The organism is Glycomyces terrestris (assembly GCF_003933745.1).
Taxonomy (GTDB): Bacteria; Actinomycetota; Actinomycetes; order Mycobacteriales; family Micromonosporaceae; genus Glycomyces; species Glycomyces terrestris.
In genome coordinates this window covers 280,481-393,634 of the sequence record NZ_RSEB01000001.1, presented here as the reverse complement: position 1 = coordinate 393,634, position 113,154 = coordinate 280,481, and the positions used below count along the sequence as shown (strand labels likewise).

General features: G+C 71.7%; 101 protein-coding genes, 2 tRNA genes and 2 pseudogenes (1 of these 105 running past the window's edge). 62 read left to right on the top strand and 43 right to left on the bottom strand.

Features of this window, described 5'->3' with window-relative positions; all coding sequences use genetic code 11:
- Positions 1 to 63 precede the first annotated feature (63 nt).
- The 3 genes and pseudogenes from EIW28_RS25570 to ku all read left to right on the top strand — a co-directional run.
- Positions 64 to 543: pseudogene (locus EIW28_RS25570) on the top strand (alpha/beta fold hydrolase); the annotation flags it as partial.
- Positions 544 to 726: 183 nt separating this feature from the next.
- Positions 727 to 1,266 (top strand): alpha/beta hydrolase, encoded by a 540-nt coding sequence (locus EIW28_RS25565; protein WP_408612183.1) that lies wholly within the window; start codon positions 727 to 729, stop codon positions 1,264 to 1,266.
- Positions 1,267 to 1,404: 138 nt separating this feature from the next.
- Positions 1,405 to 2,289: a non-homologous end joining protein Ku gene (gene ku, locus EIW28_RS01815; protein ID WP_158630255.1), complete on the top strand. Its 885-nt coding sequence runs from the start codon at positions 1,405 to 1,407 to the stop codon at positions 2,287 to 2,289.
- Positions 2,290 to 2,299: 10 nt separating this feature from the next.
- Here the strand turns inward: ku and EIW28_RS01810 are convergent, their stop codons facing one another.
- From EIW28_RS01810 to EIW28_RS01800, 3 genes are all read right to left on the bottom strand, one after another.
- Positions 2,300 to 2,698: a hypothetical protein gene (locus EIW28_RS01810; protein WP_125246006.1), complete on the bottom strand. Its 399-nt coding sequence runs from the start codon at positions 2,696 to 2,698 to the stop codon at positions 2,300 to 2,302.
- A 180-nt stretch (positions 2,699 to 2,878) separates the two neighbouring features.
- Positions 2,879 to 3,553: a response regulator transcription factor gene (locus EIW28_RS01805; RefSeq protein ID WP_408612182.1), complete on the bottom strand. Its 675-nt coding sequence runs from the start codon at positions 3,551 to 3,553 to the stop codon at positions 2,879 to 2,881.
- Between the two features lie 17 nt (positions 3,554 to 3,570).
- Positions 3,571 to 4,413, bottom strand: coding sequence for a sensor histidine kinase (locus tag EIW28_RS01800; protein ID WP_158630254.1), 843 nt, complete (start codon positions 4,411 to 4,413; stop codon positions 3,571 to 3,573).
- Positions 4,414 to 4,545: 132 nt separating this feature from the next.
- On the opposite strand from EIW28_RS01800, the gene EIW28_RS01795 reads away from it, so the two are divergent.
- From EIW28_RS01795 to EIW28_RS01785, 3 genes are read left to right on the top strand one after another with little or no spacing between them, the layout of a single operon-like run.
- Positions 4,546 to 6,507, top strand: coding sequence for a hypothetical protein (locus EIW28_RS01795; RefSeq protein WP_125246003.1), 1,962 nt, complete (start codon positions 4,546 to 4,548; stop codon positions 6,505 to 6,507).
- 12 nt (positions 6,508 to 6,519) lie between these two features.
- Positions 6,520 to 7,158, top strand: a complete 639-nt coding sequence (locus EIW28_RS01790; protein ID WP_125246002.1) for an ABC transporter ATP-binding protein — start codon at positions 6,520 to 6,522, stop codon at positions 7,156 to 7,158.
- An 11-nt stretch (positions 7,159 to 7,169) separates the two neighbouring features.
- Positions 7,170 to 7,556 carry a hypothetical protein gene (locus tag EIW28_RS01785; RefSeq protein WP_125246001.1) on the top strand — a complete coding sequence of 129 codons (387 nt, stop codon included), beginning with the start codon at positions 7,170 to 7,172 and terminating at the stop codon, positions 7,554 to 7,556.
- 89 nt (positions 7,557 to 7,645) lie between these two features.
- Here EIW28_RS01785 and EIW28_RS01780 read toward each other — a convergent pair whose 3' ends face one another.
- Positions 7,646 to 8,872 carry a PP2C family protein-serine/threonine phosphatase gene (locus EIW28_RS01780; RefSeq protein WP_125246000.1) on the bottom strand — a complete coding sequence of 409 codons (1,227 nt, stop codon included), beginning with the start codon at positions 8,870 to 8,872 and terminating at the stop codon, positions 7,646 to 7,648.
- Positions 8,873 to 9,006: 134 nt separating this feature from the next.
- Positions 9,007 to 9,477, bottom strand: coding sequence for a MarR family winged helix-turn-helix transcriptional regulator (locus tag EIW28_RS01775; protein ID WP_125245999.1), 471 nt, complete (start codon positions 9,475 to 9,477; stop codon positions 9,007 to 9,009).
- Positions 9,478 to 9,522: 45 nt separating this feature from the next.
- Here EIW28_RS01775 and pip point away from each other — a divergent pair, with 45 nt between their 5' ends.
- A complete protein-coding gene (pip, locus tag EIW28_RS01770) occupies positions 9,523 to 10,482 on the top strand; it encodes a prolyl aminopeptidase (protein WP_187350555.1) in 960 nt (319 codons plus the stop codon).
- Positions 10,483 to 10,532: 50 nt separating this feature from the next.
- Here pip and EIW28_RS01765 read toward each other — a convergent pair whose 3' ends face one another.
- The 7 genes from EIW28_RS01765 to aztB form a co-directional block, all read right to left on the bottom strand.
- Positions 10,533 to 11,348, bottom strand: a complete 816-nt coding sequence (locus EIW28_RS01765) for a DUF1206 domain-containing protein (protein WP_125245997.1) — start codon at positions 11,346 to 11,348, stop codon at positions 10,533 to 10,535.
- A gap of 140 nt (positions 11,349 to 11,488) precedes the next feature.
- Positions 11,489 to 12,796: an extracellular catalytic domain type 1 short-chain-length polyhydroxyalkanoate depolymerase gene (locus EIW28_RS01760; RefSeq protein ID WP_197717018.1), complete on the bottom strand. Its 1,308-nt coding sequence runs from the start codon at positions 12,794 to 12,796 to the stop codon at positions 11,489 to 11,491.
- A gap of 76 nt (positions 12,797 to 12,872) precedes the next feature.
- On the bottom strand, positions 12,873 to 15,215 hold the full coding sequence (locus tag EIW28_RS24595) for a sialidase family protein (protein ID WP_158630253.1): 2,343 nt from the start codon (positions 15,213 to 15,215) through the stop codon (positions 12,873 to 12,875).
- A 376-nt stretch (positions 15,216 to 15,591) separates the two neighbouring features.
- Positions 15,592 to 16,743 carry a zinc metallochaperone AztD gene (gene aztD / locus EIW28_RS01750; RefSeq protein ID WP_125245994.1) on the bottom strand — a complete coding sequence of 384 codons (1,152 nt, stop codon included), beginning with the start codon at positions 16,741 to 16,743 and terminating at the stop codon, positions 15,592 to 15,594.
- 58 nt (positions 16,744 to 16,801) lie between these two features.
- Entirely contained in the window at positions 16,802 to 17,722 is a 921-nt protein-coding gene (aztC, locus tag EIW28_RS01745) for a zinc ABC transporter substrate-binding protein AztC (protein WP_125245993.1), read from the bottom strand.
- The gene (locus EIW28_RS01740; protein ID WP_125245992.1) at positions 17,716 to 18,858 is read right to left on the bottom strand and encodes a hypothetical protein; all 1,143 of its coding nucleotides are present in this window, start codon (positions 18,856 to 18,858) and stop codon (positions 17,716 to 17,718) included. The genes aztC and EIW28_RS01740 overlap by 7 nt, the downstream gene beginning before the upstream one ends.
- Positions 18,859 to 19,707 (bottom strand): zinc ABC transporter permease AztB, encoded by an 849-nt coding sequence (aztB, locus tag EIW28_RS01735; RefSeq protein ID WP_125245991.1) that lies wholly within the window; start codon positions 19,705 to 19,707, stop codon positions 18,859 to 18,861. It abuts the gene before it with no gap.
- 61 nt (positions 19,708 to 19,768) lie between these two features.
- Here aztB and aztA point away from each other — a divergent pair, with 61 nt between their 5' ends.
- The 4 genes from aztA to EIW28_RS01715 all read left to right on the top strand — a co-directional run bounded on the left by aztA (position 19,769) and on the right by EIW28_RS01715 (position 23,497).
- A complete protein-coding gene (gene aztA, locus EIW28_RS01730; protein WP_187350554.1) occupies positions 19,769 to 20,413 on the top strand; it encodes a zinc ABC transporter ATP-binding protein AztA in 645 nt (214 codons plus the stop codon).
- A gap of 203 nt (positions 20,414 to 20,616) precedes the next feature.
- Positions 20,617 to 21,663, top strand: coding sequence for an ABC transporter substrate-binding protein (locus EIW28_RS01725; protein WP_125245989.1), 1,047 nt, complete (start codon positions 20,617 to 20,619; stop codon positions 21,661 to 21,663).
- Positions 21,660 to 22,718, top strand: a complete 1,059-nt coding sequence (locus EIW28_RS01720) for a FecCD family ABC transporter permease (RefSeq protein WP_187350553.1) — start codon at positions 21,660 to 21,662, stop codon at positions 22,716 to 22,718. The genes EIW28_RS01725 and EIW28_RS01720 overlap by 4 nt, the downstream gene beginning before the upstream one ends.
- The gene (locus EIW28_RS01715) at positions 22,715 to 23,497 is read left to right on the top strand and encodes an ABC transporter ATP-binding protein (protein WP_125245988.1); all 783 of its coding nucleotides are present in this window, start codon (positions 22,715 to 22,717) and stop codon (positions 23,495 to 23,497) included. Before EIW28_RS01720 ends, EIW28_RS01715 begins: the two co-directional genes overlap by 4 nt.
- Here the strand turns inward: EIW28_RS01715 and EIW28_RS01710 are convergent.
- The gene (locus EIW28_RS01710) at positions 23,466 to 25,472 is read right to left on the bottom strand and encodes a right-handed parallel beta-helix repeat-containing protein (RefSeq protein WP_125245987.1); all 2,007 of its coding nucleotides are present in this window, start codon (positions 25,470 to 25,472) and stop codon (positions 23,466 to 23,468) included. The genes EIW28_RS01715 and EIW28_RS01710 overlap by 32 nt on opposite strands.
- A 150-nt stretch (positions 25,473 to 25,622) precedes the next feature.
- On the opposite strand from EIW28_RS01710, the gene EIW28_RS01705 reads away from it, so the two are divergent.
- Positions 25,623 to 26,147: a hypothetical protein gene (locus tag EIW28_RS01705; RefSeq protein ID WP_125245986.1), complete on the top strand. Its 525-nt coding sequence runs from the start codon at positions 25,623 to 25,625 to the stop codon at positions 26,145 to 26,147.
- Between the two features lie 62 nt (positions 26,148 to 26,209).
- Here EIW28_RS01705 and EIW28_RS01700 read toward each other — a convergent pair whose 3' ends face one another.
- Positions 26,210 to 27,457: an MFS transporter gene (locus tag EIW28_RS01700; protein ID WP_125245985.1), complete on the bottom strand. Its 1,248-nt coding sequence runs from the start codon at positions 27,455 to 27,457 to the stop codon at positions 26,210 to 26,212.
- Positions 27,458 to 27,556: 99 nt separating this feature from the next.
- Between EIW28_RS01700 and EIW28_RS01695 the strand changes: the two genes are divergently transcribed.
- Together EIW28_RS01695 and EIW28_RS01690 are read left to right on the top strand one after the other, a co-directional pair.
- Positions 27,557 to 28,642 carry a DUF5937 family protein gene (locus EIW28_RS01695; RefSeq protein WP_125245984.1) on the top strand — a complete coding sequence of 362 codons (1,086 nt, stop codon included), beginning with the start codon at positions 27,557 to 27,559 and terminating at the stop codon, positions 28,640 to 28,642.
- Between the two features lie 55 nt (positions 28,643 to 28,697).
- Complete coding sequence (locus tag EIW28_RS01690; protein ID WP_125245983.1) at positions 28,698 to 29,387, top strand: hypothetical protein; 690 nt, start codon at positions 28,698 to 28,700, stop codon at positions 29,385 to 29,387.
- A 153-nt stretch (positions 29,388 to 29,540) separates the two neighbouring features.
- Here EIW28_RS01690 and EIW28_RS01685 read toward each other — a convergent pair whose 3' ends face one another.
- Both EIW28_RS01685 and EIW28_RS01680 read right to left on the bottom strand, forming a co-directional pair.
- A complete protein-coding gene (locus EIW28_RS01685) occupies positions 29,541 to 30,293 on the bottom strand; it encodes a glycoside hydrolase family 12 protein (RefSeq protein WP_125245982.1) in 753 nt (250 codons plus the stop codon).
- Positions 30,294 to 30,586: 293 nt separating this feature from the next.
- On the bottom strand, positions 30,587 to 31,183 hold the full coding sequence (locus tag EIW28_RS01680; RefSeq protein WP_408612177.1) for a TetR/AcrR family transcriptional regulator: 597 nt from the start codon (positions 31,181 to 31,183) through the stop codon (positions 30,587 to 30,589).
- 82 nt (positions 31,184 to 31,265) lie between these two features.
- Between EIW28_RS01680 and EIW28_RS01675 the strand changes: the two genes are divergently transcribed.
- A complete protein-coding gene (locus EIW28_RS01675) occupies positions 31,266 to 32,015 on the top strand; it encodes an SDR family NAD(P)-dependent oxidoreductase (RefSeq protein ID WP_125245981.1) in 750 nt (249 codons plus the stop codon).
- A 131-nt stretch (positions 32,016 to 32,146) separates the two neighbouring features.
- Here the strand turns inward: EIW28_RS01675 and EIW28_RS01670 are convergent, their stop codons facing one another.
- Together EIW28_RS01670 and EIW28_RS01665 are read right to left on the bottom strand one after the other, a co-directional pair.
- Positions 32,147 to 32,533, bottom strand: coding sequence for a hypothetical protein (locus EIW28_RS01670; protein ID WP_125245980.1), 387 nt, complete (start codon positions 32,531 to 32,533; stop codon positions 32,147 to 32,149).
- 20 nt (positions 32,534 to 32,553) lie between these two features.
- Positions 32,554 to 33,099 (bottom strand): hypothetical protein, encoded by a 546-nt coding sequence (locus EIW28_RS01665; RefSeq protein WP_125245979.1) that lies wholly within the window; start codon positions 33,097 to 33,099, stop codon positions 32,554 to 32,556.
- Positions 33,100 to 33,388: 289 nt separating this feature from the next.
- Here EIW28_RS01665 and EIW28_RS01660 point away from each other — a divergent pair, with 289 nt between their 5' ends.
- Positions 33,389 to 33,742, top strand: a complete 354-nt coding sequence (locus EIW28_RS01660) for a hypothetical protein (protein ID WP_125245978.1) — start codon at positions 33,389 to 33,391, stop codon at positions 33,740 to 33,742.
- A 160-nt stretch (positions 33,743 to 33,902) separates the two neighbouring features.
- Entirely contained in the window at positions 33,903 to 36,110 is a 2,208-nt protein-coding gene (locus EIW28_RS01655) for a tetratricopeptide repeat protein (protein ID WP_158630252.1), read from the top strand.
- Positions 36,111 to 36,445: 335 nt separating this feature from the next.
- Here EIW28_RS01655 and EIW28_RS01650 read toward each other — a convergent pair whose 3' ends face one another.
- Positions 36,446 to 36,832: a hypothetical protein gene (locus EIW28_RS01650; protein WP_125245976.1), complete on the bottom strand. Its 387-nt coding sequence runs from the start codon at positions 36,830 to 36,832 to the stop codon at positions 36,446 to 36,448.
- A gap of 543 nt (positions 36,833 to 37,375) precedes the next feature.
- Between EIW28_RS01650 and EIW28_RS01645 the strand changes: the two genes are divergently transcribed.
- Positions 37,376 to 37,903 carry a GNAT family N-acetyltransferase gene (locus EIW28_RS01645; RefSeq protein WP_197717015.1) on the top strand — a complete coding sequence of 176 codons (528 nt, stop codon included), beginning with the start codon at positions 37,376 to 37,378 and terminating at the stop codon, positions 37,901 to 37,903.
- Positions 37,904 to 38,076: 173 nt separating this feature from the next.
- Here EIW28_RS01645 and EIW28_RS01640 read toward each other — a convergent pair whose 3' ends face one another.
- The 4 genes and pseudogenes from EIW28_RS01640 to EIW28_RS01625 all read right to left on the bottom strand — a co-directional run bounded on the left by EIW28_RS01640 (position 38,077) and on the right by EIW28_RS01625 (position 41,041).
- Complete coding sequence (locus EIW28_RS01640) at positions 38,077 to 38,556, bottom strand: GNAT family N-acetyltransferase (RefSeq protein WP_125245974.1); 480 nt, start codon at positions 38,554 to 38,556, stop codon at positions 38,077 to 38,079.
- Positions 38,557 to 38,648: 92 nt separating this feature from the next.
- Complete coding sequence (locus EIW28_RS01635) at positions 38,649 to 38,999, bottom strand: histone-like nucleoid-structuring protein Lsr2 (RefSeq protein ID WP_125245973.1); 351 nt, start codon at positions 38,997 to 38,999, stop codon at positions 38,649 to 38,651.
- 331 nt (positions 39,000 to 39,330) lie between these two features.
- Positions 39,331 to 40,158, bottom strand: a pseudogene (locus EIW28_RS01630) (alpha/beta fold hydrolase); the annotation flags it as partial.
- 25 nt (positions 40,159 to 40,183) lie between these two features.
- Positions 40,184 to 41,041, bottom strand: coding sequence for an alpha/beta hydrolase (locus tag EIW28_RS01625; RefSeq protein ID WP_125245971.1), 858 nt, complete (start codon positions 41,039 to 41,041; stop codon positions 40,184 to 40,186).
- A 493-nt stretch (positions 41,042 to 41,534) separates the two neighbouring features.
- Here EIW28_RS01625 and EIW28_RS01620 point away from each other — a divergent pair, with 493 nt between their 5' ends.
- Positions 41,535 to 42,299, top strand: coding sequence for a helix-turn-helix domain-containing protein (locus tag EIW28_RS01620; RefSeq protein ID WP_197717014.1), 765 nt, complete (start codon positions 41,535 to 41,537; stop codon positions 42,297 to 42,299).
- 289 nt (positions 42,300 to 42,588) lie between these two features.
- Complete coding sequence (locus EIW28_RS01615; protein WP_158630251.1) at positions 42,589 to 44,118, top strand: pentapeptide repeat-containing protein; 1,530 nt, start codon at positions 42,589 to 42,591, stop codon at positions 44,116 to 44,118.
- Positions 44,119 to 44,283: 165 nt separating this feature from the next.
- Here the strand turns inward: EIW28_RS01615 and EIW28_RS01610 are convergent, their stop codons facing one another.
- The 9 genes from EIW28_RS01610 to EIW28_RS01570 form a co-directional block, all read right to left on the bottom strand.
- The gene (locus EIW28_RS01610; RefSeq protein WP_125245969.1) at positions 44,284 to 45,096 is read right to left on the bottom strand and encodes a GH12 family glycosyl hydrolase domain-containing protein; all 813 of its coding nucleotides are present in this window, start codon (positions 45,094 to 45,096) and stop codon (positions 44,284 to 44,286) included.
- A gap of 342 nt (positions 45,097 to 45,438) precedes the next feature.
- Positions 45,439 to 45,512: transfer RNA gene (locus EIW28_RS01605), tRNA-Leu, on the bottom strand.
- Positions 45,513 to 45,574: 62 nt separating this feature from the next.
- Positions 45,575 to 46,291, bottom strand: coding sequence for a VOC family protein (locus EIW28_RS01600; protein WP_125245968.1), 717 nt, complete (start codon positions 46,289 to 46,291; stop codon positions 45,575 to 45,577).
- The gene (locus EIW28_RS01595; protein WP_187350552.1) at positions 46,288 to 46,737 is read right to left on the bottom strand and encodes a MarR family winged helix-turn-helix transcriptional regulator; all 450 of its coding nucleotides are present in this window, start codon (positions 46,735 to 46,737) and stop codon (positions 46,288 to 46,290) included. The genes EIW28_RS01600 and EIW28_RS01595 overlap by 4 nt, the downstream gene beginning before the upstream one ends.
- Before the next feature lie 34 nt (positions 46,738 to 46,771).
- On the bottom strand, positions 46,772 to 47,548 hold the full coding sequence (locus EIW28_RS01590) for an SDR family NAD(P)-dependent oxidoreductase (RefSeq protein WP_125245967.1): 777 nt from the start codon (positions 47,546 to 47,548) through the stop codon (positions 46,772 to 46,774).
- Positions 47,549 to 47,572: 24 nt separating this feature from the next.
- The gene (locus EIW28_RS01585; protein ID WP_125245966.1) at positions 47,573 to 48,046 is read right to left on the bottom strand and encodes a hypothetical protein; all 474 of its coding nucleotides are present in this window, start codon (positions 48,044 to 48,046) and stop codon (positions 47,573 to 47,575) included.
- Positions 48,047 to 48,150: 104 nt separating this feature from the next.
- The gene (gap, locus tag EIW28_RS01580; RefSeq protein WP_125245965.1) at positions 48,151 to 49,146 is read right to left on the bottom strand and encodes a type I glyceraldehyde-3-phosphate dehydrogenase; all 996 of its coding nucleotides are present in this window, start codon (positions 49,144 to 49,146) and stop codon (positions 48,151 to 48,153) included.
- A 13-nt stretch (positions 49,147 to 49,159) separates the two neighbouring features.
- The gene (locus tag EIW28_RS01575) at positions 49,160 to 49,747 is read right to left on the bottom strand and encodes a TetR/AcrR family transcriptional regulator (RefSeq protein WP_125245964.1); all 588 of its coding nucleotides are present in this window, start codon (positions 49,745 to 49,747) and stop codon (positions 49,160 to 49,162) included.
- Positions 49,748 to 49,817: 70 nt separating this feature from the next.
- Positions 49,818 to 50,711, bottom strand: coding sequence for a phosphotransferase (locus tag EIW28_RS01570; protein ID WP_125246688.1), 894 nt, complete (start codon positions 50,709 to 50,711; stop codon positions 49,818 to 49,820).
- 169 nt (positions 50,712 to 50,880) lie between these two features.
- Here EIW28_RS01570 and EIW28_RS01565 point away from each other — a divergent pair, with 169 nt between their 5' ends.
- From EIW28_RS01565 to EIW28_RS01535, 7 genes are all read left to right on the top strand, one after another.
- Positions 50,881 to 51,354 carry a hypothetical protein gene (locus EIW28_RS01565; protein ID WP_125245963.1) on the top strand — a complete coding sequence of 158 codons (474 nt, stop codon included), beginning with the start codon at positions 50,881 to 50,883 and terminating at the stop codon, positions 51,352 to 51,354.
- A 117-nt stretch (positions 51,355 to 51,471) separates the two neighbouring features.
- Positions 51,472 to 52,218, top strand: coding sequence for a 5-formyltetrahydrofolate cyclo-ligase (locus tag EIW28_RS01560; RefSeq protein WP_125245962.1), 747 nt, complete (start codon positions 51,472 to 51,474; stop codon positions 52,216 to 52,218).
- Between the two features lie 142 nt (positions 52,219 to 52,360).
- Positions 52,361 to 52,978: an ANTAR domain-containing response regulator gene (locus EIW28_RS01555; protein ID WP_106365251.1), complete on the top strand. Its 618-nt coding sequence runs from the start codon at positions 52,361 to 52,363 to the stop codon at positions 52,976 to 52,978.
- A 117-nt stretch (positions 52,979 to 53,095) separates the two neighbouring features.
- Positions 53,096 to 55,801, top strand: a complete 2,706-nt coding sequence (gene polA / locus EIW28_RS01550) for a DNA polymerase I (protein WP_232013764.1) — start codon at positions 53,096 to 53,098, stop codon at positions 55,799 to 55,801.
- A 210-nt stretch (positions 55,802 to 56,011) separates the two neighbouring features.
- Entirely contained in the window at positions 56,012 to 57,511 is a 1,500-nt protein-coding gene (gene rpsA / locus EIW28_RS01545) for a 30S ribosomal protein S1 (protein ID WP_125245961.1), read from the top strand.
- Positions 57,512 to 57,585: 74 nt separating this feature from the next.
- Positions 57,586 to 58,776 (top strand): dephospho-CoA kinase, encoded by a 1,191-nt coding sequence (coaE, locus tag EIW28_RS01540; RefSeq protein WP_125245960.1) that lies wholly within the window; start codon positions 57,586 to 57,588, stop codon positions 58,774 to 58,776.
- Between the two features lie 255 nt (positions 58,777 to 59,031).
- Positions 59,032 to 59,871 carry a hypothetical protein gene (locus EIW28_RS01535; protein ID WP_125245959.1) on the top strand — a complete coding sequence of 280 codons (840 nt, stop codon included), beginning with the start codon at positions 59,032 to 59,034 and terminating at the stop codon, positions 59,869 to 59,871.
- A 48-nt stretch (positions 59,872 to 59,919) separates the two neighbouring features.
- On the opposite strand, the gene EIW28_RS01530 is transcribed toward EIW28_RS01535, so the two are convergent.
- Positions 59,920 to 61,290 carry a hypothetical protein gene (locus EIW28_RS01530; RefSeq protein ID WP_125245958.1) on the bottom strand — a complete coding sequence of 457 codons (1,371 nt, stop codon included), beginning with the start codon at positions 61,288 to 61,290 and terminating at the stop codon, positions 59,920 to 59,922.
- 117 nt (positions 61,291 to 61,407) lie between these two features.
- On the opposite strand from EIW28_RS01530, the gene uvrB reads away from it, so the two are divergent.
- Positions 61,408 to 63,465: an excinuclease ABC subunit UvrB gene (gene uvrB / locus EIW28_RS01525; RefSeq protein WP_125245957.1), complete on the top strand. Its 2,058-nt coding sequence runs from the start codon at positions 61,408 to 61,410 to the stop codon at positions 63,463 to 63,465.
- Between the two features lie 49 nt (positions 63,466 to 63,514).
- Here uvrB and EIW28_RS01520 read toward each other — a convergent pair whose 3' ends face one another.
- Positions 63,515 to 63,805 carry a putative quinol monooxygenase gene (locus tag EIW28_RS01520; protein ID WP_125245956.1) on the bottom strand — a complete coding sequence of 97 codons (291 nt, stop codon included), beginning with the start codon at positions 63,803 to 63,805 and terminating at the stop codon, positions 63,515 to 63,517.
- Between the two features lie 269 nt (positions 63,806 to 64,074).
- On the opposite strand from EIW28_RS01520, the gene EIW28_RS01515 reads away from it, so the two are divergent.
- On the top strand, positions 64,075 to 65,163 hold the full coding sequence (locus tag EIW28_RS01515) for a TerC family protein (RefSeq protein ID WP_158630250.1): 1,089 nt from the start codon (positions 64,075 to 64,077) through the stop codon (positions 65,161 to 65,163).
- A gap of 75 nt (positions 65,164 to 65,238) precedes the next feature.
- Here the strand turns inward: EIW28_RS01515 and EIW28_RS01510 are convergent, their stop codons facing one another.
- Positions 65,239 to 66,138 carry a C40 family peptidase gene (locus EIW28_RS01510; protein WP_125245954.1) on the bottom strand — a complete coding sequence of 300 codons (900 nt, stop codon included), beginning with the start codon at positions 66,136 to 66,138 and terminating at the stop codon, positions 65,239 to 65,241.
- 259 nt (positions 66,139 to 66,397) lie between these two features.
- Here EIW28_RS01510 and bioB point away from each other — a divergent pair, with 259 nt between their 5' ends.
- The gene (gene bioB, locus EIW28_RS01505) at positions 66,398 to 67,465 is read left to right on the top strand and encodes a biotin synthase BioB (protein ID WP_125245953.1); all 1,068 of its coding nucleotides are present in this window, start codon (positions 66,398 to 66,400) and stop codon (positions 67,463 to 67,465) included.
- Between the two features lie 92 nt (positions 67,466 to 67,557).
- Here bioB and EIW28_RS01500 read toward each other — a convergent pair whose 3' ends face one another.
- Positions 67,558 to 68,577, bottom strand: coding sequence for a LacI family DNA-binding transcriptional regulator (locus tag EIW28_RS01500; protein ID WP_125245952.1), 1,020 nt, complete (start codon positions 68,575 to 68,577; stop codon positions 67,558 to 67,560).
- 270 nt (positions 68,578 to 68,847) lie between these two features.
- Between EIW28_RS01500 and EIW28_RS01495 the strand changes: the two genes are divergently transcribed.
- The 8 genes from EIW28_RS01495 (at position 68,848) to EIW28_RS01460 (ending at position 80,578) form a co-directional block, all read left to right on the top strand.
- Positions 68,848 to 71,163 (top strand): beta-glucosidase family protein, encoded by a 2,316-nt coding sequence (locus EIW28_RS01495; protein ID WP_158630249.1) that lies wholly within the window; start codon positions 68,848 to 68,850, stop codon positions 71,161 to 71,163.
- Between the two features lie 56 nt (positions 71,164 to 71,219).
- Positions 71,220 to 72,317 (top strand): Gfo/Idh/MocA family protein, encoded by a 1,098-nt coding sequence (locus EIW28_RS01490; RefSeq protein WP_197717012.1) that lies wholly within the window; start codon positions 71,220 to 71,222, stop codon positions 72,315 to 72,317.
- Positions 72,318 to 72,352: 35 nt separating this feature from the next.
- Positions 72,353 to 73,288 (top strand): DUF6807 domain-containing protein, encoded by a 936-nt coding sequence (locus EIW28_RS01485; protein WP_125245950.1) that lies wholly within the window; start codon positions 72,353 to 72,355, stop codon positions 73,286 to 73,288.
- Positions 73,289 to 73,290: 2 nt separating this feature from the next.
- On the top strand, positions 73,291 to 74,010 hold the full coding sequence (locus EIW28_RS01480; protein WP_125245949.1) for a cupin domain-containing protein: 720 nt from the start codon (positions 73,291 to 73,293) through the stop codon (positions 74,008 to 74,010).
- A 111-nt stretch (positions 74,011 to 74,121) separates the two neighbouring features.
- Positions 74,122 to 75,969, top strand: coding sequence for an RNB domain-containing ribonuclease (locus tag EIW28_RS01475; protein WP_125245948.1), 1,848 nt, complete (start codon positions 74,122 to 74,124; stop codon positions 75,967 to 75,969).
- A gap of 62 nt (positions 75,970 to 76,031) precedes the next feature.
- Complete coding sequence (gene tyrS, locus EIW28_RS01470; protein ID WP_125245947.1) at positions 76,032 to 77,288, top strand: tyrosine--tRNA ligase; 1,257 nt, start codon at positions 76,032 to 76,034, stop codon at positions 77,286 to 77,288.
- A 49-nt stretch (positions 77,289 to 77,337) separates the two neighbouring features.
- A complete protein-coding gene (locus EIW28_RS24590) occupies positions 77,338 to 79,569 on the top strand; it encodes a hypothetical protein (RefSeq protein WP_158630248.1) in 2,232 nt (743 codons plus the stop codon).
- Complete coding sequence (locus EIW28_RS01460; protein WP_158630247.1) at positions 79,544 to 80,578, top strand: HAD-IIA family hydrolase; 1,035 nt, start codon at positions 79,544 to 79,546, stop codon at positions 80,576 to 80,578. The genes EIW28_RS24590 and EIW28_RS01460 overlap by 26 nt, the downstream gene beginning before the upstream one ends.
- Positions 80,579 to 80,647: 69 nt before the next feature.
- Here the strand turns inward: EIW28_RS01460 and EIW28_RS01455 are convergent, their stop codons facing one another.
- Both EIW28_RS01455 and EIW28_RS01450 read right to left on the bottom strand, forming a co-directional pair.
- Entirely contained in the window at positions 80,648 to 80,995 is a 348-nt protein-coding gene (locus EIW28_RS01455; RefSeq protein WP_125245945.1) for an SCP2 sterol-binding domain-containing protein, read from the bottom strand.
- 205 nt (positions 80,996 to 81,200) lie between these two features.
- Positions 81,201 to 81,539, bottom strand: a complete 339-nt coding sequence (locus EIW28_RS01450; protein WP_125245944.1) for an SCP2 sterol-binding domain-containing protein — start codon at positions 81,537 to 81,539, stop codon at positions 81,201 to 81,203.
- A gap of 167 nt (positions 81,540 to 81,706) precedes the next feature.
- Here EIW28_RS01450 and EIW28_RS01445 point away from each other — a divergent pair, with 167 nt between their 5' ends.
- The 3 genes from EIW28_RS01445 to EIW28_RS01435 are packed head-to-tail and all read left to right on the top strand — an operon-like array spanning position 81,707 to position 83,214.
- Positions 81,707 to 82,192, top strand: coding sequence for a hypothetical protein (locus tag EIW28_RS01445; RefSeq protein WP_125245943.1), 486 nt, complete (start codon positions 81,707 to 81,709; stop codon positions 82,190 to 82,192).
- Positions 82,189 to 82,389: a hypothetical protein gene (locus EIW28_RS01440; protein WP_125245942.1), complete on the top strand. Its 201-nt coding sequence runs from the start codon at positions 82,189 to 82,191 to the stop codon at positions 82,387 to 82,389. Before EIW28_RS01445 ends, EIW28_RS01440 begins: the two co-directional genes overlap by 4 nt.
- A gap of 33 nt (positions 82,390 to 82,422) precedes the next feature.
- The gene (locus tag EIW28_RS01435; RefSeq protein ID WP_125245941.1) at positions 82,423 to 83,214 is read left to right on the top strand and encodes a TlyA family RNA methyltransferase; all 792 of its coding nucleotides are present in this window, start codon (positions 82,423 to 82,425) and stop codon (positions 83,212 to 83,214) included.
- 79 nt (positions 83,215 to 83,293) lie between these two features.
- On the opposite strand, the gene EIW28_RS01430 is transcribed toward EIW28_RS01435, so the two are convergent.
- Both EIW28_RS01430 and EIW28_RS01425 read right to left on the bottom strand, forming a co-directional pair.
- A complete protein-coding gene (locus EIW28_RS01430) occupies positions 83,294 to 83,821 on the bottom strand; it encodes a hypothetical protein (RefSeq protein ID WP_125245940.1) in 528 nt (175 codons plus the stop codon).
- Positions 83,822 to 83,956: 135 nt separating this feature from the next.
- On the bottom strand, positions 83,957 to 85,552 hold the full coding sequence (locus tag EIW28_RS01425; protein WP_125245939.1) for a GMC oxidoreductase: 1,596 nt from the start codon (positions 85,550 to 85,552) through the stop codon (positions 83,957 to 83,959).
- 224 nt (positions 85,553 to 85,776) lie between these two features.
- Here EIW28_RS01425 and EIW28_RS01420 point away from each other — a divergent pair, with 224 nt between their 5' ends.
- The 9 genes from EIW28_RS01420 (at position 85,777) to EIW28_RS01380 (ending at position 98,324) form a co-directional block, all read left to right on the top strand.
- Positions 85,777 to 86,682, top strand: coding sequence for an NAD kinase (locus EIW28_RS01420; RefSeq protein WP_232013762.1), 906 nt, complete (start codon positions 85,777 to 85,779; stop codon positions 86,680 to 86,682).
- A 59-nt stretch (positions 86,683 to 86,741) separates the two neighbouring features.
- A complete protein-coding gene (gene recN, locus EIW28_RS01415; protein WP_125245937.1) occupies positions 86,742 to 88,478 on the top strand; it encodes a DNA repair protein RecN in 1,737 nt (578 codons plus the stop codon).
- A gap of 91 nt (positions 88,479 to 88,569) precedes the next feature.
- Positions 88,570 to 89,751 carry a putative cytokinetic ring protein SteA gene (gene steA, locus EIW28_RS01410; protein ID WP_232013761.1) on the top strand — a complete coding sequence of 394 codons (1,182 nt, stop codon included), beginning with the start codon at positions 88,570 to 88,572 and terminating at the stop codon, positions 89,749 to 89,751.
- Positions 89,748 to 90,677: a copper transporter gene (locus EIW28_RS01405; protein ID WP_158630246.1), complete on the top strand. Its 930-nt coding sequence runs from the start codon at positions 89,748 to 89,750 to the stop codon at positions 90,675 to 90,677. The genes steA and EIW28_RS01405 overlap by 4 nt, the downstream gene beginning before the upstream one ends.
- A gap of 10 nt (positions 90,678 to 90,687) precedes the next feature.
- Positions 90,688 to 91,584 (top strand): hypothetical protein, encoded by an 897-nt coding sequence (locus EIW28_RS01400; RefSeq protein WP_125245935.1) that lies wholly within the window; start codon positions 90,688 to 90,690, stop codon positions 91,582 to 91,584.
- On the top strand, positions 91,581 to 93,236 hold the full coding sequence (gene murJ / locus EIW28_RS01395) for a murein biosynthesis integral membrane protein MurJ (protein ID WP_125245934.1): 1,656 nt from the start codon (positions 91,581 to 91,583) through the stop codon (positions 93,234 to 93,236). The genes EIW28_RS01400 and murJ overlap by 4 nt, the downstream gene beginning before the upstream one ends.
- The gene (locus tag EIW28_RS01390) at positions 93,233 to 94,330 is read left to right on the top strand and encodes a glycosyltransferase family 4 protein (RefSeq protein WP_125245933.1); all 1,098 of its coding nucleotides are present in this window, start codon (positions 93,233 to 93,235) and stop codon (positions 94,328 to 94,330) included. The genes murJ and EIW28_RS01390 overlap by 4 nt, the downstream gene beginning before the upstream one ends.
- Positions 94,331 to 96,571 (top strand): alkaline phosphatase family protein, encoded by a 2,241-nt coding sequence (locus tag EIW28_RS01385; protein ID WP_125245932.1) that lies wholly within the window; start codon positions 94,331 to 94,333, stop codon positions 96,569 to 96,571. It begins immediately after the preceding gene.
- Positions 96,572 to 96,716: 145 nt separating this feature from the next.
- A complete protein-coding gene (locus EIW28_RS01380; protein WP_232013810.1) occupies positions 96,717 to 98,324 on the top strand; it encodes a CTP synthase in 1,608 nt (535 codons plus the stop codon).
- A 52-nt stretch (positions 98,325 to 98,376) separates the two neighbouring features.
- On the opposite strand, the gene EIW28_RS01375 is transcribed toward EIW28_RS01380, so the two are convergent.
- A complete protein-coding gene (locus EIW28_RS01375) occupies positions 98,377 to 99,885 on the bottom strand; it encodes an MFS transporter (protein WP_125245930.1) in 1,509 nt (502 codons plus the stop codon).
- Between the two features lie 157 nt (positions 99,886 to 100,042).
- Here EIW28_RS01375 and EIW28_RS01370 point away from each other — a divergent pair, with 157 nt between their 5' ends.
- The 12 genes from EIW28_RS01370 to EIW28_RS01315 all read left to right on the top strand — a co-directional run bounded on the left by EIW28_RS01370 (position 100,043) and on the right by EIW28_RS01315 (position 111,495).
- A complete protein-coding gene (locus EIW28_RS01370; RefSeq protein ID WP_125245929.1) occupies positions 100,043 to 100,582 on the top strand; it encodes a TetR/AcrR family transcriptional regulator in 540 nt (179 codons plus the stop codon).
- A gap of 32 nt (positions 100,583 to 100,614) precedes the next feature.
- Complete coding sequence (locus tag EIW28_RS01365) at positions 100,615 to 101,169, top strand: NUDIX domain-containing protein (RefSeq protein WP_232013760.1); 555 nt, start codon at positions 100,615 to 100,617, stop codon at positions 101,167 to 101,169.
- A gap of 210 nt (positions 101,170 to 101,379) precedes the next feature.
- Positions 101,380 to 102,501, top strand: a complete 1,122-nt coding sequence (gene ald / locus EIW28_RS01360; RefSeq protein WP_125245928.1) for an alanine dehydrogenase — start codon at positions 101,380 to 101,382, stop codon at positions 102,499 to 102,501.
- A gap of 198 nt (positions 102,502 to 102,699) precedes the next feature.
- On the top strand, positions 102,700 to 103,626 hold the full coding sequence (locus EIW28_RS01355; protein WP_125245927.1) for a ParA family protein: 927 nt from the start codon (positions 102,700 to 102,702) through the stop codon (positions 103,624 to 103,626).
- A gap of 77 nt (positions 103,627 to 103,703) precedes the next feature.
- A complete protein-coding gene (locus tag EIW28_RS01350; RefSeq protein WP_125245926.1) occupies positions 103,704 to 104,594 on the top strand; it encodes a segregation and condensation protein A in 891 nt (296 codons plus the stop codon).
- Positions 104,591 to 105,361 (top strand): SMC-Scp complex subunit ScpB, encoded by a 771-nt coding sequence (gene scpB, locus EIW28_RS01345; RefSeq protein ID WP_125245925.1) that lies wholly within the window; start codon positions 104,591 to 104,593, stop codon positions 105,359 to 105,361. The genes EIW28_RS01350 and scpB overlap by 4 nt, the downstream gene beginning before the upstream one ends.
- Positions 105,348 to 106,085 carry a pseudouridine synthase gene (locus EIW28_RS01340; RefSeq protein ID WP_125245924.1) on the top strand — a complete coding sequence of 246 codons (738 nt, stop codon included), beginning with the start codon at positions 105,348 to 105,350 and terminating at the stop codon, positions 106,083 to 106,085. The genes scpB and EIW28_RS01340 overlap by 14 nt, the downstream gene beginning before the upstream one ends.
- A 53-nt stretch (positions 106,086 to 106,138) precedes the next feature.
- Complete coding sequence (locus tag EIW28_RS01335; RefSeq protein WP_125245923.1) at positions 106,139 to 106,510, top strand: YccF domain-containing protein; 372 nt, start codon at positions 106,139 to 106,141, stop codon at positions 106,508 to 106,510.
- Positions 106,511 to 106,617: 107 nt separating this feature from the next.
- Entirely contained in the window at positions 106,618 to 107,295 is a 678-nt protein-coding gene (cmk, locus tag EIW28_RS01330) for a (d)CMP kinase (protein WP_125245922.1), read from the top strand.
- Positions 107,288 to 108,697: a ribosome biogenesis GTPase Der gene (gene der / locus EIW28_RS01325; protein ID WP_125245921.1), complete on the top strand. Its 1,410-nt coding sequence runs from the start codon at positions 107,288 to 107,290 to the stop codon at positions 108,695 to 108,697. The genes cmk and der overlap by 8 nt, the downstream gene beginning before the upstream one ends.
- 82 nt (positions 108,698 to 108,779) lie before the next feature.
- Positions 108,780 to 108,853 (top strand) — tRNA-Pro (locus EIW28_RS01320).
- Between the two features lie 668 nt (positions 108,854 to 109,521).
- Complete coding sequence (locus EIW28_RS01315; protein ID WP_125245920.1) at positions 109,522 to 111,495, top strand: DUF7507 domain-containing protein; 1,974 nt, start codon at positions 109,522 to 109,524, stop codon at positions 111,493 to 111,495.
- A 735-nt stretch (positions 111,496 to 112,230) separates the two neighbouring features.
- On the opposite strand, the gene EIW28_RS01310 is transcribed toward EIW28_RS01315, so the two are convergent.
- Together EIW28_RS01310 and EIW28_RS01305 are read right to left on the bottom strand one after the other, a co-directional pair.
- The gene (locus EIW28_RS01310; protein WP_125245919.1) at positions 112,231 to 112,755 is read right to left on the bottom strand and encodes a DoxX family membrane protein; all 525 of its coding nucleotides are present in this window, start codon (positions 112,753 to 112,755) and stop codon (positions 112,231 to 112,233) included.
- A gap of 197 nt (positions 112,756 to 112,952) precedes the next feature.
- Positions 112,953 to 113,154, bottom strand: the end of a protein-coding gene (locus EIW28_RS01305) for an NAD(P)/FAD-dependent oxidoreductase (protein WP_125245918.1). The gene runs 1,058 nt beyond the window's last position; the window shows 202 of its 1,260 coding nt (coding positions 1,059-1,260); the start codon falls outside the window, past its right edge; the stop codon is at positions 112,953 to 112,955.

Here is a 113,154-nt window from a genome sequence, read left to right as displayed (position 1 = left end):
TCGATCCTGATGAACCCGGGCGGCCCCGGCGGCTCGGGCGTCGACTTCGTCAAGTCGGGCAACCTCCTCGACGGCGAGGTCGCGGAGCGCTACGACCTCATCGGCTTCGACCCGCGCGGCGTCAACACCTCCACCCAGGTGCTGTGCAGCGAGGAGGCGCTGATCGACGCCTTCTCGGTGCCGTACCCCGAGAGCGAGGCCCAGTACGAGGACCTGCTCGCGGCGAACGCCGCGCTGACGGCCGACTGCCGCGAGCACAGCGGCCGCCTGTTCGACCGCGTCTCCAACCTCGAGACCGTCGAGGACATGGAGCGCATCCGCCGCGCCCTTGGCGAGGGCGACCTGAACTTCCTCGGATTCTCCTACGGCACGCTCATGGGCCAGCAGTACGCCGAGAAGTACCCGCGCCACATCCGCACGATGGTCCTGGACGGCAACATGGACCACAGCGAGGACTCCACCTGGGAGTTCATGCGCTCCCAGACCGCGATCGTCGAGGAGACCTTCGGCGAGTTCGCGGACTGGTGCGAGTCCACTCCGGAGTGCGCGCTGTACGGCGAGGACGTCGAGACCCTCTACGCGGACCTGAAGGCGCGCGCCCGGGCCGGCGACCTCATCGACCCGTACTTCGGCGACCAGCTCGACTTCTACTTCCTGTCGAGCTTCTACACCTTCTACACCACCTCGAAGTACTGGTGGCCCTCGATCGCGGTCGAGTACGCGGCGATGCGCGACGGCGAGACGCTGCCGGGGACGCTCGCCGCCGGACGCCAGGCGCCCGAGCTCGTCGAGCACCTGTACTACCCGGCCTGGTGCCAGGACTTCGGCTACGAGATCGACGGCTACGAGGAGTTCGCGCAGATCGCCGCCGACATGGCCGCCGACTCCCCGAACGTGGAGTGGTCGCCGTACGCCGGCAGCGTCACCGCCTGCCTCGGCTCGAACATCAGGCACCGCAACGGATTCGACGACCTCGACGTCCACCGCTCGGCGCCCCCGATCGTGTTCATCGGCAACCACTACGACGCCGCCACGCTCTACGAGTGGTCGGTCACCGCGTCCGAGCAGGCCGACGGGCACCTGATCACCTACGAGGGCTACGAGCACACCGCCTACGGGTTCCGCTCGTGCGTCACCGAGGCGGTGAACGGCTACTTCCTCGAAGGCACCGCCCCACAGCCGGGCCTGACCTGCCCTGACGAGGACGTCCCGGGCGGCCTGGCCGCCACCGCGCTCCCGCAGCGCCCGGTGCCGCCGACCCGCTGACCACCCGGGGCGGCCGGTCCCCGGACCGGCCGCCCCGTCCGCACTGGAGCGCCTGACCGGGTGCGCGACCAGCGGCGACGCCCGATGAATATTCATCTTTCACACCCGCCTCACCAGGCCCGGTGTCATCCTGAGTCCATGGCGATGCGGTCGATCTTGAACACGACCTTGGTGTTCGGGCTGGTGAGAGTCCCGGTCAAGGTCTACTCGGCGACGTCCTCGCACGACCTCAACCTGCACCAGTACCACGCCGAGGACGCCGGCCGCATCCGCTACGAGAAGCGCTGCGAGGTCGAGGACGAGGTCGTCCCGAGCGAGGAGATCGTCAAGGGCGTCGAGACCAAGCGCGGCGTCGTCCTCTTCGACGAGGACGACATGGCGAGCCTGCCGCAGCCGAGCAGCCGGGAGATCGAGACCCTCGCGTTCGTCCCGGGCGACCAGATCGACCCGATCTACTACGAGAAGACGTACTACCTCGGCCCCGGCGACGGCAAGACCGGCCCGTACGCCCTGCTGTGCCAGGCGCTCGAGGACGCCGGCCGGGTGGCGCTGGTTCGCTTCACGATGCGCCAGCGCGAGTCGCTGGCGACGGTGCGCCCGCGCGACGACGTGCTGGTGCTGGAGACGATGATGTGGCCCGACGAGGTCACGCTCCCGACCGCCCTCGACGTGGACGCGTCGCTCTCGGCCAAGGAGATGGAGCTCGCACAGGTGCTCATCGACGCGCAGACCGGCGAGTGGCGGCCCGAGGAGTACAGCGACGACTTCCAGGCCGCGCTGGAGGAGCTCATCGAGGCCAAGCGCGCCGGCAAGCCCGCGCCGAAGGCCAAGCCCGAGCGCCTGGCGAAGGTGATCTCGCTGGTCGACGCGCTGGAGAAGTCGGTCGAGCGGGCCGACCCCGACCGCGCCCCGGCGAAGAAGGCCGCCCGCAAGTCCGCGAAGAAGGCGGCCAAGAAGACCGCCCGCAAGAGCACCGCCAAGAAGACGGCGAAGAAGGCCGCCGCGCGCCGCGGATCCGGCTGACCCGCCCCGCTCAGGACGCCTCCGCGCGCCGTTCGGCCCGCCCCGCCCACCAGCTGATCAGGGCCAGTGCGAGCGTGAACAGCCCCACCGCGACCCAGGCGTCGCGCGCCGAGTCCGGGTCGACCCAGTCGAGCATCTGGTACGCCAGGAAGCCGCTGAACGCCCCGGTGACCAGGCCGCCCTTGAGGCGGTTGCCCCACGACGCGGCGGCGTAGAAGACCAGCAGCCCCAACGGGAACGCTGCGAGTCCCGCGACCACGGCCGTCGTCAGCGGCGGCCACGGAGAGCGGTCGGCGACCGCCAGCCACGCGGCGACCGCGAGCGTCGCGACGTTCAGCAGCCAGAACAGGAGGCCGCGCACCCTGATCGAAGCGTCGGACTCCACATAGTCGGGCGAGCGCCGGTTCATGGCGGCCACGCTAACCGCCGGCGCCCGGGACCGGTCCCGGCACCCTGAACCGGGTTCATTTCCGGCCACCGGGCCGCGACCTCGTGTCCGTGAGACCGTCGCGAAGCGCCCGGCGAGGACGTCCGGCGAGTGGGCCCGCGAGCATCCGGACCGCTTCGGCCGGAGACGGCCGGGACCGGCTCACGCCGCGGGGCCGGCGCCGGGCCGCGGCCGCACCAGGCCGGCGTCGTAGGCGGTGATGACGAGCTGGGCCCGGTCCCGCGACGCGGTCTTGGCGAGCAGGTGCGAGATGTGGTGCTTCACGGTCTTCACCGCCAGGTGGAGGTGCGCCGCGATCTCGTCGTTGGACAGGCCCTTCCCGATCAGGGCGAGCACTTCGGTCTCGCGTTCGGTGAGCCGGTGCCGCTCCAGGCGCCCGACGTCGGGCCGGCCCGGCGGGGCGTCGAGGTAGCGCTCCACCAGCCGCGTGAGGATGCTCGGCGCGAACAGCGACTCGGCGGCGTGGGTGCGCTTGATCGCGTCGATGAGGTCGGCGGGCCGGGCGTCCTTGAGCAGGAAGCCGCTGGCGCCGTTGCGCAGCGCCCGGTGGACGTACTCGTCGAGCGCGAACATGCTCAGCACGATCACGCGCGTGCGCTCCAGGCCCGGGTCGGCGCAGATGCGGCGCGTCGCCTCCAGACCGTCCATAGTGGGCATCCGGACGTCCATGAGGACGACGTCGGGAGCGGTCGCGCCCACGACCTCGAGCGCTTCGGCGCCGTCGGACGCCTGGCCGACGACGCGCAGCCGCGGATCGGAGTCGATCACGGCCGCAAGGCTCTCGCGCAGCAGGCCGTGGTCGTCGACGAGCACCACGCTGACGGTCGGGCCGGTCACGGGGCCGCCGCCGGGAAGACCGCCCGCAGCTCGAAGCCGCCCGCCGCCGGGCCCGCGTGGAGCGCGCCGCCGAGCGCGGCGACGCGTTCGCGCAGGCCGGTGAGGCCGTGGCCCGAGCCGGGCCGGGCGCGCCAGGCCGGGGCGGGACCGGCGTCCCGCACGGTCACCGTGACGGCGTCCCCGTCGGCGTCCACATCGACGGCCACGTCGGTGGGCCCGGCGTGGCGCGCGGCGTTCGCGAGGCCCTCCCGCACGACGGCCACCACGGTCGCCTGGACGCTGGCCGGCACGCCCGCCAGGTCACCGGGCCGGTACGCGACCGCCAGCCCGGCGGCCTCGGCCCCCGCGACGATCGCCGGGAGCGCCTCCAGCGACTCCACCGGACGCAGCGCGGCCGCCTCGCCGGGATCGCGAAGGGCCTGGATCGTGCGGCGCAGCCCGCCGGTGGCCTCGCGGCTGGTCCGCTCGACGTCCTCCAGCGCCGCCGCCAGCGCGTCCGGGTCCCGCCCGGCGAGGTGCAGCGCGCTCGAAGCGCGCACGGTGATCATCCCCAGGCCGTGCGAGACCAGGTCGTGGACCTCGCGGGCGACGCGGATGCGCTCGGCGAGCAGCAGCGCCGCCACCTCGAGGTCGCGCACCTCGGCCCGCAGCCGCGTGCGCTCGCCGCGCAGCCGCGCCACCGCCCACAGGGCGACGGCGAGCGCCACCGCGAGCGCGGCCGCCGCCGTCGCCAGCGGGCTCAGGCCGAGCAGCAGGACGACGAGCACGAGGAGGGCCGCGGCCGCTCCGGCGACGGCCGCGAGCCGCTTCGCCAGTGCCGGAGACGGGGGAGCTGCCATGCCGCCCATCGTATTGAACCGGGCGGTCCGCGGCATCGGACCAGGGTCCTACAGGCCGGAGTCCGGGGCGCCGCGGAAACTCGGGGCCGCGGGCCGATGCCCGCGCCCGCCGTTTCCCGTTGACTCGGGTCCATGCAGAAGCAGCTCGTCGCGGCGACCATGACCGCCCTGTTCGCCCTCCTGGGCGCGATGGCGGTGATGGTCGCGGACTTCCACGACCGGTCCTGGCCCCAGCGCCTCGGCGCGCAGGCCCGGATCACGCTGGACTTCGGCGGCGCGGGCCTGGCGCACGAGGAGGCGACCGCGCTCGTCGTGTCCGTGTCGCGCGAGCACCGCCTCGGCCTGGTCAAGCTCGCGCCGGACCTGGACGACAGCCGCCGGGAGGTCTTCGTCGCACTGGACGGCCGCCCGCTCCACGAGGTCGCGTGGTTCGGGGACCGCGAGCCCGCCCCGGTGCTGGGCCCGGAGCGCCTGGCGGACTCGCCCCCGGACGGCACGTACCTCGTGCGGGACGTCTCCGGGCTCGACGCGGCCGTCGCGGACCTGCGGGCCGCCGGGGTCGCCGTGGCCCGGACCGACGCGTCGGTGGCCGACACCGTCCGCCACCTCGTCCTCGAGACCGGATTCACCGCGCCGGCGCTCGCCGGGGCGCTCCTGGTGGCCGCCCTGACCGTGTACCGGCTGGCGTCCCGGGCCCGCTCGCGGGCCCTGCGGGTCCTCGCCGGCGCCGACCCCTGGCGCATCCAGGCGCAGGACGCGGGCGGCCACCTCGCGCTCCTGTTCGGCTGCGCCGCCGCGGTCGCGGCCGCCTCCTGCCTCCTGGTCGGCCTGCTGCGCGGCTGGGTCTACGTGCCGCTCTTCGCGACCGGGCTCCTCCTCTTCGAGGCCGCCACGCTGGCGGTGTCGCTCGCGGTCGTCGCGGTCGCCTCCTGCCTCGCCTGGCCCTCCGCCGACCTGTTCGCCACCCGCCGGCCCCCGGTCGCGGCGCTGCGGTGGCCCGCGCGGATCGTCCAGGCCGCGACGCTCACCGCGCTCGTCGCGTGCGCCGGCCCGGCGTGGACCGCCGCTCGGGACGCCGGCCAGACCGCCCGCGAACTCGCGGCCTGGAACGAGTTCGCCGACCAGGTGCGGATCGCGTTCGCCGTCGAGGACCGGTACTTCGACGTGGTCGCCCCTTATTTCGCGCAGATGGTCGAGGACGCCGAGGCCGACGGCGAGGCCGCGATGTCGTACACGATCACCGCCGCGGACTGGGGCGGCGACTTCGGCCCGTACTCGGCGGTCTCGTTCGTGAACCCGAACTGGATCGAGCTGGTGGGCGCCTCGGCCGGCCCGGACGCGCTCGTCGAGGCCGACCCGGCCCCGGCCACGGCGATGCTGGAGCGGGAACTCGGGCCGCAGCTCGAACTGTGGCGCACCGGCGCCGACGCCGCCGACGTCCTCGGCGCGGTCCGGCTCCTCGCCCCCGCGCCCGGCGTCCAGTACCCGGTCGCCGAGAGCGGCGGCCGCCTCGGCTTCCGCGACGACGTGCTCGTGCTCGAAGCGCCGACGATCGGCACGGTCTTCGACCCCGGCGACATCGCCAACCTGGCCTCCTCCGGGAACCTCGTGTTCACCGGCGCCGACGCGACCCGGGCCCGCCTCGACGCGGCGGGCCTGGGCGAGGCGAGCCTGGCGGCGATCGGCGTCCGCGGCGAGCTCTACCCGCTGCACGCGGCCGAGGAGGGCATCCTCCAGGCGCAGTTCGCCGCGTACCTGGCCCGCCTGCTCGCCCTCGCGGTCGCGGCGCTCGCGGTCGCCTTCGTCGTCGCGGCGGCGGTGAACGCGATCGTCGCGGCGCTGCTGCACGCGCGCCGCGACTTCCCGATGCGGCTGAGCGGGGCGACCTGGGAACGGGCCGCGCGCCCGCGCGCCGGGCGGGAACTGCTCGCCGGGGCACCGCTGGTCCTGCTGGTCCTCGCGTTCCGCCTCGCCGACCCGGCCGCGCTGGCGGTCACCGCCGCCACCGGCGCCGCCGGCCTCACCCTGCTCTACTTCGGACACGGCATCGCCGCCGGGGCCGTGTTCTCGCACGTCACGCACCGCAGACTCTAGGAGAGGACCGCCATGATCATCGAAGCGCACGACGTCGGCGTCACGATCGGCCGCCGCCGGATCGTCCACGGCGAGTCCGTGCGGTGCGAGCCGGGGGAGATGACCGCCCTCACCGGGCCCAGCGGCTCGGGGAAGACCTCGCTCCTGCACGTCCTCGGCCTGCTGCTGCCGGTCACCTCCGGCGCGGTCACCGCCGACGGGACCGTGGTCTCCGGCGGCTCGCCCCGCGCGCGGCGGGCGTTCTGGCGCGATCACGCGGCCTTCGTGCTCCAGGACTACGGGATCATCGACGACGAGTCCGTCGCGTTCAACGTCGCGCTGCGCCGGACCCGGCGCGCCGATCCGCGGGTGCGCGCGGCCCTGGAGCACGTCGGTCTCCAAGGGCGCGAAGCGGAACCGGCCGGCCACCTCTCCGGCGGGGAGAAGCAGCGCCTGGCCCTGGCGCGGGCCGTCCACCGCGACGCGCGGGCCCTGTTCGTCGACGAGCCCACCGCCTCCCTCGACGCCGCCAACCGCGCCCTGGTCATCGGCCTGCTCGACGACTTCGCGCGCCGCGGCGCGACCGTCGTCGTCGCCACCCACGACGAGGACATGACCGCCGCCTGCGCCCACCGGCACCCCATGAACGCACCCACCATCACCATCCACTGAGGAGTATCACCATGACCGCGTCCACCAACCCCCGCCGCCGCCTCCGCCGGACCCTCGCCATCACCGGGGCGGTCCCCGCCCTCGGACTGGTCGCCGTCGCGGCCCTCGCGCTCACCGGCCTGCTCCCCGTCCCCGGATCGTCGGCGCACCCGCCGTGCGACGAGCTCCCCGGCGCCGCGGAGGTCGAACGGGCCCTCGCCGCCCACCCCGACTTGGTGGCCGAGCTGACCGCGGTGGGCGACGGCGTCGACGTGCGCGCGGCGTCCCCCGGCTGCGACGACCCCGACCGCACCCTGGTCGAGATCACCTTCCGGACCGAGGACGAATTCGCCGCCGTCGAAGCGGTCCTCACCGAGGCGGACGGCTTCGGCGTCCCCGTCTTCGTCCGCGAAGCCTGAGGCCGGACCGGCTCGCGGCGCGGACCGCGCCGCGCGGACCGCGCCGCGAGCGCCGAACCCCGAACCGGGGCGCGCCGCGGCCGCGGCCCTCACAGCCTGACGATGATGAGCGAGATGTCGTCGTGCGCGCCGCCCGCCACGCCGAGGTCCTCCAGCACCGCGTCGGCCATCTGCCGCGGCCCGAGGGCGCGGTGGCGCGCCAGGGTCCGGCACAGCCGGTCCAGGCCGACGTCGATGTCCTCGTCGCGCCGCTCGATGAGCCCGTCCGTGTACAGCACGAGCGTGTCGCCCGAGGCGTACGGCTGCCCGGCCTGCGAGCACGGCACGTGCTGCGGACGCGCGCCCAGCGGCGGGTCGAGCACCTGGTCCAGCAGCTCGAATTCGCCGTCCGGGTGCACCAGGACCGGCGGCAGGTGCCCCGAGTTGCTGTAGATGATCAACCCGCTCCGCGGGTCGACCATCGCCTCCGCGGCGGTCGAGTTCAGCGCGCTCTCCATCGAGCGCGCGTACAGGCCCAGGACCTCCAGGGCGTGCGCGGGCCGCTCCAGCGCCCGCATCGCGGCGCTCAGGACGCTGCGCAGCATCCCCATGACCGCGGCCGCCTCCAGTCCGTGGCCGACCACGTCGCCCACCCCGACCGAGAACCGGTCGCCCGAGAGGTCCACCAGGTCGTACCAGTCGCCGCAGACGTTCATGGTCTCGACCGCGGGGAGGTACCGCACCGCGACGTTCGGGTGCTTCTCGAGGTCCGGCGTCAGGAGCATGGCCTTCTGGAGCGTGACGGCGACCTGGCGGTCGCGGGCGTTCTCCTCGCTCAGCTCCACGTTGAGCGTCTGGAGCTCCCGGGCGCGCTCGAACAGGGCCGCCTCCAGCGCCATCGCCTCGGAGCTCGCCTCGGCCGGCGGGTGCAGGCGCAGGTCGTGGGCTTGGACGTACGCCGTGACGTCCTCCGCCCGGATGAGGATCCACTCGACCTCGCCGTCCGGTCCGGTGACCGGCGAGTTGATCAGGGACCACCAGCGCTCCTCGAACGAGGACGGCGGCTCCTCCACGGGGACGTCGTACTTCAGCAGGGCCATGGTGTGCGGCTTCCCGGTCTCGACGACCCGGTCCACCGAGGCCCTGACGTTCCGCTCGCCGCTGTCGGCCGGGTCGGGGAAGACGTCGAAGAGGGGCCGCCCGATCAGGTCGTCCCGCGTCTTGCCGGTGGCCTCCAGGTAGGCGGGATTGGCCGCGACGATCACGAAGTCCCGTGTGATGACGACGCACGGGGTCGGCATCGCCGCGAACAGCGCGACATAGTCCAGATCCGCCATCCCTGACCGCCCCTGCGTCTCGGGGTCGCCCGTGTTACCACTCCCGTTGCTCACGCTACACGCCGGTTCGGCGCGGGAAGGCGAACGCGGAAAAGCAGCTCACGATCCGCCTGGACGGCGTGCGCTCGGGCCGCTCACCGGCCCTCGGCCATCCGATCGCGGAGCGGCTTCCGCTCGAGCGCCGCGGCCGCCTCGGCGAGCAGGCCGCCCAGCGGCACCGTCAGCTCGGCGTCGAGATCGGCCATCGCGGCCGCCGTCGCCTCCCACTCGGCGGCGATCCGGGGGAGCAGGGCCCGCGCCTTCGGGGTCAGGGCGACCAGGCGGCGGCGGTGGTCGCCCGGGTCGGCGGCGTGGGTGACCAGTCCGGCGCGGGCCATCTGGGCCGCCGTCTGGCTCGCGGCCGAATGCGTCACCCCGATCGCCGCGGCCAGGTCCCGGATCGACAGCGGCCCTTCGGCTTCGAGCGCCCGCACGACCGGGGAGAACCGGGGACGGTACTCGGGCAGCCCCTGATCCCGATAGACCGCCGCCACGTCGGCCTCGAGCCGGTCCAGGACGTGGCGGAGGAGGGTGCCGACGGCGTCGGGGTCGGGATGCGGCTTCACCCTGATAATCTAACAGCACTGTTACATCTGTGCGAGGAGACGTCCGTGAGCAGCTTCTACCCCCACGTCGAGCCCTACGAGCACGGCATGCTCGACGTCGGCGACGGCAACCGCGTGTACTGGGAGGCCAGCGGCAACCCCGAGGGCAAGCCGGCGCTGGCGCTCCACGGCGGGCCGGGCTCGGGCGCCGGCGCGCTCTGGCGGCGGATGTTCGACCCCGAGGCGTACCGCATCGTCGTCTTCGACCAGCGCGGCTGCGGGCTCAGCACGCCCGACGCGGCCGACCCCGAGACCCCGCTGGCCGCCAACACCACCGGGCACCTGATCGCCGACATCGAGCTGCTGCGCGAGCACCTCGGCGTCGACCGCTGGCTCGTGCTCGGCGGCTCCTGGGGGACCACCCTCGGGCTCGCGTACGCCGAGCGGCACCCCGACCGCGTCTCGGAGCTGGTGCTCTTCAGCGTCACCAACACAAGCTGCCGCGAGGTCGAGTGGATCACGCGGGACATGGGCCGCGTCTTCCCCGAGGAGTGGGCCCGCTTCCGCGACGTCGTCCCCGCATCCGAACGGGACGGCGACCTCGCGGCGGCCTACGCCCGGCTGCTCGCCGACCCCGATCCGGCCGTGCGGGACCGGGCCGCGCGCGAATGGTGCCGCTGGGAGGACGTGCACGTCTCGACCGCCCCCGGCCACGAACCCGACCCCCGCTTCGAGGACCCGCGGTTCCGCATGCGGTTCGCCCGCCTGGTCACGCACTACTGGAGCCACGCCGGCTTCATGGACGACGGCCAGCTCCTGCGCGACGCCGGCCGGCTCGCCGGCATCCCCGGCGTCCTCATCCACGGCCGCCTGGACATCAGCGGCCCCGCGGACATCCCCTGGAACCTCGCCCAGGTCTGGCCGGACGCCGAACTGATCCTGGTCTCCGACGAAGGCCACGGCGTCTCCGGCAGCACCACCGCCGACGCCATCGTGGCCGCCACCGACAGGTTCCGCGGCCGCTAGCGCCGCCGGCAGGCCCGCGGCGCGGGCGGAGCGCCCGAAGCGGGCGGCGCTCAGACCTTGCGGTACTTGGCCTGGAAGAAGCAGTAGACGCCGAAGCAGGCGATGCCGAGGGCGATGAGGACGAGGAGCCATGGGCCCCAAGGCGTTCCGGCCAGGGTCTTGAGGGCGGCGTCGAGGCCGCCGGCCTTCTGGGGGTCGTAGGTGACCGCGGCGGAGACGATGAGGGTGCCGGCGATGGCGTACGCGAGGCCCTTGCTCGCGTATCCCGCCCGGCCGAGCTGCTCCACCGTGCGGCGCACCGAGGGGCTCATCTGCGCGGTGTTCAGGTGCTTCCTGAACTTCTTCGTCAATCCGTAGACCGCCAGGCCGATGCCGACGCCGGCCACGACGACACCGGCCGCGCCGACCAGGAAGCGCCCGCCGCCCGAGTCCATCAAGGACGACGCGGCGGACTGCTGGCTCTGCGACTGCGAGGCGTTCGCGCCGCTGACCACCTTGTAGCCGAGGTAGGCGAAGTAGAGGTAGAGGACGGTGCGGCAGCCGGAGACGACGCGCTCGGACACCGCGCTCCGGCCCTGCGACCCTCCGATCAGCGCGGCGAACGCCTGCCAGACGGCCATCGCGACCATGCCGATGATGATGGCGATGACCAGGAACTCGCCGGCCGGCTGCCGGGCGATGGTCATCAGGGCGCCGGACTGGTCGGTCTCGCCGGACGATTCGCCGAAGGCGACCTGGAGGGCCAGCCACGCGAACATGAGGTGGATGGCGCCGTAGGCGATGAAGCCGCCGCGCGCGAGGATCTCCAGCGGTCTGCTGTCGGCGGCACGGGAGGCGGTGCTGCGGACATTATGGAGCGAGGACATGCGGCCCGGGTTTCCTGCGGCGGACGGGATCAAACGCGTCCCTGCGTCGCAGCCGGTCCGCCGGGCCGCCCGCGGTCGCGCGTCTGCCGCGACGAGCGGGAGCGCCGAGCGTCCGGCCCGGCGCTCCCGTCACTCGATCGCTAGCGGATGCTCCACTGCTGGTTCGCGCCGCCGGTGCAGGTCCAGAGGACGACCCTGGTGCCGCTGTGGGTGCCGCCGCCGAACGCGTCCAGGCAGAGGCCGTTGTGGGCGTTCGTGATCGTGCCGTCCACGTTCACGTTCCAGAACTGGCTCGCGCTGCCCGTGCACTCGCCGGCAACGACCTTGGTGCCGTCGGCCGTGCCCGAGCCCTTCGCTTCGAGGCAGCGGCCGTTCACCCGCAGCTCACCGAGTCCGGTGAGGGTGAAGGTCTGGTGGTCGCCGTCGGCGCACGTCCGCAGCACCGCCTGCCTTCCCGATCCGCGGACGCTCACGCAGCGGTTCGAGGCCGCGCCCGCGATCTCGCCGACGACCGGCCCGCCGGTGAGGCCGAAGAAGCGCAGCGTCTCCACCGGCTGGTAGGGCAGGCCGTGGTCGACGCCCTCCATGCTGATCGCCTCGACCAGGGCCTGGCCGCCGGTGCCCCCGTAGCGGGTGCGGGTCCAGTTCGGCTCCGGGTGGTCGGTGAAGTCGGCGACCTGGTCGGTGCCGTGGACGTTCGTCCACTGCTCGACCTGCTCCCCGAAGTTCGGGTAGAACAGCGCCTGGTCCTCGGTGCCGTGCCAGGTCTGCATGCGCGGCCACGGCCCGTCGTACCCGGGGTTGGCGCTGCGGACGGCGTCGCCCCACTCCTGCGGGGTGCGGTCGATCATGCCGGTCGCGCAGTCGCTGTTCCACTCCGAGCCGTTCGTGGTCGCGAAGCAGGTGAACGGCACCCCGGCGTAGGCCGAGCCGGCCTTGAAGACCTCGGGGTAGACGCCGAGCAGGACGTTGGTCATCATCGCGCCCGAGGAGATGCCGGTGGCGAAGACCCGGTCGGCGTCGCCGCCGAGTTCGCGGACGGCGTAGTCCACCATGGACTTGATGCTGACCGAGTCGCCGCCGGTGCCGGTGAGCGAGCCCTGCGAGGCGACGTCGAAGCACTTGCTCTCGCGGGTCACCGACGGGTAGACGACGATGTAGCCGTACTCCTCCGCGAGCTCGTCCCACTGCAACCAGTCGTAGAGGTTCTGCGCCGAGCCGGTGCACCAGTGGTTGGCGACCACGATCGCCGGGTCCGCCGACACGTTGTCGGGCACGTACACGTACATCTCGAGGTTGCCGGGGTTGTCCCCGAACTCGGGGACCGGCGTGAACTCGGCGGCGTGGGCCGCCTTGGGCGCCGTGAACACTGCGAGCGCCGAGGCGAGGGCGAGGACGATCGCGAAGATTGCCGCCGCGCTGCGGCGCAACGGAATGACTGCGGACAAGGGTCGTTCCTTTCTGAGAGGTGCCGAGGGGGACGCCGGCGCGGGCCGCCCCACCGGGCAGGGCGGCCCGCCGCGCTCAGGCGATGTCGCCGTAGACGATGCCGCGGGCGGAGAGGTAGACGCGGCCGTAGATCTCGGGGTCGCCGGTGATGACGGACCCGGCGAAGCCCCACTGGTGGGCGTCGTCGTTGATGCGCTCCCAGGTGCCGCCGCCGTCGATGGAGCGGAAGACGCCCTGCTTGCCCGCGACGTCACCCGAGAGGTAGATCGCGGGGTACCCGGATCGCCTGGCGGCCTTGCCGAAGCCGACGCCGATCGCCAGGTCGACCGCGGCGATGCGCTTCCAGGTGGCGCCGCCGTCCTTGGAGCGCCACAGGCCGGTCGGCACGTCCTCCTTGTCGCTGCGGCCGGCGAGCCAGACATGGCTCTTCCTGCCGGGGACGGTCCGGAAGTCGTCGACGCCCTCGGCGGGCAGCCCGGTCGCGCCGGTGTCCGCGAAGGTCTCGCCGCCGTCGGTGCTGCGGTAGAACCTCCCGCCGGAGTAGGCGTACAGCACCGAGCCGTCGACGCGGTCGGAACGAACCCTCGCACCCGCCGGCAGCCCGTCGACCGGCTGCCAGGTCTGACCGAGGTCGGTGCTGCGCACCGGGGTGACGGTGGTGTTGCTCGGGGACCACACGATCGCCGCGGCGTCGGCGGTGATCGCGACGGTGCCGCCGCTGTTGTTCTGGACGCCGTCGAGCCGCGTCCCGTCCTGCCAGGTCCGGCCCCGGTCGGTGGAGGCGATGACGTGGCTGCCGTCGTCGTCCACGTCGCCGCTGCCGACGATGACGTCCGGGTTCGCGGCGGCGAAGTCGAGGCTCTGGCCGCCCCAGCCGCCGTGGAACATCCGCTCCGCCCGGCCGAGGTCGGTGTGCACGAAGCCGTTGACGTCGCCCATCGCGGAGACGAGCGTCCCGCCCAGTGCGGCGAGGTCGCGGACCCAGGTCATCTCGATGCCCTCGGCGCGCACCCCGACCGTGAACTTCTCGATCGGCAGGCCCACGCGCTCGCCGGCCTCGTTCTCCCCGATGAGCTCGCCCTGGGCGTCCCACTGCGTCAGGCGCTCGGTGCCCCAGATCGTGGCGCCGGTGCCCCACATGATGCGGTCGGAGTCGTGCGGGTCGATGGCGAGGGCGTCGATCATCCACCCGTGCTTGACCGCGTACGCCGGACCGCTGTCGGTTCCGCGCCAGTCAAGCCACGGGCTGCCGGAGCTGTCCATGTCGAACCGGTCATGGCGGTCCTGCCCCTCGGCGTAGTCCCAGCTGATCGACCAGGACTCGCCCGAGTCCGTGGAGCGGAAGAGGATCTCGTCGGGGTACCAGTTGTTGCACGTGGCGGCCATGAGCGTGCCGGGATTCTGGCGGTCGACGGTGATGCCGCCGAAGCCGGGGATCACGCCGCGCGGGTTGTGCGGCGGCGTGACGTCGGTCCATTCGCCGGTCTGGGTGGCGAGCCGCATGATCTTGCCGCCGTTGCCCGACGCGGGCGCGCCGTTGTAGGGGCCGGAGTCGTAGCCGGTGACGACGTACAGGTAGCCGTTGGTGTTGTCCATCGCGGACTGCTTGGGAATGGTGCGGTTGCCGTCCGCGTCGCCGAGCGCCGCGGCCCCCGGGACCGCGGCCCAGGTCGCGCCGCCGTCCTCGGAGACGTAGAGCGGGTCGTCCGGGTCGGCCACGCCCACGTAGATCCTGCCGCCGATCTGGTCGAAGTCGATCCAGATCACGCCCTGGTTGTCGGACAGGTATTCATTGCTCGGATCGACGACGAAGTTCCCGGGGTTGGGGAACTCCTCGACCTTGGCCCAGGTGCGGCCGTAGTCCTTCGAACGCCACAGCCCGTTCCCGCTCGGGGTGCCCAGGTACAGCTCCGAGTTGTCGGCCGGGTTGACGACGAGGCGTTCGCCCATGCCGCGGCCGGGCATGTTGCCGCCCTGCTTGAACGGGAGTTCCGCGACGCCCCAGGTGTCGCCCTTGTCGTCGGAGTAGAGGATCGCGCCGTTGTTGGCGTCCCAGCTGATGGTGTACGCGCCGACGGCGGCGTAGACGCGGTTCGTCTCGACCGGGTCCGAGGCCATCGAGACCACGTACTGGTAGCCCCACTTGTCGCGGGTGACCCAGTCGGTCAACGGCTTCCAGGTCCGCGTCTCCTCCTGCCACCGGAAGGCCCCGGCGACGTCGGTGCGGGCGTAGATGAGGTTCGGCTCGGTCTCGTTGAAGATGATGCCGGGGACGAAGCCGCCGCAGTTGACCACGACGTTCTTCCAGGTGTAGTCGTCGGCGCACTGCCGGCCGGGTCTGGCGAAGGCCGGGGCGGGCAGCGCTCCGGCCGCGACCGCGGCCGCGCCGATCGAAGCGGCGAAGGTGCGTCGTCGCATGAACACTCCTTTGTAGACGAGGGGCGCGCGGCCTGCCCGCTGTCGTGCCGACTGCGTCGGTACCGGGGACTCGGGGCCGCTGCATCGAGGGATGGAGATCTCTGAACTCCTGTGCAGGACAGTACGGAACCTCATCGAGTTTGTCAATGTATGGAACTAACTCAGCGTGAGGTGTCGCTGCTGATGCGGCCGAAGGCGACCCATCGCTTCGTGCACCTCCTGGTCCCGATGGGTCCCCTGCCCGCCATCCCCGCCGGACACGGGAGTCATTTTTGTTTCACCTGACAACCAAGTCATCGATCCAAACCCCCGAAACGCAGAACCGCCGCAGACCCCGCGTGGGGTCTGCGGCGGTCGAGCACCGTCACCGCACCGGTCAGACGCCGGTCATCTCGTTGGCCGGGTTCGGCAGCTCCGCTTCGGCGGCGACCTCGCCGGTCGTGAGGTCCACCGCGAAGATCTTCGAGGAGGCCGGCTCGGTCACGTAGGCGATGTCGCCCCGCACGAACAGGTTCGGCCGCGCCTCCTGCCACTCCAGCGGCTCCTCCCATGCCGCGACCACCGGGATGGAGTCGACGACCGCCGCGCTCGCCATGTCGATGACGTGGAGCGCGCCGTCGGTGCCCAACAGCAGGCCCTCGCCGGCCGGGCCGCGGCCCAGCGACCGGAAGCTGTAGCTGGTCCCGACATCGAGGAGCCGCAGTTCGCCGGTCTCGGTGTCGATGATCGAGACCCGCTCGGGGCGTTCGAGTTCGGCCTCGGGGTCGACCTTGTAGTCGCCGAGGATGTACGGGGACTCCTCGTGCCCGCGGGTGTTGCCGATGCGGCCGTACGCGTCAGGGCTGGCGACCTTGGTGATGGCGCCGTCCCGGTAGACGAGCACGCCGTTCTCGCAGCCGACCACGACGGTCTCGTCCATGGCCGCCGACTCGCCGTGCACGCCGGGGCAGTCCTCGCTGCGGGCGATCTCGTTGCGCTCGGCGTCGAGGACCTGGATGCCGGTGCGGGTCTCCTCGTCGCCGTGGGTCACCAGCAGTTCGCCGTTCGCGAGCTGGACGGCGACGCCGTGGTGCGGGTGCTCGGTGGTGTACGTCTGCGTCTCGGGCAGGCCGTCGCCCAGCTCCTGCGGGTCGAACACGGTGACCTCCCCGGCGCCGTCGGAGAACAGCACGGTGACGCCGGCGTGGTTGACCACGTGGCCGGGCTCGGGCGCCGCGAACTCGTCGTCGGTCAGCTCGGCCCCGACCGCGTCGAGGACCCGGAAGCCGGTCGAGGTGGAGACGAGGACGTGCCGGTCGTCCCCGGCGGGGTTGAGCCGGTTGAAGCCCTCGAGCGGAATGTCTTTCGCGACTTCGAGGGTCTCCCCGTCGAGGACGTACATCCCGCCGTCGTAGGTGACGACGACCGGGTCGTTCACCTCCACGGCGGCCTCGTCGGCGGCCTCCTCGGCGGGCGCGGAGCAGGCCGCGAGCAGCAGTCCGGCGGCGGCCAGCGTCGGCGCGGCCAGGGTGCGGATTCTCATGTGCATCAATTCCTGTGGTCGATGGGTACGGTCGGATCCCCCTGGCGTGCAGGGGGAAGTCGGGTCAGGTGAGGCCGTCGGCGATGGCTTCGGCGTTGCCGTAGGCCATCTCGAGGTAGGTGCCGGCGCCCTGGTCCGGCTGCGTGAGCGATTCGGTGAACAGGGGGATGACCTCGATGTCGACGCCCGTCTCGGCGGCCATCGCCTGGACGAGCAGGTCGGGCTGGGAGGAGTCGGCGAACACGGCGGGCACGCCGGACGCGGCGACGGCGTCGGCGAGGTCCTTCAGATCGGAGGCGCTGGGCGAGGCCAGGGTGGTCCCGCTGGGGACGACCGCGCCGATGACCTCGAAGCCGTAGCGCTCCGCCAGGTAGCCGAAGACGTGGTGGTTCGTGACGAGCTTCCGGTGCTCCTCGGGGATGCGCCCGAACAGCTCCGAGGTGTGCTCGTGCAGCTCGTCGAGCTGGGCTCCGTACGCGTCGGCGTTGGCGCGCACGCGATCGGCGTCGACGCCCGCGACGTGCTCGATCACGCGGTCGGCGATCACGTCCACGGCGTCGCGCACCCGCACCGGATCGGTCCAGAAGTGCGGGTCGGGCTGCCCGGCGGTCGCATCGGCGGTGTACTCGATCGGGTCGACGTGCTCCCCGACCGCCAGGTCGGGCACCCCGGCCGCGACGGCCGCCTCGACGTGGCCGATGACGCCCTCCTCGAGGCCGAGTCCGTTGTGGACCACCAGTTCGGCCCGTTCGAGGGCGGCGGCCTGCTGAGCGGAGACGCCGAAGGAGTGCGGGTCGGCGTCCGCTCCCATCAGGACCGTCACGTCGGTCTCGTCGCCGACGACGTTGCGGACGAGATCGCCGAGGATGTTCGTGGTCACCACGATGCCGGACCGGTCGGATCCGAACGCGGCGCAGCCCGACAGGGCCGAGGCGGCGGTGAGGAGCGGCAGTGCCGCGAGGGTGCGGCGTCGCATGGCTACCATCCCGTCTCCACCATGTGGTCGGGCCGGAAGTCGAGGTCGAAGGTGCGGGCCAGGCGCAGGTCGTCGCGGTAGTCGATCTCGTGGATCGCCGTGCCCGCGGGGTCGCTGACGTAGGCGCGCGCGGTGTCCACCTGGATCGTCGCCCCCGCGGCGTCGGCCATGAGCTCGACCTGCGCGAGGGCGGCGCCGGTGACGGGGTCGAAGGAGCGCAGCACGCCGTCGGCGGTGAGGACGAGGACGGGGGAGTCCTCGCCGGTGGCGCTCACCGCCACCGGGTCCTCGACCGCGATCGCGATCCAGGCCCGCTCCTTGAGGTCGAGGACGAGCACGCCGCCGTCCTGGGCGCGGGCGGCCAGCACCGCGGTGCCGGGACGGTGGTGGAAGCCGCCCTCGACCGCGCTGCCGGGGTAGGGGATCGGCTCCGCGGTGAGGTCGTCGTCGCCGGAGACCAGCAGCGCGCCGTCCGCGCACGCGAAGACCGCGCCGCGCCTGGTGACGGTCTGCGCCTGCGGCTCGCGGCACGTCTCGGCCAGCTCGGATTCGACGGCGCCGTCGCGGCCCAGGACCTGGACGGTGCCGCCGGTGACGGCCAACAGGCGCTGGCTGTAGGGCACGGCCGCCTCCGCGTCCACTTCGGCGGCCGCCGCGATCTCGCCGTCCTCAAGGGATTCGCGGTCGAGCGCGGCCACGCCGTGCGCCGAGTTGAGGACCGTGACGGCCGGGTCGCCGAGCGGCGCGAACCCCGATCCGTCGATCTCGCCGACGGTCCGCGGCGCCGACTTGTAGTAGTGCACGTGGTCGCCGTGGTCGACGGTCCAGACGCCGCTGTCGAGCACCTGCGTGGTCGACGCGCCGGCGACGTAGACGAAGCGTCCGTCCGTGCCGATCGCCTGCGCGCCTTCGACTTCGGCGATCTCGACCGCCTCCTCGGTGACGGGGTCCAGCAGGTGGACCGCGCCCGTCCCGGCCTCGGCGGCGACGAGCCGCCACTGGGCCTCGGCGGTCTCCTCGGCGCCTTCGACGTACCCGTGCGGGGTGGGCTCCTCCTCGGCGGGCGCCGCGCCGGCGGCGCAGCCCGCGAGCAGGGCGCACCCGGCGGTCAGGGCGACCACGCGGGCCTTGGTCGCGTACGGCATTCAGTGTCCTTTCACGGGCGTTGCAGGGAAGGGGAACCGGTCCCGCACGGCGGCGGCCGCCGCGGAGACGAAGAAGCAGGCGACGGCGAACGCGGCGATGGTCGCCCCGGCGGCCGTCCCGAAGTGCCAGGAGAGCAGCAGCCCGCCGGCGGTGGCGGCGGCGCCGATGAGGGCGGCGCCGATCATGATCGCGGGGATGCGGTCGGCCCACAGCGCCATCGCGGCGGGCGGCGCGATCAGCAGGCCGAAGACCAGCAGCGTGCCCACGACATGGAAGGACGCCACGATCGCCAGCGTCAGCAGGGCCGTCATGAGCCCCTGGGCCAGCACGGGCCGCATCCCGAGGGTCGCGGCCTTCCAGCGGTCGAACGCCAGCGCCACGAAGGACCGGTGGCACGCGACGGTGAGCAGCAGCGCCACGGCCAGCGCCCCGGCGAGCACCGCGAGGTCGCCGAGCCGCACGGCCAGGACGTCCCCGAACAGGAATCCGGTGAGGTCCACCGCGAACGACTGGGAATGGGACACGATGATGACGCCCGCGGCGAGCATGCCCACGAACAGCAGCCCGATGCCGGTGTCCTGGGACAGCCGGCGGGAGCGGGACAGGGCCGTCACGCCCAGCGCCATCGCGACCGCGCTGAGCGCGGCCCCGAGCAGCAGGCTGCCGCCGAACAGCGAGGCGATCGCGACGCCCGGAAGCACGCCGTGGGCCATGGCGTCGCTCATGAAGGCCATGCCGCGCAGCACCACCCAGGTGCCCGCGAGGGCGCAGATCACCGCGACGAGCAGCCCGCCCCACAGCGCGCGCGCAACGAAGCCGACCTCGAAGGGCTCGGTCAACCATTCCATGGGCCGAACTATAATGAGAATCGTTTGCAATAACCAAGCTCCTGGGAAGGTGATCCGCGACATGTCGAACGCGATCGAGCTGGTCGGCGTGTGTGCGCGCCACGGTGCGGTGGCGGTGCTGCACGACCTCACCGCTGCCGTTGCGGCGCAACGGATCACCGCCCTGACGGGGCCGAACGGCTCGGGGAAGTCGACCCTGCTCGGCGTCCTGTCCGGGGTGCACCGGCCCGCCTCGGGATCGGTTCGGCGGACCCATGCGCGCCGCCCCGCGCTCGTCGTCCAGCGCAGCGAGGTGCCGGACGCGCTGCCCATCACCGTCCGCCAGACCGTCGCCATGGGCCGGTGGGCGCACCGCGGGGCGTGGGGGCGCCTCTCCCGCGAGGACCGCGCCGTCGTCGACCGGTGCATGGAGCGGCTCGGCATCACCGCCCTGGCCGACCGCCGCCTGAGCACGCTCTCGGGCGGGCAGCGCCAGCGCGCCCTGCTCGCCCAGGGGCTCGCGCAGGAGTCGGACCTGCTGCTGCTGGACGAGCCGGCGACCGGTCTCGACGCGGACGCCAAGGCGCAGATCGCCGACCTGCTCGCCGAGGAGTGCGCCCGAGGGGTGACCGTCGTGCACGCCACCCACGAACCGGAGGACGCCGCCGGCGCGCACCACCGGATCGCCCTGTCCGAGGGCCGGCTGCTCGCCGAGGTCGTCAGGTAACCGGCAGGGCGGCACTCCTTTTGGGCCGTAAGGGAATGCGGCAGTGCTCGGGTGCCCGCGCCGCCCCGGGGCGGCGCGCGAACGAGTGTGACCTCCGCCTCAAAAAAATGATGAACATTCAACTATTAGGGAAGGCTAGCCTAATCTGGCGCGCGCTAGGCGGTCGTGAGGCCGCGCCCGACCGACCCTGAAGGAACACCACGATGCACCTCGGCCCGCGCGCGCTTCCCACCGCCGCAACCGCCTCGCTGCTGCTGGCAGCCCTCGCCGGATGCGGCGCCTCCGAGCCGGTGCCGGAGACCGCCGCGGTCGCGGGCGAAGGTGCGACCGCGTACCCGCTGACCGTCGAGAACTGCGGCCAGGAGGTCGTCTTCGACGCCGCGCCGCAGCGCGTCGTCTCGCTCGACCAGGGCTCGACCGAGATCCTCCTCTCCCTGGGCCTGGAAGACCGCATGGTCGGCACCGCCTCCTGGACCGACCCGGTCCTGGAGTCCCTCGCGGACGCCAACGCCGAGGTGCCGCGCCTCGCCGACGAGGCCCCCACCTACGAAGTCGTCCTGAGCACCGAACCGGACTTCGTCACCGCCTCCTTCGGCCGCCACTTCGCCCAAGGCGGCGTGGCCGGCCGGGACCGGTTCGCCGAGACCGGCATCGAGTCCTACCTCTCGCCCACCGACTGCGACGGCGACGTCAGCATCAACGGCGGCGGCACCCGCACCCGGCCGCTCACGATCGACGCGCTCTACCAGGAGATCCGCGAACTCGCCGCCATCTTCGACGTCCCCAGCCGCGGCGAGGACCTCGTCGCCGAGCTCGAAGCCCGCCGCCAGGCCGCGCTCGAGGAGGTCGCCGCCTCGGACCTGACCGCGGCGTTCTGGTTCTCCGACCTCAAGACCCCGTACGTCGCAGGCGGTCTCGGCGCGCCCGCCCTCCTCGCGGAGGACCTCGGCGTGGAGAACGTCTTCGCGGACCTCCCCGACGACTGGCCCGCCACCACCTGGGAGGACTTCGTCGACCGCGACCCCGACGTCATCGTCATGGCCGACCTCGGCCGCGAGCGCTGGCCCGGCGACCAGGCCGCCGAGAAGACCGAGTTCCTCACCACCGACCCGGTCACCCAGGGCCTCACCGCGGTCGCCGAACAGCGCCTCATTCCGCTGCACGGCGCCGAACTCAACCCCTCGATCCGGATGGTCGACGGCCTCGAAGCCCTCGCCGCGGGCCTGCGCACCGTCCAGGCCGGCGCGTGACCCTCGCCGCCCCCGCGGTCGCGAGCCCGCCGCGAGGCGGGACGCGCCTGCGGTTCCTGGCCGTCGGCCTCGGCTCCCTCGCCCTCCTGCTCGCCTCGATCGGTGCGGCGATCACCCTGGGCCCCGCCGACGTGTCCCTGGTGAACGTGCGCGACATCCTCCTCAACCACCTTGCGGGAGCGGACATCCCGGTCCGCGTCTCGAAGGAGGCGATCGTGTGGCAGGACCGGCTGCCGCGCGCCCTCGTCGCCGCCGCCTGCGGCGCCGGGCTCGGCCTGTGCGGCCTGATCCTCCAGTCGCTCCTGCGCAACCCGCTCGCCGACCCGTACGTCCTCGGGATCTCCTCCGGCGCCTCCTCGGGAGCGGTGGCCGTCGCGATCCTCGGCGTCGGCTCGGCCGGGCTCGGCGTGCCCGGCGGCGCGTTCATCGGCTCGCTCGTGTCCTTCGCCGCCGTCCTGCTCATCGCGCGCCTCGCCGGAGGCGGCGACGACAAGCTCGTCCTCGCCGGGATCGCGGTCACGCAGCTGTTCTCCGCGATCACCTCGTTCGTGATCTTCGCGTTCGCCGACTCCGACGCCACCCGCGGCGTCATGTTCTGGCTCCTCGGCTCCCTCGAAGGGGTCCGCTGGGACGGCGCGGCCCTGTGCGGGGCCGCCGCGCTGGCCGGGACCGCCCTGTGCCTGGCCCGCGCGCATGTGCTGGACGCCTTCGCGTTCGGCGACGACGTGGCCGCCTCGCTCGGCGTCCACGTGCGACGCGAGCGCGCGGTGCTCATCACCGCCGCGGCGCTCCTGACCGCCGCCATGGTCAGCGTCGCGGGCGCGATCGGCTTCGTCGGCCTCGTCCTGCCGCACGCGGCCCGGTTCCTCGCCGGGCCCCTCCACCTGCGCCTGGTGCCGGTCACCGCGCTCGTCGGCGCGGTCTTCATGGTCTGGGTCGACGCCGTCTCGCGGCTCGCGTTCTCACCCTCGCCGCTGCCGATCGGCGTCAGCACCGCGCTCGTCGGCGTCCCCGTGTTCGTCGTGATCATGTACCGCCGAAGGAGGAACCTGTGACGCTGGAGGCCCGCGAGGTCGCCTGGGAGCGCGGCGGCCGGCTCGTCGTCGACGGCGTCTCGCTGCGCCCCCGCCCGGGCGAGACGATCGGACTCCTGGGGCCCAACGGCTCCGGCAAGTCCTCCCTCATCCGCCTGCTCTCGGGGATCGCGCGGCCCACCGCCGGGGCCGTCGTCCTCGACGACCGGCCGCTGGCCGCCGTCGCGCGCCGCGAGGCCGCGCGCGCCATCGCCACGGTCACCCAGCACGCGGACACCGCAGTGGACCTCATGGTCCGCGACATCGTCGCCCTCGGCCGCATCCCGCACCGCGGCGCCTTCGGCGGCGACCGGCGCGCCGACGACGACGCCGTCGCGGAGGCCTTGGAGCGCACCGGCCTCACCGCGAAGGCGGGGGAGTCGTGGCACCGCCTCTCCGGCGGCGAGCGCCAGCGCGTCCACATCGCCCGCGCCCTCGCGCAGCGGCCCCGGGAGCTGCTGCTGGACGAGCCGACCAACCACCTGGACATCCGCCACCAGCTCGACCTGCTGCGCCTGGTGTGCGACCTGCCGGTCACCACGGTCGTGGCCCTGCACGACCTCAACCTCGCCGCGATGTTCTGCGACTCGCTCCTGGTCCTCAAGCACGGCGGCGCGGTCGCGGCCGGGACCCCGGCCGAGGTCCTGACGCCCGAGCTCATCGCCGAGGTCTACGAAGTCAGTGCCGCCGTGAGCATCGACGCGGCCACCGGCCGCCCGCAGATCACGTTCACCCCCGGCGAGCCGGGACCGGCGCGGTGATGATCCGGGTGCCGGGAGCCGACGCCGCGAACGGCCCGGGCACGACCTCGTCTCGCGGGAGGCCGGTGAAGTCCGTGCCGAAGTCCAGATCGGACCCGTCGGGGGCGGTATAGCCCATCTCGGCCTGGTAGCTGGTGCCGAGGCGCTCGGTCGTCACGGGCGCGACGGCCTTGAGGGCCGCGGCGTCGGTCATCTCGACGCGGACGGCCCCGGCTTCGGCGTCGTGCACCTCGACCCGCATCGGTGACGCGGCGACGACGAGGGGATCGGGTTCCGCGCGGAACGGCTCGGCGCCGTCCGCGTACAGGTTCCCCTCGATCCAGACCGGGAGCCGCGGCCCGGCCAGCGCGCTGCCGTGCTCGTTCGGGTACTCCTCCGGCGTCGGGTAGGCGTCGTACTGCGAGGTCCCCACTGGCGTCGGCACGAAGGCGGCCTGGCCGGGCACGCCGTCGATGTCGATCGCGCCGGACCAGAAGCTCGCGACCGCCGGTTCGGCCTCCGGCTCGGCGCCGTCGCCGACGAAGACGTTGTTGCAGAACCGGTTGTCGCCGCCGAGGATGTTCGAGACGCCGTAGACGGCCGTGGAGTGCGGCAGGTGGTACGGGGTGTACCGCTGGTGCTCGGTGCAGTTCGCGATGCGGCCCGCGAAGTAGTTGTGCACGTACGCGCCGCCGGTGGACATGTCCTTGACCGACCACGGCGAGAGGAACAGGTTGGCGTCCACGAGGTACGGGCCGTGGCAGACCTCGACCATGAAGTCCTCGGCGGTGGAGGCGTAGAAGACGTTGCGCCGCACCAGGGTCCCCTGGGCCTGCCAGTCGAGCCACAGGGCCCGGTGCGTGTGGTGGATGGTGTTCCCGCTGATCTCGGTGTCGATGGCGGCGTGCAGCTTGATGCCGGCCACCTCCGCGCCGTGCCACTGCCGCTTCACGTGGATGCGGAAGATGTGGTTGTCGAGGATGCGGGAGAACGCCGCGCCCAGATGCCCGACGACGCCCGCCTGCTCGCAGTCCCGGATCGTGTTGCGTCGCACCGTGTGCGAGCCGACGTGGTCCCGATGCCACGGCTGCGCCTCGCCGGCGTCGGGCCCGCGCAGGGCGAGCGCCCGCTGGATCACCTCGCGCTCGCGCTGCGTGCCGCCCTTGCCGCCCTTCGCCCCCGCGGTCCACTCGTTCTGGCCGGTGCTCCCCTCCTTGCCCAGGGAGACGCCGACGTTCTTCGAGTCGGTGATCGTGTTGTCCTCGATCACCCAGCCCTTGGACCAGTGCGGGCCGATCAGGCCCTCTTGCAGCGCGGTGGGCGGCGCCCACTGGGTGGCGGCCTTGGTCAGGGTGAATCCCCGGACGGTGATGTAGTCGATGCCCGTTGCGGCGGGCCAGAAGACGAACTTGCGGGCGTTGATCTCGATCTCGTGCTCGGCCGGATCGGCGCCGCCGAAGTTCGCCCAGATCGTCGTGGCGTCCTCGCCCGCCTCGCAGTACCACGTGAGCAGGGAGCCCGCCGGGTCGAAGGAGTCCGCGGTGACCTCGGGCCGCTCCACGCCGGCCAGGGTGAGCGACTCGTACATGGACTTGCCGTCGAGGTACACCTCGCCGGTGTGCCAGGTGTTGACCTGGTCGAAGAACCAGTCCCCGCCGATGCGCTCGCGGTACGGGTTGCACTCCCCGAACAGCGTGTTCGGCACCGTCGCCGTCCAGACGCCGTCGGCGTGCGGACGCCAGTCGGCGACCATTTCGGCGCCGGAGATCGTGACCGCCTCGTACACGCCGTCCGCGCCGAGCGCGGCCTGATAGGTGATCGGCGCCTCGGCCGTCCCGCCCCGCGGCGGATTCACCCACTCCCGGTACACGCCCTCGTGCACCACGACGGTGTCCCCCGGCTGCGCCAGCGCCGCAGCCGCGCCGATGCTGAGCAGCGGGGCCTCGGCGGTGCCGGCGGCGGTGTCGGACCCGGACTTCGCGACGTGTATCTCCACGCCGCAAACCTTAGCCGCCGACACCCGCCGCTCCCAGCCCCGTCCCATCGACAGGGATGGATTCACGGCGGCGCGGATCGAGCGGGCCCTGTCGGCGTCCCGAGCCAATCGGCGGGACCGGTCCCGCCCTCGCCTGCCTACGCTTCGCGCATGAACCGACCCTGCAACGCGGCCCTCATGCTCACGGCGTTCGCGACCGCCATGGCGTTGAGCGCCTGCGCGGAGGGCGCGCCGCCCGCCGGTGACACCGAGTCCGAATCCCAATCTGCTCCGGAGACGTCCGCCGCGCCCTCTCCCACGGCGATGTCCAGCGCCGAAGCGGCCGAAGCGTTCTGCACCGAGCTGTCGTCCCTGCTGACGTCGGCCGCGATGCTGGAACTGGGATTCGCCGACGCCGTCGTGGCCCACGGGCCGGGCGACACCGCCGACATGGTCCCCGATCCGTCGGCGCCCACCGCCGCGTACAGCATCGCCTTGGACAGCCTCATGGCGGCCGCGCTCGCGCCCGACGACCTCCACGCGCACCTCGACACCCTCTCGGAGGCGGGAACGGCGATGACCGAGGCGATGGCCGACGGCGCGTCACTCGCGGACCTCACCGACATCTGGTACGCCCCGGAAGTGAAGGAGGCCGAAGAGGCACTGCGCGCGTACGACGAATCGACCTGCGGATAGCGGGCTCAAGCGGCTGAGCTGGACGCCCCCGGGCGAGACGATCCTCTGTGCACGGTCGGCGATCACGAACCGGAAGCCGAAGGGACCGGAACCGGGTGGCCCCGGCGTTCCGCGGCGGTGCCGGGCTGGGGCTTCTCGGCGGCGACGGCGGTGGCGGAGGCGAGGGTCGCCGCGGCGAGGGTCCCCCAGAGGGCGGCAGGGCCGAGGGCGGCGAGGCCGGTGATGATGGCGGGGGAGACGGCGAGGCCGAGGCCGGTGGAGAACTGGAAGCGGGCGAGGGCGCGGCCGATCGCGTGCGGCGGGGCGAGGGCGGTCACGAGCGCGGTGGCGCTGCCGGCGTAGAGGATCTCGCCGAAGGTGCAGGCGATCGACACCGCCGCGATGGCCGGGGCGGCCCAGCCGTGGCCTAGGAAAGAGGCCGCGAGGAAGCCGAGATAGGAGGCGCTGAGGACCGCGCCGCCGCAGGCCAGCACGGCGCGCCGGGACCAGCGGGAGGTGACGACGGTGACCGGGACCTGCAACGTGACCACTAGGACCGTGTTCGCCACGAAGACGACCGCCGACCAGGCCGGGGAGGCGTCGAGGTGGGTCACCAGGATCAGCGGGAGGGCGATCTCGGGGACGTTGAGGCAGAACGTGTAGACGACGTTCGCGGCCAGCAGCGTGCGCATCCGGGGCGCCGGCCCCGCGGGCCGGTCCGGGGCCGCGGTGACCGAATTCGCTCGCAAATGGACGGACCAGGTCAAGGCCGCCGCCGCGAGGTACGCCAGGCCGGTGACGGCTGCCAGCGCCTGCAACGCGGTGGTGCCGCCGGTGAGGAACGCGAGCGCGAGGAGCGCCCCCGCGCCCATGCCGGCGTTGCGGAGGGCGCGGCCCGCCGCGAGGGCGGCGTCGCGTTCGCGGCCGGCGGCGACCGTGGCGACGAGGGCCGCGTGGGCGGGCGGCCACGCCTGATTGCCGATGCCGAGGAACAGCGCTGCGGCCGTGAACATCCCGACGTTCCCGGTGGGAGCGGCGAGCAGGAGCACCACGCCCAGGACGCGCACGAGCATCGACGCCGCGACGACCGTGCTGCGGGCGCCGCGGTCGAGCCAGCGGCCGACGAAGGGCGTGCACGCGAGCGCCGCGATGATGCCGACCGTCATCGCGATGCCGGTGGCCGGCGCGGACAGCCGCAGGACCGTCACGCCGTAGAGGAGCAGGAAGGGGCGCAGCAGCCCGGTGCCGAGCGCGTCCACGGCGAGGGCGGCGGCATAGCGGGGGCCTCCGGAGGCGCGGACGAGCGGGCGGAGCTTGACGGTGGTCGGCATGGCGACAACGGTGCGGTCGGCGGCGGGCGCGGCCGCGTCGATTGACGGAATCCGTCAACCGGTGCGGTCCCCGCGCAGCCGACCTTCGAGAATGGGGGCATGGCGTTGAGGATCGACATCGGCGGACTGCCTCCGGAGCGGCTGCGGTTCTCCGTCTCCCCGCTGGCCGAGCTGACCGCGATGCTGCACGTCCTGGCCGAGCCCGCGCACCACCCGCACCTGGCCGGCTGGGCCGCGGGCGTCTGGGCGCGGATGCGGCCCGAGCTGGCCGAGCGGCTCAAGGAGGCCGAGTTCCTCTGGCGCTCTTCGCGAGCCGACTTCCTGATCCCCGCGCGTCCGCGGCCGACGCTCGCCGAGGAGCTCGACGACGTGGACAAGATCGACGACGAGGCGTACGTGACCGCCGCGCTCGTCACCACCTGCGGCAGCCACCGACTGCACTTCGGCGCCCCGTCGCCGCTCACCGACGCGGCGGCGCGCGGCCGGGCCCTGGGCCGCGCCCAGGCCCGCGGCGCGCTCCAGGAGGCGTTCGCCGAACGGCTGCTCGCGGACCCGGCGGCGGTGCGGTCGCGGGTGCGCGACACGTTCGAGCAGTGCGCCGAGGCGTTCTTCGAGGAGGCGTGGAGCGGCCTCGCGGCGCAGCTCGCCTCCGACGCGCGCGTCAAGGGCGACCTGCTGCGGCGCCGCGGCGTCGGCGCGGCGCTCGCGTCGGTCTCGGGGGCCGTCGCGCTGGCGCCGGACGGCGGCGCGATCATCGTCGACAAGTTGCAGGACAGCGCGACCGCGGCCGACGGCGCCGGCGTCACGTTCCTGCCCAGCGTGTTCGGCCGCCCCCACCTGGTGGCTGTCTACGCCCCCGGCTGGCGGCCGGTGGTGCAGTACCCGGTGGCCGAGCCGGACTCGCCGGAGCCGATCTCGCTGGAGACCGTCTCGCTGCGGCTGGAGGCCCTCGCCCATCCGGTGCGGCTGCGGCTGGTGCGCACCCTGGCCCGCGGCGCCCACACCACCGGGGAACTGGCGCACGCCTGGGAACTCACCGCGCCGGAGGTCTCCCGCCATCTCGCGGTCCTGCGGCGGGCGGGCCTGCTCACCCCCGAGCGCCACGGCCGCTACGTCCGCTACGGCCTCAACGTGTCCGACCTGACGGCGCTCGGCCCCGACCTCCTGGCGGCCGTCCTGCGCTGAGCTCGAGGACCCGGCCGGGGACCCCTCCCAGCGCCCGCCGCATACCCTCGTCGGCATGCGGTCCAGGATCTACGACGCCGACGAGGGCTTCTTCACGGAGCGGGCCTGGTGGTGGATCTGCGTCGCCGCCACGGTGGCGCTCCCGGCGGTGTGGTCGGGCTGGGTCGCGATCACGGTGCTGGTCGTGCCCCATGCGACCGCCGCCGTGTCCGTGCTGCTCACGATCGTGAGCCTGGTGCTCCTGGCCGGCGTCGGGATCGCGGGACTGGTCTTCGCGCTGCACGGCCTGGACTGCTTCAGGATCGGATGGACCGTCCTGGTGATCGCCGTCATGGCCCTGTACGTCGGGGGCGGCGCCGTCCTCTTCAGCGCCGACCGGTGGCTGCTCGACCTGGCGGGGGTCGAGACGACGTGCACCGTCGTCGAACGCCGCGAAGCCGACCGCGGCATACCGCTCGCCGCGTCCCTCCCCGAGGACGACGCCGACGACGATGACCGCTACTTCGAACACGAGATCCGCTGCGCCGACGAGCGCGCCCCGGACGCGGTCATCGCCCGCGAGCTGCCGGAAGGGGAGCGGGTCGAGGTCGTCTACGACCCCCGCCGCACGCTCACGCCCCGGCCGGCGGCCGAGGTCTCCCAGGGGGTGACCGAGTGGCGGATCGGGCTGATCGGCATCGCGGTGTGGATGGCGGCGAACCTGGTGTCCGCCATGCGCGAGCGTCCCCTGCGTCCGCACCACTAGGCCGGGGAAGCTCGGTCGGCCCGGGCGCATGACATGGCGCGGTCAGACCCGAACGGCCTCGCCGCCGGGCCTGTCGTGAGGTCCGGCGGCGAGGCCGGTGCTCGGGACGTTCCCCGCCGTGCGCGGTGGAGGTGCCGTCGCGCGTCGGCGCGGTCAGATGCTCGAACCGCCCCCGGAGGTGTTGCTCCACCAGGCGCTGTAGGCGTTGAGCGAGTACCGCTTCGAGGTGCCGCTGGTCGAGGTGATCTCGCAGCCGAACTGCATCGTGTCGAAGGTGGTGTTGCGCAGCAGGTTCTGCGACGCGGACCAGCGCCAGATCGCCGCGGCGTCGATGGTGCCGGTGCTCCGCTGCTGGGCGGGGACGAACTGGAGGACGTTCCAGCCCGGATCGGCCTGCCAGACCGAGGAGTACAGGATGCCGCCGACGGTCACGTTGGTCGCGATCTGCCTTCCCCAGCCGCCGAGCGGCCCCGGGGCCCAGCTGGTGAAGACCATGATCTCGTCCTGGTTGTTGGTCGACCACAGGTCGGCCGTCCAGCCCCAGTTGTCACCGCTGGTGACGGGGGCCGACGACGTGTCGAACCAGAAGCCCGCCGAGTTCAGCTGCGACAGCGGGGTCTGGAGCCGGGTCGAGGTGTTGGGATAGGACTTGATCCCGCCGCCGGCGTGGTTGGCGTCGATGTACCAGGACTTGATGCTGTTGACCGTCAGGCACTGCCGGCCGCCGTTCTCGCCCCAGATGTTGTTGTAGACCGTCCACGAGCCCTGGCTCCAGCTGCCCCACCGGTCGCACGTGGAGTACATCTGGGCCTGCGCCGGGGACGCGAAGCTCAGGAACCCGGCGATCACGGCGACGATCAGTGCCAGCCGGGCGACGACGGCCGACTGGCGATTGATGGCTTTCATATGACCTTTCCTTCCTGCCCTCCGACGGCGGGGCCGTCAGGGCGCAGATTGGCGGTTCGCGCGAAGAGGGACGTCTTAGCGCAATATATGTGCATCTTCCTATGTTATCGTTGCCATGTCAATGTTTGGTCGCCACGTCAAACAAACGAAGGTCGGATGAATGCCCGAACCGGGCCGCCGACCGGCGGCAACCCTGAAGACTTGGACCGGCTCGGCGAGGCCGGCGACATCGACTGGCGCGGGCGATCGTGGACGGGGCGAGTCTGCCCCCTAGAAGAGGGGATCACCTTCGATCACGGTTGCGGCCAAGCGCGCATAGCCAGGTCCGCGACGGCGCGAAGCTCGTCGGCGGTGGCGCCGTCCTGGGCGGAGCGCGACATGCCCCTGGTCACGGCCGCAAGGAACTCGGCGAGCGCGTCGGCGTCGGCATCCTCGGGAAGCTCGCGGTTCGCGACGGCGTCGCGGAGGCGCTCGGCGACGGCCGCTCGCGACTGGTTCCGGATCTCCCGCAGTTCGTCCTCGACGTCGGCCGCGTCGGGGCCGTGGTTGACCGCGCCCGAGATGATCAGGCACCCGGGCGGATGGCTCGGATCGGTGTAGTTGACCGCGATCTCGCGGAGCATCCGCTCGACCGCACCGCGTGCGGTGGGCTCCTCGGCAAGCGCCGCGCCGATGAAGGCGCCGTGCGTCGCCTGGTAGCGGGCGACGGCCTCGCTGAAGAGGCGGCGCTTGTCGCCGAAGGCGGCGTAGAGGCTGGCGGGCCGGATGCCCATCGCGTCGGTGAGCGCGGCGATCGAGGCGGGTTCGTAGCCGTACCGCCAGAACACGTGCATGGCCTTCTCGAGCGCGGCGTCTCGGTCGAACGACCTGGGCCTTCCTCTGGTCACCACCCCATTGTATAGCGATCGTTCAAGAATCTGGTATCGTCGTGCCGGTCCAATTATTGATCGATCACTCAATAAAGGAGTCGCCATGTTCGACCTCTCGGGAAAGACCGCGCTCGTCACCGGCGCCAGCAGGGGCATCGGCCGCGCCACCGCCGTCGAGCTGGCCCGGGCCGGGGCCCGTGTCGCCGTCCACTACGGCGCGAACACCCAGGCCGCCAAGGAGACCGTCGCCGCGATCGAAGCCGAAGGAGGCGCCGCCTTCACCCTCCAGGCCGACCTCGCCGAACCCGGCGGGGCCGACGCCCTCATCGACGCCCTCACACGGGAGCTGCGCGGGGTCCCGCTCGACATCCTCGTCAACAACGCCGGCATCGGCGCCGACGGCCGCATCGGCACCGTCAGCGAGGACGACTACGACCGCGTGTTCGCCGTCAACGCCAAGTCGCCGTTCTTCATCACCCGCCGGTCCCTGGAGCTCATCCCCGACGGCGGCCGCATCATCAACATCGGCTCGGGCGTCACCCGCATCGCCCTCCCCGAAGCCATCGCCTACGCCATGACCAAGGGCGCGGTCGACACCTTCACGCTCGCCCTCGCCGCCGAACTCGGACCCCGCGGCATCACCGTGAACACGGTCGCGCCCGGCATCACCGACACCGACCTCAACCCCTGGCTGCGCGACCCCGAAGCGCAGGCCGCCGCCGCGGCCCGGGCCGCACTCGGTCGCGTCGGCCGGCCCGAGGACGTGACCGGCCCGATCCTGTTCCTGGCCTCAGAAGCGGGCCGATGGACCACCGGACAGATCATCGACGCCACCGGCGGCTCCCACCTCTAGGACACCCTGACCGGCGCGCGCACGCGAGTTCGCCCGCCGACCGGCGTGACGGGCAGGTGCTCGTTCACCCCCGAGCCTCCAGCCGGTTCCGATCCCGAGCGCAGATCCGGAACCGGCTCGAGGCCCCGAGGTCAGCAGCGGATGTACTTCGACTGCTCGTCGTAGGAGTCGAACCCGTCGCCGATGATCTGGAGGATGAGCCGGTAGGTCCCGGTCCGGCAGGGGGCGCTGAGCAGGACCGAGTAGCTGCGGTCGCCCCTGTGGGTCACCGTGCGGCCGTCGTTCGTGGGGCCGTTGAGGTAGCTGTACTCCGTCCAGTACCTGCCCGAGCATCCGGACACCTTGATGTTCAAGACGCCGTTGACGTTCGACCCGACCTTGCTCGGCCCGCTGATACTGGTGGTGACGGTGCAGGCGGCGGCCGATGCGGACGACGCCGGCACGACCGCTGCGGCCGACCCGATCCCGAGGACCATCAGTGCGATCGCCGCCTTGGCGATCAGTCGTCGAAACTTCATGGTGTTCTCCCTTCGGCCGCTCAGCACGACGTCACGTTCAGGACGTCGCTTCTCACGTACTTCACCGAGCTGCCGTCCTTGAGGAGGTTGATCTCGGTGGTCCAGCCTCCCCGCTTGCAGGGCGTGCTGATGCTGGGCTCGCCGCTGATCGGGGGGTACGTCGTGAAGTTCCACGAGTGCATGGACACCCAGTTGTTGTTGGTGTACAGCTCGATGCTGATGATGACCTCATATGGGCTGGTGCCGCACCCCGAGATCCGGTAGTAGCCGCTGCCGCGGACGCGTGACGAGGACTTCGTGGGCTTGTACGCGCGCACAGTCCTCTCGCAATCCGCGGCGACCATCGTGATTTCAGTGGCGTTCTCGTACTCGGTGATCTCGATGTAGCCGTCCGGTTGCGGCATAACCTCGACATCGAGCAGCGCGCCGAGCTCGGCAGCGTCCGCCGCGGCGAGATCGCCTGCACCGGAATCGGCTGCGGCGGGCCCGGCGACGCCCATCCCGGCCGCGAGCATCATTGCGAGCGCCACAGCCAGCGACGCCCACAGTCTCGATCTGATGGTCATGAACTAAACCTCTTCCTTGCGAGTTCTTCGGAGGCTCATCAGACAATGACCGGTCCGATCGCTTCAACCATCTGGAAAGGCGACCGGGTCGAGATTGTTGTGGGCCTTCGCGATCATTCTTTCGGCGCAAGGGACCAACTACCAGGCGGAACACCGGCGGAAGGCAGGCGGGAAACCGGCGTCTCGCCCGGGGTGGCGGTCGATCTGCCTGCGGTGCAGGGACAGCGGGCGATCAGGGCGGCTTGTACTCTGATCTGGCGGGGCCGGATCGGTCAGGGAGGCACGAGACTTGGACGCCAAGGTACGCAACACCGGGTTCGCCGCAGCTCTCGGCGTCGTCGCCTCGATCCTGGCGATCCTGGCGTTCTTCAACATCGACAGCATCAGCGACTTCGTCTCGTCAGGTCCTGAGGACGCCTGCGCCAGAGCGTGGGAGGCGATGTACGCCGTTGACGACACGCAGATCAGCGAAGGGCTCCGTGAAGCCGCCGAAATGGCAGGTACCGGGGAGCTTCGGTATCGACTGGAAACAGCCGCGAACGCCTATGCCGTCCGGGCGGACGCCGCCTCGATGATCGATGCGGGGCGGCTGACCGAGACGGTCGATGCCGCCAACGAGGACTGGCAGGCGTACTGCGAGTAGCCGCAAGAATGTCAGCTGCCGCCGGCCAGGTCCGTCAAACGGGATGAGGGCGCTGGAAAAGGTAACTGCCGACTCCGGATAGCGGCTGGAGACGGTGCGTTCGCGCAGACTGGATATGGTGAGAGCATTCCTCTCGCGCGGCTCTGGAAGCGGCTTAGTCATGATCGAACCTCTCAGTGCAGCCACGCTCGGCGGCCTCGCCGTCGACACCGCAAGAGCGACGATCACCAAATGGGTCGGTGCGCGCATCGCCTCGGATATCAGCGCCGGTATGCGCGAGCGTCCGCTCAAACAGGGTCGACCTGCCAAGGACCAACAGACGGAGCTGAACCTCGTCATCACGCGCGCGGTCGAACTCACTGCCCTCGAACTCTTCCCCGGCCAAGAACGGCTCCAGAAAGCATTCCGCAGGGATCTGTTGAAGGGCCACCCGCGAGAGCGGCCGCTCGTGAACGGTTCCGATCTCGCATATCTCGTCGGCGACGTCCACGAGTGGGTCACCAGAAACGATCCGCCGCCCCTGTCTCAGAAGTCAGTCGATCCGGTCGCGCATCCGTATCTATCGGTGCTGTGCCGCAACATCGTCGCCCAGTTCGGGTTCCGGGCCGAGAACAACGGCACCAAGAACACGATCCTCTATCCTCGCTGGAACCGTTTCTGGACCACCGAGCTTCTCAACAGCCACAACGAAGTACCGCTCCCGGCGGCCACTGACCTGCCGATCGATGCGTCACCCGCATGGCCGCGCCGGTTCGGCACCTACCGGCAACTCCTCGCCGACCGCACCCTCACCCTCGAGCAGCTCAGCCCGGAGCTCCTCCCAGATCAGTACCCGCACACGGTCGCCGCTGCCCTGACCATCGCCCTTGAACACGCCGACCGATACGAACCGGCCGGCCTCGCGAGCCTCCTCCTTGCGAGCGCATGCGTTCTCGACCCTGCCGGCATTCCCGCCGATCTCTTCACCGCACTGCAGATCGGCTGGGATTCCGAGGACGATCCGGAAGATGAACAAGGAGGTGCCGACCCGGCACTGATCCCACCTCGAACGATCACCGACACCCTGGCCCGACTGCATCGGTTGAACCTGGTCGACTACGACGGCACCTTCGTCCGTGTCCACGCCCTCGTCCAACGCACCCGCCGCGACCAGCTGGACGAGCAGCAAATGCGCACCGTTGTCCAGCACGCAGCCGGGGCGCTCGACGCCATCTGGCCAGAGGTCGAGAACGACCCGGTTCGGAGCGCAGCCTTGCGGGCCAACCTGACTGCACTGCGCGGGCATGATCAATCCGCCCTGTTCCAAGGCGAAGCCCATCCGGCCCTGTTTCGGCACGGCACCAGCCTCGGCGTGAACGGCCACGTCAATGACGCCCATCTTTACTACCAGGGCTTGTATGCGCTCTGCGACGACCTCCTCGGTCCCGACCACTCACATACGCTCGTCGCCCGGAACGATCTCGCATACTGGCGCGGCGCATCCGGTGATGCCGCCGGTGCCGTCTCCGCCCTAGCCGAGCTTGTCACCGACCGGCTTCGCGTTTCCGGCCCCGATCGTCTCGAAACGCTCATCGCCCGGGGAAATCTCGCCACCTGGAAGGGTGAAGCCGGTGATGCAGCCGGCGCCGCCGACGCATTCGCCGAACTCCTCACCGACTTTCGGAGGATCCTCGGCCCCGACCACCCCGAAACGCTCGCCACCCGAAACAACCTCGCCTCCTGGCGAGGTCGGGCCGGCGACGCGGCAGGGACCGTCGCCGCCTTCACCGAGCTCCTGGAAGACTTGGTGCGCGTCCTCGGCCCTGACCACCCCGACACCCTCATCGCCCGAGGGAACCTCGCCTCCTGGCGCGGCGAGGCCGGAGACGCGCAAGCGGCAGTTACCGCCTTCACCGAGCTCCTGGAGGACCTGGTGCGAGTCCTCGGCCCCGACCACCCGCTCACCCTCACCTATCGCGGGAACCTCGCCTCACTGCGCGGCGAAGTCGACGATGCACCTGGGGCCGTTGCCGCCTTCACCGAACTCCTTGAGGACCTGATGCGAGTCCTCGGCCCCGACCACCCCGATACCCTCATCGCCCGCGGGAACCTCGCCATATGGTGCGGCGAGGCCGGCGACGCGCCCGCGGCCGCCACCGCCTTTGCCCAGCTCATCTCCGACCGCCTCCGAGTCTTCGGGCCTGACCACCTCGATACCCTTGCCACCCGGGCGAACTTCGCGATCTGGCTCGGCAAGGCCGGCGACGCGGCAGGAGCCGCCAGCGCCCTCACCGACCTTCTGGACGACCTGGAGCGCGTCCTCGGGCCCGACCATCCCTTGACGAGCAGCACTGAAATCGCTTTGACCTACTGGCAGAGTCGGTCTTAAATTCCATCGCCTCAGCTTGTCTTTCGAGTCGGTTGCTGAGGCTCTTCTAGAAGCCTGGGAGACACGGACGCGTGCGAACTGTTTCCGGATAGCCGCCCACTCTTCGAGCATTGCGTGGCGGAACGCTTTGATCGGGCAAAGGCCCGGTCGCAGTTCGGCGATGGCGCTGTCCGGTTGGACGGTGTCCGTGCAGCAGTCGGCGTAGACGTGCAGTGAGTGATCGGCAGGAGGGCACAGCCGATGCCTGGGGACGGGTGGTCGGGATGGACCGCAATGGGCTCGATGGTGGCCAATCCTCCATCGACGGTGATATGGCCGTTGAAGAAACGGGGGACCTACGCCGTCGTCGCTAACGTGGCACTCATGCGCCGAAGCAGATCGACCATCGCGCTGATCTCTTCAAAATTCATGGTCGCGCTGGCGGGGATCTCTGTCTGGTAGAAGCTACCGCCGCTGTGGACCGCTACTTGTGTATAGCCCGTGACCGACTGTTTCGATATCAGGAGGAACAGCAGCGAGATAAGACATGTTGGTAGGGCCAGCACGAGCGCGAGAACGGTTGCATACACCGGGATATACCGTTCAGTCTTTGTCTTGTCGGTAGCCACCCAAATTGCGCCGGGCAGCGGCATGCTGCCCCGTGGGGTCAGAATGCTGTCACCGGTGATTACGATGTCGCCAACGGTGAGGGGGGTGTCTGAAGGCTCCACGTCCTGGGGCATGCTGTCGATTGTCGCAGACTCGGCAAGTGAGCCTCTGCCGGTGGGTCGCCGGGCAGGACATCACACCCGCCTAAGACTCCAGGTGGGCTTCAGCTCTTGATCTGCGGCTGGTCTAAGTCAAGATGAAGGACGCCGCCGCTAATCATTGTTGTTGTGACGCAACAAGAGACTTTCCCACTGCTCTGCTCCACGCCGGCGGCAGCGCTGTCACGACTACGACCCTTGCGGTTGCTGTCGTACTCGCGGGCGCTGTTCTCCTGTGCAGGTCCCAGCACGCCGAGCCGTCCACTGGGACCGCGACCTGATCAGGCCAGGGCTTTATCAAGCTCACATCGAGTCTCATCTGCTGGAGACGACTGGCTCGCGCAAGTTGGGCGCGCGTAACAAAATGTTCTTGTCTCACTGTCCGGGGTCAGCGCACAATCCTTGATGTGGCTGCGCAGGGCTGGTGCCGAAGCCGCTCTGGCAACTGCGCCCTGATCGAGGAGCGTCGACGTGGACCACGGCATACGGCGGTACCGGGCATCGGATGAGGAAGCCTGGTTGCGCTGCCGCGTCCTGGCGTTCTTGCACACCGCCTACTTCGACGACGTCCAGACCGCCAAACCCGCCGTCCCGCCACCCGGCCTGGAGCTGGTCGCCGCCGACCCGAGCGGCGAGATCCGAGGCATCCTCGACATCGCCATCGAAGGCGAAACAGCCACCATCGACACCATCGCGGTCCACCCCGACCACCGATCCCGAGGCATCGGCCGCGCCCTGCTCCAGGAGGCGACCGTCCACCTCTTCGAACTGCGGGTCGGGGCACTGGAGGCATGGACGAGGGACGACCCGGCGACCCTGCGCTGGTACCGATCCAACGGGTTCGCCGAGACTAACCACTACCTGCACGTCTACGCCGACTACTACTCGGACCCGGCTGAACCGGACCGGGCCATCGCCGAACGACGAGCGGGCCTGCGCCCGATCAAAGCGTTCCTCCACGCCACGCTCGACGAGGAGGCGGCGATCCGGGAACGGTTCGCACGCGTCCACGTCTGCCGACGCTTCACGCAAGACCTCAGGGGATAACTCGAGGCCAGTTCTCATCCTCCAGTGAGGATTCAAGGCATGAGCTGCGGAGGTGCTGGAGCGAGAGACGGGTCCGCTGCCGCAAATCCTGCGGTCCGTGCCCGAAGGGGTGCTTAGGAACCGCAGCCGGATTCGTCGACATAGGACCGGATTGCCGCTCGCGCACCCTCGACTCAGGCTGAGGTTGCTGCTTTGTCGAGGTGCATGATGTGGCCGGTGGCGGTGAACGCCTCGTTGCCGACCAGGGGGCCGGTGCGGGTCTGGGTGATCGTGAAACCCTCGCTGAGGTAGAGCGCGAGGGCGGCCGGGTTGCCCTCGAGCACGGTCACCTCGACCCGGGGCCCGGCCTGGGCCAGCGCGTGGCGCAGAAGTGCCCTGCCGACCCCTTGCCGGTAGCGGCCGGGGTCGACGTAGAGCCAGGTGACCTCGTCGTCGTCGAGGGCGACGAAGCCGGTGACGGCGCCGTCCAGCTCGGCGACCCAGAGCCGGCCGTCGAACAGCCCTTCGCCTTCGGCGGTCTGGGCCAGGGTCAGGAACGCCTCGACGCCGGCCGAGTCGCGCAGCTCGTCGAGGCGGGCCGCGTCGTGGATGCGCGCGATGGCGTCCCAGTCCTGGTCGGCATACGGGCGGATCGTGATCTGCGAGGGTGACATCCCCGCATTCTCGCCGCCGAGGAAGACCTGGTGCAATCGGATAATCCCACCCGCTGCTCGACCGGGATGTTCGCGGAACCGGGTCTTGGTCGCTACTTGTTGGCGGCGTGGTAGGCGTCGACGATGGCTTGGGGGATGCGGCCGCGCGGGGAGACGTGCTTGCCGTTGCGCTGGGCCCAATCGCGGATGGCCCTGTTCTGGTCCCGGTCGACCGGTTGCCGGACCGGTGCTTCGCGCCAGCCGGGTTTGGCAGTGCCGAGGCTGTAGCGGCCGAGGAGGGTGGCGGCGGCCTGGAACGTGCCGAGCGCGTCGCGCAGTTCTTTAGCGTGAGCGGCGGAGAGGTCGATCTCGTAGGCGTTGCCGTCGATGGCGAATCGGACCGTCTCGTCGGCGGGGCTGCCGTCGATGTCGTCGATCAGGACGACTTTGGTCTTGCGAGCCATGCGAACTCCTCAAATGCCTGTGCGAAGCCCGTTCCCATCTGCGGAAGTGGTGACTTCGTCGGTGAACTTTCGCATGGTAATGCATGACCTGCTCACCTCGGTTGCGGTGCAGGACCTGTCGGGCCGGCACGCCGGCAGCTTGGTGCGTTCCAAGGCCGTGGCCGACCGCCCGAGCCACTGCTGCCAAGGGGCGACCCCGTTCCGCGGGGTCGCCCCTTGGCTGGTGGAACTGGGCAGCGGGCTTCGCGAGCTGGCGCGGAGCCGCTGAACAGCTAGACCCGGCATGTCAGCCGCAAGGAGCAGCTGACGGGCTCAGGAGTGCGTCCTCACCCTAGGACTTCCAGCTGTCGACGAAGGTCAGCAGGTCGGTGTTGAGCTGGGTTTTGTGGGTGTCGGTGATGCCGTGCGGCGCACCGGGGTAGACCAGCAGCGTCGCGTCGGCGACGATGGCCGCCGAGGCGATTCCGGCGGTGCCGATCGGCACGACCTGGTCGTCGTCGCCGTGGATGATGAGCGTGGGCACGTCGAAGCGGCGCAGGTCCTCGGTGTGGTCGGTTTCGGAGAACGCTGCGATGCAGTCGTAGGCGGCCTTGTGCCCGGCCGTCATGCCGGCGAGCCAGAACGCGTCCTGCATGCCCTGGGAGACCGCGGAGGCGGGCCGGTTCGCGCCGAAGAACGGGCCGGCGGCGAGGTCCTTGTAGAGCTGGGAGCGGTCGGTGAGGGAGCCGGTGCGCAGTCCGTCGAAGACCGCTTTGGGGACGCCGTCGGGGTTGTTCGGGCCGCGCAGCATGAGCGGGGGCACCGCCGAGATCAGGCCGGCCTGCGCGATGCGGGCGGTGCCGTGGCGGCCGATGTAGCGGGCGACTTCGCCGCCGCCGGTGGAGAATCCGATCAGGGTGGCGTCCTGGAGGTCGAGCGCCTCGATGACCGCGGCGAGGTCGTCGGCGTAGTGGTCCATGTCGTTGCCGTCCCAGGTCTGGGTGGACCTGCCGTGCCCGCGCCGGTCGTGGGCGATGACGCGGTAGCCGTGGGAGGCGAGGTGCAGCATCTGCGCTTCCCACGAGTCGCTGTGCAGCGGCCAGCCGTGGCTGAAGGTCACGGGCCTGCCCTCGCGGGGTCCCCAGTCCTTGTAGTAGAGCTGGACGCCGTCTGCGGTGGTGATGTAGGGCATCGCGAAGGTCCTTTCAGGCGGTGAAGCGGCGGATGAAGTCCAGGCTGGTCTCGGCGACCTCGCGCCAGCCGTGGTCGATCGTGAGGGAGTGGCCGCGGCCGGGGATCTCGACGAACTCGGTGATGCCCGGGTTGCGCTGCTGCCGTTCGAATTCGGCTTCGGTGATCGCGCGGGGGACGGTGTGGTCGCGTTCGCCCGAGACGATCAGGAGCGGTCCGCGCTCGGGGTTGGCGCTGTCGACCTTCGCTTCGGTCCAGGGGTTCACGTTCGCGGTGGCCGCTTGGAACAGCGGGGCGCCCGGCGCCGGGACGGCGAAGGTGTCGAAGAGCTCCTTGGCCTCCTCCTCGGTGACGGCGTTGGCGAAGCCGTACCGGAACTGGTCGTACGTCAGCGGCACGGCCCGCCACCAGTTCGCCGGGTTGGCGATCACGACCGAGGCGACGCGCAGCGCCGAGACCGGCAGGGGCAGCACGCCGCGGAAGGGGGCGGGGTCGATGGCGACGGTGGCGGCGGCCAGGCCGCGTCCGGCGAGGATCTGGGCCAGCAGGCCGCCGAAGGAGTGGCCGATGACCGCGGGTCTGCGGTCGAGCGCCTCGATGATCTCGTGGTAGTGGTCGGCGACCTGGCCGACCGTCTTGCCCGCGAACACTTCGGGGTGCTCGTTGGCCTCTGCGACCGTCTCGGGGTCGTCCGGCCAGCCCGGAGTGAGGGCGACATAGCCCTGCTCCTCGGCCAGGGCCGCCCACCGGTCCCAGCTGCTGGGCAGCAGCCACAGTCCGTGGATGAAGACGACGGGGGTGCGGCCGGACTCGTTGGCCCGCTCGATCTGGTCGGCCGTGTGCCGGGGGAGGTCGTGCTCGTGGTGAGGCATCGGTTGTCGCTTTCTCCATAGTCGGGTGCGTCAGGGTGAACGCTAGGCGGGAGGGAGCCGAGAATCCTGATCGGTGATGCACGGGACCGTGCCCGACCGGCACCGACGCGCGAGCCCGGGTGCCGCCGCCGTGCAGGCCAGGGGCAGTGGCCGGGGCCGGGAGTGTGCTCAGCGTGCACGAACCTCTGCCGCGGCTGCACAAGGCCCCGCCGCGGCCGGCATGCGCTTGCATCGGGGGTTCGGGCTGTGGTTCAGTCGTGAGAGGACGAATGCGAGGTGGGCCGATGACCGCGACGTGGAACTCCCGTGACGTGCCTGGACGGGCGCGGGCGAGCGCCGTCCGCGAAGCCGTCGGCAACCAGGTGGTCCGGGTCGACATCGACCTGCTCGACGACCCTGGCGACATCAACGTCGGGCTCACCCTGTCCCACGCCGGACCCGTCCAGGTGTTGACCGTGCGCTCGATGGCGACCACGGTCACCCGCAGCCCCGCTTGGCCGCAGACGCGTCCGAACCGCAGCTGTTCGTCACGGTGCAGGGCCAAGGGCCCTCGGCGATGTCCCAGCACGGGCGCTACGCCCGCCTGGAACGGGGCCAGTTCGCCGTCTACACCACCACCAGCCCCTACACCCTGATGTTCGACTACGGGCTCGACGCGCACTTCTTCCGCATCCCCATCACCGAACTCGCCCTGCCCGAGGCGGCCCTGCACGAGGTCTCCTCCCGCACCCTGGGGCCCGGCGACCCCGTCGCCGCACTCACCGCCACCTACCTCGCCCAGCTCGCCGACAACCCCGAACTGCGCTCTCCCGCCGTCGCGACCACCCTCGCCCAGCCGACCATCGACCTCGTGAGGGCGGCGCTGCTCTCCAGCATGGCCGACCCCGCCCTCGGCAAGGAGGCGATGCAGACGACCCTCGAACTTCGCATCCTCGAATACCTGCGCGCCCACCTGGGCGACCACGACCTGAGCGCCGCCCGCATCGCCGCCGCCCACCACATCTCCGTGCGCCACCTGTACAACGTCCTTGGCAAGTCGGGCATCGGCCTGGGCGACTGGCTGCGCACCCAGCGCCTCGAAGCGTGCCGGCGCGAACTCGCCCAACCCCATGCCCGCCACCGCACCATCGCCTCGATCGCCCACCAATGGGGATTCGCCGACGCCACCCACTTCAGCAGGGCCTTCCGCGCCGCCTACGGCCTGACCCCACGGGACTGGCGCAACAGCAAGACCGAACCGACACCACCGCTGACCTAGCCGCTCCCATACTCCGGCAAGCAGGGGCGATGGCACTGCGCCGGTCAGTACGGCAAGACAGCAAGTCGGTCTGCCCGCGCGGCGAGCTCGGCATCCCTTCGCGAGGCCCTTGCCGAAGGGCCCGGTGGCCTGTGCGTTCGGTGCAGAGCATGCATGACGGCGCCCGGGACCGGTCCCGATCAAACCTTGCAGCGCGCTGGTATCCGGGGCCGTCAGCGCGGCCGTTTCACCTTAGGCTGAACGGATGCGCCCGCACCCCCTCACGGCAACAATGTGGCAGCGGCTGGCCATGAGAACCGCCGACGCCTGGTCGAGCCGCCTCAGCCCCTCCCCGGTCGAGAACCGGCCCTTGCGCCTGGCGGGGTGGATGCTGCTGCTCGGTCTGGTCATGGTCGGGTTCCTCGCGTGGTACTACTACCAGGAGCAGATCACCCTCATCGCCGAACTCCGCCGCGCCGAGCCGGTCGACGAGGTCGCCATCGCCCAAGCCCGCAACGACATCCTTCGCCATACCCTCACCGCCACGGCGGGCTTCGCCGGCGCTGCGGTCTTGCTGCTCAACTTCCAGAAGCAGCGCCACGAGGAATACAACGCCACCCAGCAGCGCATCGCGGACCTACGAATCCAAGCCGTCGCCCAACTTGGCTCCGACAGCGCCTCGGTGCGCATCGGGGGCCTGCACAACCTGGAACGGCTCGCCGACTCCCACCCGGAACTGCGCCAAATCGTGCTCGACGAGATCGGCGCGTACCTCCGGCTCGGACGACCCCACTCAGCAACCGACGGCCCCAGCGGCCCTGATGCGTCACCGACTGACCCGGCGGGTATCGATGAGAGCGAGGCCGACTGGCGCGAGGTGCGGCTGGTCGCTCAAGAAATCCTCCAACGCCACCTGAAGTTCCGGACGCGGGGCCAGCGGCGCCGCTACTGGAACCACACCAGACTCAACCTCCGTAACACACTGCTCGACGACATCGATCTGAGGGACAGCCGCCTCGTCAACCTCGACCTCACCGGAGCGACCCTCCGCAACCGGGCGACCTTCGCGGGCGCTCTCCTCAAGGGCCCGGCCGACTTCCAGCGCGTCAATCTCACCGGACACGTGAGCTTCTTCGAAGCCACGGTGAAAGGCGACATCACCTTCTCCGATGCGGACTTCAGAGGTGCCGCGGGCTTTCAGCAGGCGCACTTCACCGGCGATGTGGACTTCACTTCGGCACGGTTTGCGAAGACAGCGGACTTCCGTGAAGCGCGGTTTGCGGGGATCGCGCGCTTCAGCGGGACGCAGTTCGCGGGCTACGCCTATTTCGGCGACGTGCGCTTCGTATACGGGTACTTCGGGGAGGCGCAGTTCGCAGGCAGCGTGAGCTTCGGAGAAGCGCTGTTCGCAGTTGCGGCGACCTTCAATGAAGCGCGGTTCGCAGGCGAAGCAGTCTTCGGTGAGGTGCAAATCGCGGGCAATGCGGCCTTCGAGGAGGCGCGATTCGCGGACGAAGCATACTTCGGAGCCGCTCAGATCGCAGGCTATGCCCACTTCAAAGGGGCACTGTTCGCCGGCGACGCGAACTTCGAGGAAGCTCAGTTCGAGGGCCACACGGACTTCCGGGAAGTGCAGATCGCAGCTGACGCCGACTTCCGAGAGGCGCGGTTCAGAGGCGACGCATTCTTCGGGGCGGCACAGATCGCAGGCAGCGCGTTCCACTGGGAGGCGCAGTTCGATGACTACACGGCCGGCGACGTCAGCGGCGTCCCAGCGACGGGCGGAGCACCACGAACCCGCGAGCTGATCGAACCTCCAGCAAGCGGCGGGACAGTCTGAGACCTCGGCGTCAGCCGCCCCCGGATGGACCTGTCGGGCACGGAATCGGGTGCGCTCCCGGGCATCGCGCCGTAACCGGCGGCGGCGGCCCAGGATTGTTTCATGGCAAGACATAGTTGGGCCCGGGCGAGTCCACCGCTGTGGACCCGCTCGGGCGTGGCTGGGCTACTGGACGTCGACCCAGTAGGAGTTGGTGTTGAGCTGGCCGCTGCCGATGAAGACCTCGGTGCCCGCCTGGACACTCGTCAGATACTTGCTGTTGCTCAGCCACTGCCGGTTGTAGACCAGGTCGTTGACGAAGTCGCGCAGGTTGAGGTTCACCGAAGTGGTGTTCGAGGTCCGCACGAACGAGAAGACGTTCCAGCCGTTCCCGCTGCCCGCGTCGATCCAGCCGCGGTAGAGGTCCCAGTTGGCGCCGCCGATGTTGACCGTCGTCTGGTACGTGCCCGCCGGGCCCGCCCCGCCGGACCGGTAGGGCCAGATCATGATCTCGTCGGTCGGGGTGCTCGAGGAGTCGGGATTGGACTGGGTGTGCAGCCACAGGTCATAGGCGACGTTCATCGTCCCGGACCCGGTCACCGTGTAGTCCCAGGTGGTCGGAATGCTCCGGTTGTCCCAGATCCGCACCGGCAACTCGGTGCCCGGTCGCTGCCATCCCCAGTGCCAGCCGAGGACCGTGCTGCTGTAGCTCTTGACGGAGTTCGACTGGCCGCTCCAGTCCCAGTTCGTGCCCCAACCGATCGTGTCACCGGACTGCCATGAGTCCCAGGAGCACTGCCAGCCGGAACCGGAGCCGGCACCCCACAGGTTGTTGGTGACGTAGTACTTGCCCATCGCGATGGTGCCGCCCGAGGCGCAGGTCGAGGCGGCCTGCGCGGGCGAGGCCGCGACCAGCGTCGACGTCAGGGCGATGCAGAACGCGGCGATGGCGCCTGTGAGCAGGCGCATGAGGGAGACGCTCATCCTTGACGAGGACATCTCGACTCCTCCTTAACGGTTGGAGAGCACCGGCCATGGGTCCGCTTGGACACTCCTGAGCCGGTTTGAGGCATTCATGATGCCGCAAGAGATTGTTACATGTCAATACATAGTCAGCGTTCATTGACCGTCGGCGCCAACTCGCCGAGGAGCGACAGCAGCTCGCCGCACGGATCGAGACGATGGGCCAGGCGCTGCGCAGCAAGCGGGAGGTCCGTCTCGTCGAGGAATTTCCGCGCGGCGAGATCGACCTCGACCGCCTACCGGTCGACGAACTTCGGCGCCTGTCGCTGAGAGATGAAGAACCCGCACAAGCGGCAGGCGCTGTGCGGGTTGGTGACGTAGCCCGGGTGGGATTCGAACCCACACTGTACGGGTTTTGAATCCGTCTTCTCTGCCAGTTGGAATACCGGGCCGGGGCCTCGCCGGTCGGGGCAGGGCCGGTGTGAATGATACCTGAGGGGTGCGGCGGGCCGGGTCAGGGGAGTTGGGCGGAGAGGTCGGCGGCGGCGGTGAGGGTCGTGGCGAGGGACGTTCGGTCGTCGTCGGTGAGGGGCACGCGGGCGAGGCGGTCGAGGAGGTCGCGGGCGCGGGCGGGGTCGTTCTGGCGGGCGGCGAGTTCGGCGCGGTAGGCGAGGGCTTCGGCGAGTTCGCGGGGCGGGGTGTCGTCGGGGGTCTTGGCGAGGGTGGCGTCGAGGATCTTGGCGGCCTGGGCGGTGTCGCCCTTGGCGTCGCCGAGGACGATGGCGCGGGCGAGGGTGCGGCCGAGCCTGCTGGTCGGCGCCGGCGGCTCCTCGGTGTCCTCGTCGGCGGGGAAGAAGCGGATGGTGTTGCCGCCGGGGTCGACGACGGAGAAGCCGGCCCGGTTGCCGGTGTTGGCGCGTTTGCGGGGCCGGGTCATGCGGGGGATGCCGGAGACGAGGAGCTTGCCGTATGCGGCGCGCATGCCCGCGGCGAAGGTCTCGAAGAGGGCGCCGGTGTCGGGGACGATCACCACGCAGGTGCCGTACGTGGTCTCCGGGTCCAGGTCGTCGACGCCGAAGAAGTGGAGCTGGATGTCGTCCTTCTCGACCACGGTGTACGGGTTGGGCCGGGTCTGGTGGAGGGTCTCCTGGAAGCCGAGCGCGCGGTAGAACTCGGCGGTCTCGTCGATCGAGCGGCAGGGGAGCAGCGGGATGGTCTTCTCACCGGTCATGCGGACGGCTCCTGATCGAGTGCGGTGGCGAGGTGCTGGAGTGCGGCCGTGGCGGCCGCGATGTCGGCGGGGGAGAGGCGCGCGGCGAGGGCGTCGGCCCATGCGGCATGGCGGCGTTCGACGTCGGCGAGCGCGCGCAGGCCCGCGGGGGTGGCGGCGAGGAGCTTGGCGCGGCGGTGGCGGGGGTTGTCGCGGTAGGCGGCGAGGCCGTCGGCGACGAGGGAGTCGGCGGTCTGCTGGACGCTCTGGCGGCGCAGGCCCATCGTGCGGGCCGCCTCGGCGACCGTGCGCGGTTCGCCGTCGATGACGCCGAGGACCTGCCAGCGGGCGCTGGTGAGCCCGGCCGGGCGGGCCAGGTCGTCGCCGGCGGCGAGGAGGGCGCCGTTGGCGCGGAAGACCTCGATGATCAGCTCGGAGACTGCGGCGGCGCGCGGACTGAGTGGCACGCGACCGAGGCTAGCAGATGTTGACAGGTACCTGTCAATCGAGGCGGCGGGCCTCCGGGTCCGGCCCTTGGGCCGCGCGGCCGCCGTCGACGGGGACGATCGCGCCGGTGATGAAGGAGGCGGCGTCGGAGAGCAGGTACGCGACGGCGTCGGCGACCTCGGCCGCGGCGCCGGGGCGGCCGAGGGGGTGCAGGTCGCGCATCGTCTGCGCGAGGTCGGCGCGCTCGGGCCCGGTCATGGCCGCGACGGCCGCGTCCATGCGCTCGGTCCGGATGGATCCGAGCGCGACGGCGTTGACGCGGATGCCGCTGGGCCCGTAGTCGACCGCGAGCGCCCGCGTCAGGCCCTCGACGGCGGCCTTCGCGGTCGCGTACGGGAGCGCCCCGGCGACGGCCCGCTGCGCCTGATGCGAGGAGACGTTGACGATCGCGCCGCCGGTGCCGGCCGCGCGGAACGCCCGCACCGCGGCGGCCGATCCGGCCAGGCACGGCTGGAGGTTCGCGCGGATCAGCTCGGCGACCGCGGCGCCGCCGGCCTCGTGCAGCCACGCGTCGCGGAACAGCGCGGCGTTGTTCACCCATCCGGTCAGCGTGCCGAGCGACTGCGCCGCCGCGGCGGCCTCGGCGGCGGTCGCGTCGTCGCCGGCGTCGCCGACCACGAGCGCCGCACGGCCCGAGGCGATGAGCGGATCGAGCCACTCCTCCGGCCGCATCTCCACGACCACGACGGCGTCGCCGCCGGCGAGGAGCCGCTCGGCGATCGCCCTGCCGACGCCGCGCCCGCCGCCGGTGACCACTGCTGCTCGCGTCATGGCTCCGAGCCTTCCACAGCGGCGTCAGCGGGCGGCGGCGACGGCCTGGAGTTCGAGGACGGCCGGGTCCTCGCCGGTGTAGTCGAGGTCGCGGAGGAACACCGCGACGGCCGTCTCGCCGGCCGCGACCGCCTGCCGCACTTCGCGCCAGGCGGCCAGGTTCGGGTGCTCGTACGCGGTGCACGCCTCGGCGGGGGCGAGGAGGCGGATCGCCTGGTCGAGGGAGGTCGCGTCCAGGAGGTAGGCCGCGGACTCGCCGCCGTGGCCGAGGACGGTGGACATGACGACGGCCGGGAGCGGGTGCTCGCCGACGTTGGCGCGGACGAAGCTGATCGCGCCGTCCGGCGCGACCGTGGCGATGCCGTACGCGGCCGGGAGGTGCCAGCCGGGCAGGCGGGCGATGAGGCGTTCGCGGGCGGCGGTGATCTGGTCCACGGTCGGCCACGAGGAGCCGAGTTCGGTGAGCAGGGCGTCGATGGTCGCATCGGTGTCGGTCATCGGCGCAGTCTCGCACCGCCCGCACCGGCGGGCAAGGCGATTCCCACACCCTGCGGGAGCCTCCGGTCGCCGCCGCGACCGGAGGCTCCAGGCGGGCGAGCGCGCTAGGCGCCGATGCGCTGCGACAGCTCCACGAGCCGGTTGGAGAAGCCCCATTCGTTGTCGTACCAGGCGAAGACCTTCACCTGGTCGCCGACGACCTGGGTCAGCGGCGCGTCGAAGACCGCCGAGTAAGGGTTGCCGACGATGTCGGCCGACACCAGGGGCGCCTCCGAGTAGGCGAGGTACGGCGAGAGCCCGGGGGAGGCCGCGGCCTCGCGGAACGCCGCGTTCACCTCCTCGGCGCTCGCGGGGCGCGTGAGCCGGGCCGTGAGGTCGGTGATCGAGCCGACCGGGACCGGGACGCGCAGCGCGAGGCCGGTGAGCTTCCCGTCGAGCTCGGGGATGATGCGGCCGATCGTGCGGGCTGCGCCCGAGGACGTCGGGATCGTGGAGACGGCGGCGGCGCGGGCGCGGCGGAGGTCGCCGTGCGGGGCGTCGAGGAGGCGCTGGTCGCTGGTGTAGGCGTGGACCGTGGTCATGAGCCCGGACTCGATGCCGAACGCGTCGTTGAGGACCTTCGCCATCGGGGCGAGGCAGTTGGTGGTGCACGAGCCGTTCGAGAACACGTCGCCGGTGAAGTCGACCGCGTCGTCGTTGACGCCGAGCACGACCGCGGGGACGGCGGCGTCGGCCGGGGCCGAGATGACGACCTTCCGCGCCCCGGCGTCGAGGTGGCGGCGCGCGCCGGCTGCGTCGGCGAAGTGCCCGGTGGACTCGATGACGACATCGACATCCGCCGCGCCCCAAGGGATCCGGTCCGGCTCGCGCTCGGCGGTGACGCGGATGCGGGTGTCGCCGACGAGGACCGCGTCGCCGTCGGCCTTGACGCCGTCGAGGTGCCCGGTCAGCGAGTCCCATTCGAGCAGCGCGGCGAGCGTCGCGGCGTCGGCGATGTCGTTGACGGCGACGACCTCGACGTCGGCGCCGCTGCGGAGCGCGGCCCGGAGGTAGCTGCGGCCGATGCGGCCGAATCCGTTGATGCCGATCCGAACGGTCATGGGTGTCTCCTTCTCAGATTGGTCGGCGGCCGGTGCGGACGGAGGCGTGCGCGGCATCGAGCAGCGCCACCGCCCCGCGGACGGCCGCGTCCATCGGTTCCTGCGCGCCCTGCGCCCGGGCGAGCACGTAGCCGCCCTGGATGATCGCGGCGAGCGTGCGGGCGAGTTCGGCGGGAACGGTGTCGGCGGGCAGCTCGCCGGCGTCGACCGCGGCGGCGATCACGCGCTCCCAGCGGCCCAGCATCGTGTCGAAGGCGCCGGCGACGATCGCGAGGAGGTCGGCGTCCTCCACCACCTGCGGGTCCTGGGTCATGCGGCCGACGCGGCAGCCGAGCGTCCCCTGGCGCGGCAGCGAGAGGTAGCGCTTCATCCGCTCCAGCGGCGATCCCTCGCCTTCGAGCTGCGAGGTCGCGCCGACCACGTCGTCGACGACGGCCGAGAGCGCCGCGACGGCGAGCTCGTGCTTGCCGCTGAAGTGGTGGTACATGCTGCCCTGGCCGACGCCGGCGCGCGCCATCACGTCGCGCGGGCTGGTCGCGGCGTACCCGCGCTCCCACAGCAGCGCCGCCATGGCGTCGGTCAACTGGTCTCGGGAACTCATGCCGACACTGTAACAACTAGTATGTACAGTCCGCAACCGGCGCGGCCCCGGGCCCGCAGCGGGGGACCGTTCAGACCGGCTCGGCCGCGATGCGCTCCAGCGTCCGCCGCGCCCACCGGCTCATGCCCGGATTGGACTCCCGGTAGTACCAGGCCGCGCCCATGGCCTGCTCGAACGCCCACGCGCGGCCCCGCGCCCACTCGAGGTCGCCGCACGCCAGCGCCTCCCGGAGCTCCCGGCGCGGCCCGGCCTCCAGCAGATGCCAGGCGCCCACGAGGTCGAGCGCCGGGTCCGCGGCCTTGAACCCGCCCACGTCGAGCACGCCGGCGAGCCGGCCGTCGCGCACGAGCACGTTGCCGGGGATGAGGTCGGAGTGGCTCATCACGTCGGGCGAGCCGTCGCGCGGCAGCTCGATCATCTCGGCCCACAGGCACCGCATGAGCGGGACGTCGAGCAGCCCGCGGCTCGCCTCGATCGAGGTCGCCATCCACTCGGCGCGGTCGCGGAGGTCCCCGCCCCGGCCGCCGCCGGAGAACGTCCGGCCCCGCGCCGGGATCGCCCGCACCTGCGAGATGAACGCCGCCAGGTCGTGCGCGAAGCCGACCGAACCGCCCGGGTCCACACGGGACGCGTCGTCGCCCGGGACCCAGGTCTGCACCGACCACGGCAAGGGATACCCCGCCCCCGGCTCGCCGATCGCCACCGGCTCCGGCGTCGCGAACCGCGTGCGCCCCAGCAGCTCCGCGGCCGCCGCGGCCTCCGCCTCCAGCGAGCGCCGCACCGCCTCCGGATCGCCCGGCTGGAGCGGGAACCGGGCCGCCAGGCGCTCGCCGATCCTCACGATCGCGTTCACCGTCCCCTGCGAGCGCACCGGCGTCACCGGCAGGCCCCGCCACTGCGGGAACTGGGCCTCCACGAGCTCGCGCACCGCGGCCGGCGAGATGGAGAGCTGCCCTGGATGCATGTCCATTCCCCGAGCCTCACATCATCTGGGCGCGAACGACAACCGGTTTATCCGCGTTTGCGCGACCCGCGCGGCGGGCCCTCCTCGCATACGATCGGGGTTCCACCGCCCCGAACACGATGGCCGAGGCGCCCGAACGGGATCATCCGAGGCCGACGAAGGCCGACCGATGCGCACCGCCCACCCGCCCCTCCAGCCGACCCACGCCATCGAGGTGGGTTACGGCTTCACGGCCTCGCTCAGATACTGCGGGCTGATGCTGCTCGCAGCGCCGCTGGTCGTGCCGCTCGTCGTCTTCACCGACGCTCCGCCCGGAGCCCTCATCCTCATCGTGCCCGCCGTCTGCTTCCCCGCCGTGACGTTCATCCTGATGCGCTCGGGCGCCGTCAAACTCGTCTCGGTCAGAGACGGGCGCCTCCGCGTGTCCCCGTCCGGCTGGGTCGAGCGCAGGATCGGAACCCGGCGCCACCAGCTGGCCCCCGGCGACGCGCTGGTCGCGACCGACGACGACCTGTACCTCTGGCACCACCGCCACCAGGCCTACGAGGCGCTCGGGGTGAACGTGGCCTGGGCCGACCCCGAGGACTGGGCCCGGCTGCGGGCCTGGAGCGCCGCGAACTGGCCCGTCGCCCCGCCGCATTGAGACCGAGGCGCGGCCACATCGGAGGGTCGGCGAAACCGGACGGCACCGGCGGATGACGACAGGCCGCGCGGTGTGGGAGCCTGGAACCGAACACCCCTGGGCGTTGAGGAGACCGGTATGTCGTCGGCGCAAGCGAAGGATGCGATCCGCCACCGCGTGTGGGCACTGCTGGAGCGCCGCGGCGCCGCCGACGGCGACCCCGCCGGGCGCATACCCGCCTTCACCGGCGCCGAGGAGGCCGCCCGGCTCCTGGCCTCGACCGACCAGTGGCGCAACGCGAACGCGGTCAAGGTCAACCCCGACCGGGCCCAGCACCAGGTGCGCGCGCTCGCCCTGGCCGCGTCCAAGGCCACCTACATGGCGGTGCCGAAGCTCGCGCTCGACCAGCCGTTCTACCTCCTGAACTCGCTGCTGCCCAGCTACACGCCCGACGAGGCCGCCACGCGGGACGCCGCCGAGGCCCACAGCCTCCTCGTCGGCGCGGAGGCCATGCAGCGCCTCGACCTCGTCGTCTCCGGGTCGGTCGCGGTCAACCGCGACGGCGCCCGGGTCGGGAAGGGCCGCGGGTACGCCGACATCGAGTACGGGATGCTCACCGAGGCCGGGCTCATCGACGACCGCACCGTCATCGCCACCACCGTCCACGACCTCCAGGTCGTCGACGAGGCGATCCCCGAGGAGCCGCACGACTTCCGCGTCGACCTCATCGTCACCCCCACCCGCATCATCCGCTGTCCGCGCGGCCGCCGCCCCCACGGGCTCCACAAAGACCGGCTCAAGCCCGAGCAGCTCGCCGAGATCCCCTTGCTCGACGCGCTCATGGCGAACCAGCGCACCGGCGCCGAGCGCGCCGTCGAGGCGTAGCGCGCCTCACGTTTCGGCCCTGGCGTCCGAAACGCTCGGCATAGGAACGTGCGGACGTAACACGCGGCGGCTAAGCTAGCGTCCGGACGTGCCTCCTGCGCACGCCGCACCGTCCAGACGCGCATGAAAGGTACGGACCCGCATGACGAGCAAGGCCGCCGAGGAGCCGCGCAAGCGCGTGCTCATCGCCGAAGACGAGGGGCTCATCCGCCTCGACCTGGCCGAGATGCTCACCGAGGAAGGCTATGAGGTCGTTGCCGAGGCCGCCGACGGCGAAGCCGCCGTCCGCCTCGCTCAGGAGCACCTGCCCGACCTGGTGATCTGCGACATCCAGATGCCGATCATGGACGGACTCCAGGCCGCCGAGAAGATCGTCTCCGCGCGCATCGCGCCGGTCGTGATCCTCACCGCCTTCTCCCAGCGCGACCTGATCAGCCGGGCCACCTCCGCCGGCGCCATGGCCTACCTGGTGAAGCCCTTCCAGAAGTCCGACCTGGTCCCCGCCATCGAGCTGTCCCTCACGCGCTTCGCCGAGATGACCGCCCTCGAGAAGGAGGTCGAGAACCTCACCGAGCGCCTCGAGGTCCGCAAGCTCGTCGACCGCGCCAAGGGCCTGCTCATGACCCAGTACGGCATGGCCGAGCCCGACGCGTTCCGCTGGATCCAGCGCGCCGCCATGGACCACCGGCTCTCGATGCGGGCCGTCGCCGAGCGCGTCATCGCCGAGGCCGAGCAGAAGGAAGCCCAGGAAGCCGAGTAGGCGACCCGACTCCGAGGGGCCCGCGACCGCACCGGTCGCGGGCCCCTCGCCGTTCCCGGGCCACGCCGTCGCGGACTTGCCCCGATCCTGTCGGACCCACTCGATAGGCTCAGGAACGTGACCGCTTCGCAATCCCGCCTGCTCCTGATCGACGGCCATTCGATGGCCTACCGCGCGTTCTTCGCCCTGCCGGCGGAGAAGTTCGCGACCGACGACGGCCAAGTCACCAACGCCGTCTACGGCTTCGCCTCGATGCTCATCAACCTGCTCAAGGCCGAGGAGCCCACCCACGTCGCGGTCGCCTTCGACGTCTCCCGCCACTCGTTCCGCACCGACGAGTACCCCGCCTACAAGGACGGGCGCGGCGAGACCCCCGACGACTTCAAGAGCCAGATCCCGATCATCCAGCAGCTCCTGGACGCCTTCGGCATCCCGTGGCTCACCAAGCCCACCTACGAGGCCGACGACATCATCGCCACCCTCGCCGCCCAGGGCCAGGCCGCCGGCCTCACCACGCTCATCTCCTCGGGAGACCGCGACGCGCTCCAGCTCGTCAACGACTCCGTCACCCTCCTCTACCCCGTCAAGGGCGTCACCGACCTCGCCCGCTACACGCCGGCGGCCGTCGAGGAGAAGTACGGCGTCACCCCCGACCGCTACCGCGACCTCGCCGCGCTCGTCGGCGAGAAGTCCGACAACCTCCCCGGCGTCCCCGGCGTCGGCCCCAAGACCGCCGCGAAGTGGATCGTCAAGTACGGCTCCCTCGACGGCCTGGTCGCCAAGGCCGACGAGATCACCGGCAAGGCCGGCCAGAGCCTGCGCGACCACCTCGACGACGTCATGCGCAACTACCGGCTCAACCGCCTCCTCGACGACGTCGAGCTCGACCGCGCCGTCCCCGACCTCCTGTGGGAGGGCTGGAACGTCACCGAGACGAACGCCCTGTTCGACGCCCTCCAGTTCCGCGCCCTCGGCGACCGCCTCAACGCCAACCTCGCCGACAAGGCCGTCGGCGCCGCCGTCGCCCCCGTCTCCGAGACCCCGCAGCTCGAGACCGGCGCGCTCGTGCCCGGCGGCCTCGACGCCTGGCTCGCCGAGCGCACCGGCGACGTCGCCATCGCCTTCACCGGCCAGTTCGCCTCCGGCGCCGGCTCGTTCGACTCGATCGCGCTGGCCGAGGGCGGCCGGGCGCTGTGGTTCGAGCCCTCCCAGCTCGACGCCGAGGACGAGCAGACGTGGGCCGCCTGGCTCGCCGACCCCGCCAAGCCGAAGGTCGTGCACGACGCGAAGGCGTTCCTGTGGGGCGCCGACGCCGCCGGCTGGCCCGAGCCGGCCGGCATCAAGGCCGACACGATGATCGGCGCGTACCTGCTCAAGCCCGAGCAGCGCTCGTACGCGCTCGGCGACCTGGCGATGCAGCACCTGGGCCGCGAGCTCGCGGTCGCCGCCTCGCCCGCCGACGACGGCGCGCTGTTCAGCGACTCGAGCCTCTCGGCGGCCGACGACGACACCGCGCAGCTCGAGGCCGACTGCGCCGCGGCCGCCGTCGTCGGCGAGCTCGCGGCCGTCCAGGCCGAGCGGCTCGAGCAGCGCCACCAGGCGACGCTCGCCCACGAGCTCGAGTTCCCCGTCATCGGCGTGCTCGCGCGCATGGAGATCACCGGTATCGCCGCCGACGAGGGCCACTTCGCCGACATCGAGGCCGGGTTCGCCGCCCAGTCCAAGGACGCCACCGACCGCGCCCACGAGATCGTGGGCCGCCCCTTCAACGTCGGCTCGCCCAAGCAGCTCCAAGAGATCCTCTTCGAGGAGCTGAAGATGCCGAAGACCAAGCGCACCAAGACCGGCTACACCACCAACGCCGAGGCCCTCCAGCAGCTCCTGGTCAAGACCGGGCACCCGCTGCTGGAGCAGCTGCTGCGCTTCCGCGACGTCGAGAAGCTCAAGCAGATCGTCGCCACGCTGCGCGCCACCATCCAGACCGACGGGCGCATCCACACCACGTTCCACCAGACCGTGGCCGCCACCGGGCGCCTCTCCTCGGCCGACCCGAACCTCCAGAACATCCCGGTGCGCTCCGAGGCCGGCCGCGCGATCCGGGCCGGGTTCGTCGTCTCCGACGGCTTCGAGTCGCTCATGACGATCGACTACAGCCAGATCGAGATGCGGATCATGGCGAGCCTCACCGGCGACGAGGGCCTGATCGACGCGTTCATCGCCGGGGAGGACATCCACTCCGCGGTCGCCGCGAAGGTCTTCGGCGTCGCCCTCGGCGAGGTCACGGCCGAGCACCGCCGCAAGATCAAGGCGATGTCCTACGGCCTGGCGTACGGCCTGTCCACGTACGGGCTCAGCCAGCAGCTGGGGATCTCCAACGAGGAGGCCCAGCAGCTGTCGGACGACTACTTCGCGCGCTTCGGGAAGGTCCGCGACTACCTGCGCCGCGTCGTCGAGGAGGCCCGCAAGACGGGGTACACCGAGACGATCATGGGCCGGCGCCGCTACTTCCCTGACCTGACCTCCGACAACCGGCAGCTGCGCGAGATCGCCGAGCGCGCCGCCCTGAACGCCCCGATCCAGGGCAGCGCGGCCGACATCATGAAGACCGCGATGCTCGGCGTCGACCGCGCCCTGCGCGAGGCGAAGCTCGACTCGCGGGTGCTCCTCCAGGTCCACGACGAGCTCGTGTGCGAGGTCGCACCTGGGGAGGCCGAGCGACTCGAATCACTCGTGCGGGAGCAGATGTCGAACGCCGCCACGCTCGCCGTGCCGCTCACGGTCTCGGCCGGATTCGGCGCGTCGTGGGAAGCCGCTGCCCATTAGCGGTGTCGATCGACACCGGGGCCAGGCCCGGACTGGCGCGGCATTATCGCGCACGGTAACCTGGACTGGCCTGGGCTTGTCCGCGTCCTCAGAATGGAGCAGGACGCCGCCGGCGGCAAGGGCGGCCCGGGATTGAACCGCGAGTGCGCACATCCGGCCAGGGTGCGCGCACGAGCCCACGAATGACACGTATCCGGAGCACCAGCCCACATGACGAGCAGCATCGAGGCCACCTCGAGCAACGCTGAGAACAGCACCGCGGTCGACGAGTTCGCTTCCGACGAGGACCTCCTCGCGGCGATCGACGCGACCATCAAATACTTCAACGACGGCGATATCGTCGAAGGTACCGTCGTCAAGGTCGACCGGGATGAAGTCCTGCTCGACATCGGCTACAAGACCGAGGGCGTCATCCCCTCGCGCGAGCTGTCGATCAAGCACGACGTCGACCCTGAAGACGTCGTCGCTGTGGGCGATCACGTTGAGGCCCTCGTCCTCCAGAAGGAGGACAAGGAAGGCCGTCTGATCCTCTCCAAGAAGCGCGCCCAGTACGAGCGCGCCTGGGGGACCATCGAGAAGATCAAGGACGAGGACGGCGTCGTCCGCGGCTCGGTCATCGAAGTGGTCAAGGGCGGTCTCATCCTCGACATCGGTCTCCGGGGCTTCCTGCCCGCGTCGCTGGTCGAGATGCGCCGCGTGCGCGACCTCCAGCCGTACGTGGGCCGCGAGCTCGAGGCCAAGATCATCGAGCTCGACAAGAACCGCAACAACGTGGTCCTGTCGCGCCGCGCCTGGCTCGAGCAGACCCAGTCCGAGGTCCGCACCGAGTTCCTGCACCAGCTGGCGAAGGGCCAGGTCCGCAAGGGCACGGTCTCCTCGATCGTCAACTTCGGCGCCTTCGTCGACCTCGGCGGGGTCGACGGCCTGGTCCACGTCTCCGAGCTGTCCTGGAAGCACATCGACCACCCGTCCGAGGTCGTCGAGGTCGGTCAGCCGGTCGAGGTCGAGGTCCTCGAGGTGGACCTGGACCGCGAGCGCGTCTCCCTGTCGCTGAAGGCGACCCAGGAAGACCCGTGGCGCCAGTTCGCCCGCACCCACGCGATCGGCCAGATCGTGCCCGGCAAGGTCACCAAGCTCGTCCCGTTCGGCGCGTTCGTCCGCGTCGAGGACGGCATCGAGGGCCTCGTGCACATCTCCGAGCTGGCCGAGCGCCACGTCGAGGTGCCCGAGCAGGTCGTCAAGGTCGGCTCCGACGCCATGGTCAAGGTCATCGACATCGACCTGGACCGCCGCCGGATCTCCCTCTCCCTCAAGCAGGCCAACGAGGCCTACGTCGAGAACGAGGAGCAGTTCGACCCGACGCTGTACGGCATGGCCGCGCAGTACGACGACCAGGGCAACTACATCTACCCGGAGGGCTTCGACTCGGAGACCGGCGAGTGGATGGAGGGCTTCGACGAGGCCCGCGAGGAGTGGGAGCGGCAGTACGCCGAGGCCCGCGCCCGCTGGGACGAGCACGGCAAGCAGATCGCCGAGCGCGTCATCACCGAGGCTCCGGCCAAGCCCGCCGAGGGCGAAGCCGCCCCGAAGGGCGACAAGGGTGCCAAGAAGTCGACCTCTGAGAAGAAGTCGGCCCCGGCGGAGCCCCAGGGCACGCTGGCCACCGACGAGGCGCTCGCGGCGCTCCGCGAGAAGCTCGCCGGCAACTAACACCTGTCACCCTTTCAACTGACAGACCACTGCCCGTCCCAGGCTGTTCGCCTGGGGCGGGTAGTGTTTTAGTTGTGCTTAAAGTCGCATTGACCGGTGGCATCGGAGCCGGTAAGAGCACGGTCGCGCAGAAGCTGTCGCAGCTCGGGGCGAGCGTCATCGACGCCGACGCCCTCTCCCGCGAAGTCGTCGCCCCCGAGACGGAGGGCCTCGCCGCGGTGGTCTCACGCTTCGGTCCCGAGGTCCTGACCTCGGAGGGCGCGCTCGACCGCGCGAAACTCGCATCGATCGTCTTCGACTCCGCGCCCGCCAGGGCCGAACTCGAGGCGATCGTCCACCCCCGCGTCCGCGCCCGGGCCCGCGAGCTCACCGACTCCCTGCCCGACGACGCCATCGTCGTCCAAGACATCCCGCTCCTGGCCGAGACCGGCCAGGCGCCCGGCTTCCACCTGAACATCGCCGTGGAAGCGCCGCGCGAGCTCCGGCTCGAACGGCTCGCCGCGCGCGGCCTCGACCGCGCCGACGCCCTCCGCAGGATCGACGCCCAGGCCTCGGACGCGGAACGCCGCGAGGTCTGCGACGTGGTCCTCTACAACGACCACGACCTCCACGAGCTGGAGCGGCGCGTCGCGCTGCTGTGGGACGAGCGGATCAAGCCGTTCGCCGAGAACCTCCTGCACGGGCACGCCGAGCGCCGGCCCGAGAAGCTCCAGTTCGTCGAGTCCGACCCGCTGTGGCCGCGCCGCTTCGAGCACCTGGCCGCGCGCCTGCGCCGCGTCATGGGCCCCAGCGCGGTCCGCATCGACCACGTCGGCTCCACCGCGGTGGCGAACCTGCCGGCCAAGGACGTCATCGACATCCAGGTGACCGTCGTGTCCCTGCACGTCGTCGACGCCTTCGCGGACCCGCTCGGCGAGGCCGGCTTCTACGGCGGGGTCGGGTTCGACTCGCCCAAGCCCGAGCACCCGGACATCGCACAGTGGGAGAAGCGCCTGTACGGCTACGCCGACCCGGGCAACATCGCCCACATCCACTTCCGGTCGATCGACGCGCCCGGCCAGCGGTTCGCGCTGCTGTTCCGCGACTGGCTGCGCGCCGACGCCCAGGCGCGGGCCGACTACGCCCAGGCCAAGGGCGTGCTCGCGGCCAAGGCCGACTCGGTCACCGACTACGCCGAGGCCAAGGAGCCCTGGTTCGACCGCGAGGGCTGGCCCCGCGCGAACCGGTGGGCCGCCGAGCACGGCTGGCACGCGCCGCTGTGCTGACCGTCCGATAGCGACACCTCCGGGCCCGCGGCGCGCCGCGGGCCCGGCGCCGTCTCCGCCGTCCGCTCTGTCACCGGACGTAGCAGTAAGTTGACGGAATTGCAGGTATGACGCTCGATGTCTGATTCTGATACGCTGACGAGTCGCGCGCCCCAGACGTGCGACGACACCCATCGCAGTCCGGCCGCGAACCCCGGCAGTCCGCCGACCGGACGCCAATCGGCTTGATCGAGCAGAGAAAGCAATTCCACCACAATGGATTCACTTCGAGGTCCATCCGACGACCGCTCCCGCCACGCGAAGCGCCGGCCCGCGGCCGGCGTGCTCGGCCGCCTCCTGCGGCGCGGCGCCCGGTCCGAATGCCGCCACATCGACACCCGGATCAAGGACCCCCGCGACGTCCAGCGCGACGCCCGGGCCGCGATCCTCGACGTCAAGCACAACAGCGAGGACCGCGACCGCGCCGTCCACGACCTCGCCCACGGCCCCGGCGCCGACGAGGACTCGCGCTGGCACCTCGCCAACGCCGTCCGCAGCCGCGGCCTCGACCAGGGCCACCGCCTCGCCTTGGCCTTGGAGTACCGCCGCTGCGACCCCGCGGCCGCGTCCGAGGCCCTGCTCCTGTTCGCCCTCGACGCGACCAACGAGCCCTTCCTGCGGCTCCAGGCCGCGCGGCTGCTCCCCGACGAGGCCGACCAGCGCCTGGCGGTCCTCATGGTCGGCACCGCCGCCGACGTCGAGTGCCGCCTGCGCGCGGCGATCGCGCTCAAGCCGCTCGCGCCCCGCGACGCCGAGGAGGCGTTCCGGACCCTCGCCACCGACGACGAGGTGAGCTTCGAGGTCCGGTTCGAGGCGATCCGGCACTGGGCGCCAGCCAACCGGACGGCCGCGGTCGAGGTGCTCTGGCAGATCGCCGGCTCGGCGCAGGTGCCGTGGATCCGGCGCATCACCGCCGCGTACGAGCTCGTCCTGCTCCGCGTCCGCGCCGCCAAGGGGCTCCTGCTGGAGTGGATGGAGAGCCGCGAGCTGCCCGAGGAGGCCCGCACGCACCTGTTCGCGACGCTGCGCAAGCTCGACCTCCAGCGCGCCGCCTGAGACGCGAGGGGCCCGGTCGTCCGACCGGGCCCGCGTCCGCCCCGCGGCTCAGCCGATCTGCTCCTCGACCTCCCACGGGACGGCCACCATCTCGTAGTCCTCGTAGGACACCTCGGCGCTCGCGACCCCGTAGTAGGTCATCATCTCGACCTCGGCCAGGCGCTCGCCGGCGAGGTGGTAGCGGTAGGCCGACCGGCCCGGCTCGGCCTCGGCGTCGCCGTTGACCGGGAACTCGACCACGTACACCGGCTCGTCGGCGGTGCCGTCGGTGCGCAGCAGGGACGCGGTCTCGGCCACCTGCCCCTCGTCCTCGGGCTCCTCGGCGGCCATCTCCAGCAGCCGGTACACCAGGGACTCGACCGCGCCGAAGCTCTCGGCCACGTCCTCGTCGCCGAGCCGGTGCACCTCCCAGCCCTCGGTCGGCGGCGTCTCGGGCAGCTCGCCGTCCTCGGCCGCGAGCGTCGCGAACCCGCCCGGGCGCGCCAGCAGCAGCCGCTGCCCGCTCGCGTCGCTCACGTGCAGGTAGGCCGTCATCGTGCGCCAGTCGACCGAGCCGGAGCCGGTCGCGACCTGGTCGTCGCCGACCGGCACCGTCAGCTCGACCTCCGAGGACGCCGTCCAGTTCTCCGAGCGCACGTGCGCGATCGTCTCGGCCAGGTCCTCGTCGACCGCGACCGGGTCGAGGCGCGGGCCGCCGAGCAGGTCGATCGGCACCAGGCCCGCGGGGTCGAAGGCGACCTCGCGCAGGAAGTCGGCCGCGGAGAGGCTCTCGGCACCGGTGTTCACCTGGAACCGGCGCAGGTTGCCCTCGCCGTCGAGCGAGTACAGCGCCTCGGGGGCCGCGCCCTCGGCCGGCCGCTGCTCGGTCTCGACCATGATCGGGGCCCGGAACGAGTCGACCGCCTCGCCGTCGATGACGCCCTCCTCGCGCCACACGGCGTCCTCCGCGAGCTGCGCGGGGTCGTCGGCCTCCTCGGCCGTGAGCGTGAACAGCGAGGACACCAGGATGTCCAGGGTCGTCTCCAGCGACGAGCCGGCGCCGGAGAGCATCGCCCGGGTGGTCCAGCCGTCCGCGGGGACGCGGACCTCGTCGAACGCGGCCTCGTCGTCGGCGCGCGAGGCGATCAGGCCCGGGACGGCCTGGACGAGCCCGTACCCGCCCGCGCCGTCGGGGACGCGCGCGTAGACCATCGGGACCTGCCAGTCCAGGTAGCCCTCGACGGTCAGCGTCTCGCCGTCCACCGGCAGGCTCATCCGCAGCGCGACCGGCGCCGCGTCGAGGTTCTTCACCCGCATGCCCGCCAGCAGCGCCGCCTCCTCCTCGCTGACCGGCCGCTCGGCCTGCGACCCGCCCGGACTGCACGAGACGGCGAACCAGCCGGCCACGGCGACCGCGGCGATGATGGCGACGACCCACATCAGGGCCGATCTGAATGAAATCGAGGTAGTGGAGCTCACGCAGGGACCAACGAGTCGGAACCGGAAAAGTCACCGCCGGAGGCCGCCGGTGTCGGACCCCGGGGTTACCGTTGGGCCGTGGCTTTCGATATTCCCCGCGCCGACGGGCGCTTCGAGGTGGTCAGCGAGTACCAGCCCTCCGGCGACCAGCCGACCGCGATCGCCCAGCTGGCCGAGCGCGTCAGCAGCGGCGAGCGCGACACCGTGCTGCTCGGCGCCACCGGCACCGGCAAGTCCGCGACCTCCGCGTGGCTGATCGAGAGGCTCCAGCGCCCGGCCCTGGTCATGGCCCACAACAAGACGCTCGCCGCGCAGCTGGCCAAGGAGTTCCGCGAGCTCCTGCCGAACAACGCCGTCGAGTACTACGTCTCGTACTACGACTACTACCAGCCCGAGGCGTACGTCGCCCAGACCGACACCTACATCGAGAAGGACGCCTCGATCAACGAGGAGGTCGAGCGCCTGCGCCACCGCGCCACCTACTCGCTGCTCACCCGCCGCGACGTCGTCGTGGTCGCCACCGTCTCGGCCATCTACGGCCTCGCCACGCCCGCCGAGTACCTCGAGCAGGCCACCGAGGTCACCGTCGGCCAGGAGTGGGACCGCGACAAGCTGCTGCGCCGCCTCGTCGACGTCCAGTACTCCCGCAACGACGTCGCCTTCACCCGCGGCACCTTCCGCGTCCGGGGCGACACCATCGAGATCATCCCCGCGTACGAAGAGCTCGCCATCCGCATCGAGATGTTCGGCGACGAGATCGACCGGCTCTACTACCTGCACCCGATCACCGGCGACGTCATCCGCGAGGTCGACCGGGTCCTGATCTTCCCCGGCTCCCACTACGCCACCGGCGACGCCCGCATGGCCCGCGCCATCGCCGACATCGAGGTCGAGCTCGAGGAGCGCCTGGCCGAGCTGGAGGGCCAGGGCAAGCTCCTGGAGGCCCAGCGCCTGCGCATGCGCACCGTGTTCGACCTGGAGAACATGAAGCAGACCGGCACCTGCAACGGCATCGAGAACTACTCGCGCCACATCGACGGCCGACCCGCCGGCTCCCCGCCGCACACGCTCCTGGACTACTTCCCGTCCGACTTCGTCACCATCATCGACGAGTCGCACCAGACCGTCCCGCAGATCGGCGCCATGTCCGAGGGCGACGCCTCCCGCAAGCGCAACCTCGTCGAGCACGGCTTCCGCCTCCCCAGCGCCCAGGACAACCGGCCCCTGCGCTTCGACGAGTTCCGCGAGCGCGTCGGCCAGACGGTGTACCTGTCGGCCACGCCCGGCAAGTGGGAGCTGGAGCAGACCAAGGGCGCGTTCGTCGAGCAGGTCATCCGCCCCACCGGCCTGGTCGACCCGCACGTCGAGGTCCGGCCCACCAAGGGCCAGATCGACGACCTCATGCACGAGATCCGCGAGCGCGCCAAGAAGGACGAGCGCGTCCTGGTCACCACCCTCACCAAGAAGATGGCCGAGGACCTCACCGACTACTTCCTCGACAACGGCATCCGCGTCCGCTACCTGCACTCCGAGGTCGAGACCCTGCGCCGCGTCGAGCTGCTGGGGGAGCTGCGCCGCGGCGACTACGACGTCCTGGTCGGCATCAACCTCCTGCGCGAGGGCCTCGACCTGCCCGAGGTCTCCCTCGTGGCGATCCTCGACGCCGACAAGGAGGGCTTCCTGCGCTCGGCGACCTCGCTCATCCAGACGATCGGCCGCGCGGCCCGCAACGTCTCCGGCACCGTCCTCATGTACGCCGACAACCTCACCGACTCCATGAAGGCCGCGCTGGAGGAGACCGACCGCCGCCGCGAGAAGCAGGTCGCCTACAACCAGGCCCACGGCATCGACCCGCAGCCGCTGCGCAAGCGCATCGGCGACATCATGGAGGACCTCTACGACTCCGCGGCCGAGACCGCGAAGCTCGTCGCCGCCGAGCGGCCCGTGCGCGGCCGGGCCGCCGAGACCAAGGGCGCGGGCAAGGTCCGCTCCGAGATCCTCCAGCAGATCGATGAACGCAACGAGCAGATGCTCACCGCCGCAAGGGAACTGCGCTTCGAACTGGCCGCGGCCTACCGCGACGAGATCGCCGACCTCAAGCGCGAGCTGCGCGAGATCGACCAGGCCGGCGGCTGAGACGCCGCGGGCCCGCGCCCCACGGCACGGGCCCGGTTCGCCTCGGGTGCTAGTCCACGTCCTCGACGTGCTCGACGAACGGCGGCTCCGCGAAGAACGGGCCGATCGCCTCGCGCCACTTGGGGAACCGATCGGTCTGGCGGAAGCCCTGCTCGTGGGCCTCGACCGAGTCCCACTCGATGAGGAGCACGAACCGGCCGGGGTTCTCCACGCCCTGCGTCATGCGCATCGAGCGCAGGCCGGGGGAGACGCGCACCAGCTCGCGGGCGCCCAGGTACGCCTCCTTGAACGCGCGCTCCTGGCCGGGGGTGATCTTGATTTCAGCGACTTCGAGAACCATGCGCGGAGCCTCCCACAGGGTTCCTCACACTCCGCTCACCCGCCGTGGCGTCGAGAGAGAAGTCACAAGGCCGACTGATGACAAGTCGGATTCAGGCAGGCAGAATAGTCCCGTCTGTTCAAAATCAGGTATGTGGGGAGTATCCCGCAGCGCCCAGCGCTGTTAGCGTCGTCGTCAATGCACGGGTCCGCCATCGGACCCCGGTGACGCTGGTCCACGCGGATCGGGAGAGACCATGTGACCCTCCAGATGTCAAGGAAGGCAACACATTGGAACTCCCGGCCTGGGCCTGGGCGCTGACCATGGTCGGTCTCGCCTCCGTCGTCGTGTTCGACCTCGTGATGGCGGTCCGCAACCCCCACAGACTCTCCACGAAGGAATCGGCCACCTGGGCCGGTGTGTACATCGGCGCGGCGCTGGCGTTCGGCGCGCTCATCCTGGTCACCCAAGGCCCGGCGTTCGGCGGTCAGTTCTACGCCGGCTACCTCACCGAACTGGCGCTGTCGGTCGACAACCTCTTCGTGTTCCTCCTGATCATCCAGTCCTTCCGGGTCCCGGACGCGCTCCAGTCCCGCGTGCTCCTGGTCGGCATCGTGCTCTCGATCGTGCTGCGCGGCGGATTCATCGCCGTCGGCTCGGTGCTCATCGAGCGGTTCAGCTGGGTGTTCCTGATCTTCGGCGCGATCCTCATCTGGACCGCGTGGGGCCAGCTGCGCGACAAGGGCGGCCATGACGAGGAGATGCCGCAGAACGGCTTCATGCGGTTCGCGGAGTCGCGGCTGCGCGTCTCGCCCGGCTACGACGGCGGCAAGCTGACCACCCGCATCGACGGCGTGAAGTTCGTGACCCCGCTGCTGCTGGCGATGCTCGCGATCGGCTCCACCGACATCCTGTTCGCGCTCGACTCGATCCCGGCGATCTTCGGCCTGACGCAGGAGCCGTACCTGGTCTTCACCGCGACGATCTTCGCGCTGATGGGCCTGCGGCAGCTCTACTTCCTGCTGGCCGCGCTGCTGAAGTCCCTGCGGTTCCTGTCGCTGGGCCTGGCGGCGATCCTCGGCTGGATCGGCGTGAAGCTCGTGCTCCACGGCCTCCACGAGAACCAGCTCCCGTTCATCAACGGCGGCGAGCACATCGACGCGATCCCGGAGATCCCGACCGCGCTCTCCCTCAGCGTCATCGCCGGCGTGCTGACCACGGTCGTCGTCGTGAACGGCATCCTCCTGCACCGCGACGGCAAGACCTGGAAGGAGCTGTTCGCCGAGGCCGAGCGCGAGCAGCACGTCGAGGAGCCCGTGCCGGCCGAGGCGCCCGAGCCGGTCGCCGCCGAGCCGAAGCAGAAGAAGCTCTACTACTAGGTTCCAGATAGACGACGGAACGGCCCGCCTTCCCTTCGGGGGAGGCGGGCCGTTCGCTGCGTACGAGGCCCGGTACTAGGCCCGGACGGGCAGGCGGCGGCACGCGGTGATGCGCGCCAGCTCGGCGTCCTTGAGCGGCTCGGACACGACCTTGCCGTACAGCGGCGAGGAGAAGATCACCTCGGGCAGGTCGGTCTGGCCGCGCTCGGCCATGATCGCGGGGGTCTTCGGGTCGCCGCCGTGGTCGAGGAAGACGAGGTCGCCGGGGTGCAGGTCGTCGAAGTCGACGGCGCCGCCCGATTCGAGGAGGGCCTCGGCGAAGCGCGGCACGTCGATGCCCAACTGGCGGTAGACGATCCAGACCAGGCCGGGCGCGTCGATGCCGTAGGCGCTGATGCCGCCGTGCAGGTAGGGGATCTCCAGGAGCTGCTGGGCGAGCTTGACGGCGTCCAGGCCCGCGGCGACCATCCCGGTGGAGGGCGCGGCGAGTTCGGACGCGGGCTCGGCGGTGAGGTCGCGCTGGGGGACCCAGCCGGGCTGCTGCGGCCCCGGCAGCGCCACGGGGACCCAGCCCCGGTACGCCTCGCCGACGACCCGCAGGCGCGTCCCCAGGGTCACCCCGGGGATCGAGACATCGCCGCCGGGCTCGTCCCGGACGGCGGTCGCGGTGGCGCTCACGAGGTACTCGGTGCCCCCGGTGCTGCTGTCGGCGGGGTGCACGAGCTGGTCGAGGGGGACCCAGCCGGAGGTCTCCTGCGACGGGCAGGCGACCTCGGCCCAGCCGTCGGCGACCCGCTCGACCTCGACGCGGGTGCCGAGGAGGCACTGGGTGCGCACGCGTCCTTTGAGGCCGTTCGCGCGGATGTCGTTGGTGAGCCGGGCGACCCATTCGCGGATGGCGGACGGCACGCCCAGCGCGAGCCGGTCCTCCGGCCCCGCGGCGGAGGGCTGGGCCCAGAGGGTCGCGACTGCCACGGCGATCAACGCCGGCTGTCCAGGTGCGATCGGCACGGTTGATTCTCTCCGGATGGTTCGGGCGGTTCACAAGTCGAGACGCGCACAGGGGGGATCTCCACCAGCCCGCAGCGTCCTTCGCAGCACCGACCACCCACTGTAGCAAGTGTAGGCGGATCGCGACGCTCCGGCCTGAGCGCGACCTCGCGGGGGCATACCGCCCGATAACCCCCGCACCATCGGAAAGTCCCGCAACCCGCGGCTGTGGCAAGATCTTGCCATGCCTGCACTCCACGACGCCCTCTCCCGACTCTCCGCAGCCGCCGACGCCGGCGAGGCGCCCGCGGCCGCCGACCTCGAGGCCGTCCTCGCGAGCACGGACGCCGAGCTGATGGACGTGGTCGCCGCCGCGGCGCGGCTCCGCTACCGCCACTTCGGGAACACGGTCAAGCTGAACTACCTCGTCAACCTCAAGAGCGGCCTGTGCCCCGAGGACTGCAACTACTGCTCCCAGCGCCTGGGCTCCAAGGCCGACGTCCTCAAGTACACCTGGCTCACCCCCGAGCAGGCCGCCGAGCAGGCCGCCGCCGGCGTCGCGGGCGGGGCCTCGCGGGTGTGCCTGGTCGCCAGCGGCCGCGGTCCGACCGATATGGACGTCGAGCGGGTCGGCAAGACGATCGCCGCGGTCAAGAACGCCGCCCCCGGCGTCGAGGTGTGCGCCTGCCTCGGGCTGCTCAAGGACGGCCAGGCCGAGCGCCTCGCCGACCTGGGCGCCGACGCGTACAACCACAACCTGAACACCTCGGAGGACACGTACGCCGAGATCTGCTCGACGCACACCTTCGCCGACCGGGTCGACACCGTCAACGCCGCCCACGGCGCCGGCCTCTCGCCGTGCTCGGGCCTCATCGCGGGCATGGGGGAGTCGGACGCCGACCTCGTCTCGGTGGCCCTGGGCCTGCGCGGCCTCGACGTCGACTCGATCCCGGTGAACTTCCTGCTGCCCTTCGAGGGCACGCCGATGGAGGCGACGTGGGACCTGGACCCGCGCCGGTGCCTGCGCATCCTGGCGATGGTCCGCCTCGCGAACCCGGCCGCCGAGGTCCGCCTCGCCGCGGGCCGCGAGGTGCACCTGCGCACCCTCCAGGCCACCGCCCTCCAGATCGTCAACTCGATCTTCCTGGGCGACTACCTCACCAGCGAGGGCCAGGCCGCGAAGGACGACCTCGCCCTCATCGCCGACGCCGGCCTGGTGCCCCTCGGCCTCGACACCGCGCCGGACGAGGTCCGCGCGGCCGTGAAGCCCCGCAAGCGCGGCGCCGGCACGGACGTTGCGCCGAACGCCTGAACCCTCGGGGGCGCTCCCGCGTGCGTCGGCCGCGCCCGGCCGCCGGACCCGTGCCGGACCGGTTCACCGCCCGGCGGTGATTCGGGGGCCGCTCAGGCGAGGGCGGCGGTGGACTCGCGGACGACGAGTTCGGTGGCGAGTTCGAGGCGGGGGGAGTCGATCTCGTTGCCGGCGGCCATCTCCAGGACGGTGCGGGCGGCGAGGGCGCCCATCTCGGCGAGGGGCTGGCGGACCGTGGTCAGGGGCGGGGAGGTCCAGCGCGACTCGGGGAGGTCGTCGAAGCCGACGATGCTGACGTGCTCGGGGATGCGCCGGCCGGCCTGGCGGATCGCCTCGTAGGCGCCGAAGGCCATCTGGTCGGAGGAGGCGAAGATCGCCGTCGGGGGGCGGTCGAGGCGCATGAGGGCGTTGGCGGCGTCGAAGCCCGACTGGTGGTAGAAGTCCCCGTCGTAGACCAGGGCCGGGTCGAACTCGATGTCCGCGGCCTCCAGGGCCGCGCGGTAGCCGTCGAAGCGGGCCCGCGAGCACAGGACCTGCTTGGGGCCGTGGATGAACCCGATCCGGCGGTGGCCCAGGGAGATCAGGTGCTCGGTGGCCGCGAGGCCCCCGGCCCAGTTGGTGGCGCCGATCGCGGGGGCGTCCATCGTGGGCCCGCCCGAGGGGTCGAGGACCACCATCGGCACGCCGAGGTGGCGCAGCTGCTCCAGGATCGGGGACGCGAGCTGGGAGACGACGAGGATGACGCCGTCGGAGGCGCGGGTGCGGAGGTTGTCGAGCCACTGCTCGGTGGAGGCGCGGCGGCGGTGGACGGCCGAGACGACCGTGCCGACGCCGGCGGCGTGGGCCGCGTCCTCGACGCCGCGGATGATCTCCACCGCCCACGGGCTGTCCAGCTCGTTGAACACCAGGTCGACCAGGCGCGCGCGGCTCGGCGTGCGGGTGGAGCGGCGGCGCTGGTAGCCGCGCTCGTTCAGCAGCTCCTCGACGCGTCGGCGGGTCTCGGGGGCGACGTCGGAGCGGCCGTTGATGACGCGTGACACGGTCGGCACGCTGACGCCGGCCTCGTCGGCGATGGCGCGGATGGTGATCCGCCCGTGTTCGGCTTCGCTCAAGGGTCTTCTCCTGGTCTGATCACAACGGTTCGCTTGCACATCCTATAGCGCGCCTCCCCGGCTCCCGGAGCGTCCCCGAAAGTTTCGGTACGAGGGCTGCAATCCAGGCCCTGGGCAAACGCATGCAAGCGCAGGATTGACGCTAGAACTGAGCCGTCATCAATGTTATGGTGTGCGAACCTGCATCGAAAACGATCAGAAAAGTTTCAGAAACTATCGGCCCAGAACGAGCCGCCCTCGGCGCGCGGCGGGCCGTTTGAGTGGAGCAGCATGGACACCGACACCCCCGTCGAAGCGGCCGAACGCGCCGCCGGACTGGTCAAGCGGATGACACTCGAAGAGAAGTGCGCGCAGCTGTCGAGCCTGTGGCGCGGCGTCGAGGCCGACGCCGGCGACATGGCCCCCCACCAGAGCGAGCAGACCGGCGGCACCGCCGGCGACGACGCCCTCGCCCACGGACTCGGCCAGCTCACCCGCCCCTTCGGCTCGGCCCGCGTCGACCCCGCCGCCGGCGCCGCCCGCCTCGCCGCCCTCCAGGACCAGATCCGCTCCTCCAGCCGCTTCGGGATCGCCGCCGTCGCCCACGACGAATGCCTCGCCGGCTTCATGGCCTACGGCGCCACCGTCTTCCCCACCGCCCTCGCCTGGGGCGCCACCTTCGACCCCGACCTCGTCGCCGCCATCGCCGGCCAGATCGGCGCCACCATGCGCTCGGTCGGCATCCACCAGGGCCTCGCCCCCGTCCTCGACGTCGTCGCCGACTCCCGCTGGGGCCGCACCGAGGAGACCATCGGCGAGGACCCCTACCTCACCGGCGTCCTCGGCACCGCCTACGTCACCGGCCTCCAGGACGCCGGCGTCGTCGCCACCGTCAAGCACTTCGCCGGCTACTCCGCCTCCCACGCCGCCCGCAACTTCGGCCCGGTCTACTTGGGCCCCAGGCAGTTCGGCGAGACCTACCTGACCCCCTTCGAGATGGCCGTGCGCCTCGGCCGCGCCAAGTCCGTCATGCCCTCCTACGCCGCCAACGACGGCGTCCCCTCCCACGCCAACCTCCGCCTCGTCACCGGCACCCTCCGCGAGGAGTGGGGCTTCGAGGGCACCGTCGTCGCCGACTACTTCGCCGTCAACTTCCTCAACTCCCTCCACGGCGTCGCCGCCGACCGCTCCGCCGCCGCCGCGCTCGCCCTGAACGCCGGCGTCGACGTCGAGCTCCCGGGCGCCGACTGCTTCGGCGAGCCCCTGCGCGCCGCCGTCGCAGACGGCGCCGTCGAGGAGAAGGTCCTCGACCGCGCCGTCGAACGCGTCCTCGCCCAGAAGATCGAGCTCGGCCTCCTCGACGAGCTGCCCCCCGCGCCCGAGACGGTCGACCTCGACCCGCCCGCCGCCCGCGCGCTGGCCGCCGAGGCCGCCCGCAAGTCGATCGTGTTGCTGTCCAACGACGGCACCCTGCCGCTGACCGAGGCCCCCGCCCGCGTCGCGCTCCTCGGCCCCGTCGCCGACGACCGGGCCGCGATGCTCGGCTGCTACTCCTTCCCCAACCACCACATGCGGTACGACCCCGCCAGCGGCGAGCCCTACCCCGAGGTCGACACCGGCGTCGCCATCGCGACCCTCGCCGACCGCCTCGCGGCCGACCTGCCCGGCGCGCGGATCGAGCACGTGGCCGGCGGCTGGGTCCTGGACGCCACCGACGCCGAGATCGCCGCCGCCGCGAACGCGGCCGCCGCCGCCGACCTCGCGGTCGTCGCCGTCGGCGACCGCTCCAGCCTGTTCGGGCGCGGCACCTCCGGCGAGGGCTGCGACGCCCCCGACCACGCCCTGCCCGGACGCCAGGGCGAACTGCTCGAGGCCGTGCTCGACTCCGGCACCCCCACGGTCGTCGTCGTCATCTCCGGTCGCCCCTACGCCCTCGGCACCGCCCCCGAGCGGGCCGCGGCCGTCCTCCAGGCGTTCCTGCCCGGCGAGGAGGGCGCGGGCGCGATCTCCGCGATCCTCACCGGCGCCGCCGCGCCCGAGGGCCGCCTGCCGGTCGGCGTCCCGGCCCGCCGCGACTCGCCGCCGGCGACCTACCTCGGCCCGCAGCTGGCCCGCCGCTCCGAGGTGTCCTCGGTGGACCCCACGGCGCGCTACCCGTTCGGCCACGGCCTGACGTACACCGAGTTCACCTGGGGCGAGCCCGAACTGCTCTCGGGCCCCGAGGTCGGTCCGGAAGGGACGATCGAGCTCGCCGTGGACGTGCGCAACACCGGCGAGCGCGAGGGCACCGAGGTCGTGCAGCTGTACCTCCACGACCCCGTCGCCTCCACCGTGCGGCCCGTGCAGCGCCTGATCGGCTTCGCCCGCGTCCCCCTGGCCCCCGGCGCGGCCGCGCGGGCCCGCTTCGCGGTGCCGGTCGACCTCGCCGCGTTCATCGGCCTCGACGGGCAGTGGACCGTGGAGGCCGGCGCCCTCGAGCTGCGCCTGGGCCGCTCCGCCGCGGACACCGCCGCGGCCCTGGCCGTCGAGGTCACCGGCGAGCGCCGCATCGAGCCCGGCACCCGCGCGCTGGCGACCCAGGTCACCGTCAAGGGCGTCGTCGGCTAGTATTGCCAGCGACGCTGGAAAACGTTTACCGAATCTCCGTGCTGAAGGAGTCCCCTGTGTCCTCCCCCTACCGCCTCGCCGTCGTCGGCACCGGCGGCATCGCCCACCTGCACGCCGACGAGCTGCGCAAGCACGTGCCGGGCCGCATCGAGCTCGTCGCCGCCGTCGACCCCGACACCGCCCGGCTGGACGCGTTCAAGGACAAGTTCGGCGTCGCGCGCGGCTACGCCTCGATCGAGGAGCTGCTCGCGAGCGAGGAGCTCGACCTGGTCGACCTGTGCACCCCGCCGGTCGCCCACGCCCCCGGCGCCATCGCCGCCCTCGAGGCCGGCGTCGGCGTCGTGTGCGAGAAGCCCCCGGCCCTGAGCCTGGAGGAGTTCGACCGGGTCGCCGCCGCCGCGGCCGCCTCCAGCGCCGACTTCGCCGTCATCTCCCAGCACCGCTTCGGCTCCGCGGCCCAGCGCGTGCGCGACATGACCGCCTCCGGCGTCCTCGGCCGCCTCGCCGTCGCCAAGTGCGACACCCTGTGGTTCCGGCCCGAGGAGTACTTCGCCGTCGAGTGGCGCGGCCGCTGGGAGACCGAAGGCGGCGGCCCCACCATGGGCCACGGCATCCACCAGATCGACACCCTCCTGTCGATGGTCGGCCCCTGGTCCGAAGTGGTTGCCACCGCGCACCGCCACCGCCGCACGACCAACACCGAGGACGTCTCGCACGCGATCGTCACCCTCGAGTCGGGCGCGTCGGTCGTCATCACCAACTCGCTGCTCTCGCCCCGCGAGGTCTCCCAGATCCGCCTCGACTTCGACACCGCCACCGTCGAGCTCGACCACCTCTACGGCTACGGCGACGACAACTGGACCGTCCACCCGATCGAGAGCGCCGCCGACGACGTCCTGCGCGCCTGGGCCGGCGAGCCCCGCGGCCAGTCCTCCGGCCACGGCGCCCAGTTCAAGCTCATCGCCGACGCCCTCGACGGCGGGACCGCCCCGCCCGTCCCGATCGAGGAGGCCCGCCGCACCCTCGAACTGCTCGCCGCGATCTACGCCTCGGCGTTCACCGGCAAGCGGGTGCGGGCCGGCGACATCGACCCCACCTCGCCGTTCTACCAGCGCATGAACGGGTCCGGCACGCCCTGGCCCGACCTCAAGTGACCGAGCCACCGACCAGACACAGTGGAGAGACATCGATGACGCTGCAACTCGACGACGACGGCACCGCCCTCTCGGTCACCGAAGGCACCGCGCCTTCGGCCGCCGGAGGCGGGCTGGAGATCCTGCGCTACGTCTACCGTCCCGACAACGCCCAGTTCGAGTCCCCGCGCCCCTACTTCGAGCCGCTGCGCGACCTCGCCGGCCACCAGGTGAGCCTCTACCGCCCCCACGACCACGTGTGGCACAAGGGCATCACGCTCTCGCTGCCGAACGCCGGCCCCGAGAACTTCTGGGGAGGCGCCACCTTCCGCCGCGGCAAGGGCTATGTGGACGAGAAGAACGACGGCTCCATGGTCCACCGGGAGTTCACCGAGCTCGCCGCCGACGAGGACGGCGTCAAAACCGTCGAGCGCCTCGACTGGATCACCCAGGACGGACGCCACTTCTTCTCCGAGACCCGCGCCTTCGCAGTCACCGTCCTGTCCGACGACACCTGGGTACTCTCGTTCTCGACCGCGTTCACCAACGACACCGAGGACACCGTCGTCATGGGCAGCCCGACCACCGAAGGCCGCGAGAACGCCGGCTACGGCGGCTTCTTCTGGCGCGGCCCGCGCTCCTTCACCGAAGGCCGCGTCTACACCGCCGACGGCGAAGGCGGCGACGAGCTCATGGGCGTGCGCGGCGACTGGATGGCCTTCCGCGGCGCGCACGACTCCGTCGACGCCGCCTCCACCCTGGTCTTCACCGACCACCCGGAGAACCCCGGCGCGCCCGTCAAGTGGTTCGTCCGCTCCACCCCCTTCGCCGCGGTCTGCCCCGCGCCCTTCTTCGACACCGAGCTCCCGATGGCCCCCGGCGACACCGTGACCCTCCGCCACGCCGTCGCGATCGTCAACGGCGACACCGGGGTCGACGGCGCCGCCAAGACCGCCGCCCTCGCCGCCGCCGAACTGGCGAAACTGGCGTAGGCGTGGGCGGATTCCCCGGCGGCACCGCCGTCTCCCTCGTCTCGGTCTACGACTGGCCCACCGTCGACGGGCAGGCCGGCGGCTCCCCGCACCTGCACACCGCCTCGACCGAGGGCTACGTCGTCACCGCCGGCACCGGCGCGGTCGAGACGCTCTCGGGCGACGGGTACGAACGCCGCGACCTCGCTCGCGGCACCGTCCTGTGGTTCACGCCGGGGACCGTCCACCGCCTCGTCAACGGCTCGGGCGACCTCCAGCTCGTCGTGGTCATGCAGAACGCCGGCATCCCCGAGGCCGGGGACGCCGTCTTCACCTTCCCCGACGAGGTCCTGGCCGACCCCGACGCCTACGCCGCCGCCGCGACCGCCCCCGCCGCGCCCGGCCTCACCGAGGCCGAGCGCGGCGACGCCACCCGCACCCGCCGCGACCTCGCCGTCGAGGGCTACCTCGCCCTGCGCGAGCGCGTCGAGAAGGACGGCGCCGACGCCATGAGGCCGCTGTGGGACCGCGCCGCCCGGATCGTCGCCGACCGCACCGACACCTGGCGGCGCCTGTGGGCCGACGGCCCCAAGGCCCAGGCCGACGCCACCGGCGCCCACCTCGACGCCCTCGCCCGCGCCGAAGCGGCCCACCTGTGCGACGCCCACGTCGGCTCCGCCGGCGACGCCGTCGGCAAGTGGGGCATGTGCGGACGCCTTGAGACCTGGGACCTGCGCCCCTAGCCGCTCCGACCATCAGGGCCGGGCGTCCGCCGCGTGCACGCCCGGCCCCGTGCATCCGCGCGCGCTGCGTGTCGCTCCCGCTACGATTGCGGCGGACCTGAAGGAGCGCAGTTGGCCGAGCACAACCCGGCGGAGTGCGGCATCATGATCGACGCCGCCACCACCGTCGACCGCGACGACGCGATCTGGATCGAACCCCTCCCCGACGGCTACGACGCCTGGATCCACATCGCCCGCGCCGCCGACCACGTGCGCGCCGGCGGCCCCACCGACGCCGAGGCGCGCGACCGCGTCCACACCCGCTACCGCGCCGACCACACCCGCCACATGCTCCCCGCCCCCGTCGTCGAGGCCGCCTCCCTCGAACCCGGCCGCGCCTGCGACACCTTCACCGTCCACTTGCGCGTCGACGCCGCCGGCCGCGTCCTCCACGCCGCACTCGGCCCCGGCCGCCTCACCCGCTCCTGGGCCCTGACCCACGCCGAGGCCGCCACCGCCGCCGGCGACCCCGCCCACCCCCTCCACGACACCCTCGCCCTCGCCCTCCGCTTCGCCCAGACCATGCTCGCCGCCCGCCGCAACGCGGGAGCGCTCGCCTTCTACGACCTCCTCTCCGGCTTCGCCACCAACGAGGAAGGCCAGATCGTCCGCCTCGACTCCGCCGAGCGCAACTCCGGCTACGTCATCGTGCAGGAGTTCATGATCGCCGCGAACGCGCAGATCGCCGCCTGGGCCGTCCGCGAGGACCTCCCCATCCTCTTCCGCAACCACCGCCTCGCCGCCGTCGCCGGCGACCCGGCCGAACTGCGCGGCGAACTCGACGCCGTCGCCGCCGCGGGCGACGGCGCCGCCTTCGAGATGCTGCGCTCGCGCATGAAGATGGTCTCCCGCGCCGCCACCTACGGCCCCACCGTCCACGGCCACCACGGCCTCCAACTCCCCGTCTACACCCACGCCACCAGCCCCATCCGCCGCTACCCCGACCTGGTCACCCAGCGCATCCTCCTCGCCGCCGCCCTCGGCCGCCCCAGCCCCTACACGCCCGAGGAGCTCGCCGCCACCGCCGCCCACGTCAACGACCGCCTCGACGCCGAGCGCCGCGCCAAGGCCGAGTTCTTCAAGCAGCGCGCCCAGGCCGAGACCGCCCGCCAGATCCAGGCAGCCGACTTCGCCGCCCTCCCCTACAAGCAGTTCGCGCGCGTCCTCCAGTACGCGATCGAACGCGGCGACGCCCCGCCCGGCCTCGCCGCCGACACCGCCCGCCGCCTCGACGCCCGCGAACTCCTCCTGCGCGAGTTCGCCTCCGTCTACCTCTACGGCTCCGCCGACTTCCAGCCCCTGCGCGAGCGCATGAACCGCCGCCTCGCCCGCGAACCCCAGCAGGCCCAGTCCGTCGTCAACGTCTACCTCCAGGACCGCCTCGGCGGCCCCGTCAGCAACGACACCAACGTCCACTGGACCGTCGAGGCCGAACCCGGCTTCGAGAGCCCCCTCTTCTCCGCCCAGGTCGCCCTCACCTTCGGCGACGAGCGCATCGAGTCGCCGAAACGCTTGCAGCGCAACAAGAAGGACGCCCGCAACCAGGCCGCGCTGGCGCTCGCGGCGACGCTCGCGGGCCTGCCGGACCTCTCGGCGGACGCCGACGCCCGGCCCCGGGCCGACGTCCCCCGCAAGCTCCTGGTCGACGCCGCGGTCAACCCGGCCGAGGCCGTCCAGATCTACGCCGCCCGCGGCATCCTGGAGGACCTGGCCTGGGAGTTCGCCGTCGAAGGCCCCTCGCACGAGCGGGTGTTCACCTGCACCGGCGCCGGCCGCCTGCGCGCCACCGGCGAGCCCGTGAGCGCCGCAGGCACCGGCCCGACCAAGCAGGCGGCCAAGACCGCCGCCTCGGTCGAGCTGCGCGTCCTCATCGAGGCCGGGCTCGCCCTCGGCGGCACCGGCAGCCGCGCCCCGGCGTAGGCCGGGCCACGCGCCCGCGCGCACGCCGAAATGCGTTTCGGCCGCTAAGGCACAATGAGGGCGTGCATATTCTCGACGACTTCGCCTGGCGCGGCCTCATCCAGGAATCCACCGGCCTCGACTCGCTCCGCGAGTCCATCGACGCCGGGCGGCTCACGTTCTATGTGGGCTTCGATCCGACCGCGCCGAGCCTGCACGTCGGCCACTTCATGATGGTGCTCACCGCCCGCCGCCTCCAGCTGGCCGGACTGCGCCCGCTGCTGCTCGTCGGCGGCGCGACCGGCATGATCGGCGACCCCAAGGAGGCGGGCGAGCGCACGCTCAACCCGCCGGAGGTCGTGGCCGGCTGGGTCGGGAAGATCCGCGACCAGCTCGCCCCGTTCGTCACCTACGAGGGGGACAACGCCGCCGTCCCGGTGAACAACCTGGACTGGACCTCGGAGCTGAGCGTCGTCGACTTCCTGCGCGACGTCGGCAAGCACTTCCCGGTCTCGAAGATGCTCGCCCGCGAGGTCGTCAAGGCCCGCCTGGAGGCCGGCATCTCCTTCACCGAGTTCTCCTACCAGCTGCTCCAGTCGCACGACTACTTCGAGCTCAACCGCCGCCACGGCTGCACCCTCCAGTTCGGAGGGTCGGACCAGTGGGGCAACATCACCGCGGGCGTCGACTACATCCGCCGCCGCACCGGGGAGCACGTCCACGCCTTCGTGACCCCGCTGGTGACCAAGGCCGACGGCACCAAGTTCGGCAAGACCGAGGGCGGCGCGGTGTGGCTCGACCCGGAGCTCACCAGCCCGTACGCGTTCTACCAGTTCTGGCTCAACGCCGGCGACGCCGACGTGGTCCGCTACCTGAAGTACTTCTCCTTCAAGTCCCACGAGGAGATCGAGGAGCTCGCGGCCGCCACCGCCGAGAAGCCGGCCGCGCGCCTGGCGCAGAAGGCCCTCGCCGAGGAGCTGACGACGCTCCTGCACGGCGAGGAGGAGACGCGGAACGTCGTGGCCGCCTCGCAGGCCCTGTTCGGCCGCGGCGAGCTGGCCGAGCTGCCCGAGGCGACGCTGCGCGCCGCGCTCGTGGAGGCCGGCCTGGCCGCGATCCACAAGCCCGACGTCACCGTCGCCGAGGCGATGAAGGAGGCCGGCGTCGTCGCGAGCCTGGGCGAGGCGCGCCGCGCCGCCAAGGAGGGCGGGGCGTACCTGAACAACGTCCGCGTGAGCGACCCTGCGGCCGTTATCAACCCCTCTGACCTGATTCACGGGAAATACGGAGTGATCCGGCGCGGTAAGAAGACCGTCGCCGGGGTAGAGCTCGTTCACTAGGGCCTACACTTGATTGGTTTTGTCGCGGTGAACAGAGGGGGAGACGCACGTGGCTGAAGACGGCCGCGCCCGCAAGGGTGGAGAAGACCGACGAGGCGGCTACGGCCGTCGCGAGGGCGGCGGCTACGGCGACCGTTCGGGCCGGGGCGGCGGGTACGACCGCCGGGACGACCGGGGCGGGAACCGGGGCGGCTACGGCCGCAGCGAAGGCCGCGACGACCGCCCGCGGCGGTACGAGGACCGGGACGACCGGCCGCGCCGCTCCGAGGGCAACCGCGATGACCGGCCGCGCCGCGACGGCGACGACCGGGGCGGGTACAACCGCGACGACCGCGGCCCACGCCGCTACGACGACCGCGGCGGCAACCGCGGTTCCGGCGGCTACAACCGCGGCCAGGGCGGCGGCGGGTACAACCGCGACGATCGCGGGGGCCAGCGGGGCGGGTTCAACCGCGACGACCGCGGCGGCTTCAACCGGGACGACCGGCCGCGCCGCTTCGAAGGCAACCGGGACGACCGGCCGCGCCGCGACGGCGACGACCGGGGCGGGTACAACCGCGACGACCGCGGCCCGCGCCGCTACGACGACCGCGGCGGCAACCGCGGCTACGGCGACCGGGGCGGCCGCGGCAGCTACGCCCGCGACGACCGCGGCGGCGACCGCGGTGGGTTCCGCGACGACCGCGGCCCGCGCCGCTTCGACCGCGACGACCGCGGGGGCCAGCGGGGCGGGTTCAACCGCGACGACCGCGGCGGCAACCGCGGCGGCTACAGCCGCGACGACCGCGGTCCGCGCCGCTTCGACGGCGACCGCGGCGGCGACCGCGGCGGCGACCGCGGGCCCCGCACGTTCGACCGGGACGACCGGCCGCGCCGGTTCGACCGCGACGACCGCCCGCGCCGCGACGGCGACAGCCGCGGCGGCTTCAACCGCGGTGACCGCGGCGGCGACCGCGGTGGATTCCGTGACGACCGCGGCCCGCGCCGCGACGACCGCGGTGGACCCCGCCGGTTCGACCGCGACGACCGCGGGGGGCGCGGCTTCCGCGACGACCGCGGTGGCGGCCGGGGCGGGTTCAACCGCGAGGACCGCGGCCCGCGCCGCTACGACGACCGGGACCGCGACGACCGTTTCGGCCGCGACGGCCAGGAACGCCGCGGCAAGGACCGCCTGCGCCCCTTGGAGGAGCGCGAGGCCGGCCACGAGGGCCCGATCCGCATGGGCGAGTCCGACCAGGCCCCCGACCTGCCCGAGGGGGTCGAGTACGGTTTCGACAAGCTCGACAAGGAGACCCGCGAGGGCCTGCGCAGCTTGAACAAGCAGCTCGCCGAGGCCGTCGGCAACCGGCTCCTCGCCGCCGCCGCGCTGCTGGCCGAGGACGACGTCCAGGGCGCGCTCGAGCAGGCCCGCTACGCCCGCCGCAAGGCCTCCCGCGTCGCGATCGTGCGCGAGGTGACCGGCGTGGCCGCGTACGGGGCCGAGGAGTGGCAGCTGGCCGTCAACGAGCTGCGCGCCGCGCAGCGCCTGGGCGGCACCCACGACCACGTGGCGCTCATCGCCGACTGCGAACGCGCCCTCGGCCACCCCGAGCGCGCGATCGACCTGTACCGCGAGTTCGGCTCCGACGAGAGCGTCGATCCCGAGGTCCGCGTGGAGCTCCTCATCGTCGCCTCCGGCGCCCGCCGCGACATGGGCATGGGCGAGGCCGCGACCGCGATGCTCAAGGTCGGCGCGCTCAACTCGCCGAAGACCGAGCCGTGGGTGGCGCGACTGCGTTACGCCTACGCCGAGGGCCTGCTGGCCGACGGCCGCGAGGACGAGGCCCGCGAGTGGCTCTCCAAGGCCGTCGCCGCCGACGAGGAGGGCGAGACCGGCGCCGCCGAGCGCCTGCTCCAGCTCGAGGGCATCGACTTCGAGGAGCTCGAGGACGAACTCGACGACGAGTACGACGACGAGGACGAAGACGACGACCTCGAAGACGACGAGGATGACGACGACGACTTCGACGAGGACGACGAGGACGACGACCTCGACCGCGACGACGAGGACGACGACCTCGACGACCGCGAGGACCTCGACGAGTACGACGACGAGGACGAGGTAGACGACGACCTCGACCGCGACGACCGCGAGGACGACCGCGACCGCGACGACGACGTCGAGGACGCGGACGACGAGTCCGAGGCTCCGCGCGATGCGCGCGAGTGGCCCACCCCCGCGGCCGACCAGGCGAACCCCGACGCTGAGGAGTCCGATGACCCGACTGAAAGGCGCCCCTGAGGCACTCGCCCGCGCCTACGACCTGGCGCTGCTCGACCTCGACGGCGTCGTGTACCTGCTGCACGAACCGATCCCGGAAGCGGCCGCGACCCTCGCGGCCCTTCCGGGCCTCGACTGCGACCCGGTGTTCGTCACGAACAACGCCTCCCGCAGCCCCGAGACCGTCGCGGAGTCCCTGCGCGGCATGGACATCCCGGCCGAGGCCGACCAGGTGCTCACCTCGGCGCAGGTCGTCGCCTCCGGCATCCTCGACCGGATCGGCACGGGCGGCACCGTCCTGGTGACCGGTTCCGACGCGCTGCGAGCGGCCGTGGAGGACGCCGGGCTGCGGATCGTGGACGACCCGAAGGCCGCCGCCGCGGTGGCCTTCGGGTACACGCCGCAGACGACCTGGCGTTCACTCGCCGACACCACGATCGCGGTGCGCAACCGCGCCTACTGGGCCGTGGCGAACCTCGACGCGACACTGCCCACTCCGGACGGTCCGCTGCCCGGCATGGGCGCGCTCGTCGGCGCGGTGCAGACCGCGCTCGGGCAGGGCCCCGACTTCGTGGCCGGCAAGCCCGAGCAGCCGATCTACCGGCTCGCCATGGCGCGCAAGCCCGGCGGGCGCGCGATCATGGTCGGCGACCGCCCCGACTCGGACATCGCGGGCGCGAACCGGGCCGGCATCGACTCGCTCCTGGTGTTCACCGGGGTGGTCACGCCGCGCCTGGCGCTGCGGCTGAAGCCCGAGGAGCGCCCGACGTACCTCGGCTGGAACCTGGCGGCCCTGACCGAGCCGCACCCCGAGCCCGACTGGAACGACGAGGTCGACCGCATCGGGTGCGGCGGCTGGACCGCGGTCCTCGAAGGCGGCGAGATCCTGCTCAGCGGCTCGGGCGACGAGCTCGACGGCTGGCGGGCCCTGTGCGAGTTGAGCTGGGCCGCAGCCGACATGGCCGGATACGACAGCGCCCGCTCGCCGGTCGCGGTCGGCGAGGCCGCCGAGAAGCTCCTGGCCGGCTGACGGCCCGACGCAAGCGAAAAGCCCGGACTGCCGCGGTCCGGGCTTCGTCGTCTCGCAGACCCTGGGGGACTAGTCGACCTTGAGGGCCTTGCGCAGCTTCGCCAGGTCCTTCACGGACGCCTTGATCTTCACCTTGCCGGTCAGGAACGCCTTGGCGGGCTTGAGTTCCTTCTTCGACAGGGCGATCAGGTCGTCGGAGCCGATGATGATGCGGACCTCGGCGTCGGCGGCGTCGCCGTCGAGCAGGTCGGTCAGCTTGCCCCCGGCGAGCTTGGCGCTGAACGCCTGGCCCAGGTCGGTGACTTCGACGGCCAGCGTGCGTTCGAAGTCGTCTTCAAGGTTGAGCTCGTCGGACTTCTTGGCGACCTTGCCCGCCATCTTCTCCAACACGTTGCGGACTTCGTCAACAGTGGCCATGCGGTCCTCCCGATAGTGCTTGGAAGCTCGACCCGCTCGGCTGCGAGGTCGGCTGCGCAGAGATTACAACGTGGCCTGAATGCTGTTGCGTCCGACCGGGACGCATTTGACCGTCCACGGCCCGCAGGGGGGCGGGACGGGCCTCACGGCCCGCGCCCGCGCACCCTACGCCGCAGGGCGGTCCCCATCCGGAGACCAAGCGGCCCTAGAGGACCTGGCGCAGCTTCATCAGGTCCATCATGGGCGCCTTGATCTTCACCTGGCCGCCGGTGAACGCCTTCATGAAGTCGAGCTCGCCGGCGACCAGCTTGAGGAGGTCGTCGGAGCCGACGATCATGCGGATCTCGGCGTCGGGGTTGTCGCCGTCGGTGATGCCGACGAGCTTGCCGCCCTCGAAGCGGCCGTTGAACGAGGCGTCCAGGTCCTTGATGTCGGCCGCCAGCGCCCGCTCGAACCCGGTGAGCTTCTTGACCGTCTTCGGGTTGGACGCGAGGTTGTCCGCGAACTGCTCCAGAGCGGTGCGGCATTCGTCGATGGTGGCCATGTGGCCCTCCTGTCTCGATCGGCGCGGGCGCGGCAGTGCGCCCTCCAGTATGTTACCGACCAGTACGGCACGTCGGCCGCGACCGGTCACAGGTAGCTTGGCAGTACCGTTGAGGGCGTACGAGCCCGTCCCGGGAACCTGGCAGACTTCGAGAGGAGTGGGAGCACATGTCCGGAAGCGCCCGCGCCACCTTCGACACCGTCTTCGGCATGGCCGGCGAGCCCGCCCGCCGCGCCCGCGAATTCGCCGACCGCGTCCGCGAGGACCTGCGCTCGGGCGGCGAGAGCGCCCGCGAGGGCGCCCAGCGGCTGCGCGAGCACGGCGGCCGCACCGTCCACGACATCGGCCGCCTGATCCGCGCCGAGCTCGACGCCGGCCTCACCCGCATGGGCGTCGCCACCCAGGCCGACCTCGACGACCTCAACCTGCGCCTGGAGCACTCCGAGGAGCAGATCCGCGAACTGCGCGTGCGCCTCGCCGAAGCCGAGGCCGCCGCCTCCGCTGCCAAGCTCGCCGAGCCGCGCGCCGAGTCCGCGGCCGCGCCGCACACCGCGAACCCGGCCGAGCCGCCGGCCCCCGCCGAGGCCCCCGCGCCCGCCGCCGACGCCCCCGCCGCCCCGCAGCACCGCGGCGACGAGGAAGGGGACGCATGAGCGACGCGCCGAACCCGGGGGCCCTCGCGGCCCGCCTGAAGCCCAGCGAGGACGCCGACGACGTCGCCGCCGAGGTCGAGGAGGCCCTCGCCCGGCTCGAAGCGCTCCCCGACCTGGCCGTCACCGAGCACGTGGCCGTCTTCGAAGGCGTCCAGCAGCGCCTCTCGGAGATCCTCAGCAACGTCGACGACGCCTGACACCACCGCCTTAGAAAGCCTGCGACCGCGCCCATGCCGACGCGCTACCGACTCGACGCCGAACTCGTCCGCCGCAAGATCGCCCGCTCCCGCGAGCACGCCCGCGAACTCATCGCGGCCGGGCGCATCCACCTGCGCGGCATCCCCGCCACCAAGGCCGCCACGAGCGTCACCGGCGACGACTCGATCCGCCTGGTCGGCGACGCCGACGACTACGTCTCCCGGGGCGCCCACAAGCTCATCGGCGCCCTCGACGCGTTCGGCGTCGACCCCGCGGGCCTGCGCGTCCTCGACGCCGGCGCCTCCACCGGCGGCTTCACCGACGTCCTGCTGCGCCGCGGCGCCGCCGAGGTCCTCGCCGTCGACGTCGGCTACGGCCAGCTCGCCTGGAAGCTCCAGACCGACGAGCGCGTGCGCGTCCACGACCGCACCAACGTCCGCCACCTCACCCCCGAGCAGCTCGGCGGCCAGGTGGACCTGACGGTCGGGGACCTGTCGTTCATCTCCCTCGCGCTCGTCCTGCCCGCGCTCGCGGCCTGCACCAAGCCCACCGGCCTCATCCTCCCGATGGTCAAGCCCCAGTTCGAGGTCGGGAAGGGCCAGGTCGGCGCCGGCGGCGTCGTCGCCGACCCCGCCCAGCGCGCCGACGCGGTCTGGAACGTCGTCGAGGCCGCGCAGGGCCTCGGCTGGACCACGACCGCGGTCGCCGCCAGCCCCCTGCCCGGCCCCAAGGGCAACGTGGAGTTCTTCTGCCGCATGCAGACCGGCGGCGAGCCCGTCACCCGCGAAGCGGTCGACGCCGCGGTCGCCGCCGGCCCGGCCTAGGAATTCCTGTGCACGGCTTCGGCCGCCTCCCGCGCGAGCCCGGTCATCGCCGCGACCATGGTTCGACGATCCGCAGGCCCTAGCCGCCCGCGATGCCGGGCCCGGAGACCGTCCCCGGGGCGTGGAGCAGGGCCAGGGCGTCGGGTTCCTTGAGGACTTCGAAGGTGGAGACGTCCAGGCCCGCGTCGGCCCGGAGGCCATCGATCCTGCGGGCCGTCAGGCCGGGCGTGAACATCACCCCCGCGACCCCGACCACCAGGACCGGGATCGCGGCGACGCGCAGGATCTGCGTCCAGGCGCCGTCCACGCCGATCGCGGGGAGGACGATCCAGCCGACGATCATCGCGGCCAGCCCGATCACACCCGTGAGGGCCGCCGCCGAGGACACGCGGCCGTCGCGCGCCACGGTCCTGTCGAGGGCCTCCTCGAAGGCGTACAGGTCCGCCAGCGCCAGGCGCCGCGTGGTCGCGTAGCGGACGTACTTCAGCCCCTTCGGCGCCTCCCGCTTCGGGTCGGTGTGGTCGAGGGCCTTCGGGTACGCCTGGACCGCCGAACCGTCCGCGGTGAGGTGCCATTGGACCGCCCGGGCCCGCTGCGGCTGCTTCATGATTCCTGCCTCCCTGCCGGAGGCCTGGCCCCCGCGCCTGCGTCGGCACCGAGTATGACCGCCCGCCGCCAGTGCCCGAGCGCTGCCCGGGAGGCGGACCGTCGCGCTCCCGGCCGGCCTGACGCAGGACCGGCCCTAGACCAGGTCGGCGGCGATGATCGCCTCCAGGTTCCGCTCGGCCAGCGCGGTGATCGTCACCAGCGGGTTGACGCCGATCGAGCCGGGGATGAGCGCCGAGTCGGTCACGTACAGCCGCTCGTAGCCGTTCAGGCGGCCGTACTCGTCGGTGACCTCGCCGAGGACGGCGCCGCCGAGCGGGTGGTAGCAGAAGTCGTCCGCGAAGGCCCGGTTGCCGCCGAACAGGTCGCGCCGGTACGTGGTGCCGTGCACCCGGTTGATGGCGTCGAACAGCGACTTCGCCTTGGCCGTGCCGGTCGCCGACTGCGCCGCGGTCCAGTGCAGCAGGGCCCGGTCGGCCGCCGCGTCGTACGTGAGGTGGCCGCGCTCGGGGTTGTCGGTGATCGCCAGGTACAGGCTCACGAACGTCTCCAGGCCGGCCGGCATCGGCGCGATCTCGGCGAACACGCGCGCGGCCGCGTTGTCCCAGTCGTCGATGCCCATGACCGGGATCGTGGACTGCTTGCAGCCGGTGGGCTCCCACGCGTGGTTGGCGCGGGCGGTCATGACGTTCCCGTTCGGGCCCCAGCCCTGGCCGATCGCGTCGTCGAGTGCAGGCAGGTCGCCGGTGTCGCGGGCGCGCAGCAGCAGCTCGGTGGTGCCCAGGCTCCCGGCCCCCAGGAACAGGTGCCGGGCGGTGATCCGCTTGGTCTCGACCAGCTCGTTCGCGTCGTCCCGGTGCTCGACGGTGACGGTGTAGTTCCCGTCGGCGTCCTGCTCGATGCGGCGCACCTCGTGCCGGGCGGCGATGGTGACCAGGCCGGTGCCCAGCGCCTTCGCGAGGTACGTCTTCGGGAGGCTCATCTTGCCGTGGTTGTTGCCGTAGATGACCTCGGAGGCGAGGGCCGAGGGCGTCTCGTCGCCGGCCTCCTCGCGGCGCATGTACTCGAAGTCGTAGACGCCCGGCACGAACACCGTCGTGAACCCGGCCTCCTCCGCCTGCGCCGCGGCCTGGCGGCTGAACCGGTAGAACTCGGACTCGGCGTAGTAGTCGGGGTCGATGGTGTTGGCGCGCAGCTCCGTCTGGGCGAGCGGGAAGTAGCGGTCGTACATCGCGTCGGCGTCGACCCCGGGCAGCACCTCGGCGAAGTAGTCGCGGCGGGGCACGACGGCCATGCCGCCGTTGACGAGCGAGCCGCCGCCGACGCCGCGCCCGACGTAGACGGACATGTCGCCGTGGTCGATCCGGTCGAGGACGCCCGGGTACGGCTCGATGTCGCGGTTGACGACGTCGAGCCACAGGAAGCTCGCGAGCGGGGCCTCGGTGCGGTCGCGGAACCACATGCTGCGCTTGTCGGGGGCGGTGATCGAGCAGAAGACCTTGCCGTCCTCGCCCGGCTCGCTCCACAGCCGGCCCATCTCGAGCATGGTCACGGGGACGCCGGCCTCGGCCAGGCGCAGGGCCGAGACGGCCGCCCCGTAGCCGGTGCCGATGACGAGGGCGGGGACGACCGCGCCGTCCGCGGCCGCGGCCCGCGGCCCGACGGTGGTGAGCCCGGCCGCCGCGGCGGCGGTGAGCGAGGCGTATCCGAGAAGTTGGCGTCGTGTCGCCATGGGTGCTCCAATGCGGTTGGTTGGCATTGGGGACACATTGTGCCCCAATGCAACCGCCCGCTGGGGACCACTGAGTGGCCTGTCTCCCAAGCGAAGGCGAACGGCAGGGGTTCGCGCCGGAACCCGGTTCGGCAACCGTTCTCTCGGGTATGCTCGCCGATACCGGGCGTGACCGCGTGCGGTGTACAGTTCGAGGCCCTGTAGCCGTCTGTGAAGGAGCGCGAGTGGGGTCGCAGGAAAAGCCCGGCCGCGTCTTGGTCGTGACGCACCCGCTCCGCGAGGACGTCGCCGAACTCGCCGAGAAGCTCGCCGCCGCCCTCCGCTCCGCCGGAGTCGCCGTCCGCATCCTCACCGGCGAGATGCGCACGCTCCGCCGCCCCGACGCCCTGCTCGTCGTCGAGGAGGGCGACGGCCCGGCCGCCACCGCCGACCTCGTGCTCGCGCTCGGCGGCGACGGCACCGTCCTCCGCTCGGCCCGGCTCGCCGCCGAGGCCGACGTGCCCCTGCTCGGCGTCAACTTCGGCAAGGTCGGCTTCCTCGCCGAGGCCGAGACCGGCGAGCTCGAGACCGTCGTCTCGCGCCTGCTCGAAGGCGACTACTCGGTCGAGGAGCGCACCGCGCTGGCGGTCGAGGCCGTGGGCACCGACGGCGAGCTCCACCGCTCGTGGGCGTTCAACGACATCGCCGTGGAGAAGGCCGAGCCGGCCCGGATGCTCGAGCTGTTCATCGAGATCGACGGCACCCGCATCTCCCGCTACGGCTGCGACGGCGTCGCGGTCGCCTCCCCGACCGGCTCCACCGCACACGCGATGTCCGCCGGCGGCCCGGTGGTCTGGCCCGATGTGGACGCCCTGGTCGTCGTCCCCATGAACGCGCACGCCCTGTTCGCCAAGCCGATGGTCGTGCACTCCTCTTCGGAGATCCGCATCGGCGTCGAGTCGGTCGGCACCGAGGGCGCGCTCATCGCCGACGGCAAGGAGCTCACCCGCCTGACGGCCGGGTCGACCGTCACCATCCGCCGCGCCGAGCGCCCCGTGCGGCTCGTGCGCATGTCCGCGCGGCCCTTCGCCTCCCGGCTGGTGTCGAAACTCTCTCTGCCCGTTGACGGTTGGCGACACGGCCGGATCTAGCCCTCCTCGCGCCCGTCTGGGAGGGCCGTTGTCGGTCCGTGCGAGTACAGTCTTGAACTGTGTTGGAGGAGCTTCGCATCCAGAACCTGGGCGTGATCGCTGACGCCACCCTGCCGCTCGACCCCGGCCTGACCTGCATCACCGGTGAGACCGGCGCCGGCAAGACCATGGTCGTCGCCGGTCTGGGTCTGCTGTTCGGCGGTCGCGCCTCCCGTGCCCCCATCGGCGCCGACCGGGCCCTTGTGGAGGGCCGCTTCGCCGTGGCCGAGGCCGCGCTCGAACTGCGCGAGCGCGCCATCGAGGCCGGGGCCGACCTCGAGGACGGCGAGCTGCTGCTGGCCCGCTCGGTCTCGAACGAGGGCCGCTCGAAGGCCTGGGTCGGCGGCCGCTCCGCGCCCGTCGGCGTCCTCGCCGAACTCGGCGAGCTCGCGATCTCGGTCCACGGCCAGTCCGACCAGATGCGCCTGCTCCAGCCCGCCGAGCAGCGCGCCGCCCTCGACCGCTTCGCCGGGGCCGACCACGGCAAGGTCCTGGACGCCTACCGCGCCGTCTTCGGCGAGCTGGGCGCCTGCGCGGCCGAGCTGTCGCGCCTGCGCACCAGCGCCCGCGAGATGGCCCGCGAGGCCGACCTGCTGCGCCTGGGCCTGGAGGAGATCACCGCCGTCGACCCGCAGGAGGGCGAGGAGGCCGAGCTCGCCGAGGAGGCCCTGCGCCTGGAGAACGCCGAGGCGCTGCGCCTGGCCGCCGCCACCGCGCACGGCGCGATCACCGGCGACCCGACCACCGGCGAAGGCGGCGCCACCGACACCGTCGGCTCGGCCGCCCGCGCCCTGGAGCACGACGCCCACTCCGACCCCAAGCTCGCGGAGTTCGCCGAGCGCCTCGCCGAGGCCGGCGCGATCCTCGCCGAGACCGCCGTGGACCTCTCGTCCTACCTCGACGACCTCGCGGCCGACCCGCGCCGCCTGGAGGAGATCTACCAGCGCCAGGCCGCGCTCAAGACCCTCTACCGCAAGTACGCCGAGGACCTGCCCGGCGTCCTGGCCTGGGCCGAGAACGCCGCCAAGCGCCTGGGCGAGCTCGACGTCTCCGACGAGCGCGTCGCCGAGCTCGAGTCCCAGCACGCCGAGCTCACCGCCCGCGCCGCCGACCTCGCCACCCAGCTGCGCGCCTCGCGCCGCGCCGCCGCCGAGCGGTTCTCCACCGCGGTCTCGGCCGAGCTCAAGGGCCTGGCCATGCCGCACGCCGAGGTCGTGGCCGCCGTCGAGCCCCGCCCGGCCGGGCGCGGCACCGTCGACCTCGCCGTCGAGACGTCCGTCTCCGGCGCGTCCGAGGACGGCGCCGACGAGGTCGAACTCCTCCTGCGCCCCCACCCGGGGGCCGTCCCCGCGGCCCTGCACAAGGGCGCCTCCGGCGGCGAGCTCTCCCGCGTGATGCTCGCCATCGAAGTGGTCTTCGCCGAGATCGGCGGGCCCCCGGTCCTGGTGTTCGACGAGGTCGACGCCGGCGTCGGCGGCGGCGCCGCGATCGAGATCGGCCGCTGCCTCGCCAAGCTGGCGCGCCGCCACCAGGTCCTGGTCGTCACCCACCTCCCGCAGGTCGCCGCGTTCGCCGACCGCCACCTGGTCGTCTCCAAGGACACCTCGGGCGCGGTCACCGTCTCCGGCGTGCGCGTGGTCGACGACGCCGCCCGCGCGCGTGAGCTTGCTCGCATGCTCGCCGGCATGCCCGACTCCCACCTGGGCGTGGCCCACGCCGAGGAGCTCCTGGCCGAGGCTGCGAAGATGAAGTCCTAGAGACGAGAGGGCCTATCGTCCCCGGGCGGCGCGCCGTCGCACGGGGCGCGGCCACCAGATGGCATGATGATGCACGATGCGTGTACCTAGCTTGCGTTTGCCCGGGCGGAACCAGGAGGGCGACTCCTCCGATGGACGGCTGGTCGGCACCGCCCGCCTCGACCGCCGTACGAAGCGGCTGTGCGGCCGGCTCGAGCCCGGCGACGTCGCGATCATCGACCACGTCGACCTCGACCGGGTCGCCGCCGACACCTTGGTCGGCACCGGCGTGGCCGTCGTCGTCAATGCGTCGAAGTCGATCTCCGGCCGCTACCCGAACCTCGGCCCCGAAGTGCTCGTCAAGGCCGGCATCGTCCTCGTGGACGACGTCGGCGACGCGATCTTCGACAAGGTCCGCGAAGGCAAGACCGTCGCCGTCGAGGACGGCCGGATCCTGCTGGGCGGCACCGAGATCGCCGCGGGCACGGTCCTGACGCCCGACTCGGTCGCCGAGGCCATGGAGGCCGCCAAGGAGGGCCTGTCCATCCAGTTGGAGGCGTTCGCCGCCAACACCATGGAGTACCTCAAGCGCGAGCGCGACCTCCTGCTCGACGGCGTCGGCGTCCCCGACGTCAAGACGAACTTCAGCGGCCGGCACGCCCTCATCGTCATCCGCGGCTACAACTACAAGGAGGACATCGACGTCCTGCGGCCCTACATCCGGGAGTTCAAGCCCGTGATCGTGGGCGTCGACGGCGGCGCCGACGCGCTCCTGGAGGCCGGCTACACGCCCGACATGATCGTCGGCGACATGGACTCGGTCTCCGACGACGCCCTGCGCTGCGGCGCCGAGATCGTCGTCCACGCCTACGCCGACGGCCGCGCCCCCGGCATGGAGCGCATGAACAAGCTCGGCGTGCCCGCGATCCCGTTCCCGGCCGCGGCCACCTCCGAGGACATCGCGATGCTCATGGCCGACGAGAAGGGCGCCGAGCTCATCTGCGCCGTCGGCACCCACGTCACCATGGTCGAGTTCCTCGACAAGGGCCGCGGCGGCATGGCCTCGACCTTCCTCACGCGCCTGCGCGTGGGCGGCAAGCTCGTCGACGCCAAGGGCGTCTCGCGCCTGTACCGGCAGGACATGTCGATCTCCGCCCTCCTGCTGCTCATCGTCTCCGGCCTCGCCGCCATGGCCACCGCCATCGCCATCTCCACCGTCGGCCGCTCCTTCGTGGACGTCGTCGCCGACTGGTGGGACGGGCTGCTCTTCCAGATCCAAAGGCTGTTCTCGTGATCAACTTCCGCTACCACCTGGTGAGCCTCACCGCGGTGTTCCTCGCCCTCACCGTGGGCCTCATCCTCGGCACGGCCGCCCTCAACGGCCCCGCCATGGAGGCGCTGGAGTCGACCAGCCAGGGCCTGCGCGACTCCAACGAGCAGCTGCGCGCCCAGGTCACCGAGCTCGAGCAGCAGCTCGGCGACGAGCAGGAGTTCGCCTCCGAGGTCGCCCCCGCCTACCTCGCGGGCCGCCTCGCCGGCCGCAGCATCCTCGTCGTCGCCCTCCCCGGCGCCGACACCGCCGCGGTCGACGGCGCCGTCGAGATGCTCGGCCACGCCGGCGCGACCGTCTCGGGCCGCGTGTCGATCCTCGACGACTTCTTCGACCCGGCCAACGCCGACCAGCTCGTCGACCTCGTCGACACCACCACCCCCGCCACGGTCACCACCCCGGTCACCTACGACGGGGTCCAGGCCATGAGCTACGTCCTCGCGGCCGTCACCACCGGGAAGGTCGCGGGCGCGCCCGTCCAGATCGCCCCCGGCGACATCACCACCGTCACCACCGCCCTGACCGAGCTCCAGCTGCTCACCGTCGAGGCCGCCCCCACCGGCGCCGCCGACGGCGTCCTGGTCCTGGCCGGCGCCGGCTTCACCGACTCCGACGCCGAGGTCCGCAACACCGGCATGATCACCGTCACCAACGAGTTCGCGGCCGACGCCCCGACCGTCTACGGCGCCATGTCCTCCGCCGGCGACGGCAACCCGATCGCCACCATCCGCGCCGACGACACCGGGCGCGTCGCCACCGTCGACAACGCCGGGTTCACCCAGGGCCAGATCGCCGCCGTCGCGGCCCTCGGCGACTTCGTCACCGCCGGCACCGTGGACCACCTCGGCATCGGGGAGGGCGCTTCCGGCCTCCTTCCCGACGCGGCCTAGTATCGCGGCCATGAGCCAGTTGACGCGCACCGTCGGTAGGGCGTTCCTCGGAGGGGTCGCGGCGGGCGGCACCATCGCCGCCATCGGCGTCATCCGACGCTCCAAGTGGGCCGCCGACCTGGAACGGATCAACCACAAGGGCGACACCGTGAGCCTGGCCGAGGGACCCGGCGTCACCGCGGGCGCCACCGCCGGCGCCGTCCTGGGGGCCAACTCCCCGGCGTACGCCGCGGCCGCGGCCGCCACCGGCCTCACCGCCGGCGCGGTCGGCCTCTACGACGACATGGCCGACACCAAGGGCGAGAAGGCCAAAGGCTTCAAAGGCCACGTCGGGGCCCTCCTCAAAGGACGCGTCTCGGCCGGCCTGGTCAAGATCCTCGGCATCTCCGGCGCCGGCCTCGCCTCCGCGGCCCTGATCGACCTCCAGAACGGCGAGCTCACCGACCCGCGCCGCCACTGGATCCGCCGCGTCTGGAACGTCGGCGTCGGCGGGGGCGTCATCGCCGGCGCCGCCAACGTCGTCAACCTCTTCGACCTGCGCCCCGGCCGGGCCCTCAAGGTCGTCACCCTCGCCGCCGCGCCGCTCTCGCGCCCGGTGAGCGCCAAGTCCGACCGCGCCACCGCCGCCGGCGGCGCCAACACCGCGCTCGCCGTCTCCGCGGCCGCGGGCGCGGCCATGTCCGACGACCTCGACGGCAAGACCATGCTCGGCGACGGCGGCGCCAACGCCCTCGGCGCGCTCCTCGGCCTCGCCTACATCGCCCGCACCGGCATGGTCGGGCGCCACCTCGCCCTCGCCGGCGTCGCCGCCCTCATCGCCGCCTCGGAGAAGGTCAGCTTCACCAAGGTCATCGCCGAGACGCCCGTACTGCGTCGACTGGACGAGCTGGGTCGGACGAAGTCTTGACCGAGACCCGACGCGAAGTCGGTCGTGCCGCCTCGGTCATCGGTGCGATCACCGTCGCCTCCCGCCTGGCCGGATTCGGCCGAACGATGGTGTTCACGTGGGCGGTCGGCGTCGGCAGCCTCGGCGCCGCCTACCAGACCGCCAACAGCATCCCGAACATCATCTTCGAACTCGTCGCGGGCGGCGCGCTCGCGGCGCTCGTCATCCCGCTCCTGGCCGCTCCGCTCGCCCGGCACGACCCCGCCCAGGTCAGCCGCATCGCGTCCGCCCTGCTCACCTGGTCCCTGACGATCCTCGTCCCGGCCGGGGCGCTCGTGGCCCTGTTCGCCCGCCCCATCATCGAACTGCTCATGAGCGGCGAGAACACCTCGCAGGCCGCGATCGACACGGCCACCGAGATGCTCGTCCTCTTCGCCCCGCAGCTGCCCTTCTACGGCATCGCGGTCGTCCTCACCGGCGTGCTCCAGTCCCACCGCCGGTTCGCGTGGCCCGCGCTCGCGCCGCTCCTGTCGAGCATCGTCATGGCCGTGGTCTACGTCGTCTACGGCATCAGCTCCGGACGCGACTACAAGGTCGAGAACCTCGGCCAGAACGACATCGTCCTCCTCGCGCTCGGCACCACGTTCGGCGTCGCCGTCCTCGCCGGCTCCCTCGTCCTGCCTTTGCGCGGCCTCGGGCTGCGCATCCGCCCCACCTGGCGCCTGGAGACCCACGTCGCCTCCGGCCTCAAGTCCCTCGCCATCGCCGGAGCGATCACCGTCGGCGCGCAGCAGCTGTGCCAGGCCCTGCTCCTCGCGCTCGCCAACGACGCCGGCGAAGGCCCCGCCGCCATCTTCACCGTCTCGCAGACGTTCTTCCTCCTGCCCTGGGCAGTGCTCGCCGTCCCCCTCGCGACCGCCGCCTACCCCGTCCTCGCCGAGGCGTTCTCCCTTGGCGAGCACGACCGCTACCAGTGGCGCCTCTCCCAGACCGCCCGCGCCGTCCTGCTCCTCTCCGGACTCGGCGTCGCCGCCCTCGCCGGCCTCGCCGAGCCCATCGCGACCGTCCTCGCCTCCGTGTCCGCCGACAGCAGCGCCGCGACCCTGACCCAGTTCCAGGACACCCTCACCGGCCTCGCCTTCGGCCTCTTCGGCTACTCCATGTTCGCGATCTACTCCCGCGGCCTGTACGCCATCGGCCGCAACAAGTACGCCGCCGGCGCCACCTCGATCGGCTGGGCCGCAGGCGCGGTCGCCGCCGTCGTCCTCTCCGAGGCCATGCCCATCGAGGACCGCACCCTCGCGCTCGCGATCGCCTGGTCCGTCGGCATGACCGTCATCGGCCTCGCCCTCACCGCCGCCATCGCCCGCCACACCGGCGCCGCCAGCCTCAGCGGCATCCCGCGCGCCGCCCTCGCCGCCGTCACCGCCGCCGTCGCCGCGGTCCTGGCCGCGCGCGAGCTCATCCTCCTGTGGGGCCACGCCGACACCATCTACTCGGCGCTCGTCCAGGGCGTCGTCGTCGGCGCCGCCACCGCCGTCGTCTACCTCGGCGTCGGCGCCCTCATCGGGGGATCCGGTGTCGTGCGCCCGATCCTGCGACGCGCTGGCAGAATACGGTCGTCAGAAGCACAGCAATCCGACGAAGACACAGAGAGCGGAGCAGACCAGTGAGCCACCGCCGTATCGCCTTGGTGCTCGGCCCCTCCACCGGCGGCATCGGGACCCACGTCGCCTCGGTCGCCGAGGGACTCGTGGCGCGCGGCGACGCCGTCCTGGTCGTCGGACCCCCCGAGACCGAGGAGCGCTTCGCGTTCCGCGCCCGCGGCGCCCGCTTCGCGCCCGCGCCCATCACCGCCAAGCCCTCGCCCGAGCTCCCGCTCGCCTGGTGGTCCGCCCGCAACGCCCTGCGCGGCATCACCGGCCGCGGCGTCGACCTCGTCCACGCCCACGGCCTCACCGCCGGGATCACCGCGCTCGCCGCCCGCCCCTCCGGGGCCGCGCTCGTCACCACCTGGCACAACCAGCTCATCACCTCCGGGCTCAAGCGCCGCGTCTCCGACCAGGTCGAGCAGCGCCTCGCCCGCGGCGTCGACGTCGCCCTCGCCGCCTCCTCCGACCTCCACGAGCACCTGATCGCCATGGGCGCCAAGGACGCCCGCCTCGCCCCCGTCGCCGCCCCGCCCCGCCGCGCCACCGGCGAGCCGCAGGCCGTGCGCGACGAGCTCGGCATCGGCGACCGCCCGCTCCTCCTCTCCGTCGGCCGCCTGCACCCGCAGAAGGACTACGACACCCTCATCGCCGCGGCCGCCCGCTGGCGGACCCTCGACCCCGCGCCCGTCGTCGCCATCGCGGGCGACGGCCCCGAGCGCGAGCGACTCCAGGCCGTCATCGACGCCACCGGCGCCGACGTGCGCCTCCTGGGCCACCGCACCGACGTCGGCGACCTCCTCGCCGCCGCCGACCTCTCCCTCGTGACCTCCCAGTGGGAGGCCCGCCAGCTGTTCGCGCAGGAGACCCTCCAGGCCGGCGTCCCGCTCGTCACCACCCGCACCGGCGGCATCCCCGAACTCGTCGGCGACGCCGGCCTCTACTTCGAGGTCGGGGACGTCGACGCCCTCGACCGGACCGTCCGCGGCCTCCTCGCCGACCCCGCCGAACTCGAGCGCTACCGCGAGGCCAGCCTCGCCCGCGCCGCCACCTGGCCCGACGAGGCCCAGATGATGGACGCCCTCGACGCGCTCTACCTCGAACTGACCGGAAGATAAGTGGCGCGCAACCTCGACCCGGGGCGGCTGGCCCGCAAGGCCCGCAAATCCCTCGCCCGCACCGCGACCGAGAACCGGGGGCCGATCGGCGTCTGGATCGCCGCGGCGCTCCTCGCGGCCCTGGCGATCCTCCAGCTGCTCCCCGGCGAGCCCGACGACGCGATCCCCGACGCCGTCGACTCGGTCATCGTCCTCGGCGTCGGGGGCCTCTCCTGGACCGACATCGACGCCGAGACCACCCCGAACCTCGACGCGCTCGCCGAGAACGGCGCGCTCGCCGAGCTCAACACCGACTCCGGCCGCAACTTCACCTGCACCCTCGACGGCTGGCTCACCCTCTCCGCGGGCGCCCCGGCCGTGGCCGGCGCCTACGGGGAGGCCGCCGACTGCGGCGCCGTCTCCGGGGACCGCATCGAGACCGACGAGGCCGGCACCACCGTCGCCGACATGACCGACCTCGTCGCCCTCAACCGCGACCTCGAGCAGGGCGCCGAGGTCGGGATGCTCGCCGCCGGCACCTCCTGCGCCACCGGCGTCGGCCCCGGCGGCGCCTACGCCACCGCGAACTCGGTCGGCCGCCTCGGCGAGTACGCCCCGGCCCTGCCCACCGGCCGCGACCTCGCCGCGCTCCTGGCCGAATGCCCGCTCACCGTGGTCGACGGCGGCGTCCTGCCCGCCGACCCCGAACTGCGCCGCGCGAACCTCCAAGCCCTCGACGCGGCGGTCGCGGCCCTCGACGAGGCCCGCGGCGACGACGCCGCGCTCATCGTCACCGGCGTCAGCCAGGTCGAGGAGCCGGACCGGCTCCTCGCCACCGTCGCGAACTTCGGCGGCGACGACGGGCACACCCTCCTCGACCTGCCCGCCGAACGCCCCGGCTACCTGCGCCTGACCGACCTGACCGCCACGATCCTCACCCTCCTGGACGCCCCGCTCCCCGAGGCCGTCTCCGGCACCGCCGCGGGCGCCGCCGCCGACACCCTCTCCTACGCCGACCGCCAAGCCGTGTTCGACGACACCGACGTGCGCCTCATGGCCGCCGCCGACGCCGCCCCCGCCACCCAGTGGCTCCAGGTCGTCCTGTTCCTGGCCCTGACGTTCGTCGCGTGGCCCCTGCTGCACCTGCTGCGGCGCGCCGGCCAGCCCGGCGTGAAGCCGCCGCCGCTGTGGCTCATGCGCCTGAACATCGTCTCCGCGCTCGTGTGCGCCCTGTTCACCGCCGCCGCGATCCTCGCCGACTTCTTCGAGTGGTGGACCGCGCCGAACCCGGCCGTCACCGGCCCGCTCACGGCCCTGGGCATCGCGCTCGTGTGCGCGTTCGCCGCGATCCTCATCCCCGGCCGCCGCGGCCCCGCCAGCCTCATGGTCACCGTCTCGGCCTTCGGCATCCTCGTCACCGTGACCGCCATGGTCATCCACACCGAGGACCCGCTCGGGACCCTCCTCGGCGACTACACCGTCGCCGACTCGGCCTCGAACGAGCTCGGCCCGGTCGCCACCGGCATGTTCATCGCCTCCCTGTGGCTCCTGGCCGCCGCCGCGGCCTGGCGACTGCCCCGCCGCTACCAGGCCCCCGTCATGGCCGGCACCGGCTGCCTGGGCGTCCTCGTCGTCTCGGCCGGGTTCCTCGGCGACTCCGTGCCCGCCGCCGTCGCCCTCATCGTCGGCACCTGCCTCGCCGCCGCCCTCGCCACCGGCGGCTGGATCACCTTCCAGCGCTTCGTGTGGTCCGGCCTGGCCGGCGTCGCGGTCCTGTTCGGCCTCTCCTGGATCGACTACCAGCGGCCCGCGCCCGAGCGCGGCGAGCTCGGCGCGTTCCTCGGCGACGTCCTCGGCGACACCAACGGCGTCATCGCCTCCGGCGTCGGCTCGAACGTCGTCGCCGTGTTCACCTCGCCCATGAGCCTCCTCGCGGTCACCGCCGGCGCCTACTGCTGGCTGGTGCTCCTGCGCCCCGGCGGCGGCCTGCGCCGCGCCTGGGGCCTGTACCCGCCGCTGCGCGCCGCCTTCTCCGCCGCGGTCGTCGGCTCCGGCGTCGCCGGGCTCCTCCTCGGCAAGGGCGTCATGAGCCTCGGCTCGGCCCTGGCGGTCATGGTCCCCTTGGCGGTCATCATGAGCCACCGCGTCCTCGCCCGCGCGCACGTGAAGGACGGCGAGTACTCGAACATGATCGTCGACGCACCCTCGTGGGTCGATGAGGAAAACAGCGGCGAAAGTGTTAGTGTGGAATCCCGTGGATGAACCGATCCACCGGCTGCTCTAATCAGCGGCTCGTTCGGCACGAACACCACGGGAGTCCGCCTTGGCCAGCGCCGCAAATGGTCAGATCCGCACTACGAAGCACCTCTTCGTCACCGGTGGGGTCACCTCCGCCCTCGGCAAGGGCATGACGGCCGCCAGTCTCGGCAACCTGCTGACGGCCCGCGGCCTCTACGTGGTGATGCAGAAGATCGACCCGTATCTGAACGTCGATCCCGGCACCATGAACCCGTACGAGCACGGCGAGGTCTTCGTCACCGACGACGGCGGCGAGACCGACCTCGACATCGGCAACTACGAGCGGTTCCTCGACCGCAACCTCTCCAAGCACGCGAACGTCACCACCGGCCAGGTGTACTCCGACGTCATCGCCAAGGAGCGCCGCGGCGACTACCTGGGCGCGACCGTGCAGGTCATCCCGCACATCACCAACGAGATCAAGTCGCGCCTGGCGGCGATGGCCGACCCGGACCCCGAGACCGGGCGCGTCCCCGACGTGGTGATCACCGAGGTCGGCGGCACCGTCGGCGACATCGAGTCGCTGCCGTTCCTGGAGGCGATCCGCCAGTACCGGCACGACATCGGCCGCGACAACTGCTTCTTCCTCCACGTCTCGCTCGTGCCGTACCTGGCCGCGTCCTCGGAGATGAAGACCAAGCCGACCCAGCACTCGGTGGCGCAGCTGCGCAGCATCGGCATCCAGCCCGACGCGATCGTGTGCCGCTCCGACCGGCCGCTGCCGGACGGCCTGAAGTCGAAGATCGCCGGGTTCTGCGACGTGGACGACGCGGCGGTCGTCTCGGCGCCCGACTCGAAGTCGATCTACGAGATCCCCAAGACCCTCCACTCCGAGGGCCTGGACGCGTACGTGGTCCGCAAGCTCGACCTGCCGTTCAAGGACGTCGACTGGACCGCCTGGGACGACCTGCTCGACCGGGTCCACAACCCGGAGTCGACCGTCGAGGTCGCGATCGTCGGCAAGTACGTCGAGCTGCCCGACGCGTACAAGTCGGTGGTCGAGGCCCTGCACGCGGCCGGGTTCGCGCACCGCGCGAAGGTGAACGTCCGCTGGGTGATCTCCGACGAGTGCGGCAGCCCCGAGGCGACCGCGAAGGCCCTCGCCGGCGTCGACGCCGTCGTCATCCCCGGCGGGTTCGGCGACCGCGGCGTGCCCGGCAAGATCCAGGCGCTCACCTGGTCGCGCACCCGCCACGTGCCGACCCTGGGCCTGTGCCTGGGCCTCCAGTGCATGGCGATCGAGGGCCTGCGGGAGATCGCCGGGCTCGTGGGCGCCGACTCCGAGGAGTTCGACCGCGAGGCCGAGCACCTGGTCATCTCGACCATGGCCGACCAGACCGAGATCGTGGCCGGGCGCGGCGACATGGGCGGCACGATGCGCCTGGGCACCTACCCGGCGCAGCTCGCCGAAGGCTCGATCGTGGCCGAGGTCTACGGCGCGACCGAGGTCAACGAGCGCCACCGCCACCGCTACGAGGTCAACAACGCCTACCGGGACCAGCTCGGCAAGTCCGGGTTCGTGATCTCGGGGCTCTCGCCCGACGGGCGCCTGGTCGAGTTCATCGAGCTCGACCGCGAGCAACACCCGTACTACGTGGCGACGCAGGCGCACCCGGAGCTGAAGTCGCGCCCCACGCGCCCGCACCCGCTGTTCGCGGGCCTCGTCGCCGCGGCGCTCAAGCGCCAGGCCGCCGAGCGCCTCGACCTCGAAGGTTAAGCGGCGCAAGCGAACAGGGCGGGACTCGACCGAGTCCCGCCCTGCCTGCGTCTTACGCGCGGGTCTGCTCTCGCAGGGCTCGGCCGACCGAGACGGCGGCGACGAGCACCAGGGCCGCGGCGATGAGCGCGACCGTGCGCAGACCGTCCGTGAACGCCGTGCGGGCGGCCGTCAGCAGCGCCTCGCCGGCCGCGGCCGGTAGCGCGGCGGCGGCGTGGACGGCCTCGCCGAGGGTCTCGGCGGCCGCGGCCGGGGCGTCCCCGAGTTCACTCCGGTATATCCCGGTGGCGAGGGATCCCAGCAGGGCGACGCCCATCGCGCCGCCGAGCTCGTAGGCCGTCTCCGAGATCGCCGAGGCCGCGCCGGCGCGGTCGGCCGGGGCCGCGGCGAGGATCGCGTCGTTGGTGACCGTCTGCGCGAGCCCCGAGCCGCCCCCGATGAGCGCGAACGCGACCGCGACGACCGCCGCGCCCTCGTCGACGCCGATGAGCGCCATCGCGCCGAACCCGGCGATGACCAGCACCAGGCCGCCGAGGATCGTGCGGACCAGGCCGACGCGCTCGGACATGCGCACCGCGACCAGCCCGGTGACGACCGAGACCGCCATGCCCGGCAGGAGCAGCAGCCCCGCCTCCATGGGGGAGTAGCCGAGCACCAGCTGGAGGTACTGCGTCAGCAGGAACAGCGCGGAGATCATCGCGAACACGATGGTGAAGTTCGTGGCCAGCGAGGCGCTGAAGCGCCGGATGCGGAACAGCTCCACGTCGATGAGCGGGTGCTCCAGGCGCCGCTGGCGCCGCACGAACAGGACCGCCGCGGCCGCGCCGACCGCGATCGCGCCGGCCGCGGCCCAGGTGAGGCCGTGCTCGGCGATCGTCTTGACGCCGTATACGAACGGGAACATCGCCAGGAACGACAGGCCGACGCTGCGCACGTCGATCGCGCCCGGGTTCGGGTTCTTCGACTCCGGCAGCAGGAACGGCGCGGCGATGACGACGGCGACCGAGACGGGCGCGGCCATGAGGAACACCGAGCCCCACCAGAAGTGCTCGAGGAGCCAGCCGCCGAGGATCGGCCCGAGGGCCGAGCCGGCGGAGAAGCCCGCGGCCCAGATCGCGATGGCGAAGCGGCGCTGGCGGTCGTCGTGGAAGAGGTTCCGCATGAGCGCGAGCGTGGTCGGCATGAGGGTCGCGCCGGCGAGGCCGAGGAGGGCGCGGGCGGCGATGAGCGTCTCGGGGGTGGTCGCGTAGGCGGCGAGGACGCTCGCGGCGGCGAACGCGGCCGAGCCGATGACGAGCAGCCTGCGGCGGCCGATGCGGTCGCCGAGGGAGCCCATGGTGACCAGGAGCCCGGCCAGGACGAAGCCGTAGACGTCGACGATCCACAGCAACTGCGAGGCCGAGGGCGCGAGGTCTTCGGACAGGAACGGCACGGCGAAGCCGAGCACGGTCATGTCGACGGAGATGAGCAGCACCGGGAGCACGAGCACGGCCAGGGCCCAGCCCTGCCTGGCGGTGAAGCGGGCGCGCGGCTCGGCGGGGCGCGGCAGCGTCGTCGTCATGGTGTCCTCCTTCTGAAGCTCGCGGCCATGGGCCGGCGCAGAAGCGGCGGCCCGCAGGTCGGCACCTGGGGCGGTTCGGCGAAGCTTGTGGTCGAAGCGACGGTCCAGGAGCAGTCTCTGTACCGTCCAGACGGTATAGTATCAAGAGGGAGGGCACATGGCCAAGGACGACGTGAGCACGCGTGACCGGATTCTCAACGCGCTCCAGCGCATCCTCGTCGAGGAGGGCTCCTCGGGCGTGACCTTGGAGAAGGTCGCCGCCGAGGCCGGCGTCTCCAAGGGCGGCCTGCTCTACCACTTCAAGTCCAAGTCCGACCTGTACGACGGCCTGGCCCACCGCCACCGCGTCCAGGAGGAGGCCAACATCGCCCGCGCCCGCGAGCAGGGCGTCGTCGAGACCTTCCTGCGCGTCTCCGAGGTCGAGAGCGCCGAGTCCGCCGCCGGCCTGTGGGCCCTCCTCACCGCCCAGCGCGGCAAGGACGAGCTCTCCGAGACCGCCAAGGCCGACCTCCTGTTCATCTTCGAGGGCTGGTCCGAGGCCATCCACGAGCAGATCGAGGACCCGATCACCGCCGAGATCGTGCGCCTGGTCGGCGACGGCCTCTTCCTCTCGGCGCTCTCGGGCGTCCCCCTGCCCTCCCAGGACGTCGTCGACGGCATCCTCGACCGCCTCAAGTCCGCCGCCGGCGAGACCTGAGACCGCAACCTGACCGGGCTAGGGTGGCTCCCGTGCATGAATACCGAGTCCTCGACAGCGACATCGTCCACCGCGGCTGGTGCTACGACCTGACCGCCGAGACGATCGCGATGCCCGGCGGCACCAGCGCGCGCCGCGAGTTCCTCGACCACTGCGGCGCGGTCGTCACCGTCCCGCTCGACGAGTCCGGCCGCGTCGGCCTCATCCGCCAGTACCGCGTCCCGCCCAAGGAGCTCATGTGGGAGTTCCCGGCGGGCCTGCGGGACGTCGCGGGGGAGGACCCGGCCGTGACCGCCCGCCGCGAGCTCGCCGAGGAGGTCGACCTCGCCGCCGCCGACCTCGTCAAGCTCGGCGAGTTCTACACCACCCCCGGCATCTCCAACGAGCTCATCCACTACTTCCTCGCCACCGGCCTCACCCCCGTGCCCGAGGCCGACCGGCACGAGCGCACCGACGAGGAGGCCCACATCGAACTCGTGTGGTGGGACCTCGACAAGGCCCTCGACGCCGTCGCCGCGGGCGAGATCCGCAACGGCGTCTGCGCCCTCGCCCTCAACCTCGCCCGGCTCCACCTAGAACGGCGCTGACCGCCGCGCACGCTGCCGCGTCACCTGCCGTGTTAGCGGGAAACCGAGGCCCGTCGCGCACCCGCGCGGCGGGCCTGACTTACGATCACGGCGACGACGACGTCCGGACCGCTGACAATGCCGGGATCAGGCCGTCGCGCGTCTTAGACTGCCCGTGCGGGACGCCGACCGGCCCCGAACTGGCACAACGCTTCGGAAGGAACCCGCAGAGTGAAAGTCGCCGTCCCCCGCGAGATCAAGAACAACGAGTACCGCGTCGCCCTCACGCCCGCCGGCGTCCACGAGCTCGTCGCCGCGGGCCACCACGTCAGCGTCGAGACCGGCGCCGGGCTCGGCTCGGCCATCACCGACGACGACTACCGCGCCGCCGGAGCCGTCATCTGCCCCGACGCCGACGCCACCTGGAGTTCCGGCGACCTCGTCCTCAAGGTCAAGGAGCCCGTCCACGACGAGTTCCACCGCATGCAGCCGGGCCAGACCCTCTTCACCTATCTCCACCTCGCCGCCAGCGCCGAGTGCACCGACGCGCTCCTGGAGCGCCACGTCACCGGCATCGCGTACGAGACCGTGCAGACCCGCGACGGCCGCCTGCCGCTGCTGGCGCCCATGAGCGAGGTCGCCGGGCGCCTGGCCGTCCAGGCCGGCGCCTACCACCTCCAGCGCCCCGAAGGCGGCCGCGGCACCCTCATGGGCGGCGTCCCCGGGACCCCGCCGGCGCGCGTGGTCATCATCGGCGCGGGCGTGTCGGGCATGAACGCGGCCGCGATCGCCGTCGGCATGCGCGCCGACGTCGAGCTCCTCGACCTGAACGTCGACAAGCTCCACGCCGCCGACGACCTCTACCAGGGGCGGCTGCGTACCATCGTCTCCAACCGCTTCGAGATCAAGCGCGCCTGCCGCGAGGCCGACCTCGTCATCGGCGCCGTCCTCGTGCCGGGCGCCAAGGCGCCCACCGTGGTCGACGACGAGGTCCTGGCCGACATGAAGGACGGCGCGGTCCTGGTGGACATCGCCATCGACCAGGGCGGGTGCTTCGCCCACTCGAAGGCCACCACCCACGACGACCCGGTCTTCACCTACGGCGGCAAGGTCTTCTACTGCGTCGCGAACATGCCCGGCGCCGTCCCGAACACCTCGACGTACGCGCTGACGAACGCCACCCTCCCGTACGTCATGAAGCTCGCCAACCACGGCTGGGCCGAGGCGCTGCGGACCGACGCGGCCCTCGCCGGCGGCCTGAACACGTACGCCGGACAGGTCGTCAACGAACCCGTCGCCGTCACGCACCACCTGCCGCTCATGCCGATCGCGCAGGTCCTCGCCGAGAACTGAGGACACACAGGACCCTCGCGTCCCGGCCGTGCACACGGGCGGGACGCGAGCGCCGCCGCGCCCCAGCGGCCGGTCCCACACCGGGCGCCTCGGAGTCTCGCAAGCCGTCGACAGCCTCGATACACTGACGTACAGTCGCTATGACAGGCAATGGTGAGACGCCCGGCACCCGGTGCCGACTCGCACCCGGAGGCGGAAATGAGCAGTGTGGACAGCAACGACAAGTGGGCCGCCCTCCGCGGGGCCGCGCAGGTGCCTCCCACTGACGGCGACGGCGACCTGTCCTCGCCCGACCCCGAGACGTACACCGGCAAGCGCGACATCCCCCAGCCGCAGCCGCTGGAGCGCCACGGCCCGGCCCGCGTCATCGCCATGGCCAACCAGAAGGGCGGGGTCGGCAAGACCACCACGACCATCAACCTCGGTGCGGCCCTTGCCGAGTACGGCCGCAAGGTGCTCCTGGTCGACTTCGACCCGCAGGGCGCGCTGTCGGTCGGCTTCGGCACCAACCCCCACACCCTGGACCTGACCGTCTACAACCTGCTCATGCAGGAGGACGTCGACATCGACGACGTCATGGTCAAGACCAACGTCGCCGGCCTGCGCCTCCTGCCGGCCAACATCGACCTCTCGGCCGCCGAGATCCAGCTGGTCAACGAGGTCGCCCGCGAACAGACCCTGGCCCGCGTGCTGCGCCCGGTCATGCCCGACTTCGACTACATCCTCATCGACTGCCAGCCGTCCCTCGGCCTGCTGACCATCAACGCCCTCACCGCCGCGCACTCGGTCCTGGTCCCCCTGGAGTGCGAGTTCTTCTCCCTGCGCGGCGTGGCCCTCCTGCTCGACACCGTCGACAAGGTCCGCGAGCGCCTGAACTACGACCTCGAACTCGACGGCATCCTCGCCACCATGTACGACTCGCGCACCACGCACTCGCGCCAGGTCCTCCAGCGCGTCGTGGAAGCCTTCGGCGACAAGGTCTTCAGCACCGTCATCACCCGCACCGTGCGCTTCCCCGAGACCACCGTCGCCGGCGAGCCCATCACCACCTGGGCCCCCGCCTCCTCCGGCGCCCGCGCCTACCGCCAACTCGCCCGCGAACTCATCGCCGCCACCGACAAGTAGCGCCCCGAAGACGTTCCACCCCAAGAAACCCAGAGTTCACCCCGTCGCGTCCGCGGGGCCCGTCTAAGCTTGCCTGCGTGAGCGACCAGCAGCTGCCCCAGCTCCCGACCCAGCGGGAGGGCGAACCGGAGGAGGCCGAGACCGGCTTCCACGTCCGGCTCGACAACTTCGAGGGCCCCTTCGACCTGCTGCTCCAGCTGATCGGCAAGCACAAGCTCGACGTCACCGAGATCGCCCTGCACGAGGTCGCCTCCGAGTTCATCGCCTACGTCACCGGCCTCGACGAGGCCTGGAACCTCGAGGAGACCTCCGAGTTCCTCCTGGTCGCCGCCACCCTCCTCGACCTCAAGACCGCCCGCCTGCTCCCCGGCACCGTCGTCGACGACGAGGAGGACCTCGCCCTCCTCGAAGCCCGCGACCTCCTCTTCGCCCGCCTCCTCCAGTACAAGGCGTACAAGGAGGCCGCCGGCGCCCTCGCCGGGCTCGCCGAGGGCGCCGCCACCCGCGTCCCCCGCAACGTCGGCCTCGAGGAGCGCTACAAGGGCCTCCTGCCCGAACTCGTCCTCGACCTCACCCCCGACGCCCTCGCCGCCCTCGCCGGCAAGGCCATGAAGCCCAAACCGCCGCCCACGGTCGGCACCGGGCACATCCACGTCCAGCGCGTCTCGGTGCGCGAGCACGCCGTCATCCTCTCCCGCCGCCTACAGCGCGTCCAGACCGCGACCTTCCGGGCCCTGACCTCCGACTGCGAGACCCACCTCGAAGTCGTCGCCCGGTTCCTCGCGCTCCTGGAGCTCTACCGCGAGGCCCTGGTCGGGTTCGAGCAGATGCAGGCCCTCGGCGAGCTCACCGTCCGCTGGCTCGGCGGCATGGGCACCACCGACATCGAGGTGGACGAGTACGCGGGCGCGCCCGCGGAGGACGCACCGTCCGCGGACGCACCAGCGGGGGAGGAGACGAGCGCATGACCGAGCGAGCGGAAGATCTGGAGACCGGCCTGCCGTCCTGGCGGATGCCGAGCGCGCGCCAGGAGGCCGCGCCGCCGCGACCCGACACGCCGGCCGACGAGCCGCCCGGCGAGGGCGACGAGTACGCGGCCGCGCTGGCCGCCGTCCCGGCCCAGGCCGGGCCCGAGGAGGACGCCGACGACGAGCCCGACGCCGCCGTCGTCGCCAGTCCCGTCCCCGACGACGTCGACCTGGGCGCGGTCCTGGAGGCGATCCTCATGATCGCCGAGGAGCCGCTCTCGGAGGAGTTCCTCTCCTCCGTGCTGGAGCGACCGCGCTCACAGGTGCGCGAGACGCTGGGTCGACTCAGCGCCGAATACACTGGTGACGGACGCGGATTCGATCTGCGTCGCCAAGCCGGCGGCTGGCGCTTCTACACCCGGGCCGATTACGCCCGCTACGTGGAGCGGTTCGTGACCGACGGCGCCTCCGCCCGCCTCACCAAGGCGGCGTTGGAGACGCTTGCCGTGGTCGCCTACCGGCAGCCGGTCACCCGCGGCCGCATCTCGGCCATCCGGGGGGTCAACTGCGACGGCGTCATCCGCACGCTGCTGGCGCGCGGCCTGGTCGAGGAGTGCGGGACCGACCCGGACTCGACGGCGACGCTCTACCGCACCACCACCCTGTTCTTGGAGAAGATCGGGCTGGACTCGGTCGACCAGCTGCCTGAGCTGGCCCCGTTCCTGCCGGACGACGTGACGGATATCGAGGAAGATGAACAACGCTGACGCCGAGGGCGTACGACTGCAGAAAGTCCTGTCGCAGGCCGGGATCGCCTCCCGCCGCGCCGCGGAGGACCTGATCTCCCGGGGCAAGGTGAAGGTCAACGGCGAGCCCGCCCGGCTCGGCCAGCGCGTGGACCCGGCCAAGGACGTCATCCACGTCTCGGGCAAGCGCGTGGTCACCGACGTCGACAAGGTCTACTACGCGATCAACAAGCCGCGCGGGATCGTCTCGACCATGGACGACGACGAGGGCCGCCCCTCGCTCGCCGAGTTCGCCAAGGGCATCGACCAGCGCGTCTTCCACGTGGGCCGGCTCGACACCGACTCCGAGGGCCTGCTGCTGCTCACCAACGACGGCGAGCTCGCCAACCGGATCATGCACCCGTCGCACGGCCTGCCGAAGGTCTACCGGGCGCAGGTCAACGGGATCATGGACAAGCCCACCTGGAACCGGCTGCTCAAGGGCGTCGAGCTCGAGGACGGCATCGCGAAGGCCGACAAGCTCAAGATCATCGACGAGCACGCCGGCCAGTCGTTGATCGAGATCACCATCCACGAGGGCCGCAAGCACATTGTGAGGCGCCTCATGGACGAGGTCGGGCACCACGTCTCGCGCCTGGTGCGCACCGAGATCGGCCCGGTCCAGCTGCGCAACCTCAAGCCGGGGACGCTGCGGCGGCTCACCCCCAACGAGGTGGGGGAACTGTTCCGCGAGGTCGGACTGTAGCTGTACAGCCTGCTGTAGCGACGGGAAGAGCATGGCCCGGTTAGGGTTTCGGCATGAAGACGATTCTGAACATCATCTGGTTCGTGCTCGCCGGGCTGTGGCTCGCGATCGGCTACTTCGTTGCGGGCCTGGTGTTCTGCATCTTCATCGTGACGATCCCGTTCGGCATCGCGAACATGCGCCTGGCCGGGTACGTGCTGTGGCCCTTCGGTCGCACCGTCGTGTACGACCCGCAGTCGGGGTGCCTGACCCTGTTCGCCAACATCCTGTGGCTGGTCCTGTTCGGCTGGGAGCTCGCGCTGGCCCACCTGGTGACCGGCCTCCTCCAGGCCGTCACCGTCATCGGCATCCCGCTGGCGGTGGCGAACTGGAAGATGATCCCGCTCGCGCTGTGGCCGCTGGGGGCGCGGGTCGTGGACCGCTAGCGCGACAGTGTGGACCCCCTCGGCCGGGCGGCGTTCGCCGTGGAGACGGCGCGTGACTTGGCATGATGTAGGTTTGCGGGGTTTGCACTTGAAGAAACGGAGCCGACATGCCTGAGCAGAAGAGCGGACCGGTCGTCGCCATCGACGGTCCGTCCGGGGCCGGGAAGTCGACGGTGTCCAAGACCCTCGCGACCGCGATCGACGCCGCGTACCTCGACACCGGCGCCATGTACCGCGCGGCGACCCTGGCCGTCCTCAAGGCCGGCGTCGAGCCCACCCAGGCCGCGCAGGTCACCAAGACGGTGAAGAACGCCAAGCTCGAGTTCGGCACCGACCCCGCCGACCCGTTCACGCGCGTGGACGGCGAGGACGCCGACGCCGCGATCCGCGGCGAGGAGGTCACCAAGGCCGTCTCGGCCGTGGCCGGCAACAAGACGGTCCGCAGGTTCCTCATCGAGGAGCAGCGCCGGATCATCGCCGAGGCGAAGCAGGGCATCGTGGTCGAGGGCCGCGACATCGTCGAGGTGGTCGCCCCCGACGCCGACGTCAAGGTCTACCTCACCGCGGACCCCGTCGAGCGCGCCAAGCGCCGCGCCGCCGAGAACGGCGCCGACGCCGACGCCACCAAGAAGGACCTCGAGCGGCGCGACACCGCCGACTCGAAGACCACCAAGCCCCTGGAGGCCCCCGAGGGGGCCGTGGTGATCGACTCCACGGCGCTGCCGATCGTGGAGGTAGTGGCCAAGATCCTGGCCTTGCTGAACAACAGGGACATCGATGAGTGACGAACCGACCTGGGCCGACGACGACTTCGAGGTCGAATTCGAGGAGTTCGACCTCGACGAGACCGACACCGACCGCGACCCGGTCCCGACGGTGGCCGTGGTCGGCCGCCCCAACGTGGGCAAGTCGACCCTGGTCAACCGCATCCTGGGCCGCCGCGCCGCGGTCGTCCAGGACGAGCCGGGCGTGACCCGCGACCGCATCGCCTACGACGCGGAGTGGGCCGGCAAGCAGTTCAGCCTGGTCGACACCGGCGGCTGGGACCCCGACGCCGAGGGCATGGCCAAGGCGATCGCCTTCCAGGCCGAACTCGCGATGCGCACCGCCGACGTCATCGTCTTCGTGGTCGACGCCCGCGTGGGCCCGACCGACGCCGACGAGGCGGCCGTGCGCATCCTGCGCTCGACCCGCAAGCCGGTCATCCTGGTGGCGAACAAGGTCGACTCCGAGCGCCAGGAGGCCGAGATCCACGAGCTGTGGAGCCTGGGCCTGGGCGAGCCGTTCCCGATCTCGGCCCTGCACGGCCGCAACTCCGGCGACCTGCTCGACAAGATCATCTGGGCGTTCCCCGAGGAGCCCACCGGCAAGCTCAAGGAGCGCGGCCCGCGCCGCATCGCCCTGGTCGGGCGGCCCAACGTGGGCAAGTCGAGCCTGCTCAACCGCATCGCCGGCGAGGACCGCGCCGTCGTCGACAACGTCGCCGGCACCACCGTCGACCCCGTCGACTCCGTGGTCGAGATCGACGGCGAGGACTGGATCCTGGTCGACACCGCGGGCCTGCGCAAGCGCGTCAAGTTCGCCTCCGGCACCGAGTACTACGCGGCCCTGCGCACGGAAGCGGCCGTGGAGGCCGCCGAGGTCGCCCTCGTGCTCCTCGACGCCTCCGAGCCGATCAGCGAGCAGGACCAGCGGGTCCTCACCCAGGTGGTCGAGTCCGGCCGCGCCCTCGTCCTCGCCTTCAACAAGTGGGACCTGGTCGACGACGACCGGCGCTACTACCTGGAGAAGGAGATCGACCGCGAACTCGGCCAGGTCTCGTGGGCCCCGCGCGTGAACGTCTCGGCCCTGACCGGCCGCGCCGTGGAGAAGATCGCCCGGTCCCTCCGCGTCGCCCTCGAAGGCTGGGGCCAGCGCATCACCACCGGCGAGCTGAACCAGTGGATCTCCACCCTCCAGGCCGCCACCCCGCACCCGACCCGCTCGGGCAAGGCCCCGAAGGTCATCTACGCCACCCAGGCCGCCGCCGAGCCTCCGCGCTTCATCCTCTTCACGAACGCACCGTTCGAGAAGCAGTACCTCAAGTTCATCCAGCGCAAGCTCCGCGAGGACTTCGGCTTCCCGGGGACGCCCATCGAACTGGTCGTCAAACCCCGCGAATCCCGCAAAAAAGACAAACGCAAATAGCCCGTCTCACACGGGGGACCTCGCCTCAGAGGCCCCCGGGGCCATGAGCTACAGTTGTCACCGCCGCGGCAACGCGGCACAACGGGCTGTGGCGCAGCTTGGTAGCGCACTTGACTGGGGGTCAAGGGGTCGCAGGTTCAAGTCCTGTCAGCCCGACCGTTAGCCCCAGACCAGGGACGAAGTCCCCGGTCTGGGGCTTCGTCGTAGCCAGCTCTCGCTTGTAATTCGCCTTGTCTCGATGAACCGGGATGCCTCGGTTGACGCGCTCTGCCGGCCCCCGCTGATGCCACCTGAGGGCGAGCGCCGAATCGTGGAGTTCGAGCCCGGCATCGTCCTGAGGGGAACCACGCCCGAGCGGACCCGGAGACAGGGCGAGGCGTGACCCGGTGATGAACGCGGCCATCGCGGCCTGCGAGCCCGAGCCCGACCTGCAGCAGGTCGTATGGCGGGAGGCGGTCGCCCCGCCCCGCAGCTCAAAGCCGCCGCCGACCGGCGCCTCCCACCCGCTCAGTGTCGGTCATTTTTTGCTCGACTTCGCTGAGTCCTCCATCCCGGATTCGCATTGGACACCCCTTGTTTCCTCTAATATCAGCTCAGCATTCCGGTGCTTTCCGGACATCTGATTGCCAGCGGAGCGGGCCTTTCATTGCAAGCCGCTCACTGGCTTCCGCAGCTCCACTGGAACTGCGCTGTGCGCGAATGAAGACGAGGGAAACGTGGATACGCCAAGAAAGCCGGGCCCCGCCCATCGGGGACGATCGGACGAGCCTTCGGCCCAGTCGGCGCCGGCCCAGCGATCGCTGCAGGTCGCACTGCTCGCCGTGATGCTCGGAGGGACGCTCGTCCTCAGCGCGCCTCCCTCGGCGGCCACCGCCGAACCGGGGGTGCCCGAAGCGGCCGAACTCCTCTACGAGGAGAACTTCGAGAACCGCGCGACCGGCTCCAACATGCTGCTGACGGAGTACACCGGCGCGATGGGGATGACGTACACCGGGGACCCGTACTGGATCAGCCGACCGAACTGCAACGGCTTCATCTTCGACCAAACGAGCCCCAAGGACCCGCAGGACTGCCTCAACGACGGACTGCCGGCCGACTCCTACAACACCGCGACCGCGCTCGCGTACGCGCTCGGCGCCAACGCCGGTGCGGCCGATCCGGCGACGAACGCCGCCGCCACCTCGTACACCGCGAGCTCCGGCGGCGACAACCTGGTCATGTTTCAGACCGAGAGCATGCTGAACCTCCAGGCCGCCAACCGGTTCATCACGTTCTCGGTCGACGCCGCCGCGGTGAACTGCTGGGTGACCCACCCGCTGCTCCGCTTCTACCTCGTCAAAGAGGGCGGAGAAGAGATCCCCGTCTCCGACAGCGCGATCGACCCCTGCGCAGATCCCCGTACGAAGTTCATGACCGTGCCCGCGCAGAACGGCCAGACGCGCGACGTGTGGGTGGGGACCTTCGCCGCCGACTCGTCCCTGCTCGTCGAAGGCGGCGAGCTGGGGATCGTCATGCGCAACGAGACCGGCAACGGGATCGGCAACGACGGCGCCTACGACAACATCAAGGTCCTCGACGTCTCGCCGCACCTCGACAAGTCCTTCTCACCGGAGACGGAGTTCGTCGGCGGCGTCTCGACGCTGACGCTGACGGTCACCAACACCGCGGAACTCGCCGCGAAGAAGGGCTGGGGCTTCACCGACGCGCTGCCCGCCGGCCTGGTCGTCGCGGACACGCCCAACATCGGAGGCACCTGCACCGCGAACGTGCAGGCCGCGGCCGGGGGCTCGGAGATCCTCGTCGCGGACGGGGAGTTCGAGGCGGGGGCGGTCTCGTGCACCATCACCGTCGACGTCACCTCCTCGGCCGCCGCGGTCTACGAGAACGGCCCCGACAACTTCACGAATCTCGTCGGGCTCGATCCGCCCGACCCTGCCGTTGTGGAGTTCCTCCCGAACGACCCGGAGCTGACCCTCGAGAAGACCGTCGAGGGCGACAGCGCGACGGCCGGCGAGACGCTCACGTACTCGTTCGTCGCGACCAACACCGGCAATGTGGCGCTCACCGACGTGGCGATCAGCGAAGGCGACTTCTCCGGAGCAGGCGACCTGTCCGCACTGGAGTGCGACATCGCTGCTCCGGTGACGCTAGCGCCGGGTGAGGCGCTGACGTGTACGGCGACGTACGTGGTCCAGCAGAGCGATGTGGACAGGGGCAGTGTCACCAACTCCGCCACCGCGACCGGCGACGACCCGAAGGGGAACCCGCTCCCGCCGGTCGAGGACGAGACCGCGGTGGAGTTCGAGCAGACGCCGTCACTGGCACTGACCAAGACGGCCAGTGCCGACGAAGTCGAGGTCGGCGACACGGTCGCCTACACCTTCACCGTCGAGAACGACGGCAACGTCACGGTGAGCGGCGTCGAGGTCGAGGAGACCGCGTTCTCCGGTTCCGGCGAGTTGTCCGAGCTCGAATGCGACCCGGCGGCCCCGGCGACCCTCGCACCCGGCGAGACGCTGATGTGCACCGCGACGTACGAGGTCCAGCGGGCTGACGCCGTGGCCGGCTCGATCACCAATGCGGCGGTCGCCGCCGGCGAGGACCCGCACGGCGAGCAGGTCGAATCGCCCGTCAGCGAAGTGGCCGTCGAGGTCGAACCGCTGCCGATCGACAAGAGCCTGACGCGGACCGGCGTCGCGGTGTTGCCGATCGCCGTCGTCGCCCTCGCCGGGTGCCTCGGAGGCATCGCGATGCTCCTGCTCAGCCGCCGCCGAGGAGCGGAGACCGTGATCGAGTAAGGGTTATCGAGTCCGGACGCGCGAGTCCCGGATCGAGATGACGGCCGGACCTCTTGGTCCGGCCGTCTCACGTCTCCCGGCTCCGGAGCTTCGGTCGCACAGCTGCCACTGCTGCGGCCACGTGCGGGTCACCCAGCCCCTGTCACCTGCGGCCTTTTCCGCTCGGCCTACGAAGCGCACGGCGTCCCGGCCTCCACCCGGCCGAACGTCAACGCCGTCACCGGCGCACTCCACCGCGATGCCCGAAACACCTCGTTTGCGGTGTGACAAGGATATTGGACACGGTTCCTGATTTGAGAGGATCGCGTCCATGCCCGCCAGACGCCGGAAGTTCAGTCCGCAGTACGAGGCCGTGGAGATGGTCGTCCAGACCGGTCGGACGTAAGAGTTGCACATGAGGTTCGAGTTCAGTGGAGTTCGTCCAGTGCGGCTCTGGCGGAATGAGGGTGCGACCCGCTTTGTTCCTCCACCGGACCCGGACCTGCACCCCAACCTGGACGTCTCGGACACCACCCGCGTCGAGGTGTCGTTCTCAGCGCTCCGCCCGGGGCGTCGGTACGGACTCGCATGGGAATGGCCGAGTTAGGATCTCGACGTGGTTGTAATCCTGGTGGACCCGCAGCCGTACCTAACCGAGGTCTCACCGGGGATCAACGCAGAGTGCGTCGGATGACTCGAGGATCGCAAGAGCGGGCCGCGCCCGGAAGGTCGCGGCCCGCTTCGGTTCCACTGGAGTTACTTGAGCCAGCGGTTCTGCTTGACGATGGGGAGCTCGCCCCAGGTCTTGCCCAGGCCGAGGGTGTCCTCGGCTCGAGCGAGGGCGAGGCCGACGAGGAGGCCGGCGTAGACGAGGTGGTCGTCCATGAACGGGTTGTTCTCCGGCCACAGGGCGGCCGTCCACATCAGGACCAGCAGCAGGGCGCCGGCGGCGGCGGCGATGCGCATGCCGATGCCGAGGATGAGGGCGAGGCCGATGCCCAGCAGGCCGGCCATGAAGAGCCAGTCGGCGAAGGCGTTGCCGGCCATGCCCTGGTAGAACTCGGCGAACGGGCCCTTGGTGCCGTGGGTCAGGAAGCCCTCGGTCGGGCTCCCTCCTTCGAGCCAGGCGGCCTCCTTCGCGGTGGCGAAGCCGAGGCCGAAGGTCTTGTCGAGGAAGGCCCACAGGAAGACCCAGCCCAGGGCGATGCGCAGGCCGGCCCAGACGTAGGCGACGGCGGTGGTCGTGGTGGCGGCTCGCTCAGTGGCGTTGACGGTGGCCATCGGACTGTTCCTTTCGATTCGGGCACCGTATCCGGTGACAGTTCAAGGAAACCGCAGTCCACGCCGGGTTTCGAGAGGTCCGAAGGCGGGTCTTGCGGGGACGAAGGTCCCGCGGCGAGCCGGCGGCGGACAGCAGAACGGCGGCCGTCTCGCGAGGGAGACGGCCGCCTGGAGTAATCGGCACGAAGGCCCGAAGGTCACTCCGTCACTCGGTCCGACCAGGTCGTCGAGAGGCCCTGCAGGCCCAGGGCGACCGCTTGTTGATGGAGGCCGCCGTGGACGGGCCGGCCGGCCCGGAACTGCTGCGGCAGGTAGACGCCGAGGGTCTTCTTGCCCAGGTGCCAGATGGGGGAGACGCCCACGCGCCGCCCGTCCCGGGCGCGGTCGGGCTCCCCGGTC

Excerpts from the sequence above, each read along its gene's own strand:
- EIW28_RS01485 (WP_125245950.1), top strand. The coding sequence starts at position 72,353 with ATGACGCTGCAACTCGACGACGACGGCACCGCCCTCTCGGTCACCGAA.
- EIW28_RS01335 (WP_125245923.1), top strand. The coding sequence starts at position 106,139 with ATGAAGACGATTCTGAACATCATCTGGTTCGTGCTCGCCGGGCTGTGG.
- aztD (WP_125245994.1), bottom strand. The coding sequence starts at position 16,743 with ATGCACATGAGAATCCGCACCCTGGCCGCGCCGACGCTGGCCGCCGCC.
- EIW28_RS01565 (WP_125245963.1), top strand. The coding sequence starts at position 50,881 with ATGCGCACCGCCCACCCGCCCCTCCAGCCGACCCACGCCATCGAGGTG.
- EIW28_RS01435 (WP_125245941.1), top strand. The coding sequence starts at position 82,423 with ATGCCGACGCGCTACCGACTCGACGCCGAACTCGTCCGCCGCAAGATC.
- EIW28_RS01640 (WP_125245974.1), bottom strand. The coding sequence starts at position 38,556 with ATGTCACCCTCGCAGATCACGATCCGCCCGTATGCCGACCAGGACTGG.
- EIW28_RS01455 (WP_125245945.1), bottom strand. The coding sequence starts at position 80,995 with ATGGCCACTGTTGACGAAGTCCGCAACGTGTTGGAGAAGATGGCGGGC.
- EIW28_RS01705 (WP_125245986.1), top strand. The coding sequence starts at position 25,623 with ATGAACCGACCCTGCAACGCGGCCCTCATGCTCACGGCGTTCGCGACC.
- EIW28_RS01355 (WP_125245927.1), top strand. The coding sequence starts at position 102,700 with ATGAGCAGTGTGGACAGCAACGACAAGTGGGCCGCCCTCCGCGGGGCC.
- EIW28_RS01585 (WP_125245966.1), bottom strand. The coding sequence starts at position 48,046 with ATGACCGACACCGATGCGACCATCGACGCCCTGCTCACCGAACTCGGC.
- EIW28_RS01665 (WP_125245979.1), bottom strand. The coding sequence starts at position 33,099 with ATGACCATCAGATCGAGACTGTGGGCGTCGCTGGCTGTGGCGCTCGCA.
- ku (WP_158630255.1), top strand. The coding sequence starts at position 1,405 with ATGGCGATGCGGTCGATCTTGAACACGACCTTGGTGTTCGGGCTGGTG.
- EIW28_RS01450 (WP_125245944.1), bottom strand. The coding sequence starts at position 81,539 with ATGGCCACCATCGACGAATGCCGCACCGCTCTGGAGCAGTTCGCGGAC.
- aztC (WP_125245993.1), bottom strand. The coding sequence starts at position 17,722 with ATGGTAGCCATGCGACGCCGCACCCTCGCGGCACTGCCGCTCCTCACC.
- EIW28_RS01375 (WP_125245930.1), bottom strand. The coding sequence starts at position 99,885 with ATGACGACGACGCTGCCGCGCCCCGCCGAGCCGCGCGCCCGCTTCACC.
- EIW28_RS01495 (WP_158630249.1), top strand. The coding sequence starts at position 68,848 with ATGGACACCGACACCCCCGTCGAAGCGGCCGAACGCGCCGCCGGACTG.
- EIW28_RS01725 (WP_125245989.1), top strand. The coding sequence starts at position 20,617 with ATGCACCTCGGCCCGCGCGCGCTTCCCACCGCCGCAACCGCCTCGCTG.
- aztB (WP_125245991.1), bottom strand. The coding sequence starts at position 19,707 with ATGGAATGGTTGACCGAGCCCTTCGAGGTCGGCTTCGTTGCGCGCGCG.
- EIW28_RS01765 (WP_125245997.1), bottom strand. The coding sequence starts at position 11,348 with ATGTCCTCGCTCCATAATGTCCGCAGCACCGCCTCCCGTGCCGCCGAC.
- EIW28_RS01785 (WP_125246001.1), top strand. The coding sequence starts at position 7,170 with ATGACCGCGTCCACCAACCCCCGCCGCCGCCTCCGCCGGACCCTCGCC.
- EIW28_RS01740 (WP_125245992.1), bottom strand. The coding sequence starts at position 18,858 with ATGCCGTACGCGACCAAGGCCCGCGTGGTCGCCCTGACCGCCGGGTGC.
- EIW28_RS01610 (WP_125245969.1), bottom strand. The coding sequence starts at position 45,096 with ATGTCCTCGTCAAGGATGAGCGTCTCCCTCATGCGCCTGCTCACAGGC.
- EIW28_RS01615 (WP_158630251.1), top strand. The coding sequence starts at position 42,589 with ATGAGAACCGCCGACGCCTGGTCGAGCCGCCTCAGCCCCTCCCCGGTC.
- EIW28_RS01800 (WP_158630254.1), bottom strand. The coding sequence starts at position 4,413 with ATGGCAGCTCCCCCGTCTCCGGCACTGGCGAAGCGGCTCGCGGCCGTC.
- EIW28_RS01440 (WP_125245942.1), top strand. The coding sequence starts at position 82,189 with ATGAGCGACGCGCCGAACCCGGGGGCCCTCGCGGCCCGCCTGAAGCCC.
- EIW28_RS01635 (WP_125245973.1), bottom strand. The coding sequence starts at position 38,999 with ATGGCTCGCAAGACCAAAGTCGTCCTGATCGACGACATCGACGGCAGC.
- EIW28_RS01520 (WP_125245956.1), bottom strand. The coding sequence starts at position 63,805 with ATGGTTCTCGAAGTCGCTGAAATCAAGATCACCCCCGGCCAGGAGCGC.
- scpB (WP_125245925.1), top strand. The coding sequence starts at position 104,591 with ATGACCGAGCGAGCGGAAGATCTGGAGACCGGCCTGCCGTCCTGGCGG.
- EIW28_RS01695 (WP_125245984.1), top strand. The coding sequence starts at position 27,557 with ATGGCGTTGAGGATCGACATCGGCGGACTGCCTCCGGAGCGGCTGCGG.
- EIW28_RS01315 (WP_125245920.1), top strand. The coding sequence starts at position 109,522 with ATGCTCGGAGGGACGCTCGTCCTCAGCGCGCCTCCCTCGGCGGCCACC.
- EIW28_RS01780 (WP_125246000.1), bottom strand. The coding sequence starts at position 8,872 with ATGGCGGATCTGGACTATGTCGCGCTGTTCGCGGCGATGCCGACCCCG.
- EIW28_RS01310 (WP_125245919.1), bottom strand. The coding sequence starts at position 112,755 with ATGGCCACCGTCAACGCCACTGAGCGAGCCGCCACCACGACCACCGCC.
- EIW28_RS01810 (WP_125246006.1), bottom strand. The coding sequence starts at position 2,698 with ATGAACCGGCGCTCGCCCGACTATGTGGAGTCCGACGCTTCGATCAGG.
- EIW28_RS01460 (WP_158630247.1), top strand. The coding sequence starts at position 79,544 with ATGACCCGACTGAAAGGCGCCCCTGAGGCACTCGCCCGCGCCTACGAC.
- EIW28_RS01655 (WP_158630252.1), top strand. The coding sequence starts at position 33,903 with ATGATCGAACCTCTCAGTGCAGCCACGCTCGGCGGCCTCGCCGTCGAC.
- EIW28_RS01675 (WP_125245981.1), top strand. The coding sequence starts at position 31,266 with ATGTTCGACCTCTCGGGAAAGACCGCGCTCGTCACCGGCGCCAGCAGG.
- aztA (WP_187350554.1), top strand. The coding sequence starts at position 19,769 with ATGTCGAACGCGATCGAGCTGGTCGGCGTGTGTGCGCGCCACGGTGCG.
- rpsA (WP_125245961.1), top strand. The coding sequence starts at position 56,012 with ATGACGAGCAGCATCGAGGCCACCTCGAGCAACGCTGAGAACAGCACC.
- EIW28_RS01670 (WP_125245980.1), bottom strand. The coding sequence starts at position 32,533 with ATGAAGTTTCGACGACTGATCGCCAAGGCGGCGATCGCACTGATGGTC.
- EIW28_RS01570 (WP_125246688.1), bottom strand. The coding sequence starts at position 50,711 with ATGCATCCAGGGCAGCTCTCCATCTCGCCGGCCGCGGTGCGCGAGCTC.
- der (WP_125245921.1), top strand. The coding sequence starts at position 107,288 with ATGAGTGACGAACCGACCTGGGCCGACGACGACTTCGAGGTCGAATTC.
- EIW28_RS24595 (WP_158630253.1), bottom strand. The coding sequence starts at position 15,215 with ATGCGACGACGCACCTTCGCCGCTTCGATCGGCGCGGCCGCGGTCGCG.
- EIW28_RS01430 (WP_125245940.1), bottom strand. The coding sequence starts at position 83,821 with ATGAAGCAGCCGCAGCGGGCCCGGGCGGTCCAATGGCACCTCACCGCG.
- EIW28_RS01790 (WP_125246002.1), top strand. The coding sequence starts at position 6,520 with ATGATCATCGAAGCGCACGACGTCGGCGTCACGATCGGCCGCCGCCGG.
- bioB (WP_125245953.1), top strand. The coding sequence starts at position 66,398 with ATGCCTGCACTCCACGACGCCCTCTCCCGACTCTCCGCAGCCGCCGAC.
- EIW28_RS01600 (WP_125245968.1), bottom strand. The coding sequence starts at position 46,291 with ATGACCGGTGAGAAGACCATCCCGCTGCTCCCCTGCCGCTCGATCGAC.
- cmk (WP_125245922.1), top strand. The coding sequence starts at position 106,618 with ATGCCTGAGCAGAAGAGCGGACCGGTCGTCGCCATCGACGGTCCGTCC.
- EIW28_RS01425 (WP_125245939.1), bottom strand. The coding sequence starts at position 85,552 with ATGGCGACACGACGCCAACTTCTCGGATACGCCTCGCTCACCGCCGCC.
- EIW28_RS01650 (WP_125245976.1), bottom strand. The coding sequence starts at position 36,832 with ATGCCCCAGGACGTGGAGCCTTCAGACACCCCCCTCACCGTTGGCGAC.
- EIW28_RS01575 (WP_125245964.1), bottom strand. The coding sequence starts at position 49,747 with ATGAGTTCCCGAGACCAGTTGACCGACGCCATGGCGGCGCTGCTGTGG.
- EIW28_RS01370 (WP_125245929.1), top strand. The coding sequence starts at position 100,043 with ATGGCCAAGGACGACGTGAGCACGCGTGACCGGATTCTCAACGCGCTC.
- EIW28_RS01690 (WP_125245983.1), top strand. The coding sequence starts at position 28,698 with ATGCGGTCCAGGATCTACGACGCCGACGAGGGCTTCTTCACGGAGCGG.
- EIW28_RS01555 (WP_106365251.1), top strand. The coding sequence starts at position 52,361 with ATGACGAGCAAGGCCGCCGAGGAGCCGCGCAAGCGCGTGCTCATCGCC.
- EIW28_RS01535 (WP_125245959.1), top strand. The coding sequence starts at position 59,032 with ATGGATTCACTTCGAGGTCCATCCGACGACCGCTCCCGCCACGCGAAG.
- EIW28_RS01590 (WP_125245967.1), bottom strand. The coding sequence starts at position 47,548 with ATGACGCGAGCAGCAGTGGTCACCGGCGGCGGGCGCGGCGTCGGCAGG.
- EIW28_RS01560 (WP_125245962.1), top strand. The coding sequence starts at position 51,472 with ATGTCGTCGGCGCAAGCGAAGGATGCGATCCGCCACCGCGTGTGGGCA.
- EIW28_RS01795 (WP_125246003.1), top strand. The coding sequence starts at position 4,546 with ATGCAGAAGCAGCTCGTCGCGGCGACCATGACCGCCCTGTTCGCCCTC.
- EIW28_RS25565 (WP_408612183.1), top strand. The coding sequence starts at position 727 with ATGCGCGACGGCGAGACGCTGCCGGGGACGCTCGCCGCCGGACGCCAG.
- EIW28_RS01685 (WP_125245982.1), bottom strand. The coding sequence starts at position 30,293 with ATGAAAGCCATCAATCGCCAGTCGGCCGTCGTCGCCCGGCTGGCACTG.
- EIW28_RS01445 (WP_125245943.1), top strand. The coding sequence starts at position 81,707 with ATGTCCGGAAGCGCCCGCGCCACCTTCGACACCGTCTTCGGCATGGCC.
- EIW28_RS01380 (WP_232013810.1), top strand. The coding sequence starts at position 96,717 with ATGACGGCCGCCAGTCTCGGCAACCTGCTGACGGCCCGCGGCCTCTAC.
- EIW28_RS01400 (WP_125245935.1), top strand. The coding sequence starts at position 90,688 with ATGAGCCAGTTGACGCGCACCGTCGGTAGGGCGTTCCTCGGAGGGGTC.
- EIW28_RS01625 (WP_125245971.1), bottom strand. The coding sequence starts at position 41,041 with ATGCCTCACCACGAGCACGACCTCCCCCGGCACACGGCCGACCAGATC.
- EIW28_RS01340 (WP_125245924.1), top strand. The coding sequence starts at position 105,348 with ATGAACAACGCTGACGCCGAGGGCGTACGACTGCAGAAAGTCCTGTCG.
- gap (WP_125245965.1), bottom strand. The coding sequence starts at position 49,146 with ATGACCGTTCGGATCGGCATCAACGGATTCGGCCGCATCGGCCGCAGC.
- EIW28_RS01530 (WP_125245958.1), bottom strand. The coding sequence starts at position 61,290 with ATGTGGGTCGTCGCCATCATCGCCGCGGTCGCCGTGGCCGGCTGGTTC.
- EIW28_RS01700 (WP_125245985.1), bottom strand. The coding sequence starts at position 27,457 with ATGCCGACCACCGTCAAGCTCCGCCCGCTCGTCCGCGCCTCCGGAGGC.